This is a genomic window from Aurantiacibacter zhengii (assembly GCF_003584125.1).
Taxonomy (GTDB): domain Bacteria; phylum Pseudomonadota; class Alphaproteobacteria; order Sphingomonadales; family Sphingomonadaceae; genus Alteraurantiacibacter; species Alteraurantiacibacter zhengii.
This window is the reverse complement of record NZ_QXFL01000009.1, coordinates 1-111207: the sequence shown is the minus strand read 5'-3', so window position 1 is coordinate 111207 and position 111207 is coordinate 1. Positions and strand designations below refer to the sequence as shown.

General features: G+C 62.9%; 90 protein-coding genes, 2 tRNA genes and 7 pseudogenes. 53 read left to right on the top strand and 46 right to left on the bottom strand.

What is annotated here, in order from left to right; all coding sequences use genetic code 11:
• The 6 genes from D2V07_RS16405 to D2V07_RS16380 form a co-directional block, all read right to left on the bottom strand.
• The coding region (locus D2V07_RS16405; RefSeq protein ID WP_147367046.1) for a UDP-glucose dehydrogenase family protein at positions 1 to 749 on the bottom strand (749 nt) is incomplete at its 3' end.
• Positions 750 to 788: 39 nt separating this feature from the next.
• Positions 789 to 1784: an NAD-dependent epimerase/dehydratase family protein gene (locus D2V07_RS16400; RefSeq protein ID WP_119587984.1), complete on the bottom strand. Its 996-nt coding sequence runs from the start codon at positions 1782 to 1784 to the stop codon at positions 789 to 791.
• 121 nt (positions 1785 to 1905) lie between these two features.
• Positions 1906 to 2946 (bottom strand): DNA polymerase III subunit delta, encoded by a 1041-nt coding sequence (gene holA, locus D2V07_RS16395; RefSeq protein ID WP_119587983.1) that lies wholly within the window; start codon positions 2944 to 2946, stop codon positions 1906 to 1908.
• On the bottom strand, positions 2943 to 3425 hold the full coding sequence (gene lptE, locus D2V07_RS16390) for an LPS assembly lipoprotein LptE (protein ID WP_119587995.1): 483 nt from the start codon (positions 3423 to 3425) through the stop codon (positions 2943 to 2945). The genes holA and lptE overlap by 4 nt, the downstream gene beginning before the upstream one ends.
• Positions 3426 to 3445: 20 nt before the next feature.
• Positions 3446 to 5959, bottom strand: a complete 2514-nt coding sequence (gene leuS / locus D2V07_RS16385) for a leucine--tRNA ligase (protein WP_119587982.1) — start codon at positions 5957 to 5959, stop codon at positions 3446 to 3448.
• A gap of 21 nt (positions 5960 to 5980) precedes the next feature.
• On the bottom strand, positions 5981 to 6391 hold the full coding sequence (locus tag D2V07_RS16380; RefSeq protein ID WP_233548474.1) for a DUF3576 domain-containing protein: 411 nt from the start codon (positions 6389 to 6391) through the stop codon (positions 5981 to 5983).
• A 407-nt stretch (positions 6392 to 6798) separates the two neighbouring features.
• On the opposite strand from D2V07_RS16380, the gene D2V07_RS16375 reads away from it, so the two are divergent.
• From D2V07_RS16375 to D2V07_RS16365, 3 genes are all read left to right on the top strand, one after another.
• Positions 6799 to 7593 (top strand): hypothetical protein, encoded by a 795-nt coding sequence (locus D2V07_RS16375; protein ID WP_119587981.1) that lies wholly within the window; start codon positions 6799 to 6801, stop codon positions 7591 to 7593.
• 125 nt (positions 7594 to 7718) lie between these two features.
• Complete coding sequence (gene phbB / locus D2V07_RS16370; RefSeq protein WP_119587980.1) at positions 7719 to 8441, top strand: acetoacetyl-CoA reductase; 723 nt, start codon at positions 7719 to 7721, stop codon at positions 8439 to 8441.
• Between the two features lie 12 nt (positions 8442 to 8453).
• A complete protein-coding gene (locus tag D2V07_RS16365) occupies positions 8454 to 8714 on the top strand; it encodes a ribbon-helix-helix domain-containing protein (RefSeq protein WP_119587979.1) in 261 nt (86 codons plus the stop codon).
• Here D2V07_RS16365 and D2V07_RS16360 read toward each other — a convergent pair.
• On the bottom strand, positions 8708 to 8956 hold the full coding sequence (locus tag D2V07_RS16360; protein ID WP_119587993.1) for a hypothetical protein: 249 nt from the start codon (positions 8954 to 8956) through the stop codon (positions 8708 to 8710). The genes D2V07_RS16365 and D2V07_RS16360 overlap by 7 nt on opposite strands.
• A gap of 123 nt (positions 8957 to 9079) precedes the next feature.
• Here D2V07_RS16360 and galU point away from each other — a divergent pair, with 123 nt between their 5' ends.
• Positions 9080 to 9967, top strand: a complete 888-nt coding sequence (gene galU / locus D2V07_RS16355) for a UTP--glucose-1-phosphate uridylyltransferase GalU (RefSeq protein ID WP_119587978.1) — start codon at positions 9080 to 9082, stop codon at positions 9965 to 9967.
• Between the two features lie 66 nt (positions 9968 to 10033).
• On the opposite strand, the gene D2V07_RS16350 is transcribed toward galU, so the two are convergent.
• From D2V07_RS16350 to glnE, 4 genes are all read right to left on the bottom strand, one after another.
• A complete protein-coding gene (locus tag D2V07_RS16350) occupies positions 10034 to 10705 on the bottom strand; it encodes a M23 family metallopeptidase (protein ID WP_119587977.1) in 672 nt (223 codons plus the stop codon).
• Between the two features lie 150 nt (positions 10706 to 10855).
• Positions 10856 to 11644: a ferritin-like domain-containing protein gene (locus D2V07_RS16345; RefSeq protein WP_119587976.1), complete on the bottom strand. Its 789-nt coding sequence runs from the start codon at positions 11642 to 11644 to the stop codon at positions 10856 to 10858.
• Between the two features lie 7 nt (positions 11645 to 11651).
• Positions 11652 to 12128, bottom strand: a complete 477-nt coding sequence (locus tag D2V07_RS16340) for a peroxiredoxin (RefSeq protein WP_119587975.1) — start codon at positions 12126 to 12128, stop codon at positions 11652 to 11654.
• On the bottom strand, positions 12128 to 14794 hold the full coding sequence (gene glnE, locus D2V07_RS16335) for a bifunctional [glutamate--ammonia ligase]-adenylyl-L-tyrosine phosphorylase/[glutamate--ammonia-ligase] adenylyltransferase (protein WP_119587992.1): 2667 nt from the start codon (positions 14792 to 14794) through the stop codon (positions 12128 to 12130). The genes D2V07_RS16340 and glnE overlap by 1 nt, the downstream gene beginning before the upstream one ends.
• Before the next feature lie 123 nt (positions 14795 to 14917).
• Here glnE and D2V07_RS16330 point away from each other — a divergent pair, with 123 nt between their 5' ends.
• The 3 genes from D2V07_RS16330 to D2V07_RS16320 are packed head-to-tail and all read left to right on the top strand — an operon-like array spanning position 14918 to position 19676.
• Positions 14918 to 16588 carry a M28 family peptidase gene (locus D2V07_RS16330; RefSeq protein ID WP_199698821.1) on the top strand — a complete coding sequence of 557 codons (1671 nt, stop codon included), beginning with the start codon at positions 14918 to 14920 and terminating at the stop codon, positions 16586 to 16588.
• A 4-nt stretch (positions 16589 to 16592) separates the two neighbouring features.
• A complete protein-coding gene (locus D2V07_RS16325; protein ID WP_119587990.1) occupies positions 16593 to 17579 on the top strand; it encodes an agmatine deiminase family protein in 987 nt (328 codons plus the stop codon).
• A 36-nt stretch (positions 17580 to 17615) separates the two neighbouring features.
• The gene (locus D2V07_RS16320) at positions 17616 to 19676 is read left to right on the top strand and encodes an acyltransferase family protein (RefSeq protein WP_233548471.1); all 2061 of its coding nucleotides are present in this window, start codon (positions 17616 to 17618) and stop codon (positions 19674 to 19676) included.
• Positions 19677 to 19831: 155 nt separating this feature from the next.
• On the opposite strand, the gene D2V07_RS16315 is transcribed toward D2V07_RS16320, so the two are convergent.
• The gene (locus tag D2V07_RS16315; protein WP_119587973.1) at positions 19832 to 20941 is read right to left on the bottom strand and encodes a helix-turn-helix transcriptional regulator; all 1110 of its coding nucleotides are present in this window, start codon (positions 20939 to 20941) and stop codon (positions 19832 to 19834) included.
• An 88-nt stretch (positions 20942 to 21029) separates the two neighbouring features.
• Here D2V07_RS16315 and cysD point away from each other — a divergent pair, with 88 nt between their 5' ends.
• The 5 genes from cysD (at position 21030) to galE (ending at position 26535) form a co-directional block, all read left to right on the top strand.
• Positions 21030 to 21944, top strand: coding sequence for a sulfate adenylyltransferase subunit CysD (gene cysD / locus D2V07_RS16310; RefSeq protein WP_119587972.1), 915 nt, complete (start codon positions 21030 to 21032; stop codon positions 21942 to 21944).
• Positions 21944 to 23866: a sulfate adenylyltransferase subunit CysN gene (cysN, locus tag D2V07_RS16305; RefSeq protein WP_119587971.1), complete on the top strand. Its 1923-nt coding sequence runs from the start codon at positions 21944 to 21946 to the stop codon at positions 23864 to 23866. The genes cysD and cysN overlap by 1 nt, the downstream gene beginning before the upstream one ends.
• A gap of 11 nt (positions 23867 to 23877) precedes the next feature.
• Positions 23878 to 24615: a 3'(2'),5'-bisphosphate nucleotidase CysQ gene (locus tag D2V07_RS16300; RefSeq protein ID WP_119587970.1), complete on the top strand. Its 738-nt coding sequence runs from the start codon at positions 23878 to 23880 to the stop codon at positions 24613 to 24615.
• A 5-nt stretch (positions 24616 to 24620) separates the two neighbouring features.
• Complete coding sequence (locus D2V07_RS16295) at positions 24621 to 25415, top strand: sulfite exporter TauE/SafE family protein (protein ID WP_119587969.1); 795 nt, start codon at positions 24621 to 24623, stop codon at positions 25413 to 25415.
• Between the two features lie 100 nt (positions 25416 to 25515).
• A complete protein-coding gene (gene galE, locus D2V07_RS16290; protein ID WP_233548473.1) occupies positions 25516 to 26535 on the top strand; it encodes a UDP-glucose 4-epimerase GalE in 1020 nt (339 codons plus the stop codon).
• A gap of 43 nt (positions 26536 to 26578) precedes the next feature.
• Here the strand turns inward: galE and D2V07_RS16285 are convergent, their stop codons facing one another.
• From D2V07_RS16285 to D2V07_RS16270, 4 genes are all read right to left on the bottom strand, one after another.
• Positions 26579 to 27316 (bottom strand): sulfite exporter TauE/SafE family protein, encoded by a 738-nt coding sequence (locus D2V07_RS16285; RefSeq protein ID WP_119587967.1) that lies wholly within the window; start codon positions 27314 to 27316, stop codon positions 26579 to 26581.
• A gap of 11 nt (positions 27317 to 27327) precedes the next feature.
• The gene (locus D2V07_RS16280; RefSeq protein ID WP_119587966.1) at positions 27328 to 28071 is read right to left on the bottom strand and encodes a sulfite exporter TauE/SafE family protein; all 744 of its coding nucleotides are present in this window, start codon (positions 28069 to 28071) and stop codon (positions 27328 to 27330) included.
• Between the two features lie 8 nt (positions 28072 to 28079).
• Positions 28080 to 30098 (bottom strand): threonine--tRNA ligase, encoded by a 2019-nt coding sequence (gene thrS, locus D2V07_RS16275; protein WP_119587965.1) that lies wholly within the window; start codon positions 30096 to 30098, stop codon positions 28080 to 28082.
• 71 nt (positions 30099 to 30169) lie between these two features.
• Entirely contained in the window at positions 30170 to 30661 is a 492-nt protein-coding gene (locus D2V07_RS16270) for a 3'-5' exonuclease family protein (RefSeq protein ID WP_119587964.1), read from the bottom strand.
• A gap of 256 nt (positions 30662 to 30917) precedes the next feature.
• Between D2V07_RS16270 and D2V07_RS16265 the strand changes: the two genes are divergently transcribed.
• The 4 genes from D2V07_RS16265 to D2V07_RS16250 all read left to right on the top strand — a co-directional run bounded on the left by D2V07_RS16265 (position 30918) and on the right by D2V07_RS16250 (position 39078).
• A complete protein-coding gene (locus D2V07_RS16265; RefSeq protein WP_119587963.1) occupies positions 30918 to 31640 on the top strand; it encodes an alpha/beta hydrolase in 723 nt (240 codons plus the stop codon).
• Positions 31637 to 32617 carry an LLM class flavin-dependent oxidoreductase gene (locus D2V07_RS16260; protein ID WP_119587962.1) on the top strand — a complete coding sequence of 327 codons (981 nt, stop codon included), beginning with the start codon at positions 31637 to 31639 and terminating at the stop codon, positions 32615 to 32617. Before D2V07_RS16265 ends, D2V07_RS16260 begins: the two co-directional genes overlap by 4 nt.
• 426 nt (positions 32618 to 33043) lie before the next feature.
• Complete coding sequence (locus D2V07_RS16255) at positions 33044 to 37795, top strand: NAD-glutamate dehydrogenase (protein WP_119587961.1); 4752 nt, start codon at positions 33044 to 33046, stop codon at positions 37793 to 37795.
• A 59-nt stretch (positions 37796 to 37854) separates the two neighbouring features.
• Positions 37855 to 39078 carry an NAD(P)/FAD-dependent oxidoreductase gene (locus tag D2V07_RS16250; protein WP_119587960.1) on the top strand — a complete coding sequence of 408 codons (1224 nt, stop codon included), beginning with the start codon at positions 37855 to 37857 and terminating at the stop codon, positions 39076 to 39078.
• Between the two features lie 25 nt (positions 39079 to 39103).
• Here the strand turns inward: D2V07_RS16250 and queG are convergent, their stop codons facing one another.
• Positions 39104 to 40177, bottom strand: coding sequence for a tRNA epoxyqueuosine(34) reductase QueG (gene queG, locus D2V07_RS16245; protein ID WP_119587959.1), 1074 nt, complete (start codon positions 40175 to 40177; stop codon positions 39104 to 39106).
• Positions 40178 to 40222: 45 nt separating this feature from the next.
• On the opposite strand from queG, the gene D2V07_RS16240 reads away from it, so the two are divergent.
• Genes D2V07_RS16240 through msrB form a run of 3 tightly spaced genes read left to right on the top strand, consistent with a single transcriptional unit; the run spans position 40223 to position 42980 of the window.
• Positions 40223 to 41203 (top strand): ABC transporter ATP-binding protein, encoded by a 981-nt coding sequence (locus D2V07_RS16240; protein WP_119587958.1) that lies wholly within the window; start codon positions 40223 to 40225, stop codon positions 41201 to 41203.
• Positions 41200 to 42468, top strand: coding sequence for an ABC transporter permease (locus D2V07_RS16235; protein WP_119587957.1), 1269 nt, complete (start codon positions 41200 to 41202; stop codon positions 42466 to 42468). Before D2V07_RS16240 ends, D2V07_RS16235 begins: the two co-directional genes overlap by 4 nt.
• Positions 42469 to 42479: 11 nt before the next feature.
• Complete coding sequence (msrB, locus tag D2V07_RS16230; RefSeq protein ID WP_119587956.1) at positions 42480 to 42980, top strand: peptide-methionine (R)-S-oxide reductase MsrB; 501 nt, start codon at positions 42480 to 42482, stop codon at positions 42978 to 42980.
• 8 nt (positions 42981 to 42988) lie between these two features.
• Here msrB and D2V07_RS16225 read toward each other — a convergent pair whose 3' ends face one another.
• The 5 genes from D2V07_RS16225 to D2V07_RS16205 form a co-directional block, all read right to left on the bottom strand.
• Entirely contained in the window at positions 42989 to 44731 is a 1743-nt protein-coding gene (locus tag D2V07_RS16225; RefSeq protein WP_119587955.1) for a hypothetical protein, read from the bottom strand.
• A 10-nt stretch (positions 44732 to 44741) separates the two neighbouring features.
• Positions 44742 to 45143: a GtrA family protein gene (locus D2V07_RS16220; protein ID WP_119587954.1), complete on the bottom strand. Its 402-nt coding sequence runs from the start codon at positions 45141 to 45143 to the stop codon at positions 44742 to 44744.
• 3 nt (positions 45144 to 45146) lie between these two features.
• Complete coding sequence (locus tag D2V07_RS16215; RefSeq protein WP_119587953.1) at positions 45147 to 46751, bottom strand: NAD(P)/FAD-dependent oxidoreductase; 1605 nt, start codon at positions 46749 to 46751, stop codon at positions 45147 to 45149.
• A 79-nt stretch (positions 46752 to 46830) separates the two neighbouring features.
• Positions 46831 to 47460 carry a PilZ domain-containing protein gene (locus D2V07_RS16210; RefSeq protein WP_119587952.1) on the bottom strand — a complete coding sequence of 210 codons (630 nt, stop codon included), beginning with the start codon at positions 47458 to 47460 and terminating at the stop codon, positions 46831 to 46833.
• A gap of 184 nt (positions 47461 to 47644) precedes the next feature.
• Positions 47645 to 47730, bottom strand: a tRNA-Leu gene (locus tag D2V07_RS16205).
• Positions 47731 to 47890: 160 nt separating this feature from the next.
• Between D2V07_RS16205 and D2V07_RS16200 the strand changes: the two genes are divergently transcribed.
• On the top strand, positions 47891 to 48292 hold the full coding sequence (locus D2V07_RS16200; protein ID WP_119587951.1) for a hypothetical protein: 402 nt from the start codon (positions 47891 to 47893) through the stop codon (positions 48290 to 48292).
• Between the two features lie 101 nt (positions 48293 to 48393).
• On the opposite strand, the gene D2V07_RS16195 is transcribed toward D2V07_RS16200, so the two are convergent.
• Both D2V07_RS16195 and D2V07_RS16190 read right to left on the bottom strand, forming a co-directional pair.
• On the bottom strand, positions 48394 to 48678 hold the full coding sequence (locus tag D2V07_RS16195; RefSeq protein ID WP_119587950.1) for an integration host factor subunit beta: 285 nt from the start codon (positions 48676 to 48678) through the stop codon (positions 48394 to 48396).
• A 159-nt stretch (positions 48679 to 48837) separates the two neighbouring features.
• The gene (locus tag D2V07_RS16190) at positions 48838 to 49176 is read right to left on the bottom strand and encodes a GntR family transcriptional regulator (RefSeq protein WP_119587949.1); all 339 of its coding nucleotides are present in this window, start codon (positions 49174 to 49176) and stop codon (positions 48838 to 48840) included.
• Positions 49177 to 49351: 175 nt separating this feature from the next.
• On the opposite strand from D2V07_RS16190, the gene D2V07_RS16185 reads away from it, so the two are divergent.
• From D2V07_RS16185 to D2V07_RS16170, 4 genes are all read left to right on the top strand, one after another.
• Entirely contained in the window at positions 49352 to 50989 is a 1638-nt protein-coding gene (locus D2V07_RS16185) for a peptide MFS transporter (protein ID WP_119587948.1), read from the top strand.
• 6 nt (positions 50990 to 50995) lie between these two features.
• A complete protein-coding gene (locus D2V07_RS16180; RefSeq protein WP_119587947.1) occupies positions 50996 to 52390 on the top strand; it encodes an amidohydrolase in 1395 nt (464 codons plus the stop codon).
• Positions 52387 to 53754, top strand: coding sequence for an amidohydrolase family protein (locus D2V07_RS16175; protein WP_119587946.1), 1368 nt, complete (start codon positions 52387 to 52389; stop codon positions 53752 to 53754). The genes D2V07_RS16180 and D2V07_RS16175 overlap by 4 nt, the downstream gene beginning before the upstream one ends.
• Before the next feature lie 116 nt (positions 53755 to 53870).
• Positions 53871 to 54548 (top strand): NnrU family protein, encoded by a 678-nt coding sequence (locus D2V07_RS16170; protein ID WP_119587945.1) that lies wholly within the window; start codon positions 53871 to 53873, stop codon positions 54546 to 54548.
• Here D2V07_RS16170 and D2V07_RS16165 read toward each other — a convergent pair.
• From D2V07_RS16165 to rpe, 8 genes are all read right to left on the bottom strand, one after another.
• On the bottom strand, positions 54545 to 55465 hold the full coding sequence (locus tag D2V07_RS16165; RefSeq protein WP_199698820.1) for an ADP-ribosylglycohydrolase family protein: 921 nt from the start codon (positions 55463 to 55465) through the stop codon (positions 54545 to 54547). The two genes, D2V07_RS16170 and D2V07_RS16165, sit on opposite strands and share 4 nt — an antisense overlap.
• Positions 55462 to 56247 carry an alpha/beta hydrolase gene (locus tag D2V07_RS16160; RefSeq protein WP_158586866.1) on the bottom strand — a complete coding sequence of 262 codons (786 nt, stop codon included), beginning with the start codon at positions 56245 to 56247 and terminating at the stop codon, positions 55462 to 55464. The genes D2V07_RS16165 and D2V07_RS16160 overlap by 4 nt, the downstream gene beginning before the upstream one ends.
• Before the next feature lie 40 nt (positions 56248 to 56287).
• Positions 56288 to 58237, bottom strand: coding sequence for a 1-deoxy-D-xylulose-5-phosphate synthase (gene dxs, locus D2V07_RS16155; protein ID WP_119587942.1), 1950 nt, complete (start codon positions 58235 to 58237; stop codon positions 56288 to 56290).
• A 78-nt stretch (positions 58238 to 58315) separates the two neighbouring features.
• The gene (locus tag D2V07_RS16150) at positions 58316 to 58780 is read right to left on the bottom strand and encodes a Fur family transcriptional regulator (RefSeq protein ID WP_119587941.1); all 465 of its coding nucleotides are present in this window, start codon (positions 58778 to 58780) and stop codon (positions 58316 to 58318) included.
• A gap of 66 nt (positions 58781 to 58846) precedes the next feature.
• Positions 58847 to 59524, bottom strand: a complete 678-nt coding sequence (msrA, locus tag D2V07_RS16145; protein ID WP_119587940.1) for a peptide-methionine (S)-S-oxide reductase MsrA — start codon at positions 59522 to 59524, stop codon at positions 58847 to 58849.
• A gap of 261 nt (positions 59525 to 59785) precedes the next feature.
• A complete protein-coding gene (purH, locus tag D2V07_RS16140) occupies positions 59786 to 61375 on the bottom strand; it encodes a bifunctional phosphoribosylaminoimidazolecarboxamide formyltransferase/IMP cyclohydrolase (RefSeq protein ID WP_119587939.1) in 1590 nt (529 codons plus the stop codon).
• A gap of 10 nt (positions 61376 to 61385) precedes the next feature.
• Entirely contained in the window at positions 61386 to 63242 is a 1857-nt protein-coding gene (locus tag D2V07_RS16135; RefSeq protein ID WP_325049034.1) for a heparinase II/III family protein, read from the bottom strand.
• Complete coding sequence (rpe, locus tag D2V07_RS16130; RefSeq protein WP_119587938.1) at positions 63239 to 63904, bottom strand: ribulose-phosphate 3-epimerase; 666 nt, start codon at positions 63902 to 63904, stop codon at positions 63239 to 63241. The genes D2V07_RS16135 and rpe overlap by 4 nt, the downstream gene beginning before the upstream one ends.
• A 237-nt stretch (positions 63905 to 64141) precedes the next feature.
• Between rpe and D2V07_RS16125 the strand changes: the two genes are divergently transcribed.
• Entirely contained in the window at positions 64142 to 64639 is a 498-nt protein-coding gene (locus tag D2V07_RS16125) for a DUF2141 domain-containing protein (RefSeq protein ID WP_119587988.1), read from the top strand.
• Positions 64640 to 64642: 3 nt separating this feature from the next.
• Here D2V07_RS16125 and D2V07_RS16120 read toward each other — a convergent pair whose 3' ends face one another.
• Together D2V07_RS16120 and D2V07_RS16115 are read right to left on the bottom strand one after the other, a co-directional pair.
• Positions 64643 to 65548: a hypothetical protein gene (locus D2V07_RS16120; RefSeq protein WP_119587937.1), complete on the bottom strand. Its 906-nt coding sequence runs from the start codon at positions 65546 to 65548 to the stop codon at positions 64643 to 64645.
• Positions 65545 to 66573, bottom strand: coding sequence for a diacylglycerol/lipid kinase family protein (locus D2V07_RS16115; protein ID WP_119587936.1), 1029 nt, complete (start codon positions 66571 to 66573; stop codon positions 65545 to 65547). Before D2V07_RS16115 ends, D2V07_RS16120 begins: the two co-directional genes overlap by 4 nt.
• Positions 66574 to 66794: 221 nt before the next feature.
• Between D2V07_RS16115 and D2V07_RS16110 the strand changes: the two genes are divergently transcribed.
• Positions 66795 to 68006 carry a M20 metallopeptidase family protein gene (locus D2V07_RS16110; RefSeq protein ID WP_119587935.1) on the top strand — a complete coding sequence of 404 codons (1212 nt, stop codon included), beginning with the start codon at positions 66795 to 66797 and terminating at the stop codon, positions 68004 to 68006.
• Here the strand turns inward: D2V07_RS16110 and D2V07_RS16105 are convergent.
• The 6 genes from D2V07_RS16105 to D2V07_RS16080 all read right to left on the bottom strand — a co-directional run bounded on the left by D2V07_RS16105 (position 68003) and on the right by D2V07_RS16080 (position 79356).
• Positions 68003 to 69484, bottom strand: coding sequence for a tryptophan halogenase family protein (locus tag D2V07_RS16105; protein WP_119587934.1), 1482 nt, complete (start codon positions 69482 to 69484; stop codon positions 68003 to 68005). The genes D2V07_RS16110 and D2V07_RS16105 overlap by 4 nt on opposite strands.
• On the bottom strand, positions 69481 to 71523 hold the full coding sequence (locus tag D2V07_RS16100; protein WP_119587933.1) for a glycoside hydrolase family 97 protein: 2043 nt from the start codon (positions 71521 to 71523) through the stop codon (positions 69481 to 69483). The genes D2V07_RS16105 and D2V07_RS16100 overlap by 4 nt, the downstream gene beginning before the upstream one ends.
• 4 nt (positions 71524 to 71527) lie before the next feature.
• A complete protein-coding gene (locus D2V07_RS16095) occupies positions 71528 to 73138 on the bottom strand; it encodes an alpha-amylase family glycosyl hydrolase (protein ID WP_119587932.1) in 1611 nt (536 codons plus the stop codon).
• Entirely contained in the window at positions 73135 to 74994 is a 1860-nt protein-coding gene (locus D2V07_RS16090) for an alpha-amylase family glycosyl hydrolase (protein ID WP_119587931.1), read from the bottom strand. The genes D2V07_RS16095 and D2V07_RS16090 overlap by 4 nt, the downstream gene beginning before the upstream one ends.
• On the bottom strand, positions 74991 to 76481 hold the full coding sequence (locus tag D2V07_RS16085; protein ID WP_119587930.1) for a tryptophan halogenase family protein: 1491 nt from the start codon (positions 76479 to 76481) through the stop codon (positions 74991 to 74993). Before D2V07_RS16085 ends, D2V07_RS16090 begins: the two co-directional genes overlap by 4 nt.
• Before the next feature lie 124 nt (positions 76482 to 76605).
• The gene (locus tag D2V07_RS16080) at positions 76606 to 79356 is read right to left on the bottom strand and encodes a TonB-dependent receptor (protein WP_119587929.1); all 2751 of its coding nucleotides are present in this window, start codon (positions 79354 to 79356) and stop codon (positions 76606 to 76608) included.
• Positions 79357 to 79664: 308 nt separating this feature from the next.
• On the opposite strand from D2V07_RS16080, the gene D2V07_RS16075 reads away from it, so the two are divergent.
• From D2V07_RS16075 to D2V07_RS16050, 6 genes are all read left to right on the top strand, one after another.
• A complete protein-coding gene (locus D2V07_RS16075; RefSeq protein ID WP_119587987.1) occupies positions 79665 to 80711 on the top strand; it encodes a LacI family DNA-binding transcriptional regulator in 1047 nt (348 codons plus the stop codon).
• Between the two features lie 128 nt (positions 80712 to 80839).
• Complete coding sequence (locus D2V07_RS16070; RefSeq protein ID WP_119587928.1) at positions 80840 to 82366, top strand: MFS transporter; 1527 nt, start codon at positions 80840 to 80842, stop codon at positions 82364 to 82366.
• Entirely contained in the window at positions 82359 to 83741 is a 1383-nt protein-coding gene (locus D2V07_RS16065) for an alpha-amylase family glycosyl hydrolase (RefSeq protein WP_119587927.1), read from the top strand. Before D2V07_RS16070 ends, D2V07_RS16065 begins: the two co-directional genes overlap by 8 nt.
• Before the next feature lie 129 nt (positions 83742 to 83870).
• A tRNA-Arg gene (locus tag D2V07_RS16060) sits at positions 83871 to 83947 on the top strand.
• Between the two features lie 270 nt (positions 83948 to 84217).
• Entirely contained in the window at positions 84218 to 85282 is a 1065-nt protein-coding gene (locus tag D2V07_RS16055; RefSeq protein WP_147367044.1) for a hypothetical protein, read from the top strand.
• A 43-nt stretch (positions 85283 to 85325) separates the two neighbouring features.
• Positions 85326 to 85991 (top strand): hypothetical protein, encoded by a 666-nt coding sequence (locus tag D2V07_RS16050; RefSeq protein ID WP_119587925.1) that lies wholly within the window; start codon positions 85326 to 85328, stop codon positions 85989 to 85991.
• Between the two features lie 62 nt (positions 85992 to 86053).
• Here the strand turns inward: D2V07_RS16050 and D2V07_RS16045 are convergent, their stop codons facing one another.
• Complete coding sequence (locus D2V07_RS16045; RefSeq protein ID WP_233548470.1) at positions 86054 to 86980, bottom strand: DUF6118 family protein; 927 nt, start codon at positions 86978 to 86980, stop codon at positions 86054 to 86056.
• A 702-nt stretch (positions 86981 to 87682) separates the two neighbouring features.
• Between D2V07_RS16045 and D2V07_RS16035 the strand changes: the two are divergent.
• The 4 genes and pseudogenes from D2V07_RS16035 to D2V07_RS16020 form a co-directional block, all read left to right on the top strand.
• Positions 87683 to 88204 (top strand): annotated as a pseudogene (locus D2V07_RS16035) (IS21 family transposase); the annotation flags it as partial.
• Positions 88194 to 88973 (top strand): annotated as a pseudogene (gene istB / locus D2V07_RS16030) (IS21-like element helper ATPase IstB). The pseudogenes D2V07_RS16035 and istB, both read left to right, overlap by 11 nt.
• 65 nt (positions 88974 to 89038) lie before the next feature.
• Positions 89039 to 89221, top strand: a pseudogene (locus D2V07_RS16025) (integrase core domain-containing protein); the annotation flags it as partial.
• A 311-nt stretch (positions 89222 to 89532) separates the two neighbouring features.
• Positions 89533 to 90189 (top strand): TetR/AcrR family transcriptional regulator, encoded by a 657-nt coding sequence (locus D2V07_RS16020; protein WP_119587923.1) that lies wholly within the window; start codon positions 89533 to 89535, stop codon positions 90187 to 90189.
• A 277-nt stretch (positions 90190 to 90466) separates the two neighbouring features.
• Here the strand turns inward: D2V07_RS16020 and D2V07_RS16015 are convergent, their stop codons facing one another.
• Positions 90467 to 92098, bottom strand: a complete 1632-nt coding sequence (locus D2V07_RS16015; protein ID WP_098106015.1) for an AMP-binding protein — start codon at positions 92096 to 92098, stop codon at positions 90467 to 90469.
• Between the two features lie 240 nt (positions 92099 to 92338).
• Here D2V07_RS16015 and D2V07_RS16010 point away from each other — a divergent pair, with 240 nt between their 5' ends.
• The 16 genes from D2V07_RS16010 to D2V07_RS15935 all read left to right on the top strand — a co-directional run bounded on the left by D2V07_RS16010 (position 92339) and on the right by D2V07_RS15935 (position 106984).
• A complete protein-coding gene (locus D2V07_RS16010; protein ID WP_199698818.1) occupies positions 92339 to 93640 on the top strand; it encodes an aromatic ring-hydroxylating oxygenase subunit alpha in 1302 nt (433 codons plus the stop codon).
• Positions 93641 to 93712: 72 nt separating this feature from the next.
• The gene (locus tag D2V07_RS16005) at positions 93713 to 94201 is read left to right on the top strand and encodes an aromatic-ring-hydroxylating dioxygenase subunit beta (RefSeq protein ID WP_119587922.1); all 489 of its coding nucleotides are present in this window, start codon (positions 93713 to 93715) and stop codon (positions 94199 to 94201) included.
• Between the two features lie 181 nt (positions 94202 to 94382).
• Positions 94383 to 95426, top strand: a complete 1044-nt coding sequence (locus D2V07_RS16000) for a thiolase family protein (protein ID WP_233548469.1) — start codon at positions 94383 to 94385, stop codon at positions 95424 to 95426.
• A 2-nt stretch (positions 95427 to 95428) separates the two neighbouring features.
• A complete protein-coding gene (locus D2V07_RS19160) occupies positions 95429 to 95833 on the top strand; it encodes a Zn-ribbon domain-containing OB-fold protein (protein WP_119587920.1) in 405 nt (134 codons plus the stop codon).
• A 44-nt stretch (positions 95834 to 95877) separates the two neighbouring features.
• Complete coding sequence (locus tag D2V07_RS15990; protein WP_119587919.1) at positions 95878 to 97548, top strand: class I adenylate-forming enzyme family protein; 1671 nt, start codon at positions 95878 to 95880, stop codon at positions 97546 to 97548.
• A gap of 85 nt (positions 97549 to 97633) precedes the next feature.
• A complete protein-coding gene (locus D2V07_RS15985) occupies positions 97634 to 98485 on the top strand; it encodes an alpha/beta fold hydrolase (RefSeq protein WP_119587918.1) in 852 nt (283 codons plus the stop codon).
• Positions 98486 to 98503: 18 nt separating this feature from the next.
• Complete coding sequence (locus D2V07_RS15980; RefSeq protein ID WP_098106020.1) at positions 98504 to 99427, top strand: catechol 2,3-dioxygenase; 924 nt, start codon at positions 98504 to 98506, stop codon at positions 99425 to 99427.
• A gap of 2 nt (positions 99428 to 99429) precedes the next feature.
• Complete coding sequence (locus tag D2V07_RS15975; protein WP_119587917.1) at positions 99430 to 99861, top strand: GlcG/HbpS family heme-binding protein; 432 nt, start codon at positions 99430 to 99432, stop codon at positions 99859 to 99861.
• A 39-nt stretch (positions 99862 to 99900) separates the two neighbouring features.
• A complete protein-coding gene (locus D2V07_RS15970; protein WP_119587916.1) occupies positions 99901 to 101385 on the top strand; it encodes a 2-hydroxymuconic semialdehyde dehydrogenase in 1485 nt (494 codons plus the stop codon).
• A gap of 4 nt (positions 101386 to 101389) precedes the next feature.
• A complete protein-coding gene (locus tag D2V07_RS15965) occupies positions 101390 to 102202 on the top strand; it encodes a fumarylacetoacetate hydrolase family protein (RefSeq protein ID WP_119587915.1) in 813 nt (270 codons plus the stop codon).
• A gap of 23 nt (positions 102203 to 102225) precedes the next feature.
• Positions 102226 to 103164 carry an acetaldehyde dehydrogenase (acetylating) gene (locus D2V07_RS15960; protein WP_119587986.1) on the top strand — a complete coding sequence of 313 codons (939 nt, stop codon included), beginning with the start codon at positions 102226 to 102228 and terminating at the stop codon, positions 103162 to 103164.
• Positions 103161 to 104192: a 4-hydroxy-2-oxovalerate aldolase gene (gene dmpG, locus D2V07_RS15955; RefSeq protein WP_098106024.1), complete on the top strand. Its 1032-nt coding sequence runs from the start codon at positions 103161 to 103163 to the stop codon at positions 104190 to 104192. The genes D2V07_RS15960 and dmpG overlap by 4 nt, the downstream gene beginning before the upstream one ends.
• A 1-nt stretch (position 104193) precedes the next feature.
• Complete coding sequence (locus D2V07_RS15950; RefSeq protein ID WP_119587914.1) at positions 104194 to 104964, top strand: 2-keto-4-pentenoate hydratase; 771 nt, start codon at positions 104194 to 104196, stop codon at positions 104962 to 104964.
• A 1-nt stretch (position 104965) separates the two neighbouring features.
• On the top strand, positions 104966 to 105172 hold the full coding sequence (locus D2V07_RS15945) for a 2-hydroxymuconate tautomerase (protein ID WP_098106026.1): 207 nt from the start codon (positions 104966 to 104968) through the stop codon (positions 105170 to 105172).
• The gene (locus D2V07_RS15940) at positions 105169 to 105456 is read left to right on the top strand and encodes a 2Fe-2S iron-sulfur cluster binding domain-containing protein (protein ID WP_098106027.1); all 288 of its coding nucleotides are present in this window, start codon (positions 105169 to 105171) and stop codon (positions 105454 to 105456) included. Before D2V07_RS15945 ends, D2V07_RS15940 begins: the two co-directional genes overlap by 4 nt.
• Positions 105457 to 105751: 295 nt before the next feature.
• A complete protein-coding gene (locus D2V07_RS15935) occupies positions 105752 to 106984 on the top strand; it encodes an NAD(P)/FAD-dependent oxidoreductase (protein WP_233548468.1) in 1233 nt (410 codons plus the stop codon).
• Positions 106985 to 107343: 359 nt separating this feature from the next.
• Here the strand turns inward: D2V07_RS15935 and D2V07_RS15930 are convergent, their stop codons facing one another.
• The 3 genes and pseudogenes from D2V07_RS15930 to D2V07_RS15920 form a co-directional block, all read right to left on the bottom strand.
• A complete protein-coding gene (locus D2V07_RS15930; protein WP_119587913.1) occupies positions 107344 to 107943 on the bottom strand; it encodes a plasmid pRiA4b ORF-3 family protein in 600 nt (199 codons plus the stop codon).
• Positions 107940 to 108939: pseudogene (gene tnpC, locus D2V07_RS15925) on the bottom strand (IS66 family transposase); the annotation flags it as partial. The gene D2V07_RS15930 and the pseudogene tnpC, both read right to left, overlap by 4 nt.
• Positions 108940 to 108966: 27 nt before the next feature.
• Positions 108967 to 109308 (bottom strand): annotated as a pseudogene (locus D2V07_RS15920) (integrase core domain-containing protein); the annotation flags it as partial.
• Between the two features lie 153 nt (positions 109309 to 109461).
• On the opposite strand from D2V07_RS15920, the pseudogene D2V07_RS15915 reads away from it, so the two are divergent.
• Positions 109462 to 110758, top strand: a pseudogene (locus D2V07_RS15915) (IS110 family RNA-guided transposase).
• A 209-nt stretch (positions 110759 to 110967) separates the two neighbouring features.
• Here D2V07_RS15915 and D2V07_RS15910 read toward each other — a convergent pair.
• A pseudogene (locus D2V07_RS15910) lies at positions 110968 to 111207 on the bottom strand (DDE-type integrase/transposase/recombinase); the annotation flags it as partial.

Genomic DNA, 111207 nt, shown 5'->3' with positions numbered 1-111207 from the left:
TTGCCGATGCGGCTGTCGAGACCGATGCCCTTCGCCACGTCGGCGACATCCGCGCCCACCTTCTCGCACAGGTCGGCGATCTCGTTGATGAAGCCGATCTTGGTCGCAAGGAAGGCGTTGCCGGCATACTTGGTGAGTTCGGCAGCGCGCCTGCTCATCACCACCAGCGGGCTCTCGTTGCGGGTCAGCGGGCGGTAGATTTCCGCCAGCACCTTTTCCGCGTGCTCGTCGTTCACGCCGATCACCACCCGGTCGGGCCGCTTGAAGTCGTCGATCGCAGCGCCCTCGCGCAGGAACTCGGGGTTGCTGGCAACCGAGAACTCGAGCTCCGGCGCGGTCTCGCGGATGATCCGCTCCACCTCGTCGCCCGTGCCCACCGGCACCGTCGACTTGTCGACCACCACCACGCCTTTGGGCAGCAGCGGGGCCATCTCCTCTGCCGCGGCATAGACGTACGACAGGTCCGCATGGCCATCGCCGCGGCGGCTGGGCGTGCCCACCGCGATGAACACCGCGTCCGTCCCCGGCAGCGCCTCGGCCAGGTCGAGCGTGAAGGCCAGGCGGCCTGCCTCGACGTTGCGGGCCACGAGCTCGTCCAGACCCGGCTCGAAAATGGGGATCTCCCCAGCCAGCAGCGCGTCGATCTTCGACTGGTCCTTGTCCACGCAGACAACCTCGTGACCGAAGTCTGCAAAACAGGCGCCAGATACCAGGCCAACATAGCCAGTGCCGATCATCACGATACGCATGGTTTACCCTCGGTTCGCCGCTTGGGTCGCACTCTGTCCTCAGCCCTGATGGTAGTGCCGGTACCATTCCACGAAACGGGGAAGGCCGTCGGCAATGTCGGTCGTCGGTGTATAGCCAAGATCGCGGCTGATGGCATCGATATCGGCATAGGTTCGCACCACGTCGCCCGGTTGCATCGGCTGCCAGTCGATCTGCGCCTTCATGCCGCACGCCTCTTCCAGGATGGCGACGAGGTCGGTCAGCTTTTCGGAACGGTTGTTGCCAATGTTGTAGAGGGCATGCGGCTTGGAAGAGCCGCCCGCCTTCACCGCGCCATCATCGGCAGGGGCGCTGTCCAGCACCGCGAGAACGCCAGCGATGATGTCGTCGATGTAAGTGAAATCGCGCCACATCTCGCCCTTGTGGAACACCGGGATCGGCTCTCCCGCCAGGATCTTCCGGGTGAAAATCCAGTAGGCCATGTCCGGTCGGCCCCACTCACCGTAGACGGTGAAGAACCGCAGGCCGGTAAGCGGAATGCGGTAAAGGTGCGCGTAACTCTCGCTCAACATCTCGTCGGCGCGCTTGGTGGCGGCATAGAGACTGACGGGATGGTCCGCGCGGTCGTCCACGCTGAAGGGGACCTTGTCGTTGCCACCATAAACGCTGGACGAACTGGCATAAACCATGTGCGCCACGCTGCGACGGCGCGCGATTTCCAGCATGTTCGCATGGCCCACGAGATTGGACTGGATATAGGCTGCCGGATTTTCGAGCGAGTAACGAACGCCGGCTTGGGCCCCGAGATGGACGATGCGGTCGATCTGATGATCGGCCAGCGCGGTCTCCAGCGCAGTCATGTCGGCGAAATCGAGCTTGTGGAACGCGAACGACCCGCCAAGCTTCTCGAGCCTTGCCACCCGCGCCGCTTTCAGCGCCGGATCGTAATAGGCGTTGCAATTATCGATGCCGATGACGCTGTCGCCACGTGCCAGCAGGCGTTCGATGAGCGCAGAGCCGATGAACCCGGCAGCTCCTGTTACCAGAACCTGCATGTGTCATCGTCTCCAACATAAAGCGTCACGGGTGAAGCGCCCCAACTGGCAGGGGCCCGGTCATATCGCAATGCAAAACTCTGGCCGCAGACGCTTTCCGGATTATTTCCTGCCGAGTGCGTCAGCGTCCCTTGCGCGCGGCAGCATAACGGGCGATCTGCGCCAGCTCCTGCAACAGGATCAGCTCTGCCGACTGGCTGTTTGCCAGCAGCGAACGATGCAGTTCGCACAGGCGCGGCACCAACCGTTCCAGCTTGCCACCACGCCAGCGCTGCAACTGGTCCCCCACCTCGCGATGTTCGCGGAAGAACACGCCCTGTGACTTGAGGAAACCCTGCATGTCGTCGCCCGGACGCAGGTTCGCCGACAGGCGCGCGAGTTGCGCCGCGCGCCGCTCCAGCGCAAGCGCCACGCCCACGGGGTTGAGCGAAACCTCGCGCAGCCTGCGCAGTTCGCCCGGCAGCTTGCGAACTTCTCCGCTGAGCGCTGCGTTGATCAGCGGCATGAAACCGTCTTCTTCGGTCGAGGCGCCGATCATGTCGAAATCTTCCGGATTGGCCTGCTTGGGCGACTGTGGCGACGCATCGAGGTACAGCGCCAGCTTGTCGACTTCGGACTGCGCCAGCCGGACATCCAGACCCGCGGCATGGGCGATCCGTTCGGCCAGGTTGCCGTTGAGGCGCATTCCTGCCGCATCGGCCATGGCCCGCACATCGGCGGTGACGGAGCGCAGGTCCGGCGGGTAGAAGATCGCCACCAGCGCGTCGCTGCGCTTGATCAGCAGTTTCGCGCTGCGCGATTTATCGGTGGCGGAAGTGGCGACGATGTAGATCGGCCAGGCACCATCGGCCTCGCCCCGGTCGGCCAGTTCGCAATAGGTGTTGATCGCATCGTAGGCCTCGTCGCCGGATACGCGGGCAAAGATGTGCTGGCTGTCCCCGAACAGGGAGGTCGAGCGCGCTTCGTCCAGCAGGCGGGCGGGATCCGACTTGAGGTCGTGCCCTGTCAGTTCGACCCGCTCGCCCGGATCCTCGAGATTGGCGATCAGCTTCCTTGCGGCGGCAGAGGCACCTGCTTCGTCGGCACCGCAGAAAAAGCAGATTCGCAGGCCCTTGCCGGCCTTCTGCGCGGCCTGCGCATAGTCGCGCTGGGTGGCCTTCATTGCTGCTCGCGCAGGGTGCGGGTGATGCGCGTGACGATCTGGTCCGCAACCTCCTGCGCCAGATTTTCCAGCGCGGTCTGCTCCGCAGCGATAGTGGCGAATTCGGAACTGACAACGTCGATACCTGCATCCGATCCCGCCGTGGCATCGAGCAGGATGGTGTCGCTGGAAACATCGACCAACTGGTAGCGCGCACGAAGGATGCGGCGCTGGCGGCCGATGGTATCGTCGGTGAGCAGGCCCAGACCTTCGAGGTCGTCATCCAGCACGATGTCGAGCCGGTACTGCGAGGTGCTGCCGGAAGCGCCGCGCCCCAGACGGTCCGTCAGTGCATTGCGCACCAGCCAGCCTTCGCGGCCCGGTATGGCGGGCACATCGATGGCGGCCAGCTCGCGCGCCACAAACCCGTTACCGCCGCCTGCGTAGATGGGCTGGAGACCGCACCCGGTGAGGGGAAGGGAAAGCGTGGCAAGAGCCATGGAGAGGCGAAGCGCGCGCGTCACGTAACGATATTCACCAGCCTGCCGGGCACCACGATCACCTTCCTGATTTCCGCGCCATCGATCGAACGCTGGACTTTCTCGCTGGCGAGCGCAAGCGCCTCCAGCTCTTCTTTCGAGGCATCCTTGGGCGCGGTCAGCGTGTCGCGAAGCTTGCCCTTGTGCTGCACGGCGATGGTGACTTCGTCGTCCACCAGCAGAGCGGGATCGACCTTGGGCCAGTCGGCCTCGGCGATCAGGCCCTCGCCGCCCATCGCGGCCCAGCCTTCCTCGGCAAGGTGCGGCATCATCGGAGAGGCCATCAGCAGCAGGCTGCGAATCGCGAAGTTGCGGTCTGCGGAAGGTTCGGCCTTTTCAGCCGCGCTGGTGAGTTCGTAGATGCGGGCCACGGCCTTGTTGAAGGCGAGCGCCTCAATATCCTCGGCAACGGCGGCAATGGTCTGGTGCGTCTTACGGGCGAGGTCCTTGTCCTCGCCGCTCGCACCGTCCTCGTACTTGCCAAACAGACGCCACAGGCGCTGCACGAAACGGCCGCAGCCCTCGATCCCGGCTTCGGACCACGGCAGGTCGCGTTCCGGCGGAGAGTCCGACAGCATGAACCAGCGAACGGCATCGGCGCCGTAGTCACGGATGATGTCTTCGGGGTCGACGACGTTCTTCTTCGACTTGGACATCTTGATGACCTTGCCGATCTGCACCGGCTGGCCATCGGCCTTCAGCTTCGCGCCTTCGCTGGAGCGGTCCACCTCGGCAGGTGTGTAGTACACCTCGCGCGGGCCATCCCTACGGCTGTAGGTCTCGTGCGTCACCATTCCCTGCGTGAACAGGCTGGCGAAAGGTTCCTTCACCTCCAGCTTGCCGCAGTGGGCCAGCGCGCGGGTCCAGAAGCGGGCGTAGAGCAGGTGCAGGATCGCGTGCTCGATGCCGCCGATGTACTGGTCCACCGGCATCCACTGGGCGACTTCGGCAGCGTCGAAAGGCTTGTCTGCGGGCTGGCTGGCGAAGCGCAGGAAGTACCAGCTTGAGTTAACAAAGGTGTCGAGCGTGTCTGTCTCCCGCTCGGCCTTGCCGCCGCACTTGGGGCACTCGGTATGCTTCCAGGTGGGATGGCGCAGCAGCGGGTTGCCCGGCTGCTCGAAGGACACATCCTCGGGCAGCTTTACCGGCAACTGATCCTTGGGCACCGGCACCACGCCGCAGGTATCGCAATGGATGAAGGGAATGGGCGTGCCCCAGTACCGCTGGCGCGAAACGCCCCAGTCGCGCAGGCGCCACACCGTGGTGCCCTTGCCCCAGCCGCCGCTCTCGGCGCGGGAAATCACGTCGGCTTTGGCATCTTCCACGCTCTTGCCGTCGAGGAAGTCGGAATTCACGAGCACGCCCTCGCCCGCTTCGGCCTCACCAGCGAAGGGTTTGGCCGCTTCGTCCACGCTGGGGGCCACGACGCGCGGGATCGGCAGGCCGTACTTGGTGGCGAATTCGAAGTCGCGCTGGTCATGTCCCGGCACCGCCATGATCGCGCCGGTGCCGTAATCCATCAGCACGAAGTTGGCGATGTAGAGCGGCAATTCAGCGCCGGTGAACGGGTGGCGCGCGGTGATTCCGGTGTCGAAGCCCAGCTTCTCTGCCGTTTCCAGTTCGGCGGCCGTGGTGCCGCCCTTCTTGCACAGGGCGATGAAATCGCGTGCAGCCTCGCTATCCAGCGATTGCGCGATCGGATGATCCGCAGCCACGGCGACGAAACTCGCGCCGAAGATCGTGTCGGGCCGCGTGGTATAGACGGGCAGCTTCCCGCCATTCGAAAGATCGAAGGCGAATTCCAAGCCCTGCGACTTCCCGATCCAGTTTTCCTGCATCAGCCGCACCTTCTGCGGCCAGTCCTTCAGGGTATCGAGCCCTTCCAGCAGGTCTTCGGCGAACTGCGTGATCTTCAGGAACCACTGGTTCAGCTTGCGCTTCTCGACCTCCGCGCCCGACCGCCAGCCCTTGCCGTCGATCACCTGCTCGTTGGCGAGCACGGTCATGTCGACGGGGTCCCAGTTGACCTCGCTTTCCTTGCGATAGACGAGGCCGTTTTCATAAAGGTCGATGAACAGCGCCTGCTCGTGGCCGTAGTATTCCGGGTCGCACGTGGCGAATTCGCGGCTCCAGTCGAGCGCGAAGCCCAGTTGCTTCAGCTGGCCCTTCATCGTGGCGATATTGGCATAGGTCCAGCCGCCGGGATGGACGCCCTTTTCCATTGCCGCGTTCTCGGCAGGCATGCCGAAAGCATCCCAGCCCATCGGGTGCAGCACTTCGCGCCCGCGCATCGTGTGATAGCGCGCCAGCACGTCGCCCATGGTGTAATTGCGCACGTGCCCGATGTGGATGCGCCCGCTGGGGTAGGGGAACATCTCCAGCACGTAGCTTTTCGGCTTGTCGCTGGCGCTGTCGGCCTCGAAGCACCGGGCCTCGTCCCACGCACGTTGCCAGCGCCCGTCGGCGACAGACGGATCGAATCGTTCAGCAGTCATGGTTGTGGCCCTTAAGGCGAATTAGCTGACAGCGGAACGCCGGAGATCGCGAGCCTTGGTGAGGATGATGTCTTCCAGGCGCTGCACCGTGGCGGCCTGCACCGGCGCTTCCACCCAGTTGCCGTTCTGCATGACCTGGCGGCTGGCCGCGACGCGCAGGGCATCGGCGCGCAGATCCTGGTCGAGAATGGCGACCGACACCTTCACCCGCTCGTTCGGGTTGTTGGGATCGACGTACCAGTCGGTGACCAGGACGCCGCCGTTGCTGTCCGTCTGCGTCAGCGGCATGAACGACAGCGTCTCCAGACTGGCGCGCCAGAGATAGGAGTTCACCCCGATCGAGGTGACGCGCGCTGCGGCCAGATCGGTGCGCAGACGCTGGTCGTCACCGCCACCGCAGGCCGACAGGGCAAGGCTTGCCGTGCCCAGCATGGCAGCACCGAAAATCGAGCGGGCAGTCTGGCGGGAAGAATTGCGCAAGGAGGAAAAAGCCATCATCGGTCCTGTAATACGAGAATTCGCAAGTTGCCTGCCTCTATAACGGGCGTGTCGCCTGCGGCAAGGCGAAGCGACCCTGACAGGGGCAATGGCAGGCACAAAAGCGCCGATACGGCGTGAATAGCCGCTTAATACGCGCGCCGACATTGGCTCTGGCATGGCGCTGTCGGCATGCGGGCGTGTGGATAAGCTGCAACAGTCGGCAAAAAGCCGTGCGGTTGCAACGTGATGTCTGGAATCTTTTGAAAGGGCGGCCTAACACAACTGATGTTCGAAACGACTCGGGTATGGAACGCTTTGGTTCATGCAGAGTCCATTGGGCAGGTGATAAGAGAGGCATCATGTCGAAGTCGCGTACAGGATTGGCAGGCAAGGTGGCGCTTGGCGCTTCCGCCGCGCTGCTGGCCGTCGCTCTTCCGACCGCCGGTTTCGCTTTCGCCTCGCTTGGCGATTCGGATGCAACCGAAGACGCGGCAGAGCCGCTGGTTGCCTTCACGCCCGCCGATGGCGATCCGCGCATGGCGCAGATGATTGCCGAGCGCCGCGGCGATGCCCGCATGATGCGCTTCACGCCCGCTGGTTTCGCCAAGTCTCCGGCAGAGCGGGTCGTTACCGTTGCGGTCCGGGTAGACCAGCAGACTGCTGACGCACTGGCGGCTAGTTCGCTTGGTGGCCAGCGCAATTCCGATGCCAGTTCGATCGGCCTGCGCGTAACGCCCACGCGTTACAACCTTGGTCTCGCTCGCGGCTATTCCAGCTTCACGGCAGCCCCCGCAGCCGGGCAGGCTACTGCGCCGACCCGCTCGCTCGCCGCGAGCTCGCTGTCGGGCACCCTGTCGCGCGCGCGCATCCCCGACCTCACCGAGTTCAAGCCGCGCACCGCCGCGCATGAAGAGCCGAGCCGGTTTGCCGCGCGCATCGACCGTGAACAGGATGGCGCGGCGGAGACGGTGTCCGTCGCCAACCAGACCCTGCGCGACCAGATGCTGGACGTTGCGGGCAGCTATCGCCTGACTCGCAATCTCGATATCACCGCTGGTGTCCGTTACGAACAGGATCGCGACCTTATCCAGGTTCCCGATCTCGACGAGCAGGACAGTCAGGCCGTCTATATCGGCACCCAGTTCCGCTTCTGATCGATGCAGCAAATGTTGCACGGCATTACCCCGCTTCGGCGGGGTTTTGTTTTGCGCAACATAGTCGGGCAAGCTAGTATCGATCGCGCAACTAATAATCAATGGGACAGGCAAGGGGATCATTCATGGGACATTTAGCAGTCGTCACCGGCGGAACGCGCGGAATTGGCCGAGCCATCTGCGAAGCGCTGAAGGACGATGGCTTCACAGTCGTGGCAAGTTACGCCGGTAACGAGGAAAAGGCCCGCGTCTTTACCGATGAAACCGGCATCCCCGCCTATAGATTCGACGTGTCCGACCACGAGGCGACCCTCGCCGCTTGCGACGGGATCGCCGAGGAAGTCGGCCCGATCGATGTGGTGGTGAACAATGCCGGCATCACCCGCGACGGTACGCTGCTGAAGATGAGCTACGAGGAATGGGACGAGGTTATGCGCACCAACCTCGGCGGCTGCTTCAACATGGCGAAGGCATGCTTTCCCGGCATGAAGGACCGCAAGTGGGGCCGCATCATCAACATCGGCTCGATCAACGGGCAGGCCGGCCAGTACGGCCAGGTCAACTACGCCGCCGCGAAAAGCGGCATTCACGGCTTCACGAAGGCGCTGGCGCAGGAAGGCGCGCGTTACGGCATTACCGTCAATGCCATCGCCCCCGGCTATATCGATACCGAGATGGTGGCCGCCGTGCCGGAAGCCGTGCTGGAAAAGATCGTCGCCAAGATCCCGGTGGGCCGTCTTGGCCAGGCCAGCGAAATCGCTCGCGGTGTGGCCTTCCTTGCGTCCGAACAGGGCGGCTTCGTCACCGGTTCGACCCTGTCGATCAACGGTGGTCAACACATGTATTGATGGCGCGGGCCGGTGGCTGAACTCTATCATCCCCCGGTCAAACGATCGGTCGAAATCGCCGGGCACAAGACCTCGATCAGCCTCGAACCGCTGTTCTGGGAAATGCTGAACGGCGTGGCATTGCGCGAGGGGCTGCCGCTGAATGCGCTGGTCGCGCGGATAGATGCGCAACGTATCGAGGCCGAGCTTGCGCCCGGCCTCGCGACAGCCATCAGGTTGTGGCTGGTGGACGACTTGCGCCGTCAGTTGGATCGACAGTCAGCCGATCAGTAATTGGCTGGCGGATCGCTGGCGGGAAAGCTTTCATCGCTTTCCTCGTCCACCTCGTCCCAGGTATCCTTCTTCTGCTTGCCGGTTGCCGTCGCCGAGGCACCGGCATCGCGGACCTGATTGAAGTTGGAACCTCCTGCCTGGCCAGAGGCGAACGCTTCGTTCTGGTCGTTGCGGATGTTCTTGTCGTAGTAACGATAACCGGCGTAGCCAAGGGCTCCCAGTGCTGCGAGTTTGATAAGCATGTCGCGTATCTCCTTTTCTGCACTGTAAACGCACGGGTTGGCAAAATGCTCCAGTGACGCGGGTATTTCGAACTTGCGGTCGTACCGGTTGACCGCAGCCTCGCCGCATTGCACAAACCGCGCATGACAGAGCGCAAACCGATCCGCAAAGCCGTCTTTCCCGTTGCCGGGCTCGGCACCCGTTTCCTACCCGCCACCAAGGCCATTCCGAAGGAGCTGCTGCCGATCGTCGATCGCCCGCTGATCCAGTACGCGGTGGACGAGGCGCGCGAGGCGGGGATCGAGCAGATGATCTTCGTCACCGGGCGCGGCAAGACCGCAATCGTCGAACATTTCGACGTGGCCTACGAACTGGAAACCACGATGGAGGAGCGCGGCAAGGATCTGTCCGTGCTGGACTCCAGCCGTTTCACGCCGGGTGACATCATCACCGTACGCCAGCAGGTGCCGTTGGGCCTGGGTCACGCGATCTGGTGCGCCCGCGCGATCGTGGGGGACGAACCGTTCGCCATCTTGCTTCCGGACGAGATGATGGTGGGCGACAGCGGCGGCAAGGGCGGCTGCATGAAGCAGATGGTGCAGGCCTACAACGAAGTAGGCGGCAACCTCATCTCCGTACTCGAAGTGCCGCACGATGAGGTGTCGAGCTACGGCGTGATCGATCCGGGCGAGGCCAGTGGCAACCTTACCAAGGTGAAAGGGCTGGTCGAAAAACCGCCGGTGGACGAGGCTCCGTCGAACAAGATCGTTTCGGGCCGCTACATCCTCCAGCCCGAGGTAATGCGGGTGCTGGAAACGCAGGGCAAGGGCGCCGGCGGCGAAATCCAGCTGACCGATGCCATGGCGCGCATGATCGGCAACCAGCCGTTCAACGCGGTGACATTCGAGGGCCGCCGCTTCGACTGCGGCAGCAAGCTGGGCTTCGTGGAGGCTACGCTGGCGCTGGCGCTGGAACGCGAGGACATGGGCGCGCAGGTGCGCGAGATGACCGAACGGCTGCTGGCCTACTAACGACAAGCCACAAATGAAAAAGGCGGACCGCGAGGCCCGCCTTTTCAAACTCTCTGCGAGATGACCTTACTCGGGGCCGCCGCGTGCGGCCTGCTCGTCATCCGTGCTTTCGAGGTTAGCTACCATATAGGGGATGGGGTTCACCGGATCGCCGCTGACGCGCACTTCGTAGTGCAGGTGCGGGCCGGTGGAACGACCGGTCGAGCCGATGTAGCCGATCAGGTCGCCCTTGCGAACCTGCTCGCCGTCGCTGACGGTGTAGCTGGAAAGGTGCGCATAGCGGGTTTCCAGATCGCCGCCGTGGCCGATCTGCACATAGTTGCCGTAGGAACCCCAGTACTTGGCCATTTCCACCACGCCATCTGCGGTAGCATAGACCGGCGTGCCGCGCGGCGCGGCGAGGTCGACGCCGTTGTGCTGGCGGCGCTGGCGCAGGATGGGGTGGTTACGCATGCCGTAACCGCTGGTGAGCTGCACCCCGTCGACCGGCATGCGCGAAGGCACCGAAACGGCGAAACGCGGCGCAGCGATCACTTCGCCTGAAGCCGTGATGCGGCCACCGTCTTCGAGGTCTTCCCAGCTGGCAAACAGTTCGGTGAATTCTTCATCGTCACCCAGCGGCGCCTGGGCCACGGTGTCGGTGTCGATAACGCCGGTTGCGGGCGCTTCATCGGCCATGGCCGGACTGGCGACAGTCGCGGTGCCCAAGGCGAGAATGGTAGCAATCTTGACGAGCATACGATCCCTTTGCTTCGTCAGGCGCTTTCCAACGCCCTTTCGGTTTCTATGGCGAGCCGACGAACCCAGCTCCTCATTTCGTCCATTTTTTTCAGACTCTGCGGAACCCCCCGCCGTCTGTGTGATTATGGTTATGAGGCGAAAGATTAACTACACAACACTTTCGTAGAGATCGCGCGACAAACCGGCAGCGAGACGCGCCGAGTCGTTGAATGGCGGTGTGAGCGTCCCTTTGAAGTGGCGGTTCACCAGCATTTTCCAGTGATTCTTCGGCTCTTTGCCGTGCGTGCGGCAATAGAATTCGAAATGTCTTGCCCCGGCAGCGACGTGACGAATTTCATCGTCAAGGATTCGTTGCAGGATCTTAGCCCCTCGCAAGTCACCTTGTGATACCACCCGCTCCAGCGTGGCGGGCGTGACGTCCAGCCCGCGTGCTTCCAGCACCATCGGCACGATCGCGAGGCGCGCACCCGCATCGTGTGCGGTTTCCTGCGCCGATAGCCACAGCCCGGCATGCACCGGCAGGTCGCCATAGTCTGCGCCCATGGCGACAAGGTGCCGCTCTATCAGGGCGAAATGCATTGCCTCCTCCGCCGCGACACCGAGGAAGTCCGCCACGAAATCGTCGCCCATCCCGGCCCCGAACCGTCCGACTATGTCCAGCGCCAGGTCGATGGCGACGAATTCGATATGTGCGAGCGAGTGCCACAGCGCGATCCTGTTGCGCTCCGACCCGGCCTTGCCGCGCTTGGGCATCTTGCCTGGCGGCAGCACCACCAGACGTTCCGGCCATTCCGGATGGTCCGGCATGCGCGCGGAAAAGCCGGTGGGCAGCACGCCCCGCCGCCAGTCCCGCACCAGAGCGCGGGTGGCCATGACCTTGCCGCGCGCGTCGCCTGTCAGCAGGGCGCGGTGGATCGCTTGCGATAGGTCGGTCACGAAACGGCTACAGTGCCTTTGCAGCGTCCAGAACTTCGGCGACGTGGCCCTTCACTTTCACCTTGTTCCAGACGCGGGCGATCTTGCCCTCTGCGTCGATCAGGTAGGTGGTGCGCACCATGCCCATGAAGGTCTTGCCGTACATCTTCTTCTCGGCCCAGATCCCCAGCGCATCGGACAGCCCACCGTCCTCGCTGTCGGAAGCGAGAGGCACGGTCAGGTCATGCTTGGCGATGAATTTCTCGTGCCTTTCGTAGGAGTCCTTGGAAACGCCCAGCAGCGCGGTGTTCGCTGCGGCGAATTCATCCTTCGCCTCGCTGAATTCGACATTCTCGGTCGTGCAGCCGGGCGTCATGTCCTTGGGATAGAAGAACACCACCAGCTTCTGCCCGCGAAAATCGGAGGGCTTCACCACGCTGCCATCGGCACCTTCCATTGCCACGTCGGGCAGCATGTCGCCTTCGCCGGGGAAATTGTTGCTCATCAGTCGATCTCCAGTTTCTCGCCGAGATGTTCGGCCCATTGCGTGGCGATGCCTTGCCTTGCCTCGTCCAGCGATTGCAACAGGGCCTTATAGCTGTCCTGTCCGCAAGCCTCGGCCAGCACGGCGCGGTGCGCTTCTGCCGGTTCGGCCCCGTCGGGGGCAAACAGGCGCACGGCGACAAGGTAGCGGGTGATGGCGAGGTGGTGATGGACGTAACTCTCCGGCAGGTGCCCGGCGGACGCAAGCGTGCCGATGGCTTTCTCCATCGCCGGATCGAACCCCAGCCGCTCTCGCAGTTGCAGGTAGTGGACCAGGAATTCGGAATCGATCAGTCCGCCGCGCATCAGCTTTACATCCAGCGGACCCGTGGGCGGTTTCGCCGCCAGCATCTCGCCGCGCATGTGCAGCACTTCGGTCTTCAGCGTATCGGGATCGCGCGGCTTGCACAGGACGTCGTCGATCATCTCGCACAGCCTGATCTGCGCCGCTGGTGAACCGTAGATCGGGCGGGCGCGGGCAAGCGCCATGTGCTCCCATGTCCAGGCGGAATCGTGCTGGTAACGTTCGAAGGCCTCGAATCCGGTGGCAAGTGGCCCCTGCGCGCCCTGCGGCCTCAGGCGCGTGTCGATCTCGTAGAGCGCCCCCTCTGCCGTCGGCACTGAAAGCGCCGCCGTTACGCGGGCTGCCAGCCGGTTGTAATAGAGCGCGGTCGACAACGGGCGCTCGCCATCCGATTCCGCACCCCATTCGGCCGGGTCGGTGAACAGGAACACCACATCGAGGTCGCTCGCATGGGTCAGAGCACCCCCGCCCAGCCGGCCAAGCCCCAGGATCACCAGTTCGCTGCCGGGTATTTCTCCGTGCTTCTCGCGGAAATCGGCAATCGCCGCGTCGGCCCCGGTCCGCACGGCGGCCTCGGCCACGCGGCACAGCCCCTCGGCAATGTCGAGCGGATCATGGCGGCACTCCACCATCTGCGCGCCCAGGGCGAAACGCTCCTCCCCCACCACCTGCCGCAGCCGGTCGAGCCGCGATTCGGTGTCGCTGTCTTCCGCCGCCTCCATGCGCGCTGCCAGGGTCTCGATAGAGCCGGGCAGGTCGAGCGCGTGAGGATCGATCAGCGCATCCAGCAGTTCCACACGCCGCGCCAGCGCGTCGGCCAGAGGTTTTGCCAGCGTGAGAATGCGCAGAACGCGGTCCAGCAGGCCGGGGCGCTGCTCGAACAGGCGGAACAGGTTGATCGCCGTGGGCAGGCGTTCCAGCAGCGTTTCCCAGCGTGCCATTGCGTGATCGGGGTCGGGCGCGGCGGCGAGCGCTGCCAGCAACTCATCCTCGATGGCGGCAAAGGCCATGCGCGCCTCTTCCGACCGGAGCGCCCGCAGGCTACCGCGCCAGTGCTCAACGCGCGCCTCGAAGTGATCGCGAAAATCGGTGGGCACGGTGACGCCGGGGTGCGCCGTTTCCTCGTCCTCGCCCAGCAGGTCGTCGTAGCGCGCCGCCACACGGTCGCAGATGGCGCGCACCTCCTCCACCAGGGCGGCGGCATCGGGCAGCCCGTCCAGCCGGGCCACGGTGTCGATCTTTTCCGCCGTTTCGGGGAGGGCGTGGGTCTGCCTGTCGTTCACCATCTGCAGGCGGTGCTCGATGGTGCGCAATCGGTCATAGCTTTCGCCCAGCACCCGCGCATCCTCCGCACCGATGATCTGTGCCTCGGCCAGGGCATCCAGCGCCGCGCGCGTACCGCGCTGGCGCAGGGCTGGATTGCGCCCGCCGTAGATAAGCTGGTGGGTCTGGGCGTAGAACTCGATCTCGCGGATGCCGCCGCGCCCCTTCTTGATATCGAAACCGGGGCCGACCTCGCGCGTACCCTTGTAAGCCTCCCGAATGCGCATGGTCAGGCGGCGCACTTCCTCGATGGCCGTGAAATCCAGGCTGCGCCGCCAGATGAAGCTGCGGATCTCGTCGAGGAAATGCTCGCCTGCGGCCACGTCGCCCGCCGCCGCCCGCGCGCGAATGTAGGCGGCCCTTTCCCACGCCAGCGCACTCGATTCGTAGTGCGAGATTGCCGCGTTGAAGGAGATGGCGAGCGGGGTCACCTCGCTGGCCGGGCGCAGGCGCAGGTCCACGCGCAGCACGTAGCCATCGCCGGTGTGCTGGCCCAGCATCTCCACCAGTTGGCGGGCATAACGCTGCGCGGCCTCGCCCGGCTCGTCCCGCTCGCGCCGGGCCAGGCGCTCGGGATCGAACAGCAGGATGGGATCGATGTCGGAGGAGTAGTTGAGCTCGCGCGCGCCCTGCTTGCCCAGCGCCAGCGCGGTGAAGCCGCTGGTATCGGCATCCTCCACCCGCTTGCGCACTACCGCCAGCAAGGCCGCGTCCAATGCGCGGTCGGCAAAGTCGGAAAGTTCGGTCATGACGCGGGTCAGGTCAAACGCCCCCGCCAAGTCACCGATTGCCAGCACCATCGCCAGCGACAGCCGCTCTCGCCGCAGGGCCGTGCCGGTATCCGCGTGTGCCTCCCCCTCGGCCTTCGCATGGGCGAGCGCATCCTCGCCTTTGCCGTCACGCAGCAGCGCGGCAAGCTCCTCGCGGTTGTCCATCGCGCGCTTCAGGAAGGGCGAATGCGCTTGGGCGCGTTGCAGGGCGGATTGCCAGTCGACAGTCATCGCCGCCGGTCTGCCCGCAGCGCCGCCGCGCTTCAAGCCAAGTTTCTGATTCGCCGCGCGCTTGCCCCGTGGCCCCGGCAATGCCACATGGGCGGTGAAATGATTACGGCTGAAAGGAAATCCATGATCCGCCCTGCCATCACCCGTGCCGCGCCGCTGGCCATGCTCGCGCCCATACTGGCTCTGACTGCCTGCGCGACCACCTCCGGAAACGATGAGGCAACGGCTCCGATTTCGCTGGAGACGATGAAGGAGACCGTTCGCACGCTCTCGTCCGACGAATTCGAAGGCCGCATGCCGGGAACGCCCGGCGGGCAGATGACGGTGGATTACCTCGTGGAGCAGTTCGAAGCGGCAGGGCTGCAGCCCGGCAACGGCAGTTCGTGGTTGCAGGAAGTGCCACTGGTGGAGATCACGGCCAGTGACTTCGCGCCGCTGACGGTTGGCGATCTCAGCTTCGATCATGGTGAGGACTGGGTCGGCGTTTCCTACCGGCAGACCCCCTCTACCACAATCGACAACAGCGAACTGGTGTTCGTGGGCTACGGCATCAACGCACCGGAACGCGGCTGGAACGATTATGAAGGCGTGGACATGACCGGCAAGACCGCGCTCATCCTCGTCAACGACCCGGATTTCGCCGCGGAAAGCCTTGAAGGCACCTTCGATGGCCGCGCCATGACCTATTACGGCCGCTGGACCTACAAGTACGAGGAAGCCGCCCGTCAGGGTGCTGCCGCCGCGCTGATCGTGCACGAGGATTTTGCTGCCAGCTACGGCTGGAACGTGGTCGAATCGAGCTGGTCGGGCGCACAGGCCTATGCCGATACCGGCGGTGACGGGTCGGACCAGACAGCGATGAACGGTTGGGTGTCGAACGATACCGCCGCCGCCATTTTCGATGCTGCCAGCATGGACCTCGCCGCCATGGTCGAGGCCGCCAGCGAGCCCGGTTTCAAGGCGGTTTCGCTGGGAATGCCGGTCTCCACCAGCTTTACCAACAGCTATCGCCGCTACGCGTCCAACAACGTGATCGGCGTATTGCCCGGTACCGAGCGGCCCGACGAATACATCCTCCACACCGCGCACTGGGACCACCTTGGTCGCTGCACGCCCAATGCCGCGGGTGACGACATCTGCAACGGCGCGGTCGACAACGCCACTGGCACTGCGGGCCTTGTCGCGCTGGCAGAGGCGCACGTCGAAGTCGGCGCGCCTGATCGCACTCTTGTGTTCCTGGCGGTGACGGCGGAGGAATCCGGTCTGCTGGGCGCGGAATACTATGCCGCGAACCCTGTCTATCCGCTCAGCCAGACGGTTGCGGGCATCAACATGGATGGCATCGCCGTGCGCGGCGAATCGCGCGACGTGAACGTGCGCGGCGGCGGCAAGAGCGACCTCGACGCCTACCTTGCCACCGCGTTGCAGGCGCAGGGCCGCACCGCATCACCCGATCCGGCTCCGCAGGCGGGTTACTACTACCGTTCCGACCACTTCCCCATGGTGAAGCGGGGCGTGCCGATGTTCTATGTGAAATCCGGCCTCGACCTGGTGAACGGCGGCACCGCCGCTGGCGAGGCTGCTGAAGACGCATACCGCGCCAATGCCTATCACGGGCCGGACGACGAGTATGACCCCAACTGGGACTGGTCCGGCCTGATGCAGGACCTCGACCTGTATTTCCTGCTGGCGCGCGACCTTGCCGGCACCACCGACTGGCCCGAATGGTACGAGGGCGACGAATTCCGCGCCGTGCGCCAGCAAAGCTGTGCCGCGTCCACGGGCGGGTGCTGAGGCAATGGCATTCGTGATGCCCGCCGAGTGGGCAAAGCAGGACTGGATCTGGATCGGCTTTCCCGCCCACGGCGACCTTTGGGAAGAAAACCTCGCGCCCGCGCAGGAACAGATGGCGGCATTCGCCAATGCTGTGGCGGAAACCGGCCAGCAGGTGCGCCTCGTCGTGCGCGACGCAGCCACGGAAATGCGCGCGAAGCAGCTTGTGTCCGGGGCGGTGTCCTTCGAGCGTCACCCTTATGGCGATATCTGGTTGCGCGATACCGGCCCGCTGACCCTGCCGGGCCCCGATGGCCAGCGCCGCGCGCAGGGCTTTGGCTTCAATGGCTGGGGCGGCAAGTACCTGCTGGAAGGCGACCTCGAGACCGGCCCTTCACTGGCCGATGCGGGCGACTTGCCATATTCTCGCGCGGACTGGATCCTGGAAGGCGGCGCGGTGGAGAGCGATGGCACCGGGCTGGTCGTCACCACCGAGCAATGCCTGCTCAATCCCAACCGCAACCCCTCGCTCTCGCGTGAACAGATATGGGCAAACCTCCAGCGCGATCTGGGCTTCGATCGCATCCTGTGGCTGGGCGAAGGGCTGGCGGGCGACCATACCGATGGCCACGTCGACAACCTGGCCCGCTTGGTGGGGGAGAATACCATCGCCATTCCCCGCGCCTCTACGCCGGACGATCCCAACGCCGTCGTCTATGACGATGCCCGCGCCCGCGCCGCCGACTTCGGTTTGAGCGTGCGCGACATGCCGTCGCCCGGCTGGATGGGTGAAGGCGACGAGGCGGAACCGGCCAGCTACATGAACTTCGCCATCTGCAACGACGTGGTGGTGGTGCCGACCTACGGCTCCGCGCATGACGAGGATGCCGTGGCGGCGGTGGGCGACCTGTTCCCCGGCCGTGTGGCCGTGGGCCTGCGCGCCGATGCCGTGCTGACCGGCGGCGGCAGCTTCCACTGCGCCAGCCAGCACGTCCCTGCCAACCCGACCTAGACAGCCTTTCGTCCGACAGCGTTGGTTTTTCTCCTGGTGCAGGATAACATCGCCCTGCAGGATGGGCGGCGTTCGCACGGGTTCGATCAGGGGCGGCGACAGCCGGGCAGTGAGATGGCGATACGATATCGACCTGAGATAGACGGCCTGCGCACCATCGCCGTGGGCAGTGTGCTGGTCTACCACCTCAAGATCGGCGACAGCCCGCATGGCTATGTCTTCGGAGGGGGCTTCCTCGGCGTCGACATGTTCTTCGTCATCTCGGGCTTTCTGATCACCTCGATCCTGTTGCGGGAACTGGCCGAAACGGGCCGCATTGCAATTGCCCGGTTTTACGAGCGGCGGGCGCGCCGCATTCTTCCGGCCCTCTTCCTCGTCCTGACGCTTGCGGCGCTGGCCGGGGCCGTGATCCTGATGCCAAGCGCGTTCATCGACCTGGGCGATTCGGCGCTCGCCTCGGTCTTCTTTGTCTCGAACTTCTACTGGTTTTCCGAACTGAGCTCATACGGTAGCGCGTCCGCACAATTCCAGCCTTTGCTGCACACCTGGTCGCTGGCCGTCGAGGAGCAGTTCTACATCATTTTCCCACTTTGCCTGATCCTGTTGATGCGCTGGGCACCGCGGCACGTCGGCAAGATATTTCTGGCAGGAGTCATTCTGGGTTTGGTTTTCGCCCAGGGATTCGCGTTCCTGAAACCGCAAATGTCCTTCTACCTGCTGCCTAGCAGGGCTTGGGAACTGCTTGCCGGCAGCTTTCTAGCAGCCGTTTCCCGCTCTCATCCCGGCGCATGGCGCAATCCGCTGCTTGATCGCCTCTTCCCTTATGCAGCCATGGCGCTGGTGCTGGTTCCGATTGTCAGTTTCGAGCTGGTCCAGCGGTGGCATCCCGGCCTGCTGACCCTGCCGGTCATCCTCGGCACCTGCATGCTGATCTGGTGGAACGACCCTGCGAACGCCGTCGTTCGCCTGTTGTCTTCCAGGGTGTTCGTCCAGGTCGGGCTGATCTCCTACTCGCTCTATTTATGGCACTATCCGATCTACGCCTACGGGCGGATGCTGGCCACGAGACCGGACGCAGCGGACTACATCGTCTGGATTCTCCTTTCCTTCGCTGGCGCTGCGCTCTCCCATCGTTTCATTGAAGCGCCGTTCCGCAAGACCGGTGGCATCCGGTTGCGGCCGATGACACTTGGCTTCGGCGCTGCCACGATTGCCGCCGTCGCGTTTGCCGGCGCGCTTCACGCGGGCCAGGGTCTCGCACAGCGTTTTCCGAAACTGGTAAGAATTTACGGCGACAGCGAGATGGATAACGGCTTCGCACGCGACAGGTCGTGGTCAATGCTGGATCGACTGGCGGGTGACGAACGCGTCGATAGCGACAATGCCATGAAGCCTTCTCTTCACGAGACGCGAGCCTTGTGGTTCGACACGGCGCTTGAAACACGCAACTATCTGATTGTCGGGAATTCCCATTCCAAGGATCTCTTCAACGCCCTGTACCTCAACCGTGATCTGTTTTCCGGCAGCCAGTTTGCGCGCTTCGCGATTTCCGACCGGTTCCGTCCGCAGGATGTGGGAGTGCTGAGACGCTCGCCCAATTACCGGGCTGCTGACGAGATCGTGGTTTCCACCCGTTTCGAAAGCGGGGCTCTCGATGGTCTGGAAAACTTCATCAGTGCCGCCCAGGCCGATGGCAAGACCGTGACCATCATGGGACCGGCGCCCGAGTACGGGTCGCGGGAGGGCCTGCCGCTGTTCGACTGGTACGTGCGCGACGTTGCGGGCAACATCGACACCCATGCCTTGGGCCGAATGGCATGGTCGGGGAGAATGGTGCGCGATGCCTCGCTTGCCGAGCGGCTGGAGGCGCTGGCTGCTCGGAAAGGCGCGGGCTTCCTGTCGAAGGAGGATTTCGCTTGCGACACGGGCCGCAAGGAATGCTTCGTGGCGACGGACGAAGGCATAAAGGCGCTGTTCGACTACAGCCACTACACGCTGCAGGGTGCCACGTGGTTTGGCCGACGCATACATGATCTCGGCTGGTTCGACGCCCGGTCGTCGCAGGACAATGATACCGCGCTTGCGGCAGGGCCTTAACAGGTTGTTAGCACTTTCCGCGCTATCCGTGCCCGATGGCTCATGCAATCGCCCTCACCCGCCAGACCTTCTCCCGGACCGCCGGGCCGCAGGAGATGTTGCGCAGCGTGATCGTGTGCGGCTGCGCGCTGGCCCTGATCCTCGCCAGCTAGGCCCTAATGCACCGTCAGCGCGACGACGCTGGTCAGCACGCGGCGCATGAAATCCACCTGCCCCTTCGCGCCGGTCTTGGCATAGATCTTCTTCGAATAGACCCGCGCGCTCTCCATAGTCAGGCCATGCTTTTCGGCGGCATCGGCAATCGATATCCCTTGCGCCAGCGACCATGCGAAGCGGGCTTCCGCCTGGGTCAGCTTGAAAACGTCGATCAATTGCTGGCACCGATCTGCGGAAGAACTCTGGTCGCCGCGGAAATAGACGACCGCCACGGCCTTTCCCCCGGCCGATAACGACGCCACGCGCACCGGAGAAACAAGGATGTCGATCCACGGATCCTGGCTGAGGTTGACCCCGCGTGGCCGCGCATCAGGCTTCTCGGCAAAGTCCTTCACCAGTGCCGTCAGTTCGCGGTCGATCTTTGGAGAGGACGGCGTCAGCCTGCCGTAGGGCCCCTGTTTCAGCGCGCCGGTGCGGCTGAGGAAGCGCTCGGCCTGCTCGTCCATGTCCACCACCTGGCAGCGGCGGTCCACCGCGATCCAGCCGAAATCGATGTGGCTGAAAGCGCCTGCGTTCATCGATGCGCGCGCCCGCTCCTGCTCCAGCCGCGCCAACACCCGCAGCGCCACGCGCAGGTGTGGTACCAGGGCGGTAAGCATTGCACTGACGGAAGAGGCAATGGGCTCTCGCGCAAAAAGCACCAGCCATGCATCCAGACCGCTGGGATCGCGCAGGCGGACGGAACGCATGTGGGTAAGACCCGCCGGCTCCAGCACCTCCCGGGCGAAGTCGCGCTGGCCCTCGTCGGCGTTCTCCAGCAATTCCGCGAGGCTGTAAACGCGCCCTTCGCGCATGGACCGCGATTGCAAAGGCTCGCGCGCGCCGAACCGGTCCTTGAACAGCGCGCGCAGTTGCGGGGAGGGCACCTGCGCTCCGGCGGAGAGCTGGATTGTGGAAACGCTATCGGGTGCATGGACCAGCAGAGTGGCGATTTCGCACCCGGTCGCGAGTTTTAACCGCTTCAGGAATGTGTCCCACATGGGCTTTTCGAACATGCCATCGTGCAGGGGCACGAGCAGTTCTGTCTCGCCAAGATTGGGTATTCGCATAACAAATTTATATACTTCCCATTTGGGAAGTCAAAAGGGTAGCGCTGCACCTTATTGCGATGCACAAATATTCGTGAGGACCGACAGCATGACCGCAACACTCACCCATCTCCAGCGCCTAGAGGCGGAGGCGATCCACATCATTCGCGAAGTCGCGGCAGAGGCTGACAAGCCGGTGATGATGTACTCGGTCGGCAAGGATAGCGCGGTGATGTTGCACCTTGCCAAGAAGGCATTCTACCCGTCGCCCCCGCCGTTTCCGCTGCTGCACGTCGACACGACATGGAAGTTCAAGGCGATGTACGACCTTCGCGAAAAGGCCGCGCAGGATGCCGGGATGGAGCTGATCGTCTACCACAATCCGGAGGCGCAGGAGCGCGGCATCAACCCGTTCGATCACGGCCCGCTGCACACCGACATGTGGAAGACCGAAGGGCTGAAACAGGCGCTCGACAAGTACGGCTTCGACGCGGCTTTCGGCGGCGCTCGCCGTGACGAGGAAAAGAGCCGCGCGAAAGAGCGCGTGTTTTCCTTCCGCACGTCCAGCCATGGTTGGGACCCGAAGAACCAGCGGCCCGAACTGTGGAACCTCTACAACGCGAAGAAAAAGAAGGGCGAATCGATCCGCGTCTTCCCGATCTCCAACTGGACCGAGCTGGACGTGTGGCAATACATCCAGCTGGAGAACATCGAGATCGTCCCGCTCTATTTCGCCGCGCCGCGCCCGACCTTCATCTACGAAGGCGGATTGTTCATGGCCGACGATATCGAACGGCTGGAAAAGGTGATGGGCGAGAAGCCCGAAATCACCACCCGCTCCGTCCGCTTCCGCACGCTGGGCTGCTTCCCCCTGACGGGCGCTGTCGAAAGCGAGGCAAGCACGCTGTCCGAAGTTATCCAGGAAACGCTGCTGACCACCACCAGTGAGCGGCAGGGCCGCGTGATCGACAAGGATGCAGGCGGCGCCGGCATGGAGAAGAAGAAGCAGGAAGGGTACTTCTGATGACCGAGCAGACGACAGACGCGATCTACAAGACCGATTCCCTGATCGCAGAGGACATCGACGCGTACCTCGAGACTCACCAGCACAAGTCCATGCTGCGCTTCATCACCTGCGGCAGCGTGGACGACGGCAAGAGCACGCTGATCGGGCGGCTGCTGTATGACAGCAAGATGATCTTCGAGGACCAGCTCGAAGCACTGAGCAACGACAGCAAGAAAGTGGGCACGCAGGGGCAGGATATCGACTTTGCCCTGCTGGTGGACGGCCTGGCCGCAGAGCGCGAACAGGGCATCACGATCGATGTCGCCTACCGCTTTTTCAATACCGAGAAGCGCAAGTTCATCGTCGCCGACTGTCCGGGGCACGAACAGTACACGCGCAACATGGTGACAGGCGCCTCCAGCGCCGACCTGGCCGTGGTGATGATCGATGCGCGCAAGGGCGTGCTCGTCCAGACGAGGCGGCACAGCTACCTGTGCCACCTGATCGGCATCAAGAACATCGTACTGGCCGTGAACAAGATGGACCTGGTGGATTACAGCCAGGATGTCTTCGACCAGATCGTGGCCGACTATGCCGCTTTTGCCGAGGAAATCGGCATCGAGAGCTTCACCGCCATGCCCATCAGCGGCTTCAAGGGCGACAACATCACCACCGCGCCCAGCGCAAACACGCCCTGGTACGACGGGCCGAGCCTAGTCGAGCATCTGGAAAGCGTGGAGGTGCTGGCCGATGTCGCAGTGGACAAGCCGTTCCGGATGCCGGTGCAATGGGTGAACCGCCCCAACCTCGACTTCCGCGGCTTCTCCGGCCTGATCGCCACCGGTTCCATCAAGCCGGGGGATGCCGTGCGCGCCCTGCCCTCCGGCAAGACAAGCACCGTAAAGAGCATCGTCACCTTCGATGGCGAGCTGGACGAGGCGGTGGCCGGGCAGTCCGTCACTATCACGCTGAACGACGAGATCGACTGCTCGCGCGGCGACGTGCTGTGCGTGGCGGACAACCCTCCCGAAACCGCCGACCAGTTCGAGGCGACGCTCGTCTGGCTGAACGACGAAGACATGCACGTCGGGCGGGGTTACTGGCTGAAGCTGGGCACGCAGACCGTCTCTGCCACGGTGCAGCAACCCAAGTACCGCGTCGATGTGAACACCATGGACGAGCTAGCCGCCAAGACGCTGTCATTGAACGACATCGGCGTGGCGGAAGTCTATTCCGACAAGCCACTGGTGTTCGAGGCTTACGAGCAGAATCGCACGCTGGGCGGCTTTATCCTGATCGACAAGATCACCAATGCCACCGTTGCCGCAGGCATGCTGAACTTCAGCCTGCGCCGCAGCCAGAACGTGCACTGGCAGGCGACCGACATCACGCGTGAGCATCACGCGAACATGAAGAACCAGACGCCGCGCGTGCTGTGGTTCACCGGCCTCTCCGGCTCCGGCAAGTCCACCATCGCCAACGAGGTGGAGAAGAAGCTGTCGCTGATGAACCGCCACACCTTCCTGCTCGATGGCGACAACGTGCGCCACGGTCTCAACAAGGACCTGGGCTTCACCGAGGCCGACCGTATCGAGAACATTCGCCGCGTGGGCGAGGTTGCCCGCCTGATGACCGATGCCGGCCTGATCGTGCTCACCGCCTTCATCAGCCCCTTCCGCGCGGAACGGCAGATGGTGCGGTCCATGCTGGAGGATGCCGAGTTCATCGAAATCTTCGTCGATACCCCGCTGGAAGTGGCCGAGGAACGCGATGTGAAGGGGCTTTACAAGAAAGCCCGTTCGGGCGAGCTCAAGAACTTCACCGGCATTGACAGTCCGTACGAGCCACCGCTGAACCCGGAGATCACCGTGAACACGGTGGAAATGACCCCGGAAGAAGCCGCCGATCACATCATCAAGCAAATCCTGCCGCTGAAGTGAGTATTGCCAATATGACCGATGCCGAACTCGCCGCCCAGCTGGCCCACCATGCCGGACAGATCCTGCTACAGGTCCGCCAGTCTGGCCTCATCGAGGGCAAGCCGCTGGGCAAGGCTGGTGACGAGACCGCGAACCAGTTCCTGGTCCACGCGCTGCGCCACCAGCGGCCCGACGACGGGCTGTTGTCGGAAGAGAGCAAGGACACGGCCGAGCGGCTGGACAAGGAGCGGGTGTGGATCATCGACCCCGTCGATGGCACGCGCGAATACGGCGAAGCGCGCACCGACTGGGCCGTCCACGTCGCCCTGGCGATTGGCGGCAAGCCCGAGATCGGCGCCGTCGCACTGCCGGGCCTGGGCGAAGTTCTGCGCACCGACAAGCCCATCGCCGTTCCGGACCCAGCCGAAAAGCCGCGCCTCGTCGTCAGCCGCACACGCCCGGCTGGCGAAGCCGTGGCCGTTGCCGAGCGCATTGGTGGCGAACTCGTACCGATGGGCAGCGCCGGGGCCAAGGCCATGGCGGTCGTGCGCGGCGAGGCGGAAATTTACCTGCATTCCGGCGGCCAGTACGAGTGGGACAGCTGCGCACCCGCAGCCGTAGCCCTGGCACATGGCCTGCACTGTTCGCGCATCGACGGCTCCCCGCTCGTCTACAACCAACGCGACACCTACATGCCCGACCTGTTGATCTGCCGCCCCGAATGGGCCGAACGGGTGCTGGCCGAGGTCAGGGACCTGGCTTCGGCCTGACCTCAATGCTGGGGGGCATAGACCTGGGCTATTCCGTCGCGGGAGCTTTCGTCAGCTTCCTCGTCGGCCTGACCGGTGTCGGTGGCGGCTCGCTGATGGCGCCTATCCTGATCCTGCTTTTCGGCATCAACCCGGCGCTGGCCATCGGCACCGACCTGTGGTTCGCCGCGATCACCAAGTCGGTAGGCGGAACCGTCCACCACCGCATGGGCACGGTCGACTGGCAACTGGTCAGGCGGTTGGCGCTGGGGAGTATCCCCATAGCAGTGCTGACGCTGCTGTGGCTGTGGCTGATACAGGGCGGGCGGCTCGACAGCTCCCTCCTAATGCGGTTGCTCGGTGGCGCACTGCTGCTCACGTCCATCCTGATGATCTGCAAGCCGAGAATCCAGCCGGCCATGCAGAAGCTGAAAGCGAGGCTCGGGCCAACGATCCGGGTGCAGCAACTGGCCCTCACCGTGGGCAGCGGCGCGGCGATTGGCGGGCTCGTCACTCTGACATCGGTCGGCGCAGGCGCGCTGGTCGCCGTGGTGCTGATGATGATTTACCCGCTGCGGCTATCCACAAAGACCATCGTCGGCACGGATATCATGCATGCCGTTCCGCTTACGCTGGTGGCAGCGACGGGGCACAGCCTCCTCGGGAATGTCGACGTGTGGCTCCTCGGCAGCCTGCTGATAGGATCGATACCCGGCATCATCGTCGGCTCTTTGGTCAGCGGGCGCGTGAACGAAACCTTCGTGCGCTATGCCCTTGCGGCGATGCTGGCCGTCTCCGCTCTCAAGCTGCTGCTGGCGTAAGGGCGGGCCGAAAGGGAGTGTGGCACGGGTCGCGGCTGCAGACTTTACAACCCGTGCATGACTGGCAATGGCAGGTTGGAGCCAAAGGGGTGATGATTTGATCGCAAAGACGTTTTCCGTTCTGGTCACCGGCGGCGCCGGTTACATCGGCAGCCACGCGGTGCTGGCGCTGCGCGATGCAGGCTGGGCGGTCGCGGTCATCGACAACCTGTCGACCGGCTTCACCTTCGCCATTCCGGACGACGTTCCATTCTACGAAGGGGACATCGCCGATCAGGACCTGCTTGCGCGCATTTTCGACGAACAGAACATCGGCGCTGTCATGCATTTCGCTGGATCGGTCGTCGTGCCCGAAAGCGTGGCGGACCCGCTCAAGTACTATCACAACAACACGGTGAAGAGCCGCGCCTTGCTGGAGGCGGTCGTGAAGGCGGGCGTGTCGCATTTCATCTTCTCCTCCACCGCGGCCACCTACGGGGTGCCGGATGTCTCTCCGGTCACCGAGGATGTGCCGAAGCAGCCGATAAATCCCTATGGCTGGTCGAAGCTGATGACGGAGCAGATGCTTGCCGATACCGCCGCGGCCCATCCACTGAATTACTGCGCCCTGCGTTATTTCAACGTCGCCGGGGCCGATCCGCAGCGCCGCACCGGGCAATCGACTGCGGGTGCCACGCACCTCATCAAGGTCGCCGTCGAGGCAGCGCTGGGCAAGAGAGAGGCCGTAGGGGTCTTCGGCACCGATTTCGATACGCCCGATGGCACCGGCGTTCGCGACTACATCCATGTCAGCGACCTGGCCGATGCCCACGTGCTGGCGCTGGAAGCCCTCGTCGAACACCCGGATCGGTCGCTGACGATGAACTGCGGCTACGGCAGGGGTTTTTCCGTTCTCGAGGTGCTGGATGCGGTCGACCGGGTAACCAATCGCAAGATCGAGCGCCACCTGGAGCCGCGCCGCGCAGGAGACCCAGCTGCGCTCGTTTCGGACCCGAGCCGGATCAAGGCCACGCTGCCCTGGCAACCGCGCCACGCCAACCTGGAAACCATCGTCGCCCATGCCCTCGCATGGGAGCAGAAGCTGTCTGATATCCGCGCCGGGGAAGAGCCGTCAGCGTGAACGGGAGGTCCGTAGCGGGGCCCGGCGCTGCTTCGTCGCAGCGTCAACTCGCCAGCTTATAGAGCGCCCCTACCGCCGCCCCGCCCAGCACCAGCGCCGTTGCCACCTGCCACTGGCGCGGTGTGACGCGGCCAAAGGCGCGATGGCCGAACCAGTCGCCCACCAGCACGGCGGGAAAGAGCAGCGCGGCCAGTTCCACTTCCGAGCGACCGCCAATGCCGAGCGCGATGAACACCGCAGCCGCGATCGGGGTCAGCACCAGGAATATCGCCATCATGGAAGCGCGCGCCACTTTCGGCTCCAGCCGACCGCGCAGGTAGAACGGTGCCATGCCCGGCCCGGGCATCCCGGCGAACCCGCCGAAAAACCCGGTGAAGAAGCCCGATAGCGCCATCGCCGGTCGGCGTGGCAGCGCCACCTTGCCCAGCGGCACCACCACCAGCACGAATGCACCCAGAGAGACGAGCGCGATCAGCATGCGCGCCCACGCAGGCGGCAAGGTTACCAGCGCCCACAGGCCCAGCGGCATGCAGGCGAGCGCCAGGAGCGTGATCGGGATCGCCGAGGGGTCGGCATCGCGGCGGATGCGGTTCACATCGGTCAACCCGATCAGGAACAGCGAGACAATGCCCACCAGTACCGCTGCGCTGGGCGCGATGGCCAGTTGCAGCACCGGCACCAGCACCACCGACAGGCCGAAACCTGCCAGTCCGCGGATAAAGCCAGCCGCAATGGCCGCGAGGACCGCGACGATCACTGCCTCGATGGGAAAGCCGAACACCCGCGTGCAGCCTAGACCAGCCGCACGAATGCAGCGACGGCAGCGCTGGCAAGAACGATGCCCACGATGCTGCGCCAGGTCGGGTCCGACACGCGGCCCGACGCATGGTTGCCCAGCCAGTTACCCAGCAGCACGGCGGGAAACAGGCAGGCGGCCAGCAGGCTCAGACCCCAGTCGAGCACTCCCAGCGTCCCGCCCGTGATCAGTCCGGCGAAGGGGGCAAAGGTGAAGATCAGCATCATGCTGGCCTTGGCGGTCTCGCGCGGGAGATCCCGGCCGACATAGTAGGGGACGACCGGCGGCCCCGGCATTCCGGCATAGCCCGTCATCAGGCCGCTCAGGATGCCGACGCCGCCCGTCGTCACCGCGCCAGGCTGTGCAGCGGGTCGACGCGGCAGCAGGACTGCCAGGAAAGCGGAGAACGCGATCATGGCAATCACGAAGCGGGCGACATCGGGGGATGTCCACGCCAAGGCGAGAAAGCCGAACGGCGCGGTGGCGAGCACGATTGCGGAAATGATCCAGGCCGACCGCTCCGCCCCGCGCACCAGGCGCACGATTTCCGACAACCCGATGAAGATCGACAGGAAATTCGCCAGCAACACGGCATCGACCGGGGTCAGGGCAAGGGCGAGGATCGGCACCAGCAGGATCGCCATGCCGAACCCGGTAAGGCCGCGAATGAAGGCCGAACCCAGCGCTGCAAAAAGGGCGATGCCGAGCTGGACCGGATCGTACCCGGCAAGCAAATCCATCGCCGTTGCTATTCGCCGCGCAGGTCGGGCGGCGTTGCTTCTGCCTTCAGCAGGGCAATCGCTTCGTCCAGCGAGAGGAACTTCTGCTCCTTCTCGCCCAGCGTGCGCATGGCGACGGTCCCCTCCTCGGCCTCCCGCTTGCCGACCACCAGCATGTGCGGGACTTTCGCCAGCGAATGTTCGCGCACCTTGTAGTTGATCTTCTCGTTACGAAGATCGCTGTCCACGCGGATGCCCGCCGCCCTCAGCTTCGCCACGGCTTCATTCGCGTAGTCGTCCGCATCGGAAACAATGGTGGCAACCACCGCCTGCACCGGGGCGAGCCAGGTCGGCAGGCGACCGGCGAAGTGTTCGATCAGGATGCCGATGAAGCGTTCGTACGATCCGAAGATCGCGCGGTGCAGCATCACCGGGCGGTGCTTTTCGCCGTCCTCGCCGATGTAGGTCGCGTCCAGGCGCTCGGGGAGCACGCGGTCACCCTGGATCGTGCCCACCTGCCAGGTGCGGCCGATGGCATCGGTGAGGTGCCATTCCAGCTTGGGCGCGTAGAACGCGCCTTCTCCGGGCAGTTCTTCCCAGCCGTATTCCTCGTTCATCATGCCGGCTTCTTTAACGGCATCGCGCAGTTCCTGCTCGGCCTTGTCCCAGTCCGCATCGCTTCCGAACCGCTGTTCGGGTCGCAGCGCCAGCTTGATCGAGTAGGTAAAGCCGAAATCCTTGTAGACCGAGTCCGCCAGCTCGATGAAGGAGCGCACCTCCTCCACCACCTGTTTCTCGGTGCAGAAGATGTGCGCGTCGTCCTGCGTGAACTGGCGCACGCGCATCAGGCCGTGCAGCGCGCCGTGGGGCTCGTTGCGGTGGCAGCAGCCCATCTCGCCCAGCCGGATCGGCAGGTCGCGGTAGGACGTAATGCCCTGCTTGAACACCAGCACGTGCGCCGGGCAGTTCATCGGCTTCAGCGCCATCCAGTCGGCATCCTTGGACACCAGGTCGCCCTCGTCTTCCGTATTCGGAATCTCGTCGGGGATGACGAACATGTTCTCGCGGTACTTGCCCCAGTGGCCGGAGCGTTCCCACTGGCGCGCGTCCATCACCTGCGGCGTCTTGATCTCGCGGTAGCCCGAGCCGTCCATCTTGCGGCGCATGTAGCTCTCCAGCTCGCGCCAGATGCGATAGCCGTTGGGATGCCAGAAAACGCTGCCGTGCGCCTCTTCCTGGAGGTGGAACAGGTCCATCTCGCGGCCCAGCTTGCGGTGGTCGCGCTTGGCGGCTTCCTCCAGCCGGGTGAGGTGAGCCTGAAGCTGCTTCTTGTTGAGCCAGCCGGTGCCGTAGATGCGCGTGAGCTGCGCGTTCTTCTGGTCGCCGCGCCAGTAGGCACCTGCGACACGCATCAGCTTGAACGCCTGCGGATCGAGCTTGCCGGTGGAGGCAAGGTGCGGCCCGCGGCACATGTCCAGCCAGGAATCATCGCCGCCGGGCTCGCCCGACCAATAGACCGTCAGTTCCTCGTTTTCGGGCAGTTCCTTCGCCCATTCAGCCTTGTAGGTTTCGCCTTCGGATTCCCACTTTTCGATCAGCTGCTGGCGAGACCAGACCTCGCGCACCAGCGGCTTGTCCGCCTTGATGATGTCGCGCATCCGCTCTTCGATCTGCGGCAGGTCGTCCATGCTGAACGGCTCCCGATTGTCGGGCGCTTTCACGTCGTAATAGAAGCCATCGTCGGTGGCAGGGCCGAAAGTGATCTGCGTGCCGGGCCACAGCGATTGCACGGCTTCGGCCAGCACGTGGGCATAGTCGTGCCGCGCCAGTTCCAGCGCATCGGCCTCGTCACGCGCGGTGATGAGTTCGAGGTCGCTGTCACAGTCGAACGGGCGGTTAAGGTCGCGCACTTCGCCGTTCACGCGCGCGGCAAGCGCGGCCTTGGCAAGGCCGGGGCCGATGGCGGCGGCCACGTCGCCCGGCGTGCTGCCGGGCTCCATCGCGCGCTTCGAGCCATCGGGAAGGCTGATCTGGACTAGTTCGGTCATGCTTCAAAAACTTCCGTGGGAATATCTGTCGGGGCCTATGCCTTGCAGGGCGTGGACTAGGCAAGTGGGCGTCAAGCGCAAGCCTTTCGGACAAGCGCGAGATCTTCGGGTGCCATGTCATCCGTCTTCCCCGCCATATGCAGCTCCACATAGTGCGCCAGCGCGCGGGCATCTTCCAGCGCATTGTGCGGCGTGCGACTGGCGAGCGCAGTGTCGAAACCGGGCAGGTTCAGCAGCAGGCAGGCATAGCGGAACGGATCGTTGCGCTTGCCATGATCGCGCAGCAGCATGGTGTTGAAGTGGACAAAATCCTCCGGCCAGTCGGCGATGAAAACGTGCGGGCCGCTATCCTTGCGCAAGAACTTCTGCATTTTCTTCACCGCCGTCAGCCGGTCGACCGGTTCCTTCTCGAAGAAGGGGACGACGTGTTCCTTCACCCACGGCACCACCAGTTCGTGGGCGTGCAGCACTTCGTAGAAGGCTTCGCCGTCCTCGCGCACCAGCGCGATGGAGAGCAACTGGCCGCCGGTGCCGTTGAACTCTGTATCGATGTAGTATCGCATTGCTTCACGTCCTCGCGCCCAGCGAATTGGTCAATCCGGTTTCGGGAAGCTGGCGCGATGCCACCCGAAACCGGGTGGCGGGGTGCGTGATCAGGCCACGAGCACCCGCCCCCGGTTGCCCGAGGTGGTGGTAGTCGTGGTGGTGGTCACACGTTTGGCCATGGCGCAGACATAGTGCCGCTTTGCGCCGATGTCACTAAATCTTGCCGCGCCATCCCCTTGGCGAGCACCCCGTCGCTTGCCATGTAACCTTGCGATGACAGAAAAATTCGAAATCGGCGGCCAGCAGGTCGCCTATCGCCATACGACCGGCAGCGGGCCTGCGGTGGTCTTCCTGCCCGGCTATATGTCCGACATGGCAGGCGGCAAGGCGACCGCGCTGTTCGACTGGTGCGCCTATAACGGGCGCGAGTGCCTGCTGCTGGACTATTCCGGCTGCGGGGAAAGCAGCGGCGACTTTGCCGACGGTTCGCTCAGCCAGTGGCGGGACGAGGTGGTGGCGCTGATCGGAGCGAATGTCGCCTCGGACAGGGTGGTCGTGGTCGGCTCTTCCATGGGAGGCTGGCTGATGCTGCTGGTGGCCATGGCTCTGGGCGAGCGGCTGCACGGCCTCGTCGGCATCGCGTCTGCCCCCGACTTTTCGGACTGGGGCTTTACCGATGTGCACAAGAGCCAGTTGCGCGCCGGAGAAACGATCTTCGAAGAAAACAACTACGGCTACGATCCCACCCCCACCCACGCGAAGTTCTGGCAGGATGCGGAAGAGAACCGCCTGCTTCACCGCGAAATTCCCATTACCGTCCCCGTGCGCTTGCTGCACGGGCAGGAGGATACCGACGTACCGCCCGAAATATCGGCGCGCCTATCCGCTGCCTTGCAGAGTGAAGATGTGCAGGTGACGCTGGTGAAAGGCGGCGACCATCGCCTGTCGCGGGACGGCGATATCGCGCTGCTGCTGCGCACGGTGGCCGCGCTATGACCGATCTCTCCGTTCTCGATCTCGTTCCCGTGCGCGAGGGCAGCAATGTCGCCGAAGCCATCGCCGAATCGGGCCAGCTTGCGCAGGTAGCCGAGGAGGCGGGCTACAAGCGGTTCTGGGTCGCCGAACATCACGGCAGCGAAGGCATCGCGGGCGGCGCGACCTCGGTCGTGATCTCGCACATCGGCCATGTCACGAACACGATCCGCATCGGTGCGGGCGGGATCATGCTGCCCAATCACAACCCGTTCGTCATCGCCGAGCAGTTCGGCGCGCTCGACGCGCTGTTCCCGGGCCGGATCGATCTTGGCCTTGGCCGCGCGCCGGGTTCCGCGCCGATCATCGGCCAGGCGCTGCGCAAGGATTTGCGCAGTGCGTCCGAATATTTCCCGCAGGACGTGACGGAACTGCGCGCCCTGTTCACGGGCGAACCGCCCCTGCCGATCACCGCCACGCCCGGACGCGGGGCACAGGTGGACATGTGGATCCTCGGCTCCAGCCTGTTCGGCGCGCAACTGGCGGCGCGGCTGGGCATGCCCTACGCCTTCGCCAGCCATTTCGCGCCTGCGCACCTTGACGAGGCGCTGCGCATCTACAGGCAGGATTTCCGTCCTTCCGAAGCGCTGGAACACCCCCATGCCATGGCCGCGATGAGCGTGATGTGTGCCGAGACCGATGCCGAGGCGCGCTTGCTGGCGAGCAGCCAGGAACAAAGCTTCGTGCGCCTGCGCAGCGGGGAACCGGGCAAGCTGCCGCCGCCCTTAAAGGACTACCGCGACACTCTGCCGCCCCAGGCCCGCGCCATGCTGGAAGGCATGGATGTCGCCCGCGCCGTCGGCTCGCCTGTCACCGTGCGCGAGAAGATCGGGCGGTTCGTGGAGCGTACGCAGGCAGACGAAATCATCGTATCGGGCGCAACGCATGATCCCGCGGCAAGGCGAGAGTCGCTGCGGCTGACGATCGAAAGTTTGGGATAAAGAAGGGGGTTCTGCGGTAGATCTTCGGCTCCGAGTGTTTGTTTTTCGCACCCGCCTCCGCGGGTGCGTCCTCGGTGCTGTTCGCTCCGTCCTTCGGACTGCGCGGCACTTGCGGGCGGCCGTTCGCCCTTGCGGTCCGCTAGTCGCGGACCGTTTCCAGTTACAACAAGACTCGCGCCGGATTCGGGCGCGAAGCGACCGCAAGCGCGAACGCGGGCCCGAGCTTATGCGAGGAAAGCCAAGGGGTGCGGACGCACCCCGCCCGGCGCTTGAGGGAACAACAAAGAGGTTTCCAACGTAACTTTTTTCTCGCCTCTGTCAGGCGACACGGATAGAGGCGATCGGGAACTTCCGGTAAGGGTCATCGCTGGAAGAGGGAGTCGCGGCGCCAGCTGTGGTGCCGCGCTCTAGAGGAGACAGGCACGCATGGCGAAGACAAGCAGCAAGTCCGCAGCTTTCAAGGATTTCACCAAGGAAGAGCGGGGCTTTGCCGCCGTGCTGAAGGACCGGATCAGCGATTCCCTGCTGCCCGGCGAGACTGCACTGCAAGGCGACGAACTGGACGAGGCCGCCGCCTTCGTGGTCGAGGCCGCGCGCACCCGCGAGGATGGCAAGCCGTCCATCCTGCTGCGCACCGAATCGGGCGACCGGCGTTTCATGCGGCTCGCCATCATCAACAAGGACATGCCGTTCCTGGTCGATTCCATCGCCGCCACCATGGCCGCGCGGGGATTGCCCATCGACGTGCTCGTCCACCCCATCCTGCCCGTGCGCCGGCGCGAGGATGCGCTGGTCGACGTGCCCGAGGGCGAAGCCACGGGCGAGAAGAAGGAAAGCTGGGTCTATATCGAGACCGGCCGGATCGACGCGAAGGACCGGCGCGAGCTGGAGGCCGAACTGCGCACCGCCATCCTGGATGTGCGCGCCGCGGTTGCCGACTGGTCGAAGCTGCGCGATGCGATCGCCGAGGATGCCGACCGGCTGCCCGATGCCGAAGGGGCGGCACTGCTGCGCTGGCTGGGCGGCGGGATGATGACCCAGCTGGGCCACATCACCCGCAAGCGCGACGGCAGCCAGAGCGACGAATACGGCATCTGCCGCCGCTCCACGCCCGACCTGCTGGCCGACGATGCCTTCGACAAGGCCTTTGCCTGGTTCGATGGCAAGGACGGGAGCAAGGATGGCGGCAGGGGCAACCAGGGCCGCGCGCCGCTGATCGTGAAGGCCAACCGCATTTCGAAGGTCCACCGCCGCGTTCCGCTGGACCTGTTCATCGTGCCGCTGATGGAAAATGGCAGGGTGGAGGCGCTGAGCGTTCACGCCGGCATCTGGACCAGCGCCGCGCTGGTCACCTCGCCAGACAACGTGCCCGTACTGCGCCAGCAGCTCAAGATCATCATGGACCGGCTGGATTTCGAGCCGGGCAGCCACGATTACAAGTCGCTGGTCCACGCGCTTACCGCTCTGCCGCACGACCTGATCATCAGCTTCTCCGACGATGACATCACCCGCGTCGCCACCGCCATGATGGGCCTGACGGACCGTCCGCGCCCGCGGGCAACGCTTGTCACCGCACCGCTGGGCCGGCACGTGTTCGGCTTCGTCTGGCTGCCGCGCGACATGATTTCCACCGCTGTTCGCCTGCAGATCCAGGACTTGCTGGAGAGCGAGACCGGTGCCACCACGCTCGACTGGAGTCTGATGGTGGAAGGCGGCAACCTGGCGCTGCTGCGTTACGTCATGGATTTCCGCGGCAAGGGCACCAGCGTCGATAGCGAAGCTGTCGATAACGCGCTCAGTGCCATGCTGCGCGGCTGGCAGGATGCGGTGGAGGACGCGCTGCTGAAGACCGAGGATGCCAGCCGCGCCGCGGCCCTGGCAGTGCGTTATGCCGAGAGCTTCCCCGCCTTCTACCGCACCGCCTACAGCGCTGCGGAGGCCGCCGCCGACATCGGTCGCCTGCGCCAGCTTGCCGCTCATGCCGAGGAAGAGGGCGGCGAACGCGATGTGCGGCTCTATCGCTCGGACGCAGATGGTGAGGACCGGCTGCGTCTGAAGGTATACCAGCACCACGGTTCGCTTCCCCTCTCCGACGCGGTGCCCGCGCTGGAGAACTTCGGTTTCCGGGTGCTGTCCGAAATTCCCGCCAGCTTGCAGGGAGAGGACGCCGGGACGATCCACGATTTCACCCTGGGTCTCCCCGCAGGCGTGGGGTACGACGAGGTGCTTTCCCGCGCCGCCGATATCGAGGAGGCCGTGTCCGCCGTCCTCAACGAACATGCCGAGGACGATGTGTTCAACCGTCTGGTAGTGGTGTCCGGCCTGGTCGCGCGCGAGACGGATTGGCTGCGTGCGTTCTATCGCTACCTGCGCCAGGCGAACATCGCCTTCACCATCTACACCGTGGTGGATGCGCTGGCCGCCGCGCCCAAGGTGACGCGCGGACTGATCGACCTGTTCATCGCGCTGCACGATCCCTCTACCAAGGGTGACCGCGCCAAGACCGCTGAGGGCATCGACGACGAGATCCGCTCCGGCCTGGCCGAAGTCAGCGCCATCAACGACGACCGCATCCTGCGCCTCTACTGGACGACGCTGCGCGCGATCCTGCGGACCAATGCCTTTGCGCCTTCGGCGGCAGATGCATTGGCGTTCAAGTTCGATTCCGCGCAGGTGCCGGGCCTGCCCAAGCCCGTTCCGTGGCGCGAAATCTTCGTCTATTCGCGCCGCGTCGAGGGCGTGCACCTGCGCGCCGGACCAGTGGCGCGCGGCGGCATCCGCTGGTCGGACCGGCGCGACGACTTCCGCACCGAGGTGCTGGGCCTGATGAAAGCGCAGAAGGTCAAGAATGCCGTGATCGTGCCCACCGGCGCGAAGGGCGGCTTCTATCCCAAGCGCTTGCCCAACCCGGCGATCGACCGCGATGCATGGTTCACCGAGGGCAAGGAAAGCTACAAGGTCTATATCCGCGCGCTGCTGTCGATCACCGACAACTACGAAGGCGAAAGGGTCGTCCATCCCGACGGTGTCGTCAGGCACGACGGGGACGATCCCTATTTCGTGGTAGCCGCCGACAAGGGCACGGCCACCTTCTCCGACACCGCGAACGCCATCGCACTGGAACACGATTTCTGGCTGGGCGATGCCTTCGCCAGCGGCGGCTCCAACGGTTACGACCACAAGGAAATGGGCATCACCGCACGTGGCGCGTGGATTTCGGTGCAGCGCCACTTCCTTGAAATGGGCGTCGACGTGCAGACCGATCCGGTGCGCGTAGTGGGCTGCGGAGACATGTCGGGCGACGTGTTCGGCAACGGCATGCTGCTGTCGAAATCGATCAAGCTGATCGCCGCTTTCGACCATCGTCACATCTTCATCGATCCCGACCCCGATCCTGCCGCCAGCTGGAAGGAGCGCAAGCGCCTGTTCGAGATGGAACGGTCCAACTGGGCGGAATACGACGAGAAGCTGATCTCTCGCGGGGGCGGCATCTATCCCCGCACGATGAAGCGGATCGATCTGACAAAGACCGCGATGGACGCCCTCGGCATTGCCGAAAGCGAGCTGAAGGAAGGCGGGATCGACCCCGACAGCCTGATCTCGGCAATCCTGAAAAGCCCCGCCGACCTGCTGTGGTTCGGGGGCATCGGCACCTACGTAAAATCGAGCGACGAGAGCAGCGCCGATGTGGGGGACCCCGCCAACGACGCGCTGCGTGTCGACGGGGAAGACCTGCGCGTGAAGGTTGTCGGCGAGGGGGCAAACCTTGGCCTGACGCAGGCCGGGCGCATCGAATTCGCCCTGAACGGGGGCCGCATCAATACCGACTTCATCGACAATTCGGCAGGCGTCGATTGCTCGGATAACGAGGTGAATATCAAGATTGCGCTGGCCGCGGCCCGCGCCGCCGGGCGCATTTCCGAAGAGCGTCGCAATGCGCTGCTCAAGGACATGACCGAGGAAGTGGCCGCTTTGGTGCTTGAGGATAACCGCCTGCAGGCGCTTGCCCTCTCCATCGCCGAGCAGGGCGGCAGCCGCACCGTCGGCGCGCAGGCCCGCCTGATCGAAACGCTGGAGGAACTGGGCGGTCTCGATCCCGATAACGAGGGCTTGGGCGATGCCGAAACGCTGAAGCGCCGCTCCGGCGAGGGTCGCGGACTGGTACGGCCCGAACTGGCCGTCCTTCTCTCGCACTCCAAGCTGGTGTTGCAGGATGCCGTCGAATCCAGTCCGCTGGCAGGCGACGATGCGGCAGACCCGCTGGTGCTGGCCGACTTCCCCCCGCAACTGCAGGAAGGTTTCCGCAAGCAGTTGCTGGAGCACCGGCTGCGCAATGAAATCGTGGGTACGGTAGTGGCCAACAAGGTCGTCAACCGCATGGGCATGTTGCACCCCTTCGAACTGGCCGAGGAAGAAGGTGCCGGGCTGGGCCTGATCGGTAACGGCTTCGTTGCGGCCAGCAAGCTGCTGGGAATGGACGAGATCTGGCACGCGGCGGAAACCGCGAAAATGCCGGAAACAGCGCGGCTTATGCTGTTCGACCAGGCGGCCCTGGCCCTGCGCGGCCATATCGCCGACCTGCTGCGGTCGGGCGGCGGCACGATGTCACCTTCGCAGTTGCGCGAGGAAATCGCCGACACGGTCGCCGAACTGGCCGAGAACGTCGACACCCTGCTGGGCGATGAGGCGCGTGCCCACGTCGAAGAGATCGCCGCCCGCATGTGCGAGAAGGGCGCGCCCGCCAAGCTGGCCGAGCAGGTTGCCCAGCTCTTCGCGCTCGACGGTGCCATCGGCATCGCCCGCCTCGCCAGCGAAACGAGTATTGGCGTGATCGATCTCGCCCACGCCTTCATCAGGCTGGGCAGCCTGCTGGGCATTGACTGGGCGCAGTCGCGCGCGGCGGTCATGTCGCCGTCTGATCCGTGGGAGCGGTTGCTGGTGGCGGGCCTTGCGCGCGATTTCCAGGCCATGCGCTTCGAATTCCTCCGCGGGCTGGCACGCAAGCGGGGCAAGTCTGCCGGTGATCCGCTGGCCCTGATCGAGGAATGGGCAGAAGCGAACGAGAAGCCGGTGGCCCAGTTCCGCCGGATGGTCCGCCGTGCCCAGGCCGCCACACCGGTCGCCCCGGCGATGCTTGCCCAGATCGCCAGCCAGGCCCGTAACCTGTTGCTGGGGTAAGACGCATGGAGAGGTATCAAGCTTGACGCGCGGCGCAATATTGGCGAACCGCCGTGCCCATGGACCATTATGATGTTGTCATCGTCGGTGGGGGGCACGGCGGCGCACAGGCTGCGATCGCCCTGCGCCAGAACGGCTTTGAAGGCTCGATCCAGATTATCGGACGCGATCCCAATCCGCCGTATGAGCGCCCCCCGCTGTCGAAGGAATACCTCGCCGGCAACAAAACCTTCGAACGTATCCTGATCCGGCCCGAGCAGTTCTGGGCCGACAAGGGCATTGGACTGACACTGGGCGAGGCTGTCACCAAGATCGAGCCCGAGGCGAAGGAAGTGACCCTCAGCTCCGGCGGGACGGTGGGTTACGGACGGCTGATCTGGTCTGGCGGGGGCGATGCCCGCCGCCTGTCCTGCCCTGGCGCGCAGCTTGCCGGTGTCCATGCAGTGCGCGACCGGCGCGACGTGACCGAACTGATGGCGGACCTGGACGGGGGCGCGAAGAAATTCGTTGTCATCGGCGGCGGATACATCGGGCTGGAAGCTGCCGCAGTGCTGCGCAAGCTGGGCTGCGAAGTGACGCTGATCGAATCGCTCGACCGCCTGCTGTCGCGCGTGGCCGGTGAAGATCTCTCCCATTTCTTTGCCGACGAACACCGCCGCCAGGGGGTCGACGTGCGCCTCGGCTGCCAGGTGGAACGGCTGGAGGGCGAAACCCGCGTCACCGGCGTAACGCTGGCCGATGGCGAAACCATCCCCTGCGATGCGGTGGTGGCGGGGATCGGTATCGTGCCGTCGGTCGGGCCGCTGATTGCTGCGGGCGCAGCCGGCGCCAACGGAGTGGACGTTTCCGATACCTGTCACACCAGCCTGGAAAAGGTCTATGCAATCGGCGACTGCGCCGCGCACGCCAGCCCCTATGCCAATGGCGCGGTGATCCGGCTGGAAAGCGTGCAGAACGCCAACGACATGGCCAATACGGTAGCCAGGGCGATCTGCGGCGATCCGCAGCCCTACGATGCCATGCCGTGGTTCTGGTCGAACCAGTACGATATCAAGTTGCAGACAGCGGGACTGAACTTAGATCACGATACCACCGTGCTGCGCGGGGACCCGGCCGACCGCAGCTTCTCGGTGATCTACCTGCGTGACGGGGTGGTCATCGCCGTCGACGCGGTCAATTCGGTGAAGGATTACGTCGGTGGCGGCAAGCTGGTGAAAGCCCGCGCGTCGGTATCGCCCGAGCTGCTGATGGATACCGAAGTTCCGCTCAAGGACATGCTGTAGGTTCGTTTCCGCTAGGGGGTTTTCGCTAGACGCGGTCGAAAGAGCCGATCGGAAACTGTCGATCCAACCGGGAAAGCGCCCACTGGGCCGCTTCGGCCACGACCGGATCGGGGTCTTTCGCCAGCGCCTGCACCTGCGGCACCAGCGCTGCGTCGGCGCTGTTCCCGGCGGCGATCAGGCAGTTGCGCACGAACCGGTCGCGTCCGACCCGCTTTATCGGAGAACCCGAGAACCTTGCGCGAAACGCGGCGTCATCCAGCGCCAGCAGGTCTGCCAGCGGCGGATCGACCAGGTCCTCGCGCGGGGCCAGCTTCATGTGGCGCGCAGCCGTATCGGCGAACTTGTTCCACGGACAGACCGCCAGGCAATCGTCGCAGCCGTAGATGCGGTTGCCGATGGCCTCGCGGAACTCGTACGGGATTGGCCCTTTGTGCTCTATCGTCAGATAGGAGATGCAGCGGCGCGCATCTAACCGATACGGTTGGGGGAAGGCATTCGTCGGGCAGGCATCCTGACAGGCGCGGCACGAACCGCAACGGTCATCGTGCGGGACGTCGGGTGAAAGCTCAAGCGTGGTATAGATCGCCCCGAGGAACAGCCAACTGCCATGTTCGCGGCTGACGAGGTTGGTGTGCTTGCCCTGCCAGCCGATCCCCGCCGCCTCGCCCAGCGGTTTTTCCATCACCGGCGCAGTATCGACGAAAACCTTCAGCTGCGTTCCGGGTCGTTCTTCCACCAGCCAGCGCGCCAGCGCTTTCAGAGCCTTTTTCACCACGTCGTGATAATCGCGCCCCCGCGCGTACACGGAAATCTTCGCCTCGCCTTCTGCCAGCGGATCCTCTTCGGGAGCGTAGCTCATGCCCAGCGCGATCACGCTTTTCGCTTCGGGCCACATGCTCTTCGGCCCTTGGCGGACATCGGCGCGGTCCTGCATCCAGGCCATGTCGCCGTGACAACCTGCACCCAGCCACGCATGCAGCCGCTCCGCCCGCAGCGGATCGTCCTGCGCGTGCGTGATGCCGACAGCGGCGAAGCCCAGCTCGCGCGCTTTCGCCTTGAGCGCCTGCTCAAGCGAAATGGTATCGCGGCAATTAACCATTATGCGGGTTCATCCCGTTCATTCCTTTGCGATAGCTGATACAGCATGGATATGGCGACAGGTGAATTCCAAGCGAGCACGGAAAACTCGCGCAATCTGGCAATCGAGGCGCACGGCCTCGTTAAGCGGTTCGACGGCACGCTGGCGGTGGACGGCGTGGACATCGCCGTGCCCGCAGGCGCGATCTACGGCATCCTTGGCCCCAATGGCGCGGGCAAGACAACCAGCTTGCGCATGCTGCTGGGCATCATCGATCCCGACGCCGGCTATCGCCGCGTGCTGGGCGCGGAAAACCCGCAGGATGTCGCCCGCCTGATCGGCTACCTTCCCGAAGAGCGCGGCCTCTACCCCGCGATGAAGGCCTACGAAGCGATCGGCTTCATGGGCGCGCTGCGTGGCCTGCCGCTGGACGTGGGGCGCGAACGCGGCAAGGAACTGATGGAAGCGCACGGTCTGGGCCATGCAGTGGACAAGCAGATTCGCCAGTTGTCGAAAGGTATGGCGCAGACGGTCCAGTTGCTCGGCACGCTGGTGCACGAGCCGAAACTGGTGGTGTTCGACGAACCTTTCAGCGGTCTCGACGCGATCAACCAGGGCAAGCTGGAAGGGCTGATCCGAGGTCTTGCCGACAAGGGCACGACGGTTATCTTCTCCACTCACGTGATCGCCCACGCAGAGCGGTTGTGCGAGAACATCGCCATCATCGCGGGCGGCAAGGTGCCCTATGCCGGCAGTGTGGAGGAGGCGCGCGACCGCATCCCGGCGCAGGTGCGGCTGGAAACCCGCAAGCGCGAGGGCCGGTGGCGTACCGCCCTGCCCGCCGAGACCCGGCAGGTCGGCGATTTCTTCCATTTCCCGCTTCCCGAAAGCGGTATCGAACCCCTGTTGAAAGCCCTGATCGAAGGCGAGGCAGGCATCCTCTCGCTGTCGATCGAACGCGCCGGCCTGCACGATGCCTTCGTCGCCATCGCCGGTGAGGCCGCAGCGCGCGACATGGTTGCCGATGCGGAAGGAAAACCGGCATGAACCATTCGGTGAGAAACGGCGGACGCCTTTCCATGTGGCGCGCGGCCTATGTAATCGCCCGGCGCGATTTTACCGCCATCCTGCTGAGCCGCGCCTTCATCTTCTTCCTGCTCGGCCCGCTGTTCCCGGTGTTCGTGATGGCGCTGGCAGGCGGCGTGGGCGCGCAGGTGCAGTCCGAGGCGACATCCGCCGATGTCGGCATCGCGATGGAATCGCGCGATGTCGATGCCATGCTGGCCGCGCAGGACGAGGTGCGCGACCTTGTCGGGCCTGCCCTGCCCAACATGGTGGAACTGGAACGGCTCGCCCCTGGCGAAGATTTCGACGCAGCAACCTATCTCGAAAACCGCGAGGGCAGCCTGGCCGCCATCGTCAGCGGCACGCCCGAAGCGCCGAAGCTCACTGCGACGGCGGGCCGTCTCACCCGGTGGGAGGGCATGGTAGCGCTTGTGGCCGCTCACGCCAGCCAGCCGGGCGCGCAGACCTACCCCGCCGTCACCACCGCCACGGTGGAAACCAGCGGCGCGTCCGAGAATACCGGACGGCTGCGCACCGCGCAGGGGGGCCAGTTGCTGCTGTTCCTCCTTATCATGCTGCTTGCCAGCATGGTGCTGTCCAACCTCGTCGAGGAGAAGGGCAACAAGATCATCGAGATCCTGGCCGCCGCCATCCCGATGGACGCGGTTTTCCTGGGCAAGCTGTTCGCCATGCTGGGCATATCGGTCGTCGGCATCGCGGTGTGGGGCACCACCGGCTTTGCCGTGCTGACCGCGGGCGGGGTATCGCTGTCGGACTATGCCAATCCGGGCGTCGGCTGGCCGATGTTCTTCGCCCTGTTCGCCGCCTATTTCGGCATGGGTTACCTGCTGCTGGGGGCTATTTTCCTTGCGGTGGGATCGCTGGCGACCACGGTGCGCGAGGTGCAGACCCTGTCGATGCCGGCCACGATGTTCCAGATCCTGGTATTCTTCTTCGCCAGCCTTGCAGTGACCGACCAGGGCGGATGGATCGAGTACACGGCCATGGCATTCCCCCTCTCCTCGCCCTTTGCCATGGTGGCGCGTGCGGCCACCGACGAGGCGCTTTGGCCGCATCTGGTCGCGCTGGCCTGGCAGGGACTGTGCGTCGCGGTATTCGTGAAGGCGGGCGCCAGCCTGTTCCGCAAGCGCGTGATGAAAAGCGGGCCGCGCGCCGCGAGATCCTCGCGCTCTCTCGGCAAACTGGTGAAAGACACGTTCAGGAACCGTTCTACCCCGCCCGCATAATAACCTGTGCCATGACACGAAAATCCCTATCCCGCCGCTCCGCCCTCGCATGGCTCGGCGCCGGGGCATCCGTCCCGGTGCTTGCCGCCTGCGGAGGCAGCGAGGCGCGCGCCCAACAGAACTTCCCAGTCTCCTATTCCGAAGCCCAGTGGCGCGAACGGCTGACCCGGGCCGAATTTCGCGTGTTGCGCGAAGAGGCGACCGAGCGCGCCTATTCCTCGCCTCTTAATGACGAGGAGCGGCGCGGCACCTACCATTGCCAGGGCTGCGGCAATCGGCTGTTCTCCAGCGCGCACAAGTTCGAAAGCGGCACCGGCTGGCCCAGTTTCTGGCGCGCGATCGACGATGGTGCCGTGGGCTTCACCACCGATTACAAGCTTGGCTATCCCCGCACCGAGGAACACTGCGCCGATTGCGGGGGCCACCTTGGCCACCGTTTCAACGACGGGCCGCGTCCCACCGGGCATCGTCATTGCATCAATGGCGTTGCACTGGAATTCCGCCCGGCCTGACAGCCCCCTCAGAACGCCGTGCGATAGACCCGCAAGGCACCCTGGCTAACCCGTTCGTCAAGCACCAGCCAGCGGGGTATCTCTCCCGAAACCAGCGCGTTCGCGAAATTGCCGGGCGCAGCCGAACGGTAGAGCGCCACATCCCCCGCCGCGCCGCAGATCGCGACATAGTCCACCTGTCGGCGGGACAGGATGGCACGCGCCTGTTCCACTGAGCCTGTAAACGTTGTCAGCAGGTCCACCATCGGTGCCTGGTTGCGGTGGTAGCTTGCCGCGAGGATCGTGTGATCCGTCTTGCCCAAAATCCGCAGCCCGGCATCGAACGGCGCGGCAACGAGACCTGGCTCCAGCGCGGCGAGGCGGCTGTAGTCGCACGACCCATCCTCCATCAGCGCGCGAACGTCTGGCGCCATGCCGGCGCGCGGAGCCAGGTCATCCAGCGGCGCGGCGAAGGCGCTGGCGAACAGCGGGGTGGTGAGACCCAATGCGGCCAGCGTGGCCACGATACGCGGTAACGGCGCAGCGATGGTGCGCGCTTTCGGCAGGTATCTCGCCATCAACAGTGCGGCAAAGGGGATGGCCAAGAGTTGTGCGACCACGCTTTCGCGCATGACCAGCAGCGAGTATCCGCCAGCCGCCATCGCGAACAGGAACAGCAGGGTGCAGGGCAAGGCACCGCCCTGGTGGAACAGCCCCCGGCAATGCGCGCGCCACCAGCCCAGTGCGATGATGCCGATGGTCCACACCAGTGTCAGCGCAACGGAAGGTGACTGCTTCCAGATCGGCAGCCCCTCGGCAATGAACCCGTGCCACCATTCCTGCAGAACCGGATCGAGCTGCGCCATCGGGTTGGTGGCGCATGGACCAAGAAGGGCAAACGCCAGTTGCAGGCAGACCAGCCCCATACCCGTCAGCGCAATCGCCCGTCCCGCCAGCCTGTCCTGCCACGGCAGAAAAGGGATTATGGCAGAGATCACGGCGGCGGCGGCAAAGGTCAGCAGGTGGCCGGGCAGCAGCACGTCGCAATAGGTCGTAACCAGCGGGCCGCGCGTGCCGTAGGCCAGCGCCGCCGCCGAAACGGCGAGCGAGCCAAGGAACCACGGCAGCAGGGCACGCTCTCCGACCAGGTAGCGCACCCCGTAGAGAGCCGCGAGAACCGCCACCAGCGGCAGCCCTTCCAGCGAAATCACCATCCACGCCGCCGCACACAGCCCGCAGGCAATCGCGCTCCAGCGACTGTTCTGGATCAGCAGGGCAACGCAGACCAGCGCGAGCACGGCCTGCGGCGCGTGGTGGTCGATCCGCATGGGTGCGAAAGTGGCCGGCAGCATCGGGAACAGCGGCAGGACGAGGAGGCCGAAAGCGAAGGCCAGTGGCGGGAAATCCAGCCGCACCATGATCGCGCGCAGGGCGAACAGCGCGGCAAGCAGCCACAGCAGCGGCACCAGAGCCATCGCCGCAGTCTCGCCCACCAGCAACATCAGCGCCGCCAGCGGCAGGTCGACAAGCCGCGACCAGTGCATGGAAAAACCCTGCGGCGGGTTCATGCGATATTGCGTGACATCCCAGAACGGCTGGCCATCCAGCCAGGCGCGCACCTGCAACAGCCGCGCCCAGTCATCGGGATCGACCGGTTCCCAACCCAGCAGCGGCTGAAGTGCAAGGCGCACGGCGGCATAGGCGAGCCATACGGCCACCACCGCATGCCAGGTGCGCACGAAGGCATGCCAATCGAGAACCCGACCCGTCATGGGTCCCGCTCTAACGGAAAACCACGCGGCTGCGCAGGATCCAGGTGGCGGTGAAACTGACGGCAATCGCCACCAGCTTGGCAAGGCGCGGATCGATGCCGCTCGTATCGCCGGCCCAGACGATCGCGGTGGTGAGGCCCAGCCCCAGCAGCGCGGAAATCACGAACAGCGCCTTTTGCCGGGTGCGGGCCGCGCCCCTTTCGGCCACGTTGCCGATGAACACCGCGCGGCTGCTGAGCAGCCAGTGCGCCACGATACCGAGGCAATAGCCGATGGCAGAGGCACCCGCCGCCCAGACGCCAAGCGAAAGCAGGGCAAGGAACGTGCCCACGTCCACCGCAAGCGCGCCGATGCTGGCGAGCAGGTAGCGCACCAGCCGCGTGTCGATCATCCGCATGAACACGGCGGGCATGGCCTATGCCGCCTTCCGGTCCCGCGAGGGAACACGCCCCGGCACATCGCGCACGGATGCCAGCGCCGCCGCCTGGTCCTCGGTCACGGGCTTGCGGCTGTCTGGCAGCGCCTTCTCGGCGCCCTCGTCGCCTGCCTCGTGATACTCGGCGTCCTCGTTCACGCACCAGGTATCGTACAGCCGCTCACCGGCGAGGATGTTCTCCACCGTCAGCATGGCCGTCATCATGGCATGGTCCTGGTTGTTGTAGCGGTGCATGCCGTTGCGACCGACGAGGTGGAGCGAAGGATACTTCGCTTCCAGTTCGGTGCGCATGGCATCGACATTGGCCGCGTAATCCTCGTCATAAACGGGATAGGCTTTCTCCTGCCGCACCACCGCGCCGCCGATCACCTTGTCGGGGCTGACGAGGCCGAGGATATCCATTTCCTTCTTGGCCAGTTCGACGAGATCGTCGTCATCCATCGACCACAGCCCGTCACCCTCGAAACAGAAGTATTCCAGACCCACGCAGGCCACGTCCTTGTCCGGCACCATTTCGGGCGACCAGCTGCGGAAGTTCTGCACCCGGCCTACCTTCACCTTGGAATCGTGGATGTAGATCCAGTTGTCGGGGAACAGGTCCTCGCTGCGGATCATCAGGGCCACGGTCAGGAAGTCGCGGTATTTGAGGTTGCTGGCGTTCAGCGTCGTCTCTGGCAGCGGGTGCATGCGCGCGGCCAGCTGGCGCATGGGCGCGCTGCTGATCGCGTCCTTCGCCCGGATCACCACTTCGCCCTGCTCGCTTTCGGCCGTCATGCGCCAGCCGCCCCGTGTGTCGGGAGCCAGGAGCTTGAGCGAGTGGCCCATCAGCACGCGGCCCTTGCCGGTGGCGAGGATCTTGTCGCGCGCGGCTTCCCACATCATGCCGGGGCCAAGGCGCGGATAGCGGAAGGTTTCCAGCAAGGTCTTGGCCTGCGTGCCGCTGCCGTCGTTCAGCTTGTTGAGGCCCAGCGACCGCTTCAGCCCGTCGATCACCGCGCCCCACAGGGAAAGGCCCTTGATGCGCTGGGCCGCCCAGTCGGCGCTCATTTCGTTACACGGCATGCCCCACACCTTCTCGGTGTAGGTCTTGAAGAATATGGAATAGAGCTTCTTGCCGAACTGGTTGCTGGTCCAGTCCTCGAAACTGCGAATTTCACGCTGCGGAAAGACCTTCGCCTTGGCATAGCTGAGCATGCACATGGCACTGCGCCACACGCCCAGGTTCCACAGCGCCTCGAACGCGCGCAAGGGATAGCTGTAGAACTTGCCCTCGTAATAGATGCGGCTCATGCGCGGGCGCTGGATGAAATCGTCGGGCAGGATCTCGTTCCACAGGTCGACTACCTGCTGGCTCTTCGAGAAGAAGCGATGACCGCCGATGTCGAAACGATAGCCTTCGTGCTCCACCGTGCGGCTGATGCCGCCGACGTAGGTGGCGTCCTTCTCGATAATGGCGACGGTCTTGCCCTGCTTCGTCAGCAGGTAGCCGGCGGTAAGACCCGCAGGCCCGGCACCGATGATGGCCACATCGACCTGGATTTCCCCCGCCTTGCTGCCCGCAGTACCGTCGCTGGAAATATGCATGAATGCCCCCGGTTGTTGATCCTGACCGGGAGTGAAGGAAAATGGTTATGAGCCGGTTAACGCGCCGACTGCCCCCACCTCAGTCAGGGCGCTGAAGCCGCGCCGCGATGCGCGCGAGGTCGCCGTACTGGTAGGTATCCTCGAAGATCAGCCCGCATCCGCCATCCTTGCGCCAGCGCACCTTGGCATTGGTTTCCGGCAGCCCCGGGGCGGAAATCTTCACCCGCTCGTCCAGCGCGAACCGGCAGGGGCAGGTGATCTTGGCCCCCTGCTGCGACAGGTCGACAATTTCCACGTCGACGCAGCGCCCGTCCAGCGTCCGCACCTGCGCCTGCGAATGCAGGTTCAGGCGAATGGGGCGCTTGGCGAACCGGCTGGGGCTGGCGATGATACGGGCCGTATCGACCGGCTGAGCGAAGCGAAACCCTGCGCGGTCTTCCTCCTGCCAGATAGCTTCCAGTTCGTGCCGGTCACCGTTCTGCAGTTCCACCACCATGCCTTGCGCTTCAGGCAACCGGTGGAAGGTACGCACGCTGATCCCGCTCTCGGAAACGTCGCGGATCACGCACAGGTACTCGCCAGCCTCGCAGACGAGCTTGGCTGCGCGGATCAGCAGCGTGTAGCGCGGCGCGTCGCGCTGTTCGATGTCGGTAGGCGAGGCGAGGCGCGCGGAAGGCTGCGTCTCGTCGACGTGTAAGGCGTTGCCCATATGATCCCCATGTCTCCAGGTTGGCCGGCTGGCTACCCTTGCTGACGAGCCGCGATCCTATTGTCTCATCCCTTCCAAAAGTATCGGCCTTCCATGCGTATTTCCCTGTAATTGATGGTTACCAGGCAGGTTACCTGTGTGACCGCCAATGCGTCCGCCGGCACGGGGGATGTCAGGTTGAGGGTGGTGCGGGCGGCGGGACTCGAACCCGCACGTCTCAAAGGACAGGGGATTTTAAGTCCCCGGCGTCTACCATTCCGCCACGCCCGCTACCCGCGCTGCCTATAATCCGCACCCGCCCGCTGCAATGGCCTAGCGCTCGCGCGGGTGGATTAATGTCCGGACCAAGCGCAGATGCCGCGAATTTCGGTGGCGGCGCAGGCACTTGGAATCATGGTTACCGCTGTTGCGCGCATCGCGAATCGGGAGCATGTCCGAATGCATGCTGCACCTCGCTCTCCTGCTGGCCGCGCAGTTCGTGGCCGACGCCCAGCCCCCCGACACTTTCGACGGTCGCTGCACCTATCCCGATGCCGTGCGCGAACGGGCGGCAGAGACGGGCACGGTGCTCGCCATATGCAATCGCGCCATTGTGGCCGAAGGCGGCGTGGCCTTCGTCACCCGCGGTACGGGCCAGCAGATGCAGTTTCGCGGCCATTGGGACGGTGACCGGCTGACGGTGGATGCCATCGTGCTGCGCGGACGCGGGCCGGAAGAGGCGCGCGGACTATGCCAGCTTTACGAGGCTGACGATCGCCTCTCCACCATCGCCTGCACCGCCGTAGCAGGCAATCGCAGCTACGCGGCCAATTTCGTCGCCTGGCGCATCTGACCTGACGAAATTGACCTGGCGATCAAAAGCATGAAGCAGCAGGGGCGCAGACTTCGAAAAGTCCGCGCCCCTGCTGCTTCATCGTCGTGGGAAACCGGCGACTACCCGTCGGGATTTAGGCGCTCGCGCATTTCCTTGCCCGGCTTGAAATAAGGCACCCGCTTGGCAGGCACTTCCACCGTTTCGCCGGTGCGCGGGTTTCGCCCGGTACGGGAATCGCGTTCGCGCGTGGAGAAAGTACCGAAACCGCGCAGCTCCACCCGGCCGCCTTCGGCAAGGCGCTGGGAAATCTCCTCGAAGAAGATATCGACGACCTGCTCGACCTCCTCGGGCCGCAGGTCGGGGTTGTCAGCCGAGAGGGCTTGGAGAAGTTCGGACCTGATCATGTGTATCCCCCCTTGAAGGCACTAGCCGCACCGTCTTGCAGCTTCGTTCATCCATGCGCCCGACCCGAGGCGCCGCGTATTCATTCCAAAGTGCCAGAACCTTCGCTCCAGCGCAATCATGATAGACATTTGTTGATAATGGCAGATTAACTGGAATGCCTAGGCATGATCGAGCAATTCCGCCGGTGTCAGGCCAAGGCGCTCGATACGGGTGCGAATTTCCGGCCATTCTTCCTGCAGGAACGCCGCTCGCTCCGCCTGGCGCAGGTGGTCTGCAGCGCCCTCGCGCACGAACATGCCAACGCCGCGCTGCACGCGGATCAGGCCGTCTGCCTGGAATTGCTGGTAGGCTTTCGCCACGGTGAGGGGGTTGGCGCCCTGCTCCGCCGCGAAGGCGCGCACGGACGGCAGCATTTCCCCTTCCGCGTAACTGCCATCGATGATGGCCGCGGCGATCTGCTCGCGCAGGCGGAGATAGACGGGACGGGTATCGACCATAGGTGCCACACTGCCATAATACAGCGGGTCAGGTCAAGCAAAGGCCCGGTATTGGCCAAACAAAATTCAGTTTCAGGCGCAACTTGGCTTCACATGCAAAAAACAATCGCTAGGGTGCCTTCTTTCGCGCCGGTGGAGCGCGGGGTGAAAGAATAAACATCTCGGGGAAGACATAATGAAAGATTTGGCCTCCTGGAACGAGGGCGACTGGATTGTCGCGATCGCTTCCGTTGTGCTGGCGCTGTTCCTGCTGGCAGGCGCCTGGGCTGTCACGCGCAAGCAGCCCGAAGTCGGCGGCCATCCAAAGGGCCTCTACATCCTGTTCTTCGCCGAAATGTGGGAGCGGTTCTCCTACTACGGCATGCGCGCGCTGCTGATCTTCTACCTGACGCAGCACTGGCTGTTCAACGACAGCGCCTCCAACATCATCTACGGCGCCTATGTCAGCCTCGTGTATATCACGCCGGTATTGGGCGGCTGGCTGGCCGACCGTTACCTGGGTCAGCGCAAGGCGGTGCTGTTCGGCGCCGTGCTGCTTACCCTGGGCCACTTCTTCATGGCGTTCGAAGGGACCGGCGGGCAGGACGATGCGACGATCAACATCTTCTGGCTCGCGCTCAGCTTCATCATCGTGGGTTCGGGCTTCCTGAAGGCCAACATCTCGGTGATCGTGGGCCAGCTTTACCCGCGTACCGACGTGCGCCGCGACGGTGCCTACACCATCTTCTACATGGGCATTAACGTCGGCGCGGCGATCGGTACGATCATCGCGGGCTACCTGGGCACCACCATCGGCTGGGCCTATGGCTTCGGCGCCGCCGGCATCGGCATGCTGCTCGGCCTGGTTGTCTTCATCCTCGGCAAGCCCCTGTTGCTGGGCCAGGGCGAACCGCCCCGTCCGCTCGCAAAGGGTACCGAATGGACCATGTATGCCGTGGGCGCCGTTGGCGTGGCGATCATGTGGCTGCTCATCCAGTACCAGTCCGTCGTCGGCGGGCTCATGCTGGTCTGCGGCGTGGCGCTGCTGGGCTATGTGCTGTTCGAAGCTTTCAAGCTCGACAAGCACCCGCGTGAACGCATGTTCGCCATCCTGTTCCTGATCGCGCTGCAGCCGCTGTTCTGGGGCCTGTTCGAACAGGCGGGTGGCTCGCTCAACCTTTTCACCGACAGGTTCATCGATCTGGGCGGCGTGCCTGCGCCTATCTTCCAGTCGATCAACCCCATCTACATCATCCTGCTGGCCCCCGTTTTCGCGGGCCTGTGGACCTGGCTGGGCCGCCGCGGGCTGGAGCCTTCCACCCCGGCGAAGTTCGGTCTCGGCCTTGTCCAGCTGGGCTTCGGCTTCCTCGTCCTCGTGTGGGGCGCGGCAACGGTCGGCGCGAACGAACTGATCCCGGTGATCTTCCTGTTCGGCATCTACCTGTTCCACACCACGGGTGAGCTGTGCCTCAGCCCGGTCGGCCTCTCGGCCATGAACCGGCTGGCCCCGCGTCACCTCGCATCGCTCATCATGGGCGCGTGGTTCTTCGCCACGGCGGGCGGCAACTTCGTGGCCGGCATGATCGGCGCTGCCACCGGCGGCGAGGATGGCGAAATGACCCGCGAGGGCACGATGGCCATCTACGAACAGATCGGCTGGGTCGCGATCGGCGTGGGCATCGTGGTCATCATCATCGCCCGCTGGGTGAAGAAGCTGATGCACCTCGACACGCTGGGCGACGATGACGTGGGTGATGACCTGGAAGGCCAGTCCGGTGCCGGGCTGGAGCAGCAGGAAGCTGGCATTCACCCCTCTACCAGGCCGAAGGGATAAGCGAGAATGGGTCGTTACTTGAAAAAGGGCGGTCCATCCGTCCTGCTCCTCACCGCCGCAGCGCTCGCTCTTGCGGGTTGCACCGCGGCATCGGGCAATGATCGTCCCGCCGTGGCCGCTTCGGCTGCCGCGGGGGACGAGCCCTATGCCTCCACTTACGAGCGTTATCCGGGCGTGCCGACGGCCATCGTCGGCGCCACGATCTACGATGGCGCAGGCGGCATGATCGAAAATGGCGTGGTGCTGTTCGCCGACGGCGAAGTGGTCGGCATTGGCGGAGCGGACCTTGCCATCCCCGCCGGATATACCCGCGTGGACGGCACGGGCCGTTTCGTGACGCCGGGCATCATCGACATCCACTCGCACCTGGGCGACTATCCTACCCCATCGGTGCAGGCGCACAGCGACGGCAACGAAGCGACGGACCCCACCACACCAGAGGTCTGGGCCGAGCATTCGGTCTGGCCGCAGGACCCCGGTTTCAGCCGCGCGCTGGCCAACGGCGGGATCACCAGCCTGCAGATCCTGCCCGGCTCGGCCAACCTGATGGGCGGTCGCTCGGTCACGCTGAAGAACGTGCCCAGCCGCACCGTGCAGGGCATGAAGTTCCCCGGCGCTCCCTATTCGATGAAGATGGCCTGCGGGGAAAATCCCAAGCGTGTCTATGGTGGCCGCGGCCGCATGCCCTCCACCCGCATGGGCAATTTCGCCGTTAACCGCGAAACCTGGATTGCGGCGCAGGAATATGCAGCCGAGGAAAATCCGGACCGTGATCTGGCCATGGAAACCCTTGCCGGCGTGCTGAACGGCGACATCCTGATCCAGAACCACTGCTACCGTGCCGATGAAATGGCGCTGGTGATGAGCATGGCCGACGAATTCGGCTACCAGGTCACTGCGTTCCACCACGCGGTGGAAAGCTACAAGATCGCCGACATGCTGCGCGACAACGACGTATGCAGCGCGGTCTGGGCCGACTGGTACGGCTTCAAGATGGAAGCCTACGACGCCATTCCGGAAAACGCCGCGCTGATCCACAACCAGGGCGCCTGCGTGGTAATCCACTCGGACGACGAGAACGGCATCCAGCGCCTGAACCAGGAAGCCGCCAAGGCGCAGGCCGACGGCCGTCGCATGGGTATCGAAATCGCCGATGCCGACGTGATCAGCTGGATTACCCTCAATGCTGCCCGCGCCATGGGCATTGCCGACATGACCGGCAGCCTGGAGGCGGGCAAGATGGCGGACGTGGTGCTGTGGAACGGCGACCCGCTCAGCATCTATTCGCGGCCCGAGATGGTCTGGATCGATGGCGCGGTGATGTACGACATGAACGATCCGCGCATGCGGCCTGTCAGCGATTTCGAGCTGGGCCAGCCGGGTGAAGGAGATGTGAAATGAAGCGCCTCCTCACTCTTGCCGCCTCTGCCGCCGCGCTGACCGCTTCGCCCGCGCTGGCGCAGAATGTCGCCATCACGGGTGCCACGGTCGCACTTGGCGATGGTAGTGAACCGATAGAGAACGCCACCGTCGTCGTGCAGAACGGCCGCGTCGTGGCTGCGGGAACCGGCGTGGCCGTGCCTGCCGGTGTCACCGTCCTCGACGGCAGCGGCACCTGGGTCACGCCCGGCCTGTTCGCCTCGGTCACCAACCTCGGCCTCGTGGACGTCGACGCGGTGTCGGAAAGCAACGATGTCGACGCCGACGATTCGCCTTTCAGCGCGGCACTGGACGTGGCCCCCGTCATCAACCCGATGGCGCAGGATTTCGGCTACAGCCGTGCGGGCGGTGTCACCCGTGCCAGCGTGATGCCGGAAGCGGGCGCATCGATCTTCGGCGGTCAGGGCGCGATCGTGGACCTGGGTGCCGATTTCGATGCCGTGCGCCATCCGCGCGCGTTCCAGGTGGTTGAATTCGGAGAACGCGGTGCGCGCCTCGCCGGGGGCAGCCGCACGGCGGTGCACACGCTGCTGCGCAACGCCCTGCATGAGGCTGGCTCCTACGAGCAGGACGCCCAGAGCAGGAGCGGCAGCCGCGACGCTGGCCAGCCGGAATTCCCGGGCCTCGATTCGCGCAGGCCCAACAATGTCGACCGTCAGGGCGACGTGCTGCTGACGCGCTTCGATGCCGCCGCTCTGGTGCCTGTCGTGCGCGGCGAGCAGAAGCTCTACGTCAAGGTGGAACGCGCCAGTGACATCCTGACCGCCCTTGCCCTGCGCGAGGAATTCCCCGCGCTCGACATGGTGCTGGTGGGCGCTGCCGAAGGCTGGATGGTGGCGGAGCAGATTGCCGCGGCCGGTGTTCCGGTGATCACCGCTGCTTTGCGCGATCTGCCCGTTTCGTTCGAGCAACTGGCCGCCACGCAAAGCAATGTCGGGCGCATGGTCGATGCCGGCGTCCGGGTGGCCATTGGCGGATACGATTCCAGCGGCGACCATCCGCGCAACCTGCCCCAGCAGGCGGGCAACATGGTCGCGCTGAACCGCGTTCCCGGAGCCACCGGCCTGACCTGGGGCGAGGCGCTTGCCACCATTACCTCCGTTGCCGCCGAAGTTGCCGGGCTTGGCGGGCGTGTCGGCGTGCTGAGCGCCGGGGCGCACGGGGACCTGGTTGTCTGGGACGGAGACCCGCTGGAAACCAGTTCTGCACCTGTCAGGGTTTTCGTGGACGGCGTTGAGCAACCGCTCACCAATCACCAGACGCGGCTGCGCGATCGCTATCGTACGCTGGACGAAAGCGAACGCCCGCGCGCCTACGAACGGTGACGCCGTCCTGAGAGGGGGGAGAGGGCGGGGCCGCATGGCTCCGCCCTTTTCGCATCCGCGCTTCCCGCCACGATAGGCCGTGTGATACCTTTGTCGCGAAAAAGGGGAGGGCTTGCATGGACGAATCGCTTGCAGCGCTGATCGCGGCCAGCACGGCCTTTGTCGGCAGCCATTTCGCCCTGTCGCACCCACTGCGCGCACCGCTGGTCAAACTGCTGGGCGCGACCGGCTTCATGGCGCTCTATTCCATCGTGGCCCTGGCCTGCCTCTACTGGATGAACGCGGCCTTCGGGACCGCACCCGCAGGCTATCTGGGCGGCAGCGGCGTGATCGGCTGGATCGTCGCCAGCGCCCTGACGGTTGTCGCGCTGGTGCTGCTGCTGGGCTCGTTTCGTGCCAATCCTGCCTTGCCCGCGCCGAGGGCAGAGACAATCGCCAGCACGCGCGAACCCACGGGCGTCTTTGCCGTTACCCGTCACCCGATGATGTGGGGCTTCGCGCTCTGGGCGGTGTCGCATATTGTCTTGTGGTGGTCCTGGCGGACCAACGTGGTCGCGCTCGCCATCCTCGTGCTGGCGCTGGTCGGTGCACACCTGCAGGACCGCAAGAAGGAAGCGCTGATGGGCGGGGCGTGGAAAACGTGGGAAGCTAAGACCAGCTACTGGCCGCGCTGGGGCAGGGTGCTATCCGCAGGGTGGCTGCTGTGGCTGCTCGCGCTCGCCCTGTGGCTTGCAGTTACCTGGGCGCACCTGCACCTGGCAGGCATTCCTGCCGGTGCCTGGCGGTGGATCTAGAACTCGCCCCGGTCCAGCAGGGCATCGGCCAGGTCGCTGATGCGGTCGCGCCAGGCCAGTTTATCCAGCCAAGCCTGTGGTATCCCCTCCTCGCCCGCGAGCGCGCCTGCCAGCTGGCCGGTGATCGCTGCGGTGGTATCGGCATCGTCGCCAAGGTTCGCGGCGCGCAGCACCATGTCGGCAAAGCTTCCGCCCTGTGCGACGCACCAGAAGCTGGCTTCCAGCGAATGAACGACATAGCCGCTGCTGGCGATCTGATCCCGGATCTTGCCGCGCCAGTGACCTTGCAGGATCGCGGCGACGGCCGGGTCGTCCGCGTCGATACGGCTTACAGCGGTGCAGGCACCTTCGAACGATGCGCCGAGAATTGCTGCTCGAACGGCCGTTGCCCATGCCTCGCAGGCATCCAGACAGGCCCGTGCTGCGTGGGTCACCCGGCTTTGCGTTCGCGCCGCGACAGCCATCGGCCCCTCCCCGGTGCGTACGCCCCGGATGGCCACCGGCGCCAGCCGCATCAACGATCCGTTGCCGGCGCTGCGCGGGTCGTCGGAGCCGGCCAGCGGCTCCCCATGCTCGCGATAGCGCAGCAGCGCCTCCCGCGTGGCGTTGCCGATGTCGAAGCAGGACCCGGTGCAGCTGTATTCGCCATGCTCCATCCACGATGCGAACCGCTCGGCAAGGTCGCACGGGTTAAGCCTGCCGCACGTTACCAGGCTGTCGGCCAATGCCAGCGCCATTGCGGTATCGTCGGTCCACTGTCCGGGCTTCAGTCCGAACGGGCCGCCGCCGCTCATATCGGTAAGGGCTGGCAGGGTGTCGCGCGGGGCAAATTCCAGCGTGGTGCCAACGGCGTCTCCCACGGCCAGGCCCAGCAGGGCGCCGCGCGCACGGTTTCGCAACGCGGGGCTCTCGCTCACGCCCGCGTCGAATCCACGAAGGCGGCGATCCGGTCCTGGATCGGCTCATGCACGATCAGGTCGTGGCCCCAGGCGGGGTAGGTTTCGATCACGGTATCGTCGCGCACCGATGCCAGCGCCTGTGCTTGTTCCAGCGCGATCAGCGAATCCTCCTCGCCGTGCAGGATCAGGATGGGCTCCCCGATGGCGACGATCTTCTCGTCGCTGGCATAGCGATCCTGCAACAGCAGCCGCATCGGCAGCCAGCGCGCGCGGCGAGAGGCGGTATCGGCAAGGTTGTTGAACGGAGAGACCAGCACCAGCGCCCGCGCGCTGACCTCGGTAGCAAGGTTCAGCGCCACCGCCGCCCCCAGCGAGTTGCCGACAAGCACGATGTCTTCGCCTTCCACGCCCTGCCCGCGCAGGTAGTTCCAGGCGCCGCGCGCATCCTGGTACAGCCCTTCTTCCGATGGGGTGCCGGGGTTGCCGCCATAGCCGCGATACTCCGCGGCAAGCAGGCCGTAACCGTGTGACAGCAGCTTGGCGGTGACCTGGGCAGAGCTTTGCCAGCTGGCGCCGTTGCCGTGGAAGAACAACAGGGTCGGCTTGCCCTCGCGCGCCCGGCGATAACCGGCGATCAGTTCCAGCCGGTCGGGCGTGGTAAGCGTGACTCGCTCCAGACCCGCGGGCGTGCCGTGCTGCACCGGCGGCGCGGGATAGATCATCTGGCGCTGGTTGAAATAGACGATGGAGACGAGGCCGCCGTAGATGACCGTCAGGGTAATCGCGAAGTAGACGAACATTCGCACCCCCCTTGTCATCCGCCCCGTCCGGCGGCGGCTGCTATGCCCGCGCTTCCGCCACGCCCGCCGAGTTGTGCCGCAGCGCGCTCAGCACGGTATCCACGATGTGCGGAGCGTTCAGCTTTGCCTCGTCGTACTGCTTTACCGGGTCGTCGTGGTCGAGGAACACATCGGGCAGGCGCATCGTGCGGATCTTCAGGCCCCCGTAGGAGCCATCGGGGTCGGTCAGCCCCTCGTCGCTGGCCATGGTCAGCACGTGCGCGCCGAGGCCGCCGATCGAGGCTTCCTCTACGGTGACGAGAACGTCGTGCGACGCGGCCAGCTTGCGGATCAGTTCGGAATCGATGGGCTTGGCAAAGCGCATGTCGGCGACGGTGGTCGTCAGGCCCTTGGCCTCCAGCTGGTCGGCCGCTTTCTTCGCTTCTTCCAGCCGCGCGCCGAGCGAGAGGATGGCGACCTTGCCGCCCTTCTCTGCATCGCCGCGAACCACGCGGCCCTTGCCGATTTCCAGCTTCTGCGGCGTTTCCGGCATGTCCACGCCGATGCCGTTGCCGCGCGGATAGCGGAAGGCGATGGGACCATCGTCATGTTCGGCGGCGGTATAGGTCATGTGGACCAGTTCCGCCTCGTCCGCCGCGGCCATCACCACGAAGTTGGGCAGGCTGGCAAGATAGGTGACATCAAAGGACCCCGCGTGGGTCGCGCCGTCGGCACCGACCAGCCCCGCCCTGTCGATGGCAAAGCGCACCGGCAGGTTCTGGATCGCCACGTCGTGCACCACCTGGTCATAGGCGCGCTGCAGGAAGGTGGAATAGATCGCCGCGAATGGACGCATGCCCTGTGCTGCAAGGCCGGCGGCGAAGGTGACGCCGTGCTGTTCTGCAATGCCGACGTCGAAGGCGCGGTCCGGGTGCGCCTTGGCGAACCTGTCTACGCCGGTGCCGCTCGGCATGGCGGCGGTGATGGCGCAGATGCGCTTGTCGGTCTCCGCCAGCTTCGCCAGCGTTTCCCCGAACACGTTCTGGTAGGCGGGCGGACCGGCCTTGGACTTGGCCTTTTCCCCCGTCACCACGTCGAACTTGGGCACGCCGTGGTACTTGTCGGCGCTGTCTTCCGCCGGGGCGTAGCCCTTGCCCTTGGTGGTGACGACGTGAACCAGGATCGGGCCCTGCTCGCTGTCGCGCACGTTTTCCAGCACCGGGATCAGGTGGTCGAGATTGTGACCGTCGATGGGGCCGACGTAGTAGAAGCCCAGTTCCTCGAACAGGGTCCCGCCGGTCACCATGCCGCGGGTATATTCCTCCGCCTTGTGCAGCGAGCTGTGCACGCGGCGGCCGATCTTGTTGGCGACCTTGGACGCAAGCGAGCGCAGGCCGAGGTATTCGCTGCTCGACACCATGCGCGCAAGATAGGCCGAAAGGCCGCCCACCGGCGGTGCGATCGACATATCGTTGTCGTTGAGGATCACGATCAGGCGGTTGCCCGCCTGTTCGGCATTGTTCATCGCCTCGTAGGCCATGCCAGCGCTCATCGCGCCGTCGCCGATCACGGCGATGGCCTTGCCCGGCTTGTCGTTCAGCTTGTTGGCAACGGCAAAGCCCAGCCCGGCGGAAATGGAGGTGGAGGAGTGCGCCGCGCCGAAGGGATCGTATTCGCTCTCGCTCCGCTTGGTGAAACCGGACAGGCCGCCGCGTTGGCGAAGGGTGCGGATACGGTCGCGCCGTCCGGTAATAATCTTGTGCGGATAGGCCTGGTGGCCCACGTCCCAGATCAGTCGGTCCTCCGGCGTGTTGAAGACGTAATGGATCGCCACGGTCAGTTCGACCACGCCGAGGCCGGACCCGAGGTGCCCGCCAGTAGAGCCGACGGCATCGATCATTTCGGTGCGCAGTTCGTCGGAAAGCTGGCGCAGTTGTTCCGGCTTGAGCTTGCGCAGGTCGGTCGGCGTGTCGACAGTGTCGAGCAAGGGCGTATCAGGTCGCTTCGTCATCAACCCTCCCTACCCTGACAAGAACGGCCTGTCGATGAACGAAGATACGCAAAATAGGCCGTATAATCATCCGGGACCTTACCCGGCGCAGTCGCTGCACAGGCCGCGCAGTTCCACCACCGGGCGCACGTCGGAATAGCCATGCGCCCTTCCCGCTTCGCGCAGGGCGCTGGTCAGGGTGTCGTCGTCAAAATGTTCGGCCTGCCCGCAATCGTCGCAGATCAGGAAGATGCAGTCGTGCCGACAGCCGGGATGGGCGTTGGCGAGATAGGCGTTCGCGCTCTCGATCCGGTTGGCAAGGTTGGTGCGCACGAACAGGTCCAGGATGCGGTAGACACTGTTGGCCGCCACCCGCTTACCGCGGCGGTTGCCCACTTCCTCGGCGATGTCGTAGGCGCTGGCCGGGCGCTGCTGGTCCGCCAGCGCGCGGAACACGTCCTCGCGCATGGTGGTCCACTGCTCGCCCGCGTCGGCAAGGACCTTGCCCGCTTCGGCGACGAGCTTGTCGCCCGAATGTTCGTGATGCTTATGTTGCGTAGCCATGCACCCTACATAGTCGCGCCAGCCGGGAACGGCAATGAACGCACGGCCAGCATCACACCGAGCAGATCAACCGGTGCGGAAACGCGCGCGGTAGAACTGCGGGAATTTCGCCTGCAGCGCATCCACCTTGGGAGCATCCCAGCGCACGATGTACCGGTGGCCGGGGTTTTTCTGCATGAAGTCCTGGTGGTAGGCTTCGGCCTCGTAGAATTCGCGGTAACGCTCCACCTCGACGGCCATAGGCCTGTCCCACACGCCCGAGCGGCCCATCTGCGCAACATAAGCCTGCGCCACGGCGCGCTGGTGGGCTGTGGTCGGCACGATAGCCGCGCGATATTGCGGACCGCGATCGGGGCCCTGGCGGTTGTGCAGGGTCGGGTCGGCACCGACGGAAAACAGGATTTGCAGCAACTGGTCGTACCGGATGACGCTGGGATCGTAGGTGACCCGCACGGCCTCGGCATGGTTGGTGGTGCCGGACGATACGCGGCTGTAAGTCGCAGTGCCAGCGCTGCCGCCGTGATAGCCTGCAACGGCACTTGTCACGCCGCGGGTGTGGCTGAAAATGCCCTCGATGCCCCAGAAACAGCCGCCTGCGAAGATCGCGGTCTGCAAGCCGCTTTCATTGGCCCGTCGTGCAGCCACAGGCGCGTCGAACACCTCTTCGGCATGTGCGGCCCCCGGCAACGCGCAGGCCGAAAGGCCCAGCGCCGCAGCAGCAAGGACAGGTTTGAATTGCATCATATGCCCCCGACACCGGGCAGAATGGTCGCTGCGAGCACTACTGCGGTCACAGCAAATCCGGCGAGGAAAGAGCGATAGAGTTCGGCGTTGAAGAGTTCCATGGGGCTAAAGGTCCAGTCAGGTCGTGTTTTTCGAGTTCTCCTGCACACTACAGGGCGAATACTTACGACGGACTGAACTGATGGCGCACAGAACCCTGGCCCACCGCTGGCGAGCAACGGCTGGTCGTGTGCCGGGATGTCCCTTGCAAAGGGGGCTCTCCTAGTGGCGGAAGTGCCGCATGCCGGTGAAGACCATGGCAATGCCAGCCTCGTCGGCGGCGGCGATCACCTCTTCATCGCGCATCGATCCGCCGGGCTGGATTACCATCGTGGCACCCGCTTCCACCGCGCTCAGCAAGCCGTCGGCGAAAGGGAAGAAGGCATCGGATGCCACCGCGCTGCCAACGGTGCGCGGCTCGCTCCACCCGGCGGTTTCGGCAGCCTCGCCCGCGCGCACGGCGGCGATGCGGCTGGAATCGCGGCGGTTCATCTGGCCTGCACCGATGCCTGCCGTCACACCGTCCCTGGCATAGACAATGGCGTTCGATTTCACATGCTTCGCCACCTTCCACGCAAACAGCGCGTCGGCAATTTCCTGCTCGGTCGGCTGGCGCTTGGTGACGACCTTCAGGTCTTCCGCCGAAATCACGCCGTTGTCGCGTGATTGCAGCAGCAGCCCGCCGGCAATGCTCTTCATGTCGAGGCCGGGGCGCGCGGGATCGGGCAATTCGTCCAGCAGCAGCAGGCGCAGGTTCTTCTTCGCGGCGAAAGCCTCGCGCGCGGCATCGTCCGCACCCGGCGCAATCACCACCTCGGTGAAGATTTTCGTGATCGCCTGCGCGGTCGGCCCGTCGAGGGGGACGTTGGCGGCGACAATGCCGCCGAAAGCCGAAACGCTGTCACAGGCAAGCGCGGCGTCCCACGCCTCCACCAGCGTATCGGCCACGGCCACGCCGCACGGGTTGGCGTGCTTCACGATGACAACGGCGGGCTTGTCGGCGGGGAATTCGGCGACAAGGCCCAGCGCGGCATCGGCATCGTTGAGATTGTTGTAGGACAGCGCCTTGCCCTGCACCTGTTCGGCCTGCGGCACACCCACCGCGCCCGGCCCGTCGGGCAAGTACAGCGCGGCGTGCTGGTGCGGGTTCTCGCCATAGCGGAGCGTATTACCCAGCGTGCTGGCAACGCTGAGCGCATCGGGAAACTGCTTGCCCTGGTCGGCAAAGGCGAACCAGCTGCTGATGGCCGAATCGTAAGCCGCCGTCGCCGCAAAAGCCTTCGCCGCCATCGCCTTGCGGAAGGCCAGCGTGGTCGCACCGTCATGGTCGGCAAGCTCGTCGTACAGCCCGTGATAGTCCGCCGGATCGGTAAGGATGGTGACATAGGCGTGGTTCTTCGCCGCGCTGCGCACCATGCTGGGGCCGCCGATATCGATGTTCTCGATAATCGTGTCGCGGTCCGCCCCGCTCATCACCGTGTTCACGAAGGGGTAGAGGTTCACCACCACCAGGTCGATCGCGCCGATATCGTGCGCGTCCATGGCTGCGGCATGCTCGGGATTGTCGCGCACGGCCAGCAGCCCGCCGTGGACCATCGGGTGCAGCGTCTTCACGCGGCCATCCATCATTTCCGGAAAGCCGGTGATGTCGGACACGTCGAGCACGTCCAGCCCGGCCTCCCGCAGGGCGCGTGCGGTGCCGCCGGTGGACACCAGTTCCACCCCAGCCTTGGCCAAGCGGCTGCCCAGTTCCACAATGCCGGTCTTGTCGGACACCGAAAGCAGTGCCCGCTTGATCGCAACGTCAGTCATGCCGTCTATTCTATCCCATTCGTTTGAGCAGCCAGGCGAAATTACCGCCGCCGCGCGAGGCGAATCCCTCTATCACCAGTTGCTGTACCGGATGCGGCTTGCCGTGGCCATCGACCCACAGGCTTTCTTCAAGGCTCACGCCCTCCGCACCGGTGATAAATTGCCATAGGCTGCCATCGGGCAGCAGGAGGCTGGCACCCTTGCCGCCATCTGCCACTTTCGCCTCAACATGGCGGCCAAGGTGGAAGCGGATGGCGAACGGCACCTTACCGCGCTTGCCCTTGCGCCCTGAAGGCACCAGCACGTCTTCCCCGCGCAGTTCGTGACCATCGTCGCGCAGCATCAGGATGCGCCGATGAACAAGGCCGAAGCGTGCGCCATAACCATCGTGACTGGCCTCGATCCGGGTGGCCGAACCGTTGCCCAGTTTCACCTGTCGCGTGTCGATTTCCACCTCGCCGACGCCCGCACCCAGCTTGCCGTCGATCAGCACGGCGGTGGAATTGGCATCGCCCAGCACCATTGTGGAATGGGCCGCGGTGGCGCGCAGGCCCTGTTCGATGCGCACGGGCACCTGCCCGCCCGCCAGGGCAGCGCCGCCGCAGTTGACGACGAGGCGGTGTTCGCCGTGGCTGAATTCGAACGCGAGGGTGGAGGCGCAGCCGTGGCGCGCGTGCTTACCGTGCGGCGGCGGCGCGCCATCCAGCAGCAGCGTGGCCTTGCGCGCGGTCACCCGCTGGTAACCCCAACTGCCCGGATCCTTCAGCGGGCGGGTGCGCACGCCGCTCGCCTCGACAAGCTTCGCCAGGCGCCCGGCACTCGTCGCGCCTCCGCCCTGCCAGTTGCCCAGGCCGCCGTCGCCATGCGTCAGCGCCAGCAGCGGCGGGACAAGCATGTGCAGCATGGTGGCGAGCAGTTGCGGCGGCTGCCGCTCTGCCGCCTGGTAGCAAGCCCGCAAGTCGATGAGGCTGGCAATTGCCTGCATCTGCGCGTCGGGGCTGCGCGACAGCAGGCCGCCGTCCTCGCCCATGGCCTCGCCCAGTGCCTTGACCAGGCCAGCCTCTCCGTAAAGGCGGCGCGGCTTGCCTTCGGGCAGCAGCAGCCCGGCGGCGATGATGGCGCACCAGCCGGTTGCCTCGCCCAGCCGGTCATCCGCCTTGCGCACGTTCCTGTCCAGCCAGCGTGCGGTATCGGCCATCGCGCCCAGCACGCGGTGGCGCAGCGCCCGGTCGTTGCCCGAAATCAGCAGCGGCGCATGGACCAGCCAGTTCATCAGGCGCAGGCCGACATTCTCCACCCGCCAGGCCGGTCCCTTGCCGATGGCGGGATTGGACTCCAGCCAGGCGGTCACCAGCCGTTCGCCCACCGGGCGACACTGGGGCAGCAGGCCCGAGCTGGAGAGATCCTGCAGCCAGGTAAAACCCTGCACCACCCGCTCGAACGGGGGGCTGAGATTGCCCAGCGGCCCCATGTCCACCTGGGCGAAGGGCGCTTTCACGCCGTGGATGTAGAAATGCCCCGCCCGCAGCGCCATTCCGGCGGCGCGGTCACCCTCCAGCGGCGCCTCTACCGTTGCCAGCAAACGCGGGCGCAGCGGCTTGCGGAACGGCGCGACAATCGTGGAGTGCGACACGCCCATGCCAAAGGCGAGGCGCATGAGCTTTTCCGAAGCGGAAGCCGAGGGCGGCGCGAAATCGGTAATGGCCAGCGCGCGGTCGGGAGCAAGGTCCTCGGTCCGGCCACCCGCGTCGGCGCTGTCGATCAGGTCTTCGCGCTGCTCGGCGCCCAGCGGCATGGCCATCTGGCCGGCTTTCTCCAGCCTCTCGCGCGAGGCCTTGCTGGAAAGCTCGGCAGAATGGGCATTCACCGGCTGTCTCCCCGCAGGGCCGCGATGTTGTCGGCATAGCGATCCGGCCCGCCCTTGAAGGTGGCAGAGCCCGCCACCAGCACGTCGGCCCCGGCATCCACGCATTGCCGCGCGGTATCTACGTTCACGCCGCCGTCGACCTCGATCAGGACGTCGTGCCCGCCCTTGTCGATGGCCTTGCGTACGGCTTCGATCTTGCGCAGCTGCGAGGCAATGAAGCTCTGCCCGCCGAAGCCGGGATTAACGCTCATGATCAGCACCAGGTCGATTTCCTCGAGCAGGTAATCGAGCATCTTGGCGGGCGTACCGGGGTTCAGCGAGATACCGGCCTTGCAGCCCGCCGCCCGGATCGCCTGCACGCTGCGGTGCACGTGCGGACCGGCTTCCGGGTGGACGGTAATGATGTCGGCCCCGGCATCGGCAAACGGTTCGATCCACATGTCCACCGGCGAAACCATCAGGTGCACGTCGAAAGTCTTTTGCGAATGCGGGCGCAACGCCTTCACCACGTCCGGCCCGATGGTGAGGTTGGGCACGTAGTGGCCATCCATCACGTCGACATGCACCCAGTCGCAGCCGGCCGCGTCAATCGCGCGCACTTCTTCGCCCAGCTTCGAAAAGTCGGCAGAAAGGATCGAGGGTGATATTAGAGGTCGGGCCATGATTAACTACTCGCGTTAGAGCGGCGCGAATCACCTAACAAGCGACCGGAGGAGCGTTTTCCACCAGTGTTGCGATGCGCTGCCCTTAGCGTGCGATTGCAGGCCGCTTAAGCCGCGGTTCAGTGCGGAGCGGGCAAAAGACTGGCAAATAACAGCTATTGTCAGTGGAAATCGCGCAGATGGTGCCCAAGTGGCGGCATCGTGCAATCTTCCTGGCCAAGGGGTAACATGACTTCGATGACCAATCGTATTTCCGGGCGTGTTCTGCGCCTCGCCGCCGCCGCAGCCATCGCGATGGGCCTTTCGGCCCCGGCAGGCGCGCAGATGCGCAACGAGATCAACCATTCCGTGACGCCGTGCCAGGGCAATGGCCCGGCGGTGTGGATTCACGTGACCGGCGTCCAGGGTTCCAGCGGCACCATGCGCATCCAGCTCTACCCCGGCACCAGTGCCGACTGGCTGGAGACGGGTCGCTGGATCAACCGGATAGAAGTGCCTGCCCGCAACGGCGCGATGCAGATCTGCATGCCGGTGCCGCGTCCGGGCAACTATGCCATCGCCATCCGGCACGACAAGAACAACAACGGCCGCACCGACATCACCAGCGATGGCGGCGGCATGTCGAACAACCCCAGCATCAACATCTTCAACCTGGGCAAGCCGGGCATCGACAAGACGCGCTTCTCCATCGGCCGCGAAGTGCTGCCGATGTCGATCCGCATGCGGTACATGTAACGGCTAGTTCCGGTTTTTCCGCTTAGCCCGCCAGAGCCGATAGGCGACGGCGGGTGCGGCGAGGATCGGGTGCTTTTCGCGAAACGGGGTGACCTCGATTTTCGTGCCGGTGTGGCGCTCCACCTTCCACGCGGCATAGCGCGCCGCGCCGTCGAACGTGCGCGTGGCGCGGGCCAGCCGGGCGACGTTCAGCGGCTTGCCCATGCGTCGCCGCCTGCTCCACCAGCGCCTTACAAGCTTGCGTTCCCCCACGGTGATGCGCGGTATCAGCCTGTCGCCCTCGCGCCCGTAGGGAATGCCCGCCGCCTTCAGCGCCGCGGGCAGCAGTCCGTCGAAATGCCGGGCATTCAGCGACAGGATCGAATCCTCGCGTCCCGGTTTTTCCACGCGCAATTCGGCGCGATAGGTCGCCTGGAACAGCGCCCGCCAATAATCTTCTTCCGTCCCGCTGTCCGGTCCTACCGCGATAGCGAGCCGGGCCGCCGTGATCGCCGCAGCCTCTATTGCCGCGCTGACCTGCAGGCGGGCTGCCGCGTCCCTCTGCCAGACAAGCGCGCTGGGCTGGACGAAGCGCGCCCAGATGGTGGTGTCGATGGTTTCCCCCCGCGCGGCCTGGGCAAATTTCGCCAGCGTCATGGTGGCGATCTTGGCGCGCAGCGTTTCCCCCCCGGCCTTTTCGGCGTGATCCCATTCGCGGTAGGAAACGGTGGGCCACAGCCCCCTTTCCGCCTCACCGCCGGTCAGCACGTAGAAATCGAGCACCCCCTCGCGCGATCCCGTGCGCAGGTTGGAACCGTAGAACAGCACTGCCAGCGCGCCCTTCTCTTCCGCCAAGCGCGCGGCGAACGCGCCGACGGCAGGATCGACCTGGCGGGAAAGCGCCGCGTGGACCCGCGACCGCAGGCTCACGGTACGACGAAGCGCAACTTGGGCCCGGCGGACAGGCGATATTGCCCGGCGGGAAAAGCCTCGCCATCGAGAATGAAGGAATCGCCGATGTCGAGATCGACCGCCTCGCCGCCAAAGGCGTGATAACCGCGCTGCTTCGTCGCGGCAGAGGCGGTGCCGCGGAAAATGGAAGGCAGCCGCAGCAGCAGGCCCCGGCGCGAATTGTCCATGACGGCAATCTGCAGGGGGTGCTTCACATCCCGGAACGGGTCGAGCCCGGCGGGAAAGGCCTGCAAGGTGGAGGCGAACAGCAGGTAGCGTTCGTCATCCGGCAGGCCGCCGCAGTGCGACAATTCCTCGCCGCCCACCTGGCGCAGCCGCATCGGCGTGCCCTGCCGCCACTTGTTGCCCGCGCGGCCGAACATGGCCTGCAGCACGCTCCACACCGTGGTGAGGCCCACTACCGCGTGATTGAAAGCGCCCAGCTGGTGGCTGCGCTGGCCCAGCGCGATGACCTGGTTGAACACACCCCCGCCCAGCACGAACCCGCGCACCTGCGAGCGTTCGTCATCGCGCTCGGCAATCACCAGCGGCTGGCGGCGGGAAAGCTTGCCACGCTGCACGGCCGCCAGGGCATCGTTGAGCGACCAGTCGGTCGGCACGCCAAGGTCCAGCGCCAGCGCATTGGTCTTGCCGCCAGGGAGCACGATCAGCATCGGCCAGATGTCGCCGAACACCCCCGCGCCGCAGGTCAGCACGTCGCGCACGGTGCCGTCCCCGCCGTCGATGGCGATGTAGTCGATCCGCCGCGCGGCAAAATCCTGCAACACGCCCAGCAGTTCGCTGCGGCGGTGCGGTGTTGCCAGGATGATCCCATCGCGCAGTTCCTCCGCACCCGCGCGCCCCTCGTTCCGGTGGCTGCGGGCGTTGCGGATCACCCCGATCAGGGGCTTGGTGCGTACGGGAGACAGGGCGAAGTCACTGCCAGCATGCGGAATCGCATCGACCTGCGGCAAGCGCTCGAAAAGATGGATGCTCCTGTCCATAGCCTGCTCGCCTTAAACATGGGGTCGTGCCGAATGCTACGCTTTTGTACTTGCAGGAGGCGAACTGTCGCCGCCGTGCAACAAGTCGCGCGGCCAGTGTGCCCCTTTCGCACCATAATTCACCGCGGTTCGTGGGTGCGCAGCCATGAAATGGGTGGCATAAGAGCGTTTTCAACCTGGTGCGAGAGCGCGACTCTCGGCCGCTGCATCGGGGAACGCCAATGCTGACCGAAGACCTGCTCAACGCTGCCCGCTCGCACGAGGGCGCGATCACGGCGCTCCGCCGCGCCATCCATGCAGAGCCCGAACTGGGGCTGGAAACACCCAAGACGCTGGCCAAGGTGAAGGAAGCGCTGGCAGACCTGCCCCTGGAATGGCGTGAAGGCCCATCCTGCACCGGCGCGGTCGCGGTGCTGAAAGGCGGCAAGCCCGGTCCCGCCGTGCTGCTGCGCGGCGACATGGACGCACTCCCCATGCAAGAGCATACGGGTCTCGACTTCGCCTCCACGGTGCCGGGCCGGATGCACGCCTGCGGGCATGACGCGCACACCGCCATGCTGGCAGGCGCGGCGCGGGTGCTGGCGAGCCAGGCCGATCGGCTGGCTGGCGAGGTGCGCTTCATGTTCCAGCCGGGCGAGGAAGGCTTCCACGGCGCGCGCCACATGCTGGAGGATGGCCTGCTGGGCGGTTCGGAAGACTACCCGCTGCCCGATGCCGCATTTGCACTCCACGTCTGGCCCAATGCTCCGCACGGGCGGGTGGAAGGCCGCGCCGGGCCCATGATGGCCTCTGCCGACATGCTGGAAATCACCGTGAAAGGCAGCGGCGGCCATGCTTCCATGCCGTACGATGCGATGGACCCGGTGCCCGTGGCCGCCGAAATCGTGCTGGCCCTGCAGGTCATGATCACGCGCCGCTTTGCCGCAGCCGAGGCCAGCGTGCTGACGATCGGCAAGATCGAGGCAGGCAGCAACAACAACATCATTCCCGACAGCGCCTATCTGCTGGGCACTATGCGCAACCTCTCGCCAGAGCGGCGCGAGGCGATGAAGGACGCGGTGCGCGAAGTGGCGGAGAATATCGCCAGGGCCCACCGCTGCGAGGCGGAAATCAAGATCACCCCCGGCTTCCCGCCTACCATCAACGATGCCCGCGCCATTGCCGTGGGCCAGCAGGTTGCCGAGGGGCTGGGCGGCGAGGAGCCCTGGGCCACTCGCCCCGCGCCTACGATGGGGGCGGAAGATTTCTCCTACGTGCTGGAAAAAGTGCCCGGCGCGATGTTCTTCCTGGGCGTGGCGGCACAGGGTGTCGACTGGCAGGGCTGCTGCGGCCTGCACTCCAGCCGCATGGTGGTGGACGAAAGCGTGATGCCCAAGGGCACCGCCTTCCTTGCCGGATGCGCGGTGCAGTTCCTGGAAAACGGCTGGGGCTAGGGCGGAAAGTTCTGCGCGCAGGCTTCCAGCATGGCGGAAACCGCGCGTGCATCGGCGGCCTTCACACCATCGGGCAGCGGCTGCATTTTTTCCGGCGGAGGGAAGGTGCCGTAGCCGGCAAACAGGCAATGCCAGCTCATCGGCGCGTAGGCCGGCACGGGGTAATTCTGGCGGTTGGCGGCGGCCATGTCCTGATGAGTGAACCACGCCGTCATCATCGCTTTTAGCTGGTCCGACAGATTGTGGTTCGCCGCGTTGTCGCGCCAGAAGGCGGAGTCGTTGCGCTCGTTCAAGCGATAATGCGCCACGATGTAGTCGCGGATGCTCTCGTAACGCGCGGCGATGTTGCGGTTGAAGGTATCGCGATGCTGCGCGGTAAAGCCGCCCTGTTCGAAAGCCTCGGCAAATTCCAGCGCCGTGGCGATCACGATGTGCAGTGCGGTGGCTTCCAGCGGTTCGATGAAGCCCTGCGCCAGGCCCGCGGCAAGGCAATTGCGGCTCCAGCTGTTCTCCACCCGGCCCACTTTCATGTGCAGGACGCGCGCGGGCTCCTCGCTGTCTTGCGTGCCGATCGCGCGGCGCAATTCGGCCTCCGCATCCTCGTCCGCAATGTACTTCGAGGAATAGACGTAGCCGTTGCCGGTGCGCGTGGTAAGCGGGATGCGCCAGCGCCAGCCCGCCGTCATCGCAATGGCTTCTGTCTGCGGGCGGAATTGCTCTGCTCGCGGCGTCGGCATCACCACGGCGCGGTCGGCGAACAGGTTCTCGGCGAAAGGCAGGAATGTCCCGCCCAGCGCACCTTGCGCGATCAGGCTGCGAAAGCCGGAGCAATCGACGAACAGGTCGCCCTCGATCCGCTCTGCGCCTTCACACAGCAGCGCGACAACGTCGCCTTCGGCTGACAGCTCTACCTCGGCCACTTTCAGCGGGCGGTGATCCACCCCGCGCGCCGTGGCCCAATCGCGCAGGAACGCGCCCAGCTTGTAGGCATCGAAATGGTAGCCGTAGCTGGGCGGAAAGGGGAAGCTCTCGCGCGGATGCGGCCCTTTCCCGTCCTCCGCCAACCTCGCGGCAAGGAACCAGCCGTCCGGCAGGACCGGCACTTCGAACCCGCGCCGGGCCAGTGCGCAGTTCTGCACGAAGCCCGGCTCTGTATGCAGGTCCACCGGTCCGGGGAACGGGTGGAAATAGCTGCCGAAGCCTTTGCGCTCGCTCCACCCGGTGAAGCGGATGCCCAGCTTGTAAGTCGCATCGCAGGCGGCCATCCACTCGCCCTCGGCAATGCCGAGATGATCGAACATGGCTTTCAGCTGCGGGGTGGAGCCTTCGCCCACGCCGATGATGCCGATTTCGGGGCTTTCGACAACGGTGACCTTGCCACCCCTCTCGCCCCAGCGATGGTGCAGCAGGCAAGCGGTGATCCACCCCGCGCTGCCGCCGCCAAGGACGACCACATGAGGCGGCCGCGTCTCGCTCACCGAACGGGTTGCAACCTGATCGCCAGGCCGCCGCCGGGCGCAAGGTGGAAGGCGTGTTCTTCCCCTGCGCGCACTTCGAAATCGTCGTGGGCGATGTTGTGCCGCGCCTCGGTTTCGTAGGTCGCGCCCTCGCCGTCTTTCCACACGCTTGCGCGGTAAGTCACACCGGGTTCGAGGAAAGCAAAATCGAGTGTCACGTCACGCGGCGTAGCATCGTTGATGCCACCGGCATACCAGTCCTGCGAATTGCGATCCTTGCGCGCAAAGATGGCGTAATCGCCCACTTCGCCTGCCACCAGGTGGCTTTCGGCCCAGTCTGCGGGCACGGCGCGGATGAATTCCAGCTCGCGCGGATGCTCGGCCAGGCTCTCGATGAAATCGGCGGCCATCTGGATCGGCGAATAGATCGCGAGATAGAGGCCCAACTGCTTTGCCAGCGTGGAAGCGAGCGGCACGTCGTTGTCGCCTTTCAGGCTGAGCACGCCGGGCGTGTAATCCATCGGGCCGGACAGCATTCGGGTGTAAACCAGCGTTGGCTCGTGATCGGGTCCGTTGCTGAAGGCGCCCCAGGCGTTGTATTCCTGACCGCGAGCGCCCTCACGGCTGACCCAATTGGGATAGGTGCGGCGAAGGCCGGTGTCCTTCACGGGTTCGTGCGGATTTACCGCCACGCGATTGGCGGCGGCGGCTTCCAGCACCCGGATGTGATGCTGCACCTGCCGCTGGCCGTCGTGCCATTCCATCACCTGCCCCTCGCACGGGTCGGCAATGTCGGCATTGCAGCTGATGATCGCGCCCGCATCCGCGACGTAGCCGGTCTTCACCCAGTCCACGCCCAGGCGGCCATAAAGCGCCATTGCATCGTCCAGCTGCGCTTCGTAGTTCGCGATGTTGCCGCCGGTTTCGTGGTGACCGATCAGCCGCACGCCGCGTTCCCGCGCGTAGTCGGTCACGCCCTCGAGATCGAAATCCGGATAGCTTTCGGTGAAGCTGAAGTCGCGCCCGTTGCCGAACCACGTGCCGTCCCAGCCGTAATCCCAACCTTCCACCAGCACGCCGCGAAATCCGTTCTCGGCAGCGAAATCGAGGTATTCCTTCGTCCGCTCTGTCGTCGCGCCGTGGCGCGGGCCCTGCGCCCAGGTCCACCGGTTGGAGATCATGCCCCACCAGATGCCGATATACTTGCCCGGCTCCACCCAGCTGACATCGCCCAGCTTGTTCGGCTCGTTGAGATTGAGCTCGAGGTCGTTCTCGACGAGGCCCGCAGCTTCATCGGCAATGCGGATCGTGCGCCACGGCGTGGTGAAGGCTCCTTGGCGCACCACCTTCGCACCCCGGCTGGATGGTGCGAGGACGGAACGGAAGCGCTGGCCATCCATGCGTTGCAGCCACATGCCCGAATAGTCGACCAGCGCCGCCTCGTGCATGGCAAGGTGCGTGCCATCGGCCAGCCGCATAGTGATGGGCGTGTGCGCCACGGACACCGCCTCGATCGGCGTGTGCTTGTAGAGGTATTCGTAGCGGTTCCAGTCGCCCGCCTGGATCCACCACGCCTCGCCCTCGGGCGCCACGTTGAACTCGGTCAGTTCCTCCGCAATGCGCGTTTCCCCGCGATCCGGGAATTCGTAGCGGAAACCTACGCCTTCATCGAACACGCGCAGCCGCACGGTGAATTCGCGCGCAGCATCGTCCTGCTGGCGGAAGGTGACGGCCAGCTCGTTGTGCCGGTCGGTCACGAATTGCCGCTCGCCCCACGGCTGTTCCCACGTGGTGTCCGCGCTGGATGTGCCTTGCGCCACAACCACGAAGTTGCGCCTCAGCGGGTCCTCGTTCTCCAGGTTGAAGCCCATGCCGGACGGCGCGATCAGTTCCTCGCCATCGCGTTCCACCGCCCAGGTCGGCTTGCCCTCGCCATCGACGGAGAGCGACGCCGTGATCCGCCCATCGGGAGACGACACGCTTTGCGCCAGCGCCGCGTGCGAAGTGCCAAGGGCAAGCGTGGTGAGAGCGGCGGCGAGCGAGAAATGCAGGGGGCGCATGGGGTCAGATCTCCAGAATGAGGGCGGCGTAGGGGGGAAGGGTCTGAGTATCGGCGCCATTCGCGGCGAACAGCGCGGTGCCTGCTGCGTCGTCCAGCGCAATAGGCGCGGAGCCAAGGTTGAAGAGGCAGCGCAGGTGCTGGCCGTCGCTTGTCCGCGTCAGGTCGAGCAGGTTGCCTTCCACCTTGCACGCAGCGACCGCGCCGTGATGCAGCGCAGGGTTCGCCTTGCGCAGGGCCAGCGCCTCGCGCGTGAAACGAAGCAGCGAGGCCGCGTCCCCCTCCTGCCGGTCGACGGCGCGTGCATGGTTTTCATCCCCCAGTGGCAACCAGGGTGCCTCCGATCCGAAGCCGCCGTCGGCGCTCTGCGTCGTCCACGGCATGGGCGTGCGCGCACCATCGCGCGAGAGGGTGAGCGGCCAGTTGGCAATCGCCTCCGGGTCCTGCAACTGGTCGAACGGGATTTCGACCTGCGTCAGCCCCAGTTCCTCCCCCTGGTAAATGATGATGTTGCCGCGCAGCGCAGCCAGCAGCGTCATCTTCAATCGCGCAAAGGCATCGCGGTGGCCGTTGTCGATCCAGCGGGAGAGCGCGCGGGGAGCGTCGTGGTTCTCGAATGCCCAGCTTGGCCAGCCCAGGCCCGGCTCGTCAGGCCAGCTCGCCAGCGCCTTGCACACCAGTTCTCCGGTCAACTTGTCGGCATAGAGGAAATCGAACCCGTAGGCGGAATTGAGATGGCTTTCGCCTTGCGTAAAGGCCTTCATCTCGCGGTCGGCATCGTCGCCGCCCACTTCCGCGACGGTGAAGATACCCCCTGAATCCTTGGCGTACTCGTCGGTCAGCTTGCGGATGCGTTCGATGAAGCGCGGAATGTCGGCGTGGGACTGGTTGTTCAACTTCAGCTGGAAATCGAACGGGCGCGTGCGTGCCTTGCCATTCTGGGGCGCGGGCGGATTGTCGGTGAGCGCCGGGTTGTGCATGGCGAAGTTCAGCGCATCGATGCGGAAACCGTCGACGCCGCGATCCAGCCAGAACCGCATCACGTCCAGCACCGCATCCTGCACCGCACGATTGTGCAGGTTAAGCTGCGGCTGGGAGGACAGGAAGTTGTGCAGGTAATATTGCCGTCTCCGTGCGTCCCACGTCCACGCGGGGCCCCCGAAGACGGATTGCCAGTTTGACGGTGGCGACCCGTCGGGCTTGGCATCGGCCCACACGTACCAGTCCGCCTTGGCGTTCTCTGCGCTGGACCGGCTCTGCGTGAACCATTCGTGTTCGTCGGATGTGTGCGAATAGACCTGGTCGATCAGGACTTTCAGGCCCAGTTCGTGTGCACGGGCGACCAGCGCGTCGAAATCGGCCAATTCACCGAAGATCGGATCGACATCGCGGTAATCGGAAACGTCGTAGCCGAAATCCTTCATCGGGCTGGTGAAGAACGGACTGATCCAGATCGCATCCACGCCCAGGTCCGCCACGTAGCCCAGTCGCTGGGTGATGCCCGGCAGGTCGCCGATGCCATCGCCGTTCGCGTCCATGAAGCTGCGCGGATAGATCTGGTAGATCGCCGCGCCTTTCCACCATGGGAGCGAGGATTGGGGAAGCTGCTCGCTCATTGCGCCACCTCGCTCACGCGGCACAGTGCCCAACCGAAGGCAGGCAGCGTGAAAGCCGCGCTGCCTGGAGCGGACACGGCTGCGGGACAGGTGCCCACCAGCGTCTCGAACGCGCGCGCTTCGTAGTTGAGCCACACGTTGGCGCTGCGCTCCTCATCGGCGGTGTTGAACACGGCGAGGTATTCCGTCCCGTCGTCGGGATCGAAGCGGGAGACGGCGAAGAAGCCCGGCTCCTGCTCGTAATGGCGCACCTGCTGGCGGCCGCGCGTGAACGCGTCATGCCCGCGCCTGATGGCGGAGAACTGCGCGATCAGCCGGAACAGCGGGTGGTCCTCGTCGAAATTGCTGTCTGCCGTGGTGGCATCGGTGCCGATCAGGTCGTTGTCGTTGTATTCCGCCGTTTGGCTGGGAAACATGCTTTCGCGCGCCTGCTGGTCATGCCCGTCACCCACGAAGCCCTGCTCGTCCCCGTAATAGATTACCGGCGATCCGCGCAGCGAAAGCATCATGGCGTGGCCCAGCATCACGCGCTGCAGAAGCTCGTCCTGCGAAATGCCGGGCTGGTCGGCGCGGATCAGGGTGGAGAAGCGCCCCATGTCATGGTTGCCGAGGAACGTCGGCATGGCCAGCGCCGCTTCCTCTCCGCCTTCGTAAAGCACATCGCCATCGAACATTTCGGAAAGGACGACAGTGCCCTGCTCTCGGCCCAGCAGTTCGCGCATTGCAGCCTGGAAGGCGAAATCGAGCACGGCGGGAAAGCCGTCGCGGCGGGTGTACTGGGCGATATAGCCGCTGTCGGGCACGTCCTTGTAGACTTCGCCGAAGATATGGAAATTGGGAATGCCCTCAGCCTCGCTGCGCGCTTCCATCGCGGGCACGAACTGGTGCCAGAAACCGGGATCGACATGGCGCGCGGTGTCCACACGGAAACCATCGATGCCGAAGTCGGTAATCCAGCTTTCGAAGATCTGGGTCATCCCTTCACGCACGCGGGGGTGTTCGGTGAAGAGGTCGTCCAGCCCGGCAAAATCGCCCATGCGGCTGTCTTCTCCGGTGAAGGTCGTGCTGCCGCGGTTGTGGTAATAGATCGGATCGTTGAGCCAGGCGGGCACTTTCACGTCGCGCTCTGCCTCGGGCACTTCCACGGTATAGGCGTAGTTGGGGTCCACCAGCCGGGCGAAGTTTTCCTCGCTCGAATCCTCGTGCCCCATGAAGCCGGGGTTGATCGGCGCGCCATCCGGGCCGCCGCGTGTGGAATAGGGATAGTCGCCAAGGCTGCGGTAGGCGTAGTCCGTCGCCCCGCCATCGGCATACTGGATCACGTCGGCGGTGTGGTTGGTGATGATGTCCATGTAGACTTTCATTCCGCGCGCATGGGCCGCATCCACGAAGGCGGCGAATTCCTCGCGCGTGCCGAAGTGGCTGTCGGGGCGGGTGAAGTCGGTCACCCAGTATCCGTGGTAGCCCGCGCTCTCGTTCCCTTCCGGCCCCTGCACCGGCTTGTTCTGGAAGATCGGCGCGAACCAGATGGCGGTGATGCCCAGGTTCTGCAGATAGTCGAGCCGCGCGGTCAGCCCGGCAAGATCGCCCCCCTGGAAGAAACCGCGCGCGGTGGGATCGAAGCCGTGGTCCAGCCGGCCACCGTCGAAACCGCCGGTATCGTTCGACGTGTCGCCGTTCTCGAACCGGTCCGGCAGCACGAAATAGACGATCTCTTCGGACGGCTCACGCTCGCGAAAATCCGCCCGTTCTGCCTGCGCGGAAGCCGGGGGCACCTGCGCCGTGGCGCAGCCCGGCAGGGCAAGGGCAGCCAGCGCCAGTCCAAGTGCGGTGTTGCGGATAGGGGGGATGGTCATGCGGTAATCTCCACGCGCGCATTCCCGCGCGCACACGATTGCAGATAGTCCAGGTGGCGCGGCATGGCCGCGGCCTGCCGGTTGAGCGATGCCTCCACGTTATCGAGCATGGCGCGCAGCTCCGGCTCGGCGATGGCATCGGCCACGGGGTTGTAGCCTTCGGCCTCCACGCCCTGCCCGGCCAGCACCTGGAACCAGCCCACCTCGGTGAACAGTTCCTCGTGCTCGCGGTGGATGAACCCGCTCGCGCGCCACTGCTCCAGCTTGGCGGTCAGCGTGTCGGGCAGGTCCATGTGGCGCATGGCGTCCCAGAACGGCTCCCCCTCGCGGCCATTGGCCCAGTAGTGGAGCACAAGGAAATCTCGCATGCGCTGCCATTCGAAATCGGCCTGGTCGTTGAACCAGTCTATCGTGGCAGCAGGCGCGCGGCCTTTCGGCAGGATCTGGATGAAGCGGCTGATGGCGCTCTGGATCAGGTGGATGGAAGTCGATTCCAGCGGCTCCATGAAACCGGCGGACAGGCCCACGGCGAGGCAATTGCCGATCCACTGGCGACGGCGCTTGCCGGTGGTGAAGCGCAGCAGCCTCGGGTCTGCGTGCGGTACGCCGTCGAGATTGGCGAGAAGCGTTTGCGTCGCCTCGTCGTCACTCATGTGCGCGCTGGAATAGACGAGGCCGTTGCCGATGCGGTGTTGCAGCGGGATGCGCCACTGCCACCCGGCCTTGCGCGCGATGGCACGGGTGTAAGGCGTGAATTCGCCTTTCGTTGCGCAGGGTACGGCCACGGCACGGTCGCAGGGCAGGTATCGCGTCCAGTCGTCAAAGCCTGACTCCAGCGCGCCTTCGATCAGCAGCGCGCGAAAACCGGTGCAGTCGATGAAGAAGTCGCCGCCGATACGCTGGCCGCCTGTCAGCACCAGTGCGGCTATGTCTCCGGTCTCGCCGTGGCGCTCGGCCCCCTCGATCATGCCTTCGATGCGGGCTGCGCCCTGCCCTTCGGCAAAGCGGCGCAGATATGCGGCGTATAGCCCGGCATCGAGGTGGTAGGCGTGCGGCATGGCCTCGCGCTGCATCCTGAGGTCGCGCGCGGCGATCTCGTTCAGCGAATAATGCGACAGCGGCTTGGCGAAACCTGCCTGCTTTGCCCGCAGCCAGAAATGCTGGAACGGCAGCACGCCATGCGCGCGGCCAACCTGGCCGAAGGCGTGCATGTAGTCGTGGCCCTCGCGCAGCCAGCCGTCGAACGCGATGCCCAGCTTGAAGGTGGCACGGGTTTCGCGCAGCAGTTCGTTCTCGTCGAGGCCCAGCGCCTGGTTGAACAGGCGGATCTGCGGAATCGTCGCCTCGCCCACGCCCACCGTGCCGATGGCTTCGGATTCGACCAGGGTCACGTGGCACGGGGTCAGCTTCGAAAGCGCCGCCGCCGCCATCCAGCCCGCGGTGCCGCCGCCGGCGATCACGATCCTGGGTAATGGCGTATCGGTCATGCTGCTGGCCTTTCGCTGGCGTCAGTCACCCTCGTGCCCGATGTCGGGCGGAAAGGATGATCGCGGTATCAGCCCATGAACCGGCGGGGAGCAAGGGAGGAGCGTCTCCCCGCCGGTCAGGAACCTATCGAAAACGATAGGTGAAGCCTGCGAGGAAGCGGCGTCCGTATTCCTGGTAGTCGATCACGGCGCGCGGTTCCGGCACGTCGAACTGCGACACGAAGGGTGCGTTCGTCAGGTTCTGGCCCTGCAGGTAAACCGACAGGCCATCCAGCGCACCGCCATCGAAATCGTAGCCGACCTGCGCATCCACGATGGTCTCGGCACGGGCCAGGCGGCGCGTGGGCGATCCGCCAAAGCCGGTGAAGTCCGCCAGGAACGAGGAACGGTAGCGCACGCTGCCGCGGGCGTTGAAGCCGCCCTGCTCGTAGTACAGCGTGCCGTTCGCCACCCACTTCGAATAGCCGGGGATCACGTCGGTATTGCCGTTGGCATCTTCTACCGAGGTCTTGGTGTAGCCGACACCGCCAGTCACGCCGAAGCCATCGAGCGCGGTGGTGAGAAGGTCGAACGGTACGGTGGCCGAAAGCTCCGCGCCGTAGAAGCTGCCGCCGCCGGTGTTAACTTCGGAATCGAGGAAGCCGATGGTGGTGACAGGAGTCTGTCCGGCTGGCGTCGGCAGACCCGCGTAATCGAAGATCGTGCGCGAGGAATCGATGTAGTTGACCACGTCCTTCACGAAGAACTGCAGCGCGACCACGCCCGAACCACCGGCGAAGTACTTCTCCACGTTGAAGTCCAGCGCGTTGGCGCGATAGGGACGCAGGAACGGGTTACCACCGCCGCCGCTGATGAACGGCGCTTCACCCGTCGGGCTTTCACCTTCGTTGTTGTTGATGCCGTAGCTGATGGCGGAGCGAAGGTCGTCCAGCTGCGGGCGCTGGATCTGGCGCGAGAAAGCAAGGCGCAGCACCCAGTCATTGTCGAACCGCACGGTGAAGTTGGCGCTGGGCAGCACGTCCCAGAACTGGTCGCCCAGTACGACGTCGACCTGCTGGCCTCCGGCAAAGGCGAGACCGCTCGATTCCTGGTCCGTACGGATAGCCTGCACGCCCACGTTGCCGGTGACGACACCGGTGCTGAAGGGGCGTTCGAAATCGAGCTGGACGTAACCCGTCAGCAGCTCTTCCGAAATGGTGAAGGCCTTGGCGGGCACGTCGTTCGAAGGATTGACCTCCAGCACCAGCGTGCCGGCCGCGATCAGGTCACGCACGTCGTAGCTGACGATCGGGCCGAGGCCGAGGTAGCCAAGATCGGTCGGCCGCAGCAGGAATTCCGACGGGATGGCAAGTTCGGTCGCACCGCCGGCGGGCGAAACGAAGAACTCGTCCGGCGTCAGGCTCTTGGACCGGTCGGTATAGTTGGCACCCACGTGCAGCGCGGTGAACAGGCCGTCCATGTCGAAGGTCAGGCCGGTACGGTACTGGAACAGCTCGTCCTCGACGATGCGGTTGTTGTAATAGCCCGCCTGGATGCGGTCGCCGCCCCAGCCCAGCGGGTCGGTCAGCACGATCAGGTTGGGATCGGAATAATCCAGCGTGGGGGTGAAGCTGGTGCCGTTGGTGTCGGACACGAAATCGATGTCGTCGGTGGCACCAACGCCCGCGCCATAACCCGTGCCCGAATAGCTTTCGATGCTCAGTTCGTTGCGGTCGGTGCGCGAATAGCCGAAATCGAAGAAGGCGGCCCAGCCGTTCTCGCTTTCATACTCCAGGTTCACGCCGCCCGAATAGAGGTCGGCCTGGCGCTGGAAGACGTCGTTGCGCACCACGCCTTCGACGTTTTCGAAGGTGCCGGATTCGGCAAAGCCGCCGAACTCGGTATCCGCCACTGTGGTGTTCACCGGGGCGGCGCTGAAAGCCAGCGGCAGTTCGATGCCGCGCTTGGACTGGTCATCGTCGAAATTGGAATAGAAGCCGTCGACCGTCAGCATCAGGTTGGGCGAGGCTTCCCACTGCAGCGTGCCGTTCACGCCGATCCGTTCAAGCTGGGTAGAAGTGACGAAGCTCTTGCTGCCGCCGATGGCGATCGGGTTGCCCGGCTCGCCGTTTCCGGCATAGCCCCAGGCGTTGAATTCCTGCAGCTGGTAAGGCTCGTTGGTGTAAGCGGCTGACAGCGCGATGCCAATGGTGTCGTCGGCGAACTGGTCCACGTAGGTGGCGTTCGCGCGGTAGCCGAATTCTTCCGAACCTGCATTCAGCGCGCCGATATCGGCGTAGGAGCCCTTGGCACCGATGGCGAGAACCTGCTCGCCCGTTTCCAGCGGACGGATGGTGCGCACGTCGATGGTACCGACCAGGCCCTGGCCCACCAGGCTGGCGGACGGCGTCTTGTACACCACCACCTGATTCACGACTTCGGAAGGATACTGGTCGAATTCCACGGCGCGGTTGTCACCGGTGGAAGTCTGCTCGCGGCCGTTCAGCAGCGTCATCGAGAAGTCCGGACCAAGGCCGCGAATGGCGATCACGTTGGCACGGCCGTTGAGTCGCTGGGAGGTGACGCCGGGCAGGCGGGCAATCGACTCGCCGATGGAATCGTCGGGCAGCTTGCCGATGTCTTCCGCGCTTACCGATTCCACGATCAGCGCGTTGTTGCGCTTTTCGCCCACGGCGCTTTCCAGCGCGGCGCGGAAGCCTTCCACGATGATGACATTCTCGTCTGCCGGGGCGGGAGAAGCTTCTGTCTGTTCTTCCTCGTCCTGAACGTCCTGCGCCAGGGCCTGCGCCGGAAGCGCGGCCAGCGTGGCCAGAGCCATGCCAGCACACAGCGCACGCGCGCTGATGCCAGTGTTGAGCGTATCGCGAAATGCCATCGACTTGTCCTCTCTATCACCGGCTATTGCTGCCGGTTGTCCCACGGACTCTGCGGCCTGATCCACTTCGGGCCGCGTCCCTGGACTGCTGGATAGCTCGCGTTTTTCGCACATTTGAAGACAGCATACGTATGTGATGCATTCATGCCACAGTCGGGCGGTGTCGCCGCACGATGCGCCCGACAACACGATTTGCGGGCCAGTTGCGCCCTGCGCCGCGTTGCCAATGGCCGCAACCGGACTATAGCTTGGATCGCCCGGAAAACAGCGCGCTGGACGCCGCACCTTACGGGCAGGAGGAGAGCGATTTGGGACGCAAGCCGACCGGCAGGCCCACCAGCTTCGACATCGCCTATCGGGCGGGGGTATCGCAGCCCACCGTCAGCCGTGCCCTGCGCGGCGACAAGTCGGTCAGCGCTGCCACGCGCGAGCGAATCGAGGAGATCGCGCGGGAACTGAACTACACTGTCGACAAGAACGCATCCTCGCTGCGCTCGCAACGCTCCAACACCATCGCCCTGCTGTTCTTCGAGGATCCGACGGCGGACGAGAGCATGATCAACCCGTTCTTCCTTGCCATGCTCGGCTCGATCACGCGAGCTTGCGCCAACCGCAAGCTGGACCTGCTGATCTCGTTCCAGCGGATGGAAGACGACTGGCACGTGCAGTACCAGGATAGCCACCGCGCCGACGGGCTGATCCTGCTCGGCTACGGCGACTATACCCTCTATCGCAAGCGGCTGGACCAGCTGGAGCGGCAGGGGACCCATTTCGCCCGCTGGGGATCGGTCACCAGCGACACCTCTGGCTCCACCATCGGTTCGGACAATTTCGGCGCGGGCCGGCTGGCGGGCGCGCACCTGATCGAACAGGGGCGGCGCAAGCTCGCCTTCCTGGGTCACGCGGACGAACACTATCCCGAATTTGCCCAGCGCTATCGCGGCATGTGCCAGGCGATGGAGGAAGCGGGGCTGACGCCCGACGCCTCGCTCCAGCGCGACGCCATCACGACGGAGGAGGCGGGCCGCGCTGCCATGCGCAGCCTGATCGAAAGCGGCGCGGACATCGATGGCATCTTCGCCGCCAGCGACCTGATCGCCATCGGCGCCATGCGCGCGCTGGTGGAAGCAGGGCTGAAGGTGCCCGATGACGTGGCGCTGGTGGGTTTCGACGACATTCCCGCCGCCAGCCTTACCAGCCCCCCGCTCACCACGATCATGCAGGATATCAAGGGCGCGGGAGAGCGGCTGGTGGAAACCCTGCTGGCCAAGGTGGAAGAGCGCGACATGCCCGACAATCGCCTGCCCACGCGCCTGATCGTGCGCGCCAGCAGCAAGGCCACACCAGGCACTTGAACGCCTGAATCCGACCCGCAATACATTCGTATTCGTGTTGTCGGCGCGGGCCATCCGTGCCAGCCCTTTGCCCCCGCGCAGGTTGGCCGAAGACCATACCGCGCATTGGGAAGGACTGGACCGACACCATGCAAAAACCGCGTCAGAGTTTCTGGGGCCTGTGGAACATCAGCTTCGGCTTCTTCGGAATCCAGATCGGCTTCGCGCTGCAGAATGCCAACATGAGCCGGGTCTTCCAGACACTGGGCGCAAGCATGGAAGACCTGCCCGCGTTGTGGGTGGCCGCTCCGCTTACGGGCCTGATCGTACAGCCGATCATCGGGCACCTGTCCGATCGGACATGGAACCGGCTGGGCCGTCGCCGCCCCTATTTCCTGACCGGTGCGATCCTTGCCGCCATATCGCTGTTCGTGATGCCGCTGGCCCCCACCTTCGGCGCGCCGCTGCTGTTTGCCGCGGCCATGCTGTGGGTGCTCGACGCATCGCTCAATGTCTCGATGGAGCCGTTCCGCGCTTTCGTGGGCGACATGCTCGACACCGATCAACACAGTGCCGGCTACGCCGTGCAGACCGCCTTCATCGGCGCAGGCGCCGTGGTCGGATCGATCTTCCCCTACCTGCTGGAACAGATGGGCGTTGCCAACGTGGCGCCCGGCGGCGGCATTCCCGATACGGTACGCTGGAGCTTCTGGGCAGGCTCCGCCGCCCTGCTGATCGCGGTGGTGTGGACGGTCGTGACGACGAAGGAATACAGCCCCGAGGAACAGGCCGCCTTTGCCGCGGGACATACGGTGGAAGGAGGCCAGCCGGTACGCCTGCTGGCGGAGAAGACCTACGCCTCCAGCTTCACTTGGATCATTGCTGGCGCGATCCTGCTGGCCATCGTCCAGTTCTTCGCGCTGGAAAAGGAGCTGTTCCTGCTGGGCGGCCTTCTGCTGACCTACGGACTGCTCTCCGCCATTGCCATCGGCCTTGCCCGACAGGGTCAGACCACCAACATGCTTTCCAGCATCGTTGGCGATTTCTCCGGCATGCCCGAGGTTATGAAGCGCCTTGCGGTGGTGCAGTTCTTCAGCTGGTCCGCGCTATTCATCATGTGGATCAACACCACGCCCGTAGTAACGCAGTACGTCTTCGGCAGCACCGACACCACCAGCGCCGCGTACAACGAAGGCGCGAACTGGGTGAACGTGCTGTTCACGGTCTACAACGGCGTGGCCGCGATTGCCGCCCTCGCCCTGCTCCCGTGGCTCAGCCGCCGGTTCGGGCAGGTGTGGACCCACTCGATCTGCCTGACACTGGGCGCACTCGGCTTCCTGATGTTCTTCTTCGTGCGCGATGCGCAGATGCTGCTGCTGGCCGAAGTCGGCATCGGCATCGCCTGGGCCAGCATCCTCGCCATGCCCTACGCCATTCTCGCCAGTAACCTGCCGCAGGCAAAGCTCGGCATCTACATGGGGCTGTTCAATATTTTCATCGTCGTGCCGCAGCTGCTGGTCGCCACCGTGATGGGCCAGATCATGCTGTGGCTGTTTCCCGGGGAACCGGTGTGGACGATGCTGTTCGCCGCCGTGGTCTGGCTGATTTCCGCCGCCGCCATGTTGCGCGTGGCCGCAGTTCTGCCTTCCGCGAAAGTCGAGGTGTCCCATGCTTAGAATTGCCCTGACAGCAGCTATCGCACTGATGGCCACTCCGCTGGCCGCGCAGCAGGCCGATCCGTGGCAACCCCGCCCCTACGTACAGATCGAGGCGCCGGAGTGGAGCCGCGACGCGGTGCTCTACCAGATCAACACCCGCCAGTTCACGCCGGAAGGCACCTTTGCCGCCGCCGAACGGGAACTGCCACGCCTGAAGGATCTGGGCGTGGATATCCTCTGGCTGATGCCCATCCACCCGATCGGCGAGGTGAACCGCAAGGGCACGCTGGGCAGCCCCTATTCGGTGCAGGACTATTACGCCGTGAACCCGGAATTCGGCACCGAGGAAGACCTGAAGAGCTTCATCGACGCCGCCCACGAACAGGGCTTCCACGTCATCCTCGACCTGGTGGCCAACCACACGGCGTGGGACAACCCGCTCGCTAGCCAGCACCCCGACTGGTACGAAAAGACCTGGGACGGCCATTTCCGCCCCACCCCCTGGTGGGACTGGTCGGACATCATCGACCTCGACTGGAGCCAGCCCGGCGTGCGCGAGCACGTGGGCGGGGCGATGGAGATGTGGGTGCGCGATTTCGAGGTCGACGGCTTCCGCGCCGATGTGGCGGGCTATGTTCCCGTCGATTTCTGGGAAACCATGCGCGCCCGGCTGGATGCCATCCGCCCCGTCTTCATGCTGGGCGAGGTGCAGCAGACCAGCTACCACCGCGCCGCCTTCGATGCGACCTACGCGTGGGACTGGCACCACACATCGAAACGCATCGCGAACGGAGAGGCCGATGCCACCGGCCTGTTCGGCTACTACGCCGAGAACGAGAGCCTCTGGCCACGCGAGGCCATGCGCATGACCTATATCGAGAACCACGACAGCAACGCGTGGGAAGGCACGATCTACGAGAACTACGGTCCGGCGCTGGATGCGATGACCGCGCTCAGCTTCACCGGCGAGGGGCTGCCGCTGATCCACAACGGCCAGGAAGCCTGCAACGCCAAGCGGCTGGAGTTCTTCGAGAAGGACCCGATCGACTGGAGCCAGGGCGAGGACTGCGCCTACGGCGACCTGCTGGCAGACCTGATCGCCTTCCGCGATGCGAACCCGGCGCTGCGCAACGGCGCATGGGGCGCGGTGATGAGCCAGGTGGTGAACGACAGGCCGCAGCAGCTCTTCGGCTGGGTGCGCCAGCGCGATGGCAACAAGGTGGTCGGCCTGTTCAACCTGTCGGGCGAACCGGTAGAGGCCACGCTTGCCGACGGACTGGCGGCGGGCACCTATGCCGAATTCCAGACCGGCGAGGTGGCGACCCTCGCCCAGGGCGACACCGTGTCCTTGCCCGCATGGGGTTTTCGCTTGCTGTCGAGCGGCGGTGAGTAGGTCGTTGCAGTAACAGGCTGGCAGCGATCGGTGGGGGTACGGATCGGGCCGTCTTTTGCGCGAAAGATGCCCGCGCCATGCTTTTGGCTTGGCGACAGGCCCAAGCGTTGCTAATCGCCCGCCCTGTCCGCACCCGTAGCTCAGCTGGATAGAGCGCTGCCCTCCGAAGGCAGAGGCCACAGGTTCGAATCCTGTCGGGTGCGCCAGTCAACTGCCTCAGTGCTTTGTTTTCAAACAGAATTTGGCTGACTTGTAAAAAGCGTTCCTACGATTGACCCCACACAATGTGCGGGCTTTTCCGGCACATTCTGGGGCCGTTCGAGACATCTTGGCCCGAACCCGGGATTCAAATTGAGAGACAATGTTCGGTCATAGCGGGAGATCGAGTAGGATTCGCCTCTACCTTCCACCTGAGAAGGTTAGTTGCACGTCGCCGTTCGTGATATTCGCTCTTGATGGCCTCCATAGAGCATCACATGGCGCATCCCGATGTCTCGATCGAGGCGCACATTGGGAAATGCTGCCAAGCGCTGAGCGATGACCTTGCCGAGCGCGCGCCGGTCTATCTCGACCTTCGATTTTGGGTAATTGCCCGCGAGGTCCGCAGCGGCATCCGCACCGACCCGCGCGAGAGAAAGCTAGTCCATCATCTAGAGCGACTGGCACACCAAGGTCGCATCTTTTGCCCGATCTCAGCGACGACATTCTTGGAGCTGATGAAAATCGGTGATGATGCCCGTCGCCAGGCGACTTTGGAGGTCATCGAGGAATTGAGCTTGGGCGTGTCATTGATGCCCGAGCCGGAGCGAACCGAGGATGAGCTTGAGGCTGTCATTCACTGGTCGCTTGCACCGAACGCGACAGCCCTGCCGCGCGTGTGGACGCGCCTCGCCTACACCATGGGCAATTTCCATGTGAGCGACGATCGATTCCCGCCTGAAACGCAGTTGGCCATCCAAAAGGCGTTCTTCGATCATGTCTGGCAGCAGCCGCTCGCCGCCGTCGCTGGAGGCCTTGATCGCACCGAATTCGATATGACCCGCGACATGGCCGCGCTGGCCGACAAGCTCAATGAGGGCAATCGTGTCCATCAGGCGGAAATGACATCGTTCGAATCCGTGCTGTCGGATGAGTTGCGAGGCGTCGCTGAGGTGGCTGAGCCCATTCTTGGGCAGATTATCGCTCGGCTAGGCAATTTCGGACCTGATGTGGAGCGCTCCGAACAGAACAGCCAGATGGCCGTCAATCTCGTACACGCCATGCTAGGCGGGGAGCATCGGAGCCGACTGCCGACAATCCATGTGCACGCCTGCCTGAATGCCCTCTTTCGTTGGGATTATCGCAGCAAGGCGATGACCGGAAATGATCTATTCGATTTTGGCCATGCGGCTGCGGCGCTGGGCTATTGCGATGCGTTTTTCACCGAGGCCGGAGTTACCCGGTCTATTAGACATCAGGGGCTCAGGCTCGATCAGCTCTATAGATGCGTGGTGACGAACGATGTCGATCAAGTGCTAAACTTTCTTCAATCGTTGAATTGAGGCTAGAGCTGCAATCAGGCGATCAAATCAGGGGCGAGTGACGATGTGCCTTGTGGAATCTTGGACGAATATTGATTGGGCCGCCACCGGGACGATGATGCAAGGTGTGGGAACGCTTGGCGGGGCGGTCGCCGTCTATGCTGCCGCAAGGATGGGCTTGTCAGCTTGGAAGCATCAAAAGCTGGCAGAGCGGAATCGGGATCAAGCCGAGGTCATCCTGCACGCGGCCTACAACGCGAGGCGTGCGCTGGGATACCTTCGATCGCCATGGATGTCTGGAGGGGAGCTAGCGGCAGCAGAAGAAAAATTGAACAGCAGTGAGCCGAAATGGCGAAACAGCATCGTCGAGGAAAAGCAAAAGCGTCTCATCACCGCTCAAGCCTATTACATGCGGGCCAATCAATTGCTCGACGATCGGACGAAGCTAGAGGATTGCCTGCCGATGGCGCGCGCGCTCTTCGGCGAGGCCTTGGAAAACGCGATCGAGACGCTGCACCATCAATTCCATATCGTGCGGACATACGCCGACGCCTACGTTGACGATTACAACGGCACCGACCGCGATTTCACGGTCAAGATTCGCCGGGCATTGTTTGCCGCCAACAAGCGCACCGCGGGCGAGGAAAACGAGGTGTCGGATGCGATTGACACGTCAATTGCGACCATAGAGGCGACTTGCCTGCCTTACCTGCGAATGGAAGCGCTATAGCCTATCTGGAGAAGGGATCGAGCAAGATTTCGAGACCGGATAGAAACCAATGGATAGGAATTTCATGGGCGTCCTTGCGGCTCGATCTGAAACTCACAACCGACCGAGCGCTCAACCTTACCCGCTTTTTCAATGCAGCGTTCGAAGGCTTCACGGTTTGCGCTGAAGATGCGCTGCGCTGCCGCCAATTCTTCCCACGCTTCCGGGTTCTGTGACCGGATCAACCGTATGCCCGCTTCCAAAATGGTCGGTTCGCCAACCGCCTTGCGAGCGATCCTTTCGGGCCATTGCCAGCTTTCGGGCATGGCGCGGGCGATGGTGCCGGGAAGAATCGCCCAAAGCATGATCCCGGCAGCTAACCCCACGCCCGCAAAGCGCCAGGTCTGGCGCTTCTGCTCGTCCTCGGTGCGGACACGACCGACAATTGCAGCGAGCCGACCGGTTGCAAGCTCCAGATCTTTGCGGCCCTGCCGGAACAGGTCGCTGGAGTCGCGCAGCATGTCGTGGGAAGCGCGCTTGATCTGAACCGCGATGTCTTCCGGCGTCAGATCGATGGCAGGCTTGTTGCCAATTGTGCTCAACGTCTTGGAGACCTGTGCCAGCTGATCGGCCATCTGGCCGAGCGTAGCCGTGTAGTCAGGGATCACGATGTCGGCGCGCTCCCTGGCCATGTTCTGGACCGTATGGCGTACCATCGCCATTTCGCCTTCGAGGCGGGCGAAGGCTTCGGTTGCCGGATCGGTTTCTGTCGCTGCCTCCGGTTGTGGTGCCGGGGCAGGCGGTTCCTCAACATCGAGGTCCAGTTGCACTTCTTCGATGTGGTCGTCTTCCATGTCGGTTCTCCTAAATGCCCATGTCGAAAGCGCGGGTGCGCTCGCGGGCGAGGGTTGCAGTGAGTTCATTGGCGATGCTGCGTTCGGGCTTCGGATCGATGCCGAGTTCGCGCGTCTTGCCGCGCAGCAGGCTTTCGACCTGCGGATCGCGTTCAAGTCCCTTTGCCAGCTCCATCAGCTTGGCGGACACGCGGGCAGCGCCCGCACGGTCGCCCTGCTGTTCAAGCTGCTTCCGCGCCGTGCTCAAACCCTGCCAGTCGCTGACAAAGCGCTCTGTTCGCAGCGCCGGATCGGTGCGCACGGCGGCTTCGTGCTGTATGGCGCGCATGGCTTCCTGGCTGCGTCCGCCAGCTGCCGCTGCAATCAGCTCAGGACGCCGCTCAAGCGCCTTGGCGAGGTCGGTGGCGGCATGGGGCCGGATCGCTTCGAGCGTCTTTCCTGCCTTCTCCAGCGCGTCTTTCTGATGCGGCAGGACGGGCAAGCCCTGCGCCTGCATCGTGCCGATATCGCCAAGCGCACGGGCAAAGCGTTCGACCGCGCGGCGTTGCTCGTTCTGCGTGTTCGGCTGCACTGGAAGCGGCTCAAGTTGTCGGGCTTGCGGGCGGAAGTTTCCGAAGATGGATTTCGCCTTCTCCGGCGCCTGCCGAACCATCTCCGAGACCCGCTCGCGGAAGCTGATACCGCGCAGTTCAGCGAAAGCCTGTTCGGGCTTGTAGTCGCCCGCCATGTCCTTCCCACGCTCGCGGCTGGACATGGATCGCCAGGCACTGCCTCGTGTGCTCATCGATCACCGTCAGCATGCGGAACACCTTTCCGTCATGCGTGCGATCCATGACGAAGTCATAGCTCCAGACGTGACCAGGATCCTTCGCGAGCCGGCCCGTAAGTCTGCGGATCTATCCCGACCGTATTGTCATCGCCGCCGAAGGGCAGGTGCTATGCGAACATCGGCAGCTTATCACGCGGGCGCATCATCTGCGGGGCCAGACAGTCTATACTGGCGGCATTATCTCGCAGTAATCCAGCGCAAGCCCGGAGCCCTGCGCAACGGCGCCCCCTTTACCGGGATGCCCGATGCCTTCCGCCAGTTGCAGTCACACCTTCTCAGCACCCCGGCGGCGACAGGGAGATGGTCGATATCCTCTCGCTGTTTCTGCATCCCGATGAGCAGGCGGTGCTATGTGCGGTCGAGCTGGCGCTGGAAGCCGGCGTTCCCACCAAGACCATATCGTCAACCTGCTGCATCGGCTGATCGATGATAAGCCGAGCAGTGTCGAGGTGATCGATGCCCCGCAGGCGTTCAGCCTGAACCGCGAGCCAAAGGCCAATGTGGCACGATACGATACCCTGCGCGGAAAGGATCTTCGCCTTGCGTCATGATCCTGCCAGCGCGGCTGTGGTGGTCATGCTGCGTGGCCTGAAGATGTACGGCATGGCGCAGGCTGCCGACGACCTGATCGAGCAGGGAGCCCCAGCCTTCGGTACGGCGGTTCCGATCCTTTCCCAGCTGCTCAAGGCCGAGGTAGCCGAACGCGAGGTTCGCTCGATCGCCTACCAGATGAAGGCCGCCCGCTTCCCGGCCTACGTGGATCTGGCCACCTTCGATTTTGCGTCCAGCGAAGCGAACGAGGCCATGATCCGCCAGCTCCATCGCGGCGAGTTTATCGATGGCGCCCACAACGTCGTTCTGATCGGTGGCCCGGGCACCGGCAAGACCCATATCGCCACTGCGCTGGGAGTTTAGGCAGTCGAGCACCACCGCAAAAAGGTGCGCTTCTCTTCCACGGTCGATCTGGTAAACGCGCTGGAGCAGGAAAAAGTGATGAACAAGGCTGGCCAGCTTGCCGAGCGGCTTCTGCGGCTCGACCTCGTGATCCTCGACGAGCTTGGATATCTGCCGTTCAGCCCGTCAGGCGGGCATTGCTGTTCCACCTGCTCAGCAAACTCTACGAGCGCACCAGCGTCGTCATCACGAGCAACCTGAGCTTCTCGGAATGGGCCAGCGTGTTCGGCGATGCCAAGATGACCACTGCATTGCTCGACCGACTGACCCCATCACTGCCACATCTTCGAAACCGGCAATAACAGCTTCCGCTTCAAGGCATCCGCTGCCAAGAGCAAACAGAAAAAGGAGACCACACAACACTAGACCAAATCCGAAGCCGGGAGAAAATAACCCTCCCGCAACCCGGGTCACATCTCAGCGAAAATCAACAGGCGCAGATCGAGGCCTTCGTTGAGCATTACAATCACCAGCGCTACCATGAGAGCCTGAGCAACGTGACGCCCGCAGACGCCTACTTCGGCAGAGCTCCAGCCATCATCCAACAACGAGAAAGGATCAAACGCAACACCATCGCACATCGGCGCTTGCAGCACCGCAAGCTTGCCGCCTAACATCAACCCCAGACAAGGCCGACGCTTCGCTAATTTACGCCGCGAATTGTGCCAGATGTTCTGACGACTGACTTGGTTGGGGTGTTTTGTTCACGCGAACCTCTGGGCGCAGCCGTAGATTTATGGCTGATTGAGCTTGCCTGATGGTATCATGAGTGCATTGCCGGTATGACATCCTTGCAATATCCGCCTCTATCTCGCGAGTAATAGCGGTTTCCTGCTCCGCTGTGTTCGTCCGTTTCCGTGTCAAGACTGAAAAGACCACTAAATGATGCATCACCTAGACCAAAAAGCGATACGAAAGGCCGATAATGGCACGTCAAAATCTCGCCTGTGATAGTGAGCCCAACCTCCGCCGTGAACAGCTCTTACAGGCGGCGGCGCTGCTCTTCCAGAAAAATGGATATCAGGGCGCTACAGTGAGACAGATTGCAGATGCTACGGGCCTGACCTCCGGCAGCATCTTTTACTACTTTAAAAGTAAAGAAGACTTGCTCGAAGAAATAATTTCGCAGGCGATGAAGTCTGGACTGCAAATTGTTCACGAACATCTTTCAACCGCAACGGGCCCCTTGTCTAGATTCCAGGCTCTCGCCCTTGCGCACCTTACGGCTATAATGGGACCGTTGGGTTCAGCTCATGATGTCTCCTTTCGAGATTGGAAATTGCTTTCTCCCGATGCAAGGGACCGATTGCGCACAGTCAACCAACAGTATCGCGAGGTGTGGATGCAGGTTCTGAACGAACTCAAATCAAATCAGTACCTGCTCAGCGATCCAGAGCGTTGTCGGCTTTACATGCTTGCTGCACTGAATTGGGGCCCCGCCCGAAAAAACCTCACAGAATCTTCTCAACTTGCAAGTGCCGCCAACCTCTTCTGTTCAATTGCGCTCAATCTAGATGAAGAAGAGTTTCACAAACTTTGTGCTGCGGAGAAGAGCGGCGACAAGCCGAAAGACGTAGATTGATGTAGAAATAAGAGGGCCTTACTGTTTTTGCGCTACAGATCTAGCGCGGACCCATGCATCCTTCAGCGAGGCTGACATGATCCGCAATTTTTCCAATCTGCATCCTTGCACAAGAGAATGACCCTGCCTGGAACCGGGCCCCACGCTCAAGCGCTGGTAGAGGGTCCAGGACCGGGCTGGCGCATTCATTCCATCTTGACCGTCGACGATTGAAGCCATCGCTTTCTATCCCGATCCGCGCTCAACAAGACGCTCGCCAATTTCTCACGCAAGAAATTCAAGAAAAGGGTGACAAGGCCTTCGCCTTTTCGCGAAGTTCGTATTTCTGGATCTTTCCTGTGGCTGTCTTGGGAAGCTCTTGAAGAGTGACGCGGGTCGGGCATTTGAAATGAGCGAGATGGTCTCGACAAAAGGCAATAATCTCGTCGGGGTCAGCGCTTTTGTTTGCGACAGTTTCGATGAAAGCGTGTGGCGTTTCCCCCCACTTTTCATGGGGGGCGGCCACTACCGCTGCTGCGGAAACAGCGGGATGTTTATATAGAACTTCTTCTATCTCAATGCTGGAGATATTCTCTCCGCCGGATATAATGATATCTTTGGAACGATCTTTGATCTCTACGTAGCCGCCGGGGTACCAGACGGCCAGATCGCCGCTGTGGAAATAGCCGCCAGAGAGCGCTTCCCGTGTTGCTTCGGGGTTTTTATAGTAACCAGTCATTACCACGTTACCTCGGAACATGACTTCCCCGATCGTCACGCCATCTTGTGGAACCGGCAGCATTGTCTCGGGATTTATTACAGCTATCTCTTCCACAACTGGGTAGCCGACGCCTTGACGCGCCATCAGCGTGGCCTGCTCGTCTTGAGATAACGCATCCCACTCCGGGTGCCATTCACAGACAGCACAGGGTCCGTAGACTTCAGTCAACCCGTATGTATGTGTGATATCGAAGCCGGTCGCACTGGCCTTGGCCAACAAGGACGAGGGGGGCGCAGCACCCGCCGTCATAATGGAGAGGGGTGCCCGCTCAGTGGTGATTGCGTTGGCGGCATCGACCAGCATTCTCACTACGATCGGCGCCCCGCACAAATGTGTAACCTTGTGCTTCTCAATCAAATCGAGAAGCGCGTTGGGATCGACCCCGCGAACGCAAACATTCACTCCCGCCTGCAATGCGATTGTCCAGGGAAAGCACCAGCCATTGCAATGAAACAGGGGAAGGGACCAGAGGTAAACGCAGAACCGTGGCAACCCCCACGAAAGCGAGTTGCCTATTGCGTTCAGATAAGCCCCGCGATGATGAAGTAAAACGCCTTTGGGATCACCGGTTGTGCCAGAGGTATAGTTAAGAGCGATCGGATCAAGTTCGTTCAGATTGGGCGCTGGTAGATCGGTGATCGCCTCGCTCAGGAATTCCTCGTAGGATAATTGCGCAAAAGTAGGTTTGCTGCCGCTCGCCGCGTCCTCAATGTCGATCACCAGAAGGTTGCGTGTGCAATTGGAAATCGCTTCACCGGCAACCTTTGCATAGTGCCGGTCGACGAGGAAGACTCGCGTTTCTGCATGCTCAAGAATGAAAGCAATTGCATCGGGGTCAAGACGCGTGTTGATCGCATTGATGACACCCCCCGCCATAGGAATTCCGAAACTGGCCTCCAGCGCAGCGGGAATATTATCTGCCAAAATCGAAACTTTCTCGCCGCTTTTAACGCCTCTTCCGGCCAGAGCTCCAGCCAGATTGTAGCAGCGGTTTGCGAATTGCGCCCAGGTCCAGCTACGCTCCTCAAAGATCACAGCCACATGATGACCAAAGACTTGTGCGGTGCGCTGTAGAAAGCTCAACGGCGTCAACGGTGAATAATTGGCCTGGTGACCGATATTCTCTGGATTCCCGCTACCCTTCGTCATTCCGATCTCCCTAAAAATCGAATATAGTGATATTTTTCGCAAAAATTGCCGATCTGAATATACAGATATATTCACTAATGGCTTCAGCCACGGTTGCTCTCTTTCCCTCGCTTATCTCCGACAAGTGACGGGCGGAGGCCCCTTGACGAGCTGTTAGGTGCGACCTAGCTTCTAATCAAGCGCTCGATTAGCGATTCGACATCCATCAGGCGGCGTGCAACAAAGGACAGGAGGCTCAAAGTGCTAGATAATTCAAGGCCATCCGAAGGAATTCGCTTCGAAGAACTGATTCTCGACGACCGCGTACATTCTACTCTCTACACCGACAGCGAGGTATTCGAGGCCGAGATGGACTCCATTTTTCGCAATGGATGGGTCTTCATTTGTCACGATTCGGAAATTCCCAAGGCGGGCGATTTCGTAAGGCGTAATGTGGGGCGCGACCCGGTTTTTGCCGTCCGCGGTCGTGATGGCGAGATCTCCGTCATCGTCAATCGCTGTGCGCATCGCGGCAATATCATCTGCCAAGAGGAACGTGGCAATGCCAAGGCGTTTGTCTGCCAGTATCATGGTTGGGCTTACGACACGAAGGGTGGACTTGTTGATGTGCCGTATCCAGCCGGTTTCAAGGGCGATTTTTCTTGTCACGGTCTGGAGCGTCTCGCGAAAGTGGACAGCTATCAGGGTTTCGTGTTCGCAAGCTTTAACCCCACTGTGCCATCGTTGGGCGACCATCTGGGTCGCGCGACAGAATTGATCGATCGTGCGGTCGAGATGTCGCCGGTAGGGAGGATCAATTTATCAGGCGGTTGGGTTCGCCATCAATTGAACTGCAATTGGAAGATGCTTCCAGAGAATGACACCGATGGCTACCATGTGAACTTCGTCCACCCTTCCTTCGCGCAGGCTATCAGATCCAATTATGACGAAGCGGTGCTGCAGGATGAGGAAAGTCTGAAATCCGAGGCAAAGGACTGGGGAAATGGTCACACTGAGCTGAACTTTTCGCCGTCATATTCCCGCCCGCTCGAATGGTTTGGCTGTGCAGAGGATAGGTATCCTTCTTATTCAAAAGCCCTCAGGGAAGCGTACGGTCAGGAAAAGGGTGATAAGATATTGCTCGATGGGCCGCCGCATGCGGTAATTTTCCCCAACCTGTTCCTCGGGGAAATGAACATTGTTCGGTTTGAGCCCGTCGCGCCGGGCGTATGCCTCCACATCCACACGCCGATGTATCTCGAAGGCGTGGATGACGATGTAAATCAGCGGATCTTGCGTCAATCAGAAGGGGCGTTGGGTCCGACGGCATTTTTGCTCGCTGATGACAGCGTGATCGCGGAGCGGACGCAGCTCGCCTTGGCCGGAAAGGGTGGCTGGCTTGATCTCAGCCGTGGCGCCGAAAGAGAGGTAACTGACGATAATGGTGTCGTAGTGGGCCATTTGACCGATGAGACATCCAATCGAGGGTTTTGGCGACACTACAAGCAAGTGATGCAGGGTCCAGATCAAAGTTCTCCGACCGCTGCTGCTGCCGCCGCTTGATATCGAAGCCTCAGGATTCTCTAGCGACTATTCAGGTCGACCTTGATTCCCCAAGTGAAAAGATTGCGAAAAATGGTTACAATAGAAGAGCGCCTGCGGGTTGAAGAATTCTTGTTCAAGGAGGCGCGTCTCGCAGACGAATCGCGCTATTCGGAATGGGAGGCTCTGGCAGAGGATGACATGCATTACTGGGTTCCTGCCGAGGCGGGACAGGATCCGGATGATGGTCGGATTTCTATCCTCAACGACAACCGCACCAGGCTGGCCACGCGTATCCGCCAGTTGAACACCGGTGTGCGGCATGCGCAGGTTCCACCTTCTCGTATGTGCAGGATCATATCGAACGTTGAAATCGAAACAATTGCTGATGGTGAGTATTTCGTTCGTTCGAATGTGGTTCTCTACGAATATCGCATTCAGGCAGACAAAGAGATGGAAGTTTGGCCTGCGCGTGTCGAGCATAAACTTCGAATGCGAGATGGCGAGATGAAAATGTTCAGCAAGCACATCCACCTGCTCAATTCTGAAGGACCGGTGCGGGGTCTTTCATTCATCATCTAGGGTCCGTCGACTAGTTTTTATGGAGCTTGGTTTGGGAAAAGTGAAGGCAGTCAGAAAATTCGTAGCGAAGGCCGCGATTACCGGGCTGGGGCAAAGCACTTTTTCCCGCGAACCGGGCTCTTCGCCTAGGGCGCTTGCTGCGCAAGCCTGTCTCGCAGCGCTGGCTGACAGGTCAGCGGGAGTGGACATAATTGATGGGCTGCTGTTGAACAGAAGCCCGATCGAGCCAAGTGAGGTTCTACCACTGCATCTTAAGCGCGATCTGGGTCTTGGCGATCTGTCATTGCTGGCGAGCATTGAGGCAGAAGGCAGTTCGGCAATACAGATGATCCAGTATGCGGCGCTCGCTATCGAAGCTGGTGGCGCAAGCAATGTCTTGTGCGTTTTCGCAGATGCTCCTGTCCGAAGCGCCGGGGCGGCCAAAACCTATTCTGGCTCGATGGATCTGACTGGCCTTCCTGGTTGGGATGCGAGCAGCGGTTTGCATGGCGCGGTCGGCGCATTCGCGATTTCTGCGCAGCGGTATTTTCATGTTTATGGAGCTGATGACCGGGCTCTTTATGCTGCGGCCTCCGCCGACAGGGCGTGGGCATCGCTTAACCCGCAGGCGTTTATTAGAGGGCCACTGGGGGAGGATGATTACTTCAACTCTCGCTGGATAGTGGAGCCGCTAAGGCTCTTCGACTGTGCCTTTCCGGTCAACGGCGCGGTTGCCGTAATCGTCAGTTCGCTGGACGAAGCGGACAATTGCCCTAAGCAGCCAGCCTACCTCCATGCGTTCGGACAAGGTCATTCTGGAGCGCGCAACCTTGCCGGCAATAGTCCTGAGACGCAGACCGGTGCCGAAATTGCTTCAGCTAAATTGCTTGAGACACTTGGTGCCACACCGGCACTCTACGATTATTGTGAACTGTATAGCCCATTTACAATCACCTCGATACTTGCACTCGAAGGGTATGGCCTGTGCCAGCCTGGCGAAGCACCAGACCTTATTGCCAGCGGCACGACAAAACCGGGCGGGAAGCTTCCAGTAAATACCGGAGGAGGCCATCTTTCCTCCTACTATCTGCAAGGCATGACTCCGGTTCATGAGGCCGTGGTTCAAGCCCGTGGCGATGGCGGGGAGCGTCAGGTGCCCAAGAACGATATCGGACTTGTGACCGGCTTTGGCGGAAGGATGGAATATCATTCGGCGATGACCATCAGTCCGCACAGGGAGCTATAAAGATGTCGGGCGGCGGTAGCAGTATCCCGAATGCAGTCGACGATCCGTTCTCGGGCAAGATCCGCCAGCTTGCGGAGGCGGGGCGACTATGTTGCCTGCAATGCGCGGACGGTTGCGGCGTGGTCGATTATGCCGCGCGGATATGCCCGAAATGTGCCGGTCCACTTGAGGTCTCGGAAACAAAGGGCTTCGGGGAGATATATTCTTTCGTCATATATCACACAAAATACGATCCGGAACTCGATCCTCCCTATACTACCATTCTCGTCGAGCTTGATGAGGGGTGCAGGCTCACCGCGTTACTCGAAGATGACGGTTCGGGTGCGCCTACGATTGGGGATCCAGTAAGTTTCAAAGAGATTCAGAACGGCAGGGTTTGGTTCCAATCATGCCGATCAAATAACTAATAGAGCAAGTAAGTTGTTCATCAAAACTAAAACACGAGGTTGTCATGGGAAGAGTTTCAGAGGCAAGAGATCAGTTCCCCAAGGACATTGGATGCGATCGGGCGGGGCAAAATGCCACCGAAGACGTGAATGTCCAGATGTTGCCGCGTGAATTGATACGTCGAACCGGAAGCAATAATCCGAAAAAGGTCGCCTATGTCTGCGGGGACCGCGAAGCGAATTGGGGTCAAATGGATGCTCGCTCGGATCGCATTGCGGCCGTCCTGCTTTCGATGGGATGCCGTGTCGGCGACGCGGCTGCCATCATCGCTCCTGAATGCATTGAGGTTTATGAACATTTCTTCGCCTGCATGAAGGCGGGCGCAATCCGGGTGGGAATAAATCGCAGATTCACTCCTACTGAAATGATTCATGTGCTTAGAGATTCCAACGCAAGGTATCTCTTTGTTCACGCGTCTTGTACTGATCAAATTGAAATTATCAGAGACGTTCTCGATGAGCTCGATATTGGGGTCATCGGTTTCGGCGGTGCTCATAATTTCGCGAGCGACCTTGATACATTGACGGATGCCGTAGCCTCAGTGCCGGATATGCCCTTGCTCTCATCCGAAAATCCGTTGTTCTACAGCTATACTTCGGGAACTACCGGTGTGCCAAAGGGCGCTGTTTTAACCCACGGTGCGGTGACTGTCACAATACTTCATGCGCTGGCGGAATTCGGCTTCGTTCGCGATGATCGATTCTTCCTTCCAACCGGAAATGCCTGGGTTGCTGTGGTTCTTGCGTTTCTCGGTCTTGGCAATGGAATGACGCACATTATTGCTGATGGCGACTATGATCGGGGCACCTTCTTCGATACCGTGAAAGAGAAATCGGTCACGGCATTTCTTCTCGCTCCGACAATGCTCAAATGGGCACTTGAGGACAACAAGGCGACGCCGTTCGATCTCTCCTCCGTCCGCTTGATTGTCTATGGCTCCTCCCCCGCTTCTCCGCACCTCATCAGGAGCGTGCATGAGACTTTCGGTAAAGACATGATCAATGTCTATGCGCTCACCGAGACGACTTGGGGCGGGGTCTCCTTCCTCTCGCCGGAAGACCATCGGCGTGGTCTGAGCACAAAACCGAAGCTGCTTTCTTCAGTCGGGCGAGTTGCGTCTCATTTTGAAATTTCAATCCGAAGCGAAGACGGGCAACCAGTGGCCGTTGGGGAGCCCGGTGAAGTCTGGCTTCGCGGGCCCACGGTTATGGCCGAATACCTGAATCTGCCGGAGCAAACGCAAGAAGTGCAGAGTGAGGGTTGGCTCCGCACGAATGATATCGGCTCGCTAGATGAGGAAGGCTACCTATATCTTCTGGATCGACAGAAGTTTCTCATAATTTCCGGGGGAGTTAATGTTTATCCCGCTTCCGTCGAGGAAGTGATCGTTAAGCATCCGGGTGTCGCGGATATTTGCGTTGTGGGACTGCCTCACCCGGAATGGGGTGAAGCTGTTGTAGCGGTTGTTCATCGCGCTGATTCCCATCCCGAGCTGAGCCACACCGAATTGATCGAGTTCTGCAGGGACAAGCTCAACCGTCCCTCGGTTCCAAAGCACATTGTCTTCACACAAGAAGACTTTCCGCTGACGACAAACTTCAAAGTGCGAAAAAATGATGTTCGCAATCTGCTGATGTCGAGGCCGCAGGACATACCTTGGGATCTCGAAGGGTGAAATAGATCGGCAATCCGAAGGTTGGTGTTGTTGCCTTCCTGAACGGCTTGCACTGTCAGTAATAGAAAAGGATTGGCTTAAAATCATGGTAGATGCGAACCAAGAAGCCGCGCGCGCAGAAGTTGGCCAATCATTAGACGTTGGAGGATCCTCGACGAATTATCACGATGTCGGTGAAGGCCCGCCGGTTCTCCTTGTTCACGGTTCTGGCCCAGGGGTCACCGCCTGGGCAAACTGGCGTCTGAATATTCCGGTCCTTGCCGAGAGTTTTCGCGTCATCGCGCCCGACATGTTTGGTTTTGGCTATTCTGACAGCAAAGGCCGAATTCAGGACAAGCAGGTCTGGGTCGATCAATTGGCCTCCCTTCTCGATGCGTTGGGTATCGACAAGATTTCGATGGTTGGAAATTCGTTCGGTGGGGGGGTCACACTCGCTTTCATGATTGCGCATCCTGATCGGGTCGATCGTGCAGTTCTCATGGGGCCAGCAGGTCTGAATTTTTCCATCACCCCGGCACTGGACAAGGTCTGGGGATACGAGCCATCGATTGAAGCGATGAGAGAGTCTCTCAAATATCTCGCCTGGGACCATTCTCGCCTGACGGACGATCTCATTCAATCACGTTACGAGGCCAGCATCCGTCCCGGCATGCTGGAACCCTATCGCGAAACCTTTGGTGGCGAAGATCGCCAGAACAATGTCGCCATGCTTGCCAGTCGCGAAGAGGACATCGGCAATATCGAGCACGAGACGCTAATTCTTCATGGAATTGCCGATCAGGTAATACCGCTGGACTCAACCGTGCGTCTGGCCGGCCTGATGAAGCGAGCAGATCTTCATCTGTTCTCCGAATGTGGTCACTGGGTCCAGATTGAACGCCTGGCGAGCTTCAACCGGATGGTGACGGAATTCTTCAAACACGGCCTCAAGGCTTAATTAGAGAGGAGATCGATCATGGCAGTTACCGGAGTTATTCGTCCCGGATACGTACAGTTGAGGGTTCTGGATCTTGAGGAGGCGATTGAGCATTATCGCGATCGTATCGGCCTTAATCTCGTTTCACGCGAGGGCGACCGTGCGTTCTTCCAGGCTTTTGATGAATTCGACAGGCACAGCATCATCCTGCGCGAAGCCGACCATCCGGGCATGGACGTGATGGGTTTCAAGGTCGCTAAGGATACAGATCTCGATCATTTTGCCGAGCGTTTGCTCGATATGGGCGTTCATGTGGATGTGCTTCCGGAAGGTGAAGATCCTGGTGTTGGCCGCAAGATCCGGTTCAAACTTCCAACGCAACATGTTTTCGAACTCTATTCCGAGATGGAACTGTCGCAGACCGGCCCAGCAATCAGCGACCCGGATGTCTGGGTGGTTGAACCGCGAGGCATGCGTGTGACCCGGTTCGATCACTGCGCACTCAACGGGGTAGATATCGCTGCTTCAGCCAAGATCCTGGTCGATGCTCTCGATTTCTCGATCACTGAGGAACTGGTCGATGAGGCGAGCGGGGGACGCATGGCAATCTTCCTCAGCTGTAGCAACAAGGCGCACGATGTCGCGTTCCTCGGCGCTCCGGAAGACGGCAAGATACATCATACGTCTTTTAACCTGGAATCGTGGCACGATGTGGGCCACGCTGCGGACATCATCAGCCGCTACGATATTTCGCTAGATATCGGCCCGACGCGCCACGGCATCACCCGCGGTCAGACAATTTACTTCTTCGACCCGTCAGGCAATCGCAACGAAACCTTCAGTGGCGGGTACTTCTATTATCCCGACAACCCTCGACGCACGTGGAAGGCCGAAAATGCCGGTAAAGCGGTCTTTTACTACGAAAAGGCACTCAATGATCGCTTCATGACGGTCAATACCTGATCATGGAGGGTGTTATTTCGATCCAGACGGTCAGTCATGAACTGGCACTCACGGCCGTAGCAGCGGCTGTTGCTAGGGGGGCAGACATGGACTGTCCGGTGGCTGCAGCCGTCGTCGGTGCGGGAGGAGATCTGCTCGCTTTTCTGCGTGCCAACGGTTCGCCTGCACCCTCAAACAAGATCGCCCAGGACAAGGCCTGCACTGCAGCCAGCTTTCGGGTTCCTACGCCGGACTTTTACGTGATGGTCTCGGGCAATCCAGCGCTGCGAGACGGGATTGGAAGGCAGCCCGGGATTGCTATGTTTGCCGGTGGATTGCCGATCGAAATCAACGGAGAGTGTGTCGGCGCAATCGGGGTCTCGGGCGGATCAGAAGAACAGGATGTAGAATGCGCCAATGCTGGCCTCGCCGTGATTGACGCCCGACAGTTTTAACAATCAGTCCGAATTGCAATTCTAGGATATTCCGTAGCAATGACATCCTATGCCTCCCCTGCAGTGACAGACACTGTTCTCAACTTTATCGACGGTACCTATCGCGAGGGAAGCGAGGGCAAGTCGTTCCCCAATTTTAATCCAGCCACTGGGGAGCAGATAGGTCTCGTTCAGGAGGCAAGCGCCGACGATGTCGCGGACGCGGTTGCCGCTGCGAGGAATGCGCTCAATGGGCGCTGGGGCAGCATGACTACTTCTGAGCGTGTCAAGCTGATCACCGCCGTGGCGGCAGAGATTGAGCGCCGATCCGACGATTTTCTGGCGGCGGAAGTGGCCGATACTGGCAAACCTCGCGCTGTCGCCGCCCATATCGACATACCTCGCGGCGCAGCGAATTTCAGGATGTTCGCCGATGTAATTTCGACCATGCCCGGCGAGAGCTTCATCACAGACACGCCCGATGGAGGGCAGGCCAACAATTACACGGTTCGCAAGCCAAAAGGGGTAATTGCGGTAATCTGCCCCTGGAATTTCCCGCTATTGCTGATGACATGGAAGGTCGGCCCGGCACTGGCTTGTGGTAATACCGTAGTCGTCAAACCTTCGGAAGAAACACCCCGGACGGCCGCTTTGCTTGGTGAAGTGATGAACGCAGTCGGAATGCCGGATGGCGTCTATAATGTCGTTCATGGCTTCGGGCCTGGCTCGGCGGGTGAGTTTCTTACGTCAAATAGCGACGTTGACGCGATCACTTTCACCGGAGAGACCCGCACCGGCGAAAAAATTATGCAAAAGGCAGCAGTCGGCGTGCGGGACGTATCGTTCGAACTGGGAGGAAAAAACGCAGGGATTGTTTTCGCGGATGCTGATTTGAATAAGGCCGTAGAAGGGCTGTCGCGCGCGGTTTTCATGAATACAGGACAGGTGTGTCTGGGGACGGAACGTGTCTATGTTGAACGTCCTGTCTACGAGGAGTTCGTCGCGCGAATGAAGGAGGCCGCGGAAGGATTCAAGCCAGGTGCGATCGACGATCCCGCTTACCTTGGTCCGCTGATAAGCGCTGAGCACCGCGATAAAGTTCTGGGTTACTATCGCCGCGCCGTTGAAGAAGGCGCGACCGTGGTGACCGGCGGTGGCACTCCTGAGCTTTCCGGGCCAGAATGGGCAGGCTTTTTTGTTCAGCCCACCGTTTGGACCGGACTTTCACACGACAGCACAGTGATGCGCGAGGAGATCTTCGGTCCTTGCTGCGGGGTAATCCCCTTCGACGAGGAGGACGAAGTCATCGCGCTGGCGAATGATTCGCCCTACGGCCTTTGTGCCTCAATCTGGAGTGAGAACATGTCTCGCGGACACCGCGTCGCGGCAGCGATGGATGTCGGTGTCTGCTGGGTGAATTCCTGGTTCTTGCGGGATCTTCGCACGGCCTTTGGTGGCTCTGGCCATTCGGGAATTGGTCGCGAGGGTGGGGTGCACAGCCTCGAATTCTATACCGAACTTACCAACATTTGCGTGAAGCTGTAAGATCATGACTACCAACACGACTATTGACCCAGCCATCATTGATCGGGCCGCTTGTGCTTTGCGCGAGGCGGCTAAGAGCGGCAAGGAAATCGACCCTGTCAGGGATATGATCAGCGCAGGCGGTTTGGACGCGGCCTATGCTGTGCAAGAGAGCAATACCAGACATTATTTGGCCAAGGGGCGGCGTCTGGTTGGGCGCAAGATCGGCCTGACGTCGCTGGCTGTCCAGAATCAGCTCGGGGTAGACCAGCCCGATTACGGCATGCTGTTCGCAGATATGGACGTGGCAGAAGGCATGCCTGTTTCACTCGATCGGGTTATCCAGCCCAAGGTCGAGGCAGAAATCGCAATAGTCGTTGGCCGCGATCTTCCGCACCCTGACCTGACGACTGCTGAGCTGATCCGGGCAATCGAATACGTCGTGCCTGCGATCGAAATCGTCGATAGCCGGATTGCGAACTGGGACATCAAGATTTGGGATACGATTGCCGACAATGCTTCAAGCGGCCTGTTCGTCCTGGGCGCGGTACCGCGCAAGCTCGAAGGGATCGACCTGCGCAGCTGCGGCATGGTTATGGAATCAAAAGGCGAACCGATTTCGGTGGGTGCCGGAATTGCGTGCCTGCATAGCCCGATTACCGCTTCCTTGTGGCTGGCCCAAGTGATGGCCAAGGCCGGGCGCCCTTTGATGGAAGGTGACGTCATTCTGTCAGGAGCGCTTGGGCCGATGGCCGGGGTTTCGCCAGGCGATATCGTAGAAGCGCGGATCAACGGCCTTGGAATAGTCCGGGCAGTATTTGCTGCAGACGCAAACTAAAACATGAAGTGGAGACTGGTCACATGACCAAAATGAAATGCGCGATTATCGGGTCTGGAAATATCGGAACTGATCTTATGATCAAGCTGCTCAAGGGTTCAGACACACTGGAATTGTCTGCGGTGGTAGGCATCGATGCGGCATCTGAAGGTCTGGCTATGGCACAAGAGCGAGGCGTTAAGACCACGCATGAGGGGATCGAGGGCCTGATGCGTATGCCGGAATATGCGGAAATCGGCATCGCCTTCGATGCTACTTCAGCCTATGCGCACAAGGCGCACGATGAAGCTTTCGCTCGCGAAGGAAAGCTAATGGTTGATCTTACGCCGGCGGCAATTGGACCAGCCACCATCCCTCCGGTCAACCCGGCAATCGACCCTTCAGTGCGAAACATCAACATGGTGACCTGCGGCGGCCAAGCAACGATCCCGATCGTGGCGGCGGTATCCCAGGTCGCGACGGTGCACTATGCCGAAATCGTGGCGTCGGTTTCTTCGCGTTCTGCTGGGCCGGGAACTCGCGCAAATATTGACGAATTCACTCGCACAACCGCCAGAGCGATCGAAACGGTAGGTGGCGCGGGCAAAGGCAGAGCGGTGATCATACTCAATCCCGCCGAACCGCCGATGATTATGCGCGATACCATATTCACGCTGTCCGAGATGGTCGATGAGGGCAAGGTCCGCGATTCTGTTCATGCGATGATTGCCAGGGTTCAGTCATATGTGCCGGGGTACCGACTCAAACAGGACGTCCAGTTTGAACGTTTCGGCTCGAACCGACCGCTCAAGATTCCGGGTTACGGTGAATTCGAAGGTCTCAAGACCAGCGTGTTTCTCGAAGTCGAGGGAGCAGGGGACTACCTCCCTAACTATTCGGGCAACCTCGACATCATGACAGCGGCTGCAAAGGCCGCGGGAGAAAGTCTGGCCAAAACACACATGGAAAAGAGTGCAGCATGACGTTCAACCCCGAATCCGACCGCCTTTACATTCAAGATGTGACCTTACGCGACGGGATGCACGCCATCCTTCACATGTATGGAACGGACAGCGTTCGGACGATTGCCAAAGCGCTGGATGATGCGGGAGTCGATGCGATCGAGGTATCGCACGGCGATGGCCTGAACGGATCGACCTTCAATTATGGCTTCGGTGCACATACCGACTGGGACTGGATAGAGGCGGCAGCCGAGGTTATCCAAAACGCTGTCCTGACAACGCTTCTTGTTCCTGGTATCGGCACGGTCGAGGAACTCAAACAGGCCTATTCGATGGGGGTTCGCTCGGTGCGTGTTGCGACGCATTGTACCGAGGCTGACGTTTCCAAACAGCACATTGGTATTGCCCGCGATTTGGGCATGGATGTCTCTGGCTTTCTGATGATGAGCCATATGATCGATGCAGAGGCATTGGCCCAACAAGCGCAACTGATGGAAAGTTATGGCGCGCAATGTGTCTATGTCACGGATAGTGGTGGCGCGCTTGATATGGATGGCGTTTCGGAGCGGCTTCAGGCTTATGAGCGGGTACTCAAGCCCGAAACCGAACGCGGTATTCACGCGCATCATAACCTTTCGCTCGGCGTGGCGAATTCGATCGTCGCGGCTCAGGCGGGGGCGGTGCGGATCGATGCGAGTCTTGCCGGAATGGGGGCGGGAGCAGGGAATGCGCCACTCGAAGTTTTCATCGCGGCCGCGAACCGCAAGGGTTGGAAGCATGGATGCGATGTAATGGCATTGATGGACGCTGCGGACGACCTGATCCGACCCCTGCAGGATCGACCGGTTCGAGTTGATCGGGAAACGCTTAGCCTTGGCTATGCTGGTGTCTATTCCAGTTTTCTGCGCCACGCGGAGAAGGCCTCAGAGCAATATGGAATCGATACTCGCGAGATCCTCGTCGAACTTGGCAACCGTCGCATGGTTGGTGGCCAGGAGGATATGATCACCGATGTTGCGCTTGATTTGATCAAGGCGAAGGCTAGCTGAAATGGATAGGCTCTTACGCTACGCCGAAACGCTCGACACAGCTGCACGAAAGGCGAAGGCGACTGCACAGGTAAAGCCTCAAGACCACGCTTTCACCGTAGCCGAAGCATATCAGGTCCAGAAATTATCTGTAGATCGCCGTTTGTCGCGCGGAGAGAAACGCATTGGTGTAAAAATGGGGCTGACCAGTCGGGCCAAGATGCAGCAAGTCGGGGTTGAAGAGGTCGCCTGGGGGCGCTTGACCGATGCCATGCTTGTAGAGGAAGGCTCAGCACTGTCGCGCAAGCGCTTTGTCCATCCCCGCGTCGAACCGGAGATTGCCTTTCTGATGAAGGCACCTCTGGCCGGTGATGTGACGCCAGCAGCAGCAATGGCAGCGGTTGAAGCGATTGCTCCGGCAATGGAGATTATCGACAGCCGGTACGAGAACTTCAAATTTACGTTGGAGGATGTGATCGCCGATAATACCTCTTCGTCGGGCCTGGTCATCGGCTCATGGGGCGATCCTCGAATCGATTTTTCGAACCTCGGCGTCATTCTCGAGATTGATGGCAAAGTGGTCGAAGTGGGTTCAAGCGCAGCGATCCTGGGGAATCCAGTACGTTCGTTAGTCGCGGCGGCGCGGCTGGTCGCTGAAGCAGGCGAACGAATTGAAGCCGGCGATCTGGTGATGGCCGGAGGAATTACCGCTGCGCCTAACCTGGCACCAGGCCAGACTGTGCGAAGCACAGTGCAAAATCTTGGCGCGGTCATGTTCCAAGTGGAAGCGTGATATGCCGATAATTGAAGTCAATCTGCTCGAAGGACGTCCGCCTGAAGCCAAGGAACGCTTGATAAAGGCCCTGACCGAAGCAGCCATCCAGTCGCTCGGCGCTCCGCGCGAATCAGTTCGCATCATTCTGCGGGAGATGCCGCCCGCGCATTTCGCAGTCGGTGGGCAGAGCGTGGCGGCCAAAGCGGCCGAAAATATGAAGAAATGAGCGCTAAGCTTTATCAAATAGAGATCGTCGGCGGCAGCCAGTTCGCGTGCTCCGAAGAGGAACGCGTACTGTTCGCAATGGAACGCAGAGGGTTATCCGATATCGGCGTGGGTTGCCGCGGAGGAGGATGTGGGTTCTGTCGCGTTCGGGTGGTCGAAGGCGAATACAAGACGGGCAAGATGAGTGTCTCGAAAATATCTCCCGAGGACCAGGCCAAAGGTTTTGTGCTAGCTTGCAGGCTCTATCCGTTGGAAGACCTGAAGCTCGAAGTCGAGCAGAATTGAAAACGTGTTGTTTCGGATGTGTATTCGGAGAGCGTCGGCAACTGATGGATCAACCGATGCTGCAAGACTGCGGATAAATGCTCACTGACCGGGCTTTACGAAATCAGTTCGGATACGGGATCGCAGGCGGCAAGTGGATCCGGAGATGTTTTTCAGGAAACATGCTTGGATCCTCATTAGCCTTTTTCAGCTCTTGCACAGCGCTCATAAATACTGATGGCGACCGAGCAAAGTGGTCGTCGCACAAACACTTAAGAGGCAAGAGCAATCAATTTGCTCCAAGGAAGGATAGAAAATGGGTATCCGCTCGATTGCTGTCATCGGAGCAAATCTCGCCGGAGGCCGTGCCGTGGAGGCGTTACGGCAGTCTGGGTTCGATGGCCAGATCGTATTGATTGGTGAAGAACCGTGGAGGCCCTACGAAAGGCCCCCATTATCAAAGGAGATGCTTTGGGATCCTTCGAACACAGCAGACAATTTTTTTCTGCAAGATGACTCATGGTACGCTGACAACAAGATTGATCTGCATCTGGGAATGCGCGCCGAAGCGCTTGACCTGGCTTCCGGCGAGGTCAGCTTGTCGGATGGCAGGCTGATCCCGGCTGATCGGATCTTGCTGGCCACAGGTGGTTCAGCTCGCAAGCTGAACATCCGGGGAGCTGATGCTGCAAATGTACATTATCTCCGCACGCGCGATGACGCAGTCCGCATGGCGGCTGATTTGGTGGACGGAGCGCGAATAGTGGTCGTCGGAATGGGTGTAATCGGGGCGGAGGTGGCGGCGAGCGCAACAAAGCTCGGTTGCAAGGTGACTGCCATCGAGCCCTTGGCGGGACCGATGATTCGATCCCTTGGGCCGCAATTCAGCCAATGGTTGGGCGAGGAACATCGCAATCGCGGTGTCGACACCCGATTTGGCCGAGGTGTGAGTGGAATGAGGGTGGTTGACGGCCGGGTGAGTGAGGTCGAGCTAGACGATGGATCGCTTGTGGCTTGCGATGGTGTGGTGGTCGGCGTGGGCATCGCTCCGGAAGTTGGCTTGGCAAAAGGGGCGGGGATTGCAACCGATAATGGTATCGTCGTTAACCGTGAGTGCCGTACCAGTCACCCGAACGTCTTCGCGGCGGGTGATGTGGCTCAGCAAGAAAGTTTCTTTGGCGGCCGAATTCGTCACGAAACCTACCAGAACGCGGCAGAACAGGCGGATGCGGCCGCCTTGGCGATGCTTGGTCACGAAAGTGATTATTGCCGCCCCGCATGGTTCTGGAGCGACCAGTTCGATCTCAACATCCAGTTTTGCGGTCACATTCCGGTCGATGCGGAAGTAACCGTGCGAGGTCAAATCGAAAGCAACGCCTTCGCCGCTTTCTTCCGCTTCGATGACGTCATCGTAGGAGCGTTGACGGTCAACCGTCCGGCCGAGATGAGCATCGGTAAACGCCTGGTCGAACGCCGACACCACGCCTCGGCAGATCAACTTGGTGATCCAGATTTTTCTCTTCGCGAGCTGCTCAAACCGGCTCGATGAACGCAAATGGCTGTGCCCGGCCAGAGAAGGTGCCCTAGATCTGTCCCCCGTCAGCACCCATGGCACAGGTTTGAGGTTGTGATTTAAGGGGGGTTTGGGTCTCGTCGTAGTGACGAAGGAACGAATCTATGGACGCCTCCCGCGCAAGGTGGATTTTTGATCGTGCTGCGGCATTGGATGCGTGAATCTATCCGGCCTATCGATCGAAGCAAACTTGCTTCTGGCCATGATGCGAATCCGCGCGGTTCAGTGCCTTCTAAGATGAGCGGCCTCGAAGGCCATCGTTCCTCACAGGCTGTGAAGCGACGGTCCGTGCCGTTACACCATCAAGGTAACCCTCCGCTGAGGACCACGGTAAGTTAGTCGTTTGCGTGTGCTAACTTCGTCCGACGCTTGGGTGCCCATTGGTTGGCGAGGTTCAGGAGTGCTTCGTCGATAGCGTTAGTATCGATATCGTTGGGATCGAAATGTCCGCCGGCCCAGGTGAGTGTTTCCTCGTATTCCGCGTGGGTGGGATCGGCGAGTATTTCGAGGAACTCTGAATATCCGATCGACCCACCGACGTCTTCGGGCGGGCAGCGACCCTGAGCCTGGAGCAGGATTGGATAGGTCAGGCCGCGGATGGCGGGCTCGATTCTTTCGATCGTGATGACGTGATCCCAGAAATCGCCGAAGTCATAGTAGTGGTGAAAGGTCTTGCCGTCGGTATCTTCAAGGACGCTGCGCAGACTTGCCTTACGCGCATCGAGCATGTCGTCGGGCCAGTCGGGATCGGGGATGCCGAACCCGACATCGCCGCGAAAACGGAACCCGTAGAGATGATAGTCACCCCAACCCATGACGGCCTGGAGAACGTCGTGCAGCCGGTCGAGCTTGATCGCGAGCGGCACCTCGATCCGGCGTATCACCTTGGGCTCGACATCCTTGAGGACGATCTTGAGGCGAACGATGGCGCTCATGCGGCTTCGAGCAAGGCCTGTTGCTGCTCGCGCCAGTTCCAGGGAAGCAGTTCGTGGAGCTTGTTCTGCGGGATGCTGGCGATCCGGGCAAGGACGTCGGCGAGCCAGGCGTGCGGATCGACATCGTTGAGCTTGGCGGTGACGAGCAGCGAATACATGGCAGCGGCGCGCTCGCCGCCGCGATCGGAACCGGCGAAAAGCCATGCCTTGCGACCAAGAGCTATACCGCGCAGCGCGCGTTCGGCGGCGTTATTGGTCAGGCAGATCCGGCCATCATCGAGGAAGCGGGTGAAGTCGGGCCATCCCTTGAGCATGTAGGCGATCGCTTTGGCGACGGGATCGTGGCGGGAGAGCTCGGCGCGGGTGGCGTGCATCCACGCTTCGAGCTCCTCGACCAGCGGGCGGATCTTGTCCTGCCGCACGGCGAGACGCTCCTCGGCGCTGCGTCCATTGATTGCGGCCTCGGCCTTGAAGATTGCATCGATCTTCGCAAGGCCTTCGCGTGCGAGCGGAGAGATCACAATCGGCCTGCCCCCGTTCGACACGCTCAGGGCAGGCTTTGCCTTGCGCGCGAGCCCCGCGATATCGCACAGCTGGAAGAAGGGTCTTCGCCCATGCGACCAGCATAGGGCACGCGTCAGCGGCTCGGGTGTGCGCTCGGCCTTCATCAGGCCATTGTATCCGCCATAGTCATCGGCCTGGAAGGTCCCGGAATAGCCATCGAGATGGGTGCACGGATGGATGCTGCTGCGATCGCGCGAATAGCGAAAGAAAGCGGCTAGCGGTGCAGGTCCTGCAAAGGGCCGATCATCACGGACATAGGTCCACAATCGTCCGGTAATGGTCCTGGTCTTCGCCAGCACCGGAACGGTGGTATCGTCGATATGGAGGCGCTCGGCCGCCAAGCACATGCGCTTCGATCAGCTGGATGAGCGGCTGCATTGCCGCAACGCATGTCCCGATCTGATCGGCGAGCGTCGAAAGGCTGAGATCAACGTGACGTGCTCCCCTGATTGTTACCAGTCAGAGGTAGAGTCTCGCTCCTTTATGATGGTTGTTTGATGGGATGCCAACGTGTCTGGGGGCATGCCCCCAGACACGTTGGCCGGCGATCTCGGCGGGGGTCTTCCCGCCCAGTTTCGAGTGTGGCCTGACCGTGTTGTAGTCGTGCCGCCAGGCGGCCAGCACGAACCGGGCGTGGGCCAGCGAGGTGAACAGCGTCTCGTTGAGGCATTCGTCGCGCAGACGGCCGTTGAAGCTCTCCACGAAGCCGTTCTGCATCGGCTTGCCCGGCGCGATGTAATGCCACTCGACCCGGCGCTCCTGCGACCAGCGCAGGATGGCCGAAGAGGTCAGTTCCGTCCCGTAGCACATTGGGAAGCTGCCTCTCGAAGGCAGCGCTCGCCTTGATGGAGACAAGGGCGCGTAGCGCCCGCAGGCTTCATCAAGGCGGTCATGACCGGTCATCAGGTCTCTAAAGTGAAGTTGTCGACTCAACACTTTGGAGACAGACCGACCATGACCAAGCTCAGTTCTACACCCGCCGATGCCGTGCTGGTAGCCATCGATATGTCCAAGCACCGCCAGGAGGTCCTCATCGAACGCCCGGAGGGCGGGCGGCGACGGCGTATGACAGTGATGGCGACGAAGACCGATTACGATCGCCTTGCGTCCGATCTGGCTGATATTGGCAGACCGATTGTGGTCGGCTTCGAGGCGACCGGTAACTATCACCGCACCTTGGCGCACCGCATGCTCACAGCAGGTTTCGAACTGCGCCTGATCTCGTCCGTAGCCCTGGCCCGGACCCGAGAGGCTCTACATAATGGCTGGGACAAGAACGACTCCAAGGACGCGCAGGTGATCTTGCATATGCTGCGGATTGGCGCCACCCAGCGCTACGTCGATCCGCTTGCCGCCGGGATTAACGATCTGCAGGAGATGTCGAAGACACACGAGGCCATCTCCAAAGCCAAGACCCAGACCTGGCACCGGATCCTGACCCATTACCTGCCCCTCTACTTCCCAGAGATCGAGCGCTTCGCCGGCAACAGCAGGTCTGATTGGTTTCTTGCCTTGCTCGAGCGGTTTCCGACGCCCGGGAGCATGACAGCGCTTGGCCAGGAAGCATTCACGCGCGAGGCGTGGTCACTGGTCGGTCGCAAGGTCTCCAAGGCTCGATTAATCAACGATATTTACGAGACCGCCTGCGCATCCGTCGCACTGCCGGTCGATGAGGATTCTGTGGCGATTGCCATGTTTCGCATGGTCATCGCGCAAGCGCGCAGTCTGATCCGCCAACGCGACGAGATCGAGCGAACCGCCCATGCCATGCTCAGCGAGAACCGTGACTACCAGCTGCTTCGTATGATCCCTGGCATCGGCCCGATCAACGCGCTGACCATCCTTGCCGAGGCCGGGGACCTTCGACGGTTTGCCCACCATCGCCAGTTCCTCAAGTTCTGCGGACTCGATCTGGCCACCTGCCAGTCCGGCACATTCCGCGGTCGGACCAAGCTTTCCAAATATGGTAATGCTCGGTTGCGCCGCACTTTCTGGATGGCCGCACAAGTCGCCGCTCGCCAACGCGACAACAGCTTTCGCGATAAGCTGGGTCGATACATGGAAGGACACGCCAGCGACCCTGATCGCCGCCGCAAGGCAATGACTGCACTCACCGCCAAGATGGCGCGCGTCGCGCACGCCGTCATCAAGACGGGAACCGAGTACCGCCCGTTCCTCGAACGGGCGGACACCAGATGGAAGGACCCCTCTCTGCTGTGCCGTGAGGGCGCAACTGCGACCCTGTAGATAATGTTCGGGCCTTCCATCTGGCATCCGCATCTCATTTTAAGGACGGTTAGGACCACGACCGATGCGGCCGCTGGATCCTGTGTTTGCTATGGCCGAGAGCGCATTCCTTGACGATGGAAGCCATCTGGATCAAAAAGACATTTGCGCCGGTCATGATCGGCGCAACGAGACCTGCTGGCCTTGTCCCACAGCTGCTTCCCGACCTAGGACGTTGTCGCTGACCACTGTGTACGGCTTGCCGCGCAGCCCGATCAGGCTGCTCAGCTCGCGGGCGACCCGCGCACCGGAGAGCGACGTATCGGCCACCAGCGCCAGGCACTCCCGCGTGTAGTCATCGACCACGCACAGGATGCGGAAGCGCCGACCACAGATCAGGCTGTCGGATACGAAGTCGAGGCTCCACCGCTGGTTCGGACCATCTGGCAGCACCATTGGCCTGCGCGTGCCCAG

Coding starts and splice junctions, on each gene's coding strand:
- D2V07_RS16270 (WP_119587964.1), bottom strand. CDS start 30,661: ATGCGATACTACATCGATACAGAGTTCAACGGCACCGGCGGCCAGTTG.
- D2V07_RS16020 (WP_119587923.1), top strand. CDS start 89,533: ATGGCACGTCAAAATCTCGCCTGTGATAGTGAGCCCAACCTCCGCCGT.
- D2V07_RS16350 (WP_119587977.1), bottom strand. CDS start 10,705: ATGCTCGTCAAGATTGCTACCATTCTCGCCTTGGGCACCGCGACTGTC.
- rpe (WP_119587938.1), bottom strand. CDS start 63,904: ATGGCCCGACCTCTAATATCACCCTCGATCCTTTCTGCCGACTTTTCG.
- D2V07_RS16070 (WP_119587928.1), top strand. CDS start 80,840: ATGCAAAAACCGCGTCAGAGTTTCTGGGGCCTGTGGAACATCAGCTTC.
- D2V07_RS15965 (WP_119587915.1), top strand. CDS start 101,390: ATGACTACCAACACGACTATTGACCCAGCCATCATTGATCGGGCCGCT.
- galU (WP_119587978.1), top strand. CDS start 9,080: ATGACAGAGCGCAAACCGATCCGCAAAGCCGTCTTTCCCGTTGCCGGG.
- D2V07_RS16325 (WP_119587990.1), top strand. CDS start 16,593: ATGGCATTCGTGATGCCCGCCGAGTGGGCAAAGCAGGACTGGATCTGG.
- D2V07_RS16240 (WP_119587958.1), top strand. CDS start 40,223: ATGGATATGGCGACAGGTGAATTCCAAGCGAGCACGGAAAACTCGCGC.
- D2V07_RS16195 (WP_119587950.1), bottom strand. CDS start 48,678: ATGATCAGGTCCGAACTTCTCCAAGCCCTCTCGGCTGACAACCCCGAC.
- purH (WP_119587939.1), bottom strand. CDS start 61,375: ATGACTGACGTTGCGATCAAGCGGGCACTGCTTTCGGTGTCCGACAAG.
- holA (WP_119587983.1), bottom strand. CDS start 2,946: ATGAAGGCCACCCAGCGCGACTATGCGCAGGCCGCGCAGAAGGCCGGC.
- cysD (WP_119587972.1), top strand. CDS start 21,030: ATGACCGCAACACTCACCCATCTCCAGCGCCTAGAGGCGGAGGCGATC.
- D2V07_RS16250 (WP_119587960.1), top strand. CDS start 37,855: ATGGACCATTATGATGTTGTCATCGTCGGTGGGGGGCACGGCGGCGCA.
- phbB (WP_119587980.1), top strand. CDS start 7,719: ATGGGACATTTAGCAGTCGTCACCGGCGGAACGCGCGGAATTGGCCGA.
- D2V07_RS16050 (WP_119587925.1), top strand. CDS start 85,326: ATGTGCCTTGTGGAATCTTGGACGAATATTGATTGGGCCGCCACCGGG.
- D2V07_RS16400 (WP_119587984.1), bottom strand. CDS start 1,784: ATGCAGGTTCTGGTAACAGGAGCTGCCGGGTTCATCGGCTCTGCGCTC.
- D2V07_RS15930 (WP_119587913.1), bottom strand. CDS start 107,943: ATGAGCGCCATCGTTCGCCTCAAGATCGTCCTCAAGGATGTCGAGCCC.
- D2V07_RS16080 (WP_119587929.1), bottom strand. CDS start 79,356: ATGGCATTTCGCGATACGCTCAACACTGGCATCAGCGCGCGTGCGCTG.
- D2V07_RS15945 (WP_098106026.1), top strand. CDS start 104,966: ATGCCGATAATTGAAGTCAATCTGCTCGAAGGACGTCCGCCTGAAGCC.
- D2V07_RS16225 (WP_119587955.1), bottom strand. CDS start 44,731: ATGACGGGTCGGGTTCTCGATTGGCATGCCTTCGTGCGCACCTGGCAT.
- D2V07_RS16170 (WP_119587945.1), top strand. CDS start 53,871: ATGGACGAATCGCTTGCAGCGCTGATCGCGGCCAGCACGGCCTTTGTC.
- D2V07_RS16280 (WP_119587966.1), bottom strand. CDS start 28,071: ATGGATTTGCTTGCCGGGTACGATCCGGTCCAGCTCGGCATCGCCCTT.
- D2V07_RS16085 (WP_119587930.1), bottom strand. CDS start 76,481: ATGACCGATACGCCATTACCCAGGATCGTGATCGCCGGCGGCGGCACC.
- D2V07_RS15975 (WP_119587917.1), top strand. CDS start 99,430: ATGGAGGGTGTTATTTCGATCCAGACGGTCAGTCATGAACTGGCACTC.
- D2V07_RS16330 (WP_199698821.1), top strand. CDS start 14,918: ATGATCCGCCCTGCCATCACCCGTGCCGCGCCGCTGGCCATGCTCGCG.
- D2V07_RS16215 (WP_119587953.1), bottom strand. CDS start 46,751: ATGCATATTTCCAGCGACGGTACTGCGGGCAGCAAGGCGGGGGAAATC.
- D2V07_RS16065 (WP_119587927.1), top strand. CDS start 82,359: ATGCTTAGAATTGCCCTGACAGCAGCTATCGCACTGATGGCCACTCCG.
- dxs (WP_119587942.1), bottom strand. CDS start 58,237: ATGACGAAGCGACCTGATACGCCCTTGCTCGACACTGTCGACACGCCG.
- msrB (WP_119587956.1), top strand. CDS start 42,480: ATGACACGAAAATCCCTATCCCGCCGCTCCGCCCTCGCATGGCTCGGC.
- D2V07_RS15935 (WP_233548468.1), top strand. CDS start 105,752: ATGGGTATCCGCTCGATTGCTGTCATCGGAGCAAATCTCGCCGGAGGC.
- D2V07_RS15960 (WP_119587986.1), top strand. CDS start 102,226: ATGACCAAAATGAAATGCGCGATTATCGGGTCTGGAAATATCGGAACT.
- queG (WP_119587959.1), bottom strand. CDS start 40,177: ATGGTTAATTGCCGCGATACCATTTCGCTTGAGCAGGCGCTCAAGGCG.
- D2V07_RS16185 (WP_119587948.1), top strand. CDS start 49,352: ATGAAAGATTTGGCCTCCTGGAACGAGGGCGACTGGATTGTCGCGATC.
- D2V07_RS16110 (WP_119587935.1), top strand. CDS start 66,795: ATGCTGACCGAAGACCTGCTCAACGCTGCCCGCTCGCACGAGGGCGCG.
- D2V07_RS16190 (WP_119587949.1), bottom strand. CDS start 49,176: ATGGTCGATACCCGTCCCGTCTATCTCCGCCTGCGCGAGCAGATCGCC.
- D2V07_RS16090 (WP_119587931.1), bottom strand. CDS start 74,994: ATGACCATCCCCCCTATCCGCAACACCGCACTTGGACTGGCGCTGGCT.
- D2V07_RS16340 (WP_119587975.1), bottom strand. CDS start 12,128: ATGAGCAACAATTTCCCCGGCGAAGGCGACATGCTGCCCGACGTGGCA.
- thrS (WP_119587965.1), bottom strand. CDS start 30,098: ATGACCGAACTAGTCCAGATCAGCCTTCCCGATGGCTCGAAGCGCGCG.
- D2V07_RS16180 (WP_119587947.1), top strand. CDS start 50,996: ATGGGTCGTTACTTGAAAAAGGGCGGTCCATCCGTCCTGCTCCTCACC.
- cysN (WP_119587971.1), top strand. CDS start 21,944: ATGACCGAGCAGACGACAGACGCGATCTACAAGACCGATTCCCTGATC.
- D2V07_RS15950 (WP_119587914.1), top strand. CDS start 104,194: ATGGATAGGCTCTTACGCTACGCCGAAACGCTCGACACAGCTGCACGA.
- D2V07_RS15980 (WP_098106020.1), top strand. CDS start 98,504: ATGGCAGTTACCGGAGTTATTCGTCCCGGATACGTACAGTTGAGGGTT.
- D2V07_RS16260 (WP_119587962.1), top strand. CDS start 31,637: ATGACCGATCTCTCCGTTCTCGATCTCGTTCCCGTGCGCGAGGGCAGC.
- D2V07_RS16100 (WP_119587933.1), bottom strand. CDS start 71,523: ATGCGCCCCCTGCATTTCTCGCTCGCCGCCGCTCTCACCACGCTTGCC.
- D2V07_RS16315 (WP_119587973.1), bottom strand. CDS start 20,941: ATGCGAATACCCAATCTTGGCGAGACAGAACTGCTCGTGCCCCTGCAC.
- D2V07_RS16055 (WP_147367044.1), top strand. CDS start 84,218: ATGGCGCATCCCGATGTCTCGATCGAGGCGCACATTGGGAAATGCTGC.
- D2V07_RS16380 (WP_233548474.1), bottom strand. CDS start 6,391: ATGCTGGGCACGGCAAGCCTTGCCCTGTCGGCCTGCGGTGGCGGTGAC.
- D2V07_RS16175 (WP_119587946.1), top strand. CDS start 52,387: ATGAAGCGCCTCCTCACTCTTGCCGCCTCTGCCGCCGCGCTGACCGCT.
- D2V07_RS16265 (WP_119587963.1), top strand. CDS start 30,918: ATGACAGAAAAATTCGAAATCGGCGGCCAGCAGGTCGCCTATCGCCAT.
- D2V07_RS16095 (WP_119587932.1), bottom strand. CDS start 73,138: ATGAGCGAGCAGCTTCCCCAATCCTCGCTCCCATGGTGGAAAGGCGCG.
- msrA (WP_119587940.1), bottom strand. CDS start 59,524: ATGATGCAATTCAAACCTGTCCTTGCTGCTGCGGCGCTGGGCCTTTCG.
- D2V07_RS16150 (WP_119587941.1), bottom strand. CDS start 58,780: ATGGCTACGCAACATAAGCATCACGAACATTCGGGCGACAAGCTCGTC.
- D2V07_RS15940 (WP_098106027.1), top strand. CDS start 105,169: ATGAGCGCTAAGCTTTATCAAATAGAGATCGTCGGCGGCAGCCAGTTC.
- D2V07_RS15985 (WP_119587918.1), top strand. CDS start 97,634: ATGGTAGATGCGAACCAAGAAGCCGCGCGCGCAGAAGTTGGCCAATCA.
- D2V07_RS16235 (WP_119587957.1), top strand. CDS start 41,200: ATGAACCATTCGGTGAGAAACGGCGGACGCCTTTCCATGTGGCGCGCG.
- D2V07_RS16360 (WP_119587993.1), bottom strand. CDS start 8,956: ATGCTTATCAAACTCGCAGCACTGGGAGCCCTTGGCTACGCCGGTTAT.
- D2V07_RS16005 (WP_119587922.1), top strand. CDS start 93,713: ATGGTTACAATAGAAGAGCGCCTGCGGGTTGAAGAATTCTTGTTCAAG.
- D2V07_RS16125 (WP_119587988.1), top strand. CDS start 64,142: ATGACCAATCGTATTTCCGGGCGTGTTCTGCGCCTCGCCGCCGCCGCA.
- D2V07_RS16300 (WP_119587970.1), top strand. CDS start 23,878: ATGACCGATGCCGAACTCGCCGCCCAGCTGGCCCACCATGCCGGACAG.
- dmpG (WP_098106024.1), top strand. CDS start 103,161: ATGACGTTCAACCCCGAATCCGACCGCCTTTACATTCAAGATGTGACC.
- D2V07_RS16295 (WP_119587969.1), top strand. CDS start 24,621: ATGCTGGGGGGCATAGACCTGGGCTATTCCGTCGCGGGAGCTTTCGTC.
- leuS (WP_119587982.1), bottom strand. CDS start 5,959: ATGACTGCTGAACGATTCGATCCGTCTGTCGCCGACGGGCGCTGGCAA.
- D2V07_RS16115 (WP_119587936.1), bottom strand. CDS start 66,573: ATGGACAGGAGCATCCATCTTTTCGAGCGCTTGCCGCAGGTCGATGCG.
- D2V07_RS16200 (WP_119587951.1), top strand. CDS start 47,891: ATGTCCGAATGCATGCTGCACCTCGCTCTCCTGCTGGCCGCGCAGTTC.
- lptE (WP_119587995.1), bottom strand. CDS start 3,425: ATGGCTCTTGCCACGCTTTCCCTTCCCCTCACCGGGTGCGGTCTCCAG.
- D2V07_RS15990 (WP_119587919.1), top strand. CDS start 95,878: ATGGGAAGAGTTTCAGAGGCAAGAGATCAGTTCCCCAAGGACATTGGA.
- D2V07_RS16210 (WP_119587952.1), bottom strand. CDS start 47,460: ATGGGCAACGCCTTACACGTCGACGAGACGCAGCCTTCCGCGCGCCTC.
- D2V07_RS15970 (WP_119587916.1), top strand. CDS start 99,901: ATGACATCCTATGCCTCCCCTGCAGTGACAGACACTGTTCTCAACTTT.
- D2V07_RS16015 (WP_098106015.1), bottom strand. CDS start 92,098: ATGACGAAGGGTAGCGGGAATCCAGAGAATATCGGTCACCAGGCCAAT.
- D2V07_RS16160 (WP_158586866.1), bottom strand. CDS start 56,247: ATGTTCGTCTACTTCGCGATTACCCTGACGGTCATCTACGGCGGCCTC.
- D2V07_RS16255 (WP_119587961.1), top strand. CDS start 33,044: ATGGCGAAGACAAGCAGCAAGTCCGCAGCTTTCAAGGATTTCACCAAG.
- D2V07_RS19160 (WP_119587920.1), top strand. CDS start 95,429: ATGTCGGGCGGCGGTAGCAGTATCCCGAATGCAGTCGACGATCCGTTC.
- glnE (WP_119587992.1), bottom strand. CDS start 14,794: ATGACTGTCGACTGGCAATCCGCCCTGCAACGCGCCCAAGCGCATTCG.
- D2V07_RS16220 (WP_119587954.1), bottom strand. CDS start 45,143: ATGCCCGCCGTGTTCATGCGGATGATCGACACGCGGCTGGTGCGCTAC.
- D2V07_RS16375 (WP_119587981.1), top strand. CDS start 6,799: ATGTCGAAGTCGCGTACAGGATTGGCAGGCAAGGTGGCGCTTGGCGCT.